This is a genomic window from Streptomyces sp. NTD107 (assembly GCF_059510435.1).
In genome coordinates this window covers 1-111,835 of record NZ_JCAJZV010000014.1, presented here as the reverse complement: position 1 = coordinate 111,835, position 111,835 = coordinate 1, and the positions used below count along the sequence as shown (strand labels likewise).

107 protein-coding genes, 1 tRNA gene, 5 pseudogenes and 1 riboswitch (1 of these 114 cut by a window edge) are annotated in these 111,835 nt (G+C 71.4%); of the genes and pseudogenes, 67 read left to right on the top strand and 46 right to left on the bottom strand.

What is annotated here, in order from left to right; genetic code table 11:
* The 5 genes in view from AC5WRL_RS23755 to AC5WRL_RS23735 are tightly spaced (at most 26 nt apart) and all read right to left on the bottom strand, a layout consistent with a single transcriptional unit that may run on beyond the window.
* A protein-coding gene (locus AC5WRL_RS23755) for an ABC transporter ATP-binding protein (protein ID WP_496090682.1) crosses the window boundary here: on the bottom strand, positions 1-1,017 show its 5' portion. It extends 264 nt beyond the left edge of the window; 1,017 of the gene's 1,281 nt are visible here — the first part of the coding sequence; its start codon is at positions 1,015-1,017; the stop codon falls past the left edge of the window.
* Between the two features lie 10 nt (positions 1,018-1,027).
* Positions 1,028-2,794: an ABC transporter permease gene (locus tag AC5WRL_RS23750; protein ID WP_496090681.1), complete on the bottom strand. Its 1,767-nt coding sequence runs from the start codon at positions 2,792-2,794 to the stop codon at positions 1,028-1,030.
* A gap of 26 nt (positions 2,795-2,820) precedes the next feature.
* Positions 2,821-3,558 carry a TrmH family RNA methyltransferase gene (locus tag AC5WRL_RS23745; protein ID WP_496090680.1) on the bottom strand — a complete coding sequence of 246 codons (738 nt, stop codon included), beginning with the start codon at positions 3,556-3,558 and terminating at the stop codon, positions 2,821-2,823.
* Positions 3,555-4,820, bottom strand: coding sequence for an HTTM domain-containing protein (locus AC5WRL_RS23740; RefSeq protein ID WP_496090679.1), 1,266 nt, complete (start codon positions 4,818-4,820; stop codon positions 3,555-3,557). Before AC5WRL_RS23740 ends, AC5WRL_RS23745 begins: the two co-directional genes overlap by 4 nt.
* Positions 4,817-5,503, bottom strand: coding sequence for a DUF5819 family protein (locus AC5WRL_RS23735; protein WP_496090678.1), 687 nt, complete (start codon positions 5,501-5,503; stop codon positions 4,817-4,819). The genes AC5WRL_RS23740 and AC5WRL_RS23735 overlap by 4 nt, the downstream gene beginning before the upstream one ends.
* Positions 5,504-5,646: 143 nt before the next feature.
* Here AC5WRL_RS23735 and paaA point away from each other — a divergent pair, with 143 nt between their 5' ends.
* The 7 genes from paaA (at position 5,647) to AC5WRL_RS23700 (ending at position 11,124) form a co-directional block, all read left to right on the top strand.
* Entirely contained in the window at positions 5,647-6,570 is a 924-nt protein-coding gene (gene paaA, locus AC5WRL_RS23730) for a 1,2-phenylacetyl-CoA epoxidase subunit PaaA (RefSeq protein ID WP_496090677.1), read from the top strand.
* Complete coding sequence (gene paaB / locus AC5WRL_RS23725; protein WP_496090676.1) at positions 6,567-6,860, top strand: 1,2-phenylacetyl-CoA epoxidase subunit PaaB; 294 nt, start codon at positions 6,567-6,569, stop codon at positions 6,858-6,860. The genes paaA and paaB overlap by 4 nt, the downstream gene beginning before the upstream one ends.
* Positions 6,857-7,546 (top strand): 1,2-phenylacetyl-CoA epoxidase subunit PaaC, encoded by a 690-nt coding sequence (gene paaC, locus AC5WRL_RS23720; protein ID WP_496090675.1) that lies wholly within the window; start codon positions 6,857-6,859, stop codon positions 7,544-7,546. Before paaB ends, paaC begins: the two co-directional genes overlap by 4 nt.
* Positions 7,540-8,067 carry a 1,2-phenylacetyl-CoA epoxidase subunit PaaD gene (paaD, locus tag AC5WRL_RS23715; RefSeq protein WP_496090674.1) on the top strand — a complete coding sequence of 176 codons (528 nt, stop codon included), beginning with the start codon at positions 7,540-7,542 and terminating at the stop codon, positions 8,065-8,067. The genes paaC and paaD overlap by 7 nt, the downstream gene beginning before the upstream one ends.
* Position 8,068: 1 nt before the next feature.
* Positions 8,069-9,154: a 2Fe-2S iron-sulfur cluster-binding protein gene (locus AC5WRL_RS23710; protein WP_496090673.1), complete on the top strand. Its 1,086-nt coding sequence runs from the start codon at positions 8,069-8,071 to the stop codon at positions 9,152-9,154.
* Between the two features lie 471 nt (positions 9,155-9,625).
* The gene (locus AC5WRL_RS23705; RefSeq protein WP_496090672.1) at positions 9,626-10,534 is read left to right on the top strand and encodes an alpha/beta fold hydrolase; all 909 of its coding nucleotides are present in this window, start codon (positions 9,626-9,628) and stop codon (positions 10,532-10,534) included.
* Positions 10,531-11,124, top strand: a complete 594-nt coding sequence (locus AC5WRL_RS23700; protein WP_496090671.1) for a GNAT family N-acetyltransferase — start codon at positions 10,531-10,533, stop codon at positions 11,122-11,124. Before AC5WRL_RS23705 ends, AC5WRL_RS23700 begins: the two co-directional genes overlap by 4 nt.
* Here AC5WRL_RS23700 and AC5WRL_RS23695 read toward each other — a convergent pair.
* Both AC5WRL_RS23695 and AC5WRL_RS23690 read right to left on the bottom strand, forming a co-directional pair.
* A complete protein-coding gene (locus AC5WRL_RS23695; RefSeq protein WP_496090670.1) occupies positions 11,066-11,545 on the bottom strand; it encodes a MarR family winged helix-turn-helix transcriptional regulator in 480 nt (159 codons plus the stop codon). The genes AC5WRL_RS23700 and AC5WRL_RS23695 overlap by 59 nt on opposite strands.
* A 47-nt stretch (positions 11,546-11,592) precedes the next feature.
* Positions 11,593-12,666: an alkene reductase gene (locus tag AC5WRL_RS23690; protein ID WP_496090669.1), complete on the bottom strand. Its 1,074-nt coding sequence runs from the start codon at positions 12,664-12,666 to the stop codon at positions 11,593-11,595.
* A gap of 287 nt (positions 12,667-12,953) precedes the next feature.
* Here AC5WRL_RS23690 and AC5WRL_RS23685 point away from each other — a divergent pair, with 287 nt between their 5' ends.
* On the top strand, positions 12,954-14,621 hold the full coding sequence (locus AC5WRL_RS23685) for a DUF885 domain-containing protein (RefSeq protein WP_496090668.1): 1,668 nt from the start codon (positions 12,954-12,956) through the stop codon (positions 14,619-14,621).
* A gap of 80 nt (positions 14,622-14,701) precedes the next feature.
* Positions 14,702-14,953, top strand: coding sequence for a hypothetical protein (locus AC5WRL_RS23680; RefSeq protein ID WP_496090667.1), 252 nt, complete (start codon positions 14,702-14,704; stop codon positions 14,951-14,953).
* Here AC5WRL_RS23680 and AC5WRL_RS23675 read toward each other — a convergent pair.
* On the bottom strand, positions 14,946-15,173 hold the full coding sequence (locus tag AC5WRL_RS23675) for a DUF2277 domain-containing protein (protein ID WP_496090666.1): 228 nt from the start codon (positions 15,171-15,173) through the stop codon (positions 14,946-14,948). The two genes, AC5WRL_RS23680 and AC5WRL_RS23675, sit on opposite strands and share 8 nt — an antisense overlap.
* 179 nt (positions 15,174-15,352) lie before the next feature.
* On the opposite strand from AC5WRL_RS23675, the gene AC5WRL_RS23670 reads away from it, so the two are divergent.
* The 3 genes from AC5WRL_RS23670 to AC5WRL_RS23660 all read left to right on the top strand — a co-directional run bounded on the left by AC5WRL_RS23670 (position 15,353) and on the right by AC5WRL_RS23660 (position 20,262).
* Positions 15,353-16,330 carry a pectate lyase family protein gene (locus tag AC5WRL_RS23670; protein WP_496090665.1) on the top strand — a complete coding sequence of 326 codons (978 nt, stop codon included), beginning with the start codon at positions 15,353-15,355 and terminating at the stop codon, positions 16,328-16,330.
* 178 nt (positions 16,331-16,508) lie between these two features.
* Entirely contained in the window at positions 16,509-19,730 is a 3,222-nt protein-coding gene (locus AC5WRL_RS23665) for a substrate-binding domain-containing protein (protein ID WP_496090664.1), read from the top strand.
* Positions 19,731-19,833: 103 nt separating this feature from the next.
* Entirely contained in the window at positions 19,834-20,262 is a 429-nt protein-coding gene (locus AC5WRL_RS23660) for a DNA-binding protein (protein ID WP_496090663.1), read from the top strand.
* Here the strand turns inward: AC5WRL_RS23660 and AC5WRL_RS23655 are convergent.
* Positions 20,259-21,239: a ketopantoate reductase family protein gene (locus AC5WRL_RS23655; protein WP_496090662.1), complete on the bottom strand. Its 981-nt coding sequence runs from the start codon at positions 21,237-21,239 to the stop codon at positions 20,259-20,261. The two genes, AC5WRL_RS23660 and AC5WRL_RS23655, sit on opposite strands and share 4 nt — an antisense overlap.
* A 79-nt stretch (positions 21,240-21,318) precedes the next feature.
* Between AC5WRL_RS23655 and gad the strand changes: the two genes are divergently transcribed.
* The gene (gene gad, locus AC5WRL_RS23650; protein ID WP_496090661.1) at positions 21,319-22,701 is read left to right on the top strand and encodes a glutamate decarboxylase; all 1,383 of its coding nucleotides are present in this window, start codon (positions 21,319-21,321) and stop codon (positions 22,699-22,701) included.
* Between the two features lie 17 nt (positions 22,702-22,718).
* Here gad and AC5WRL_RS23645 read toward each other — a convergent pair whose 3' ends face one another.
* Positions 22,719-23,786 carry a L,D-transpeptidase family protein gene (locus tag AC5WRL_RS23645; protein ID WP_496090660.1) on the bottom strand — a complete coding sequence of 356 codons (1,068 nt, stop codon included), beginning with the start codon at positions 23,784-23,786 and terminating at the stop codon, positions 22,719-22,721.
* Between the two features lie 310 nt (positions 23,787-24,096).
* On the opposite strand from AC5WRL_RS23645, the gene AC5WRL_RS23640 reads away from it, so the two are divergent.
* Together AC5WRL_RS23640 and AC5WRL_RS23635 are read left to right on the top strand one after the other, a co-directional pair.
* On the top strand, positions 24,097-24,807 hold the full coding sequence (locus AC5WRL_RS23640) for an HAD family hydrolase (protein ID WP_496090659.1): 711 nt from the start codon (positions 24,097-24,099) through the stop codon (positions 24,805-24,807).
* Positions 24,808-25,078: 271 nt separating this feature from the next.
* Positions 25,079-25,708 carry a helix-turn-helix transcriptional regulator gene (locus tag AC5WRL_RS23635; protein WP_496090658.1) on the top strand — a complete coding sequence of 210 codons (630 nt, stop codon included), beginning with the start codon at positions 25,079-25,081 and terminating at the stop codon, positions 25,706-25,708.
* Between the two features lie 57 nt (positions 25,709-25,765).
* Here AC5WRL_RS23635 and AC5WRL_RS23630 read toward each other — a convergent pair whose 3' ends face one another.
* The 3 genes from AC5WRL_RS23630 to AC5WRL_RS23620 all read right to left on the bottom strand — a co-directional run bounded on the left by AC5WRL_RS23630 (position 25,766) and on the right by AC5WRL_RS23620 (position 28,139).
* Positions 25,766-26,680: an NHL repeat-containing protein gene (locus AC5WRL_RS23630; protein WP_496090657.1), complete on the bottom strand. Its 915-nt coding sequence runs from the start codon at positions 26,678-26,680 to the stop codon at positions 25,766-25,768.
* A 158-nt stretch (positions 26,681-26,838) separates the two neighbouring features.
* The gene (locus tag AC5WRL_RS23625) at positions 26,839-27,123 is read right to left on the bottom strand and encodes an acyl carrier protein (protein WP_496090656.1); all 285 of its coding nucleotides are present in this window, start codon (positions 27,121-27,123) and stop codon (positions 26,839-26,841) included.
* A gap of 17 nt (positions 27,124-27,140) precedes the next feature.
* Positions 27,141-28,139, bottom strand: coding sequence for a beta-ketoacyl-ACP synthase III (locus tag AC5WRL_RS23620; RefSeq protein WP_496090655.1), 999 nt, complete (start codon positions 28,137-28,139; stop codon positions 27,141-27,143).
* A 228-nt stretch (positions 28,140-28,367) separates the two neighbouring features.
* On the opposite strand from AC5WRL_RS23620, the gene AC5WRL_RS23615 reads away from it, so the two are divergent.
* The 8 genes from AC5WRL_RS23615 (at position 28,368) to AC5WRL_RS23580 (ending at position 37,250) form a co-directional block, all read left to right on the top strand.
* Positions 28,368-29,117 (top strand): AfsA-related hotdog domain-containing protein, encoded by a 750-nt coding sequence (locus AC5WRL_RS23615; RefSeq protein ID WP_496090654.1) that lies wholly within the window; start codon positions 28,368-28,370, stop codon positions 29,115-29,117.
* A gap of 23 nt (positions 29,118-29,140) precedes the next feature.
* Positions 29,141-29,749: a hypothetical protein gene (locus tag AC5WRL_RS23610; RefSeq protein ID WP_496090653.1), complete on the top strand. Its 609-nt coding sequence runs from the start codon at positions 29,141-29,143 to the stop codon at positions 29,747-29,749.
* 32 nt (positions 29,750-29,781) lie between these two features.
* Positions 29,782-30,561: an SDR family oxidoreductase gene (locus AC5WRL_RS23605; RefSeq protein ID WP_496090652.1), complete on the top strand. Its 780-nt coding sequence runs from the start codon at positions 29,782-29,784 to the stop codon at positions 30,559-30,561.
* A complete protein-coding gene (locus tag AC5WRL_RS23600) occupies positions 30,561-31,778 on the top strand; it encodes an MFS transporter (RefSeq protein ID WP_496090651.1) in 1,218 nt (405 codons plus the stop codon). The genes AC5WRL_RS23605 and AC5WRL_RS23600 overlap by 1 nt, the downstream gene beginning before the upstream one ends.
* Positions 31,775-32,590, top strand: a complete 816-nt coding sequence (locus AC5WRL_RS23595) for a hypothetical protein (RefSeq protein ID WP_496090650.1) — start codon at positions 31,775-31,777, stop codon at positions 32,588-32,590. The genes AC5WRL_RS23600 and AC5WRL_RS23595 overlap by 4 nt, the downstream gene beginning before the upstream one ends.
* Positions 32,591-32,599: 9 nt before the next feature.
* Positions 32,600-32,815 carry a tautomerase family protein gene (locus AC5WRL_RS23590; RefSeq protein ID WP_496090649.1) on the top strand — a complete coding sequence of 72 codons (216 nt, stop codon included), beginning with the start codon at positions 32,600-32,602 and terminating at the stop codon, positions 32,813-32,815.
* A 29-nt stretch (positions 32,816-32,844) separates the two neighbouring features.
* Positions 32,845-33,654 (top strand): carboxymuconolactone decarboxylase family protein, encoded by an 810-nt coding sequence (locus AC5WRL_RS23585; protein ID WP_496090648.1) that lies wholly within the window; start codon positions 32,845-32,847, stop codon positions 33,652-33,654.
* A 143-nt stretch (positions 33,655-33,797) separates the two neighbouring features.
* Positions 33,798-37,250 (top strand): DEAD/DEAH box helicase, encoded by a 3,453-nt coding sequence (locus AC5WRL_RS23580; protein WP_496090647.1) that lies wholly within the window; start codon positions 33,798-33,800, stop codon positions 37,248-37,250.
* A 72-nt stretch (positions 37,251-37,322) separates the two neighbouring features.
* Here the strand turns inward: AC5WRL_RS23580 and AC5WRL_RS23575 are convergent, their stop codons facing one another.
* Together AC5WRL_RS23575 and AC5WRL_RS23570 are read right to left on the bottom strand one after the other, a co-directional pair.
* A complete protein-coding gene (locus tag AC5WRL_RS23575) occupies positions 37,323-38,225 on the bottom strand; it encodes a lytic polysaccharide monooxygenase auxiliary activity family 9 protein (protein ID WP_496090646.1) in 903 nt (300 codons plus the stop codon).
* Positions 38,226-38,472: 247 nt separating this feature from the next.
* Positions 38,473-39,963 carry an MFS transporter gene (locus AC5WRL_RS23570; RefSeq protein WP_496090645.1) on the bottom strand — a complete coding sequence of 497 codons (1,491 nt, stop codon included), beginning with the start codon at positions 39,961-39,963 and terminating at the stop codon, positions 38,473-38,475.
* Positions 39,964-40,187: 224 nt separating this feature from the next.
* Here AC5WRL_RS23570 and AC5WRL_RS23565 point away from each other — a divergent pair, with 224 nt between their 5' ends.
* A complete protein-coding gene (locus AC5WRL_RS23565; protein ID WP_496090644.1) occupies positions 40,188-40,937 on the top strand; it encodes a dienelactone hydrolase family protein in 750 nt (249 codons plus the stop codon).
* Here the strand turns inward: AC5WRL_RS23565 and AC5WRL_RS23560 are convergent.
* A complete protein-coding gene (locus tag AC5WRL_RS23560; protein ID WP_496090643.1) occupies positions 40,934-41,722 on the bottom strand; it encodes a LysR substrate-binding domain-containing protein in 789 nt (262 codons plus the stop codon). The genes AC5WRL_RS23565 and AC5WRL_RS23560 overlap by 4 nt on opposite strands.
* A 59-nt stretch (positions 41,723-41,781) precedes the next feature.
* Here AC5WRL_RS23560 and AC5WRL_RS23555 point away from each other — a divergent pair, with 59 nt between their 5' ends.
* The gene (locus AC5WRL_RS23555; RefSeq protein WP_496090642.1) at positions 41,782-42,186 is read left to right on the top strand and encodes a DUF5997 family protein; all 405 of its coding nucleotides are present in this window, start codon (positions 41,782-41,784) and stop codon (positions 42,184-42,186) included.
* A gap of 3 nt (positions 42,187-42,189) precedes the next feature.
* On the opposite strand, the gene AC5WRL_RS23550 is transcribed toward AC5WRL_RS23555, so the two are convergent.
* The 5 genes from AC5WRL_RS23550 to AC5WRL_RS23530 are packed head-to-tail and all read right to left on the bottom strand — an operon-like array spanning position 42,190 to position 48,213.
* Positions 42,190-44,091 (bottom strand): FAD/NAD(P)-binding protein, encoded by a 1,902-nt coding sequence (locus AC5WRL_RS23550; RefSeq protein WP_496090641.1) that lies wholly within the window; start codon positions 44,089-44,091, stop codon positions 42,190-42,192.
* Entirely contained in the window at positions 44,088-44,885 is a 798-nt protein-coding gene (locus AC5WRL_RS23545; RefSeq protein ID WP_496090640.1) for an ABC transporter ATP-binding protein, read from the bottom strand. Before AC5WRL_RS23545 ends, AC5WRL_RS23550 begins: the two co-directional genes overlap by 4 nt.
* The gene (locus tag AC5WRL_RS23540; protein ID WP_496090639.1) at positions 44,882-45,955 is read right to left on the bottom strand and encodes a FecCD family ABC transporter permease; all 1,074 of its coding nucleotides are present in this window, start codon (positions 45,953-45,955) and stop codon (positions 44,882-44,884) included. Before AC5WRL_RS23540 ends, AC5WRL_RS23545 begins: the two co-directional genes overlap by 4 nt.
* Positions 45,956-45,958: 3 nt before the next feature.
* Positions 45,959-47,038 (bottom strand): ABC transporter substrate-binding protein, encoded by a 1,080-nt coding sequence (locus AC5WRL_RS23535; RefSeq protein WP_496090638.1) that lies wholly within the window; start codon positions 47,036-47,038, stop codon positions 45,959-45,961.
* Positions 47,039-47,076: 38 nt separating this feature from the next.
* The gene (locus tag AC5WRL_RS23530) at positions 47,077-48,213 is read right to left on the bottom strand and encodes a peroxidase-related enzyme (RefSeq protein ID WP_496090637.1); all 1,137 of its coding nucleotides are present in this window, start codon (positions 48,211-48,213) and stop codon (positions 47,077-47,079) included.
* 91 nt (positions 48,214-48,304) lie between these two features.
* A riboswitch (SAM riboswitch) is annotated at positions 48,305-48,411 on the bottom strand.
* Positions 48,412-48,635: 224 nt separating this feature from the next.
* Here AC5WRL_RS23530 and AC5WRL_RS23525 point away from each other — a divergent pair.
* Together AC5WRL_RS23525 and AC5WRL_RS23520 are read left to right on the top strand one after the other, a co-directional pair.
* Positions 48,636-49,820 (top strand): Shedu anti-phage system protein SduA domain-containing protein, encoded by a 1,185-nt coding sequence (locus AC5WRL_RS23525; RefSeq protein ID WP_496090636.1) that lies wholly within the window; start codon positions 48,636-48,638, stop codon positions 49,818-49,820.
* The gene (locus tag AC5WRL_RS23520; protein ID WP_496090635.1) at positions 49,817-50,140 is read left to right on the top strand and encodes a hypothetical protein; all 324 of its coding nucleotides are present in this window, start codon (positions 49,817-49,819) and stop codon (positions 50,138-50,140) included. The genes AC5WRL_RS23525 and AC5WRL_RS23520 overlap by 4 nt, the downstream gene beginning before the upstream one ends.
* Before the next feature lie 209 nt (positions 50,141-50,349).
* Here the strand turns inward: AC5WRL_RS23520 and AC5WRL_RS23515 are convergent, their stop codons facing one another.
* The 5 genes and pseudogenes from AC5WRL_RS23515 to AC5WRL_RS23495 form a co-directional block, all read right to left on the bottom strand.
* Positions 50,350-51,603: an ATP-binding protein gene (locus tag AC5WRL_RS23515; RefSeq protein ID WP_496090634.1), complete on the bottom strand. Its 1,254-nt coding sequence runs from the start codon at positions 51,601-51,603 to the stop codon at positions 50,350-50,352.
* A 1-nt stretch (position 51,604) separates the two neighbouring features.
* Positions 51,605-52,327: a two-component system response regulator CseB gene (gene cseB / locus AC5WRL_RS23510; protein WP_496090633.1), complete on the bottom strand. Its 723-nt coding sequence runs from the start codon at positions 52,325-52,327 to the stop codon at positions 51,605-51,607.
* A gap of 79 nt (positions 52,328-52,406) precedes the next feature.
* Positions 52,407-53,672, bottom strand: coding sequence for a trypsin-like serine protease (locus tag AC5WRL_RS23505; RefSeq protein WP_496090632.1), 1,266 nt, complete (start codon positions 53,670-53,672; stop codon positions 52,407-52,409).
* A 16-nt stretch (positions 53,673-53,688) separates the two neighbouring features.
* A pseudogene (locus AC5WRL_RS23500) lies at positions 53,689-53,817 on the bottom strand (trypsin-like serine protease); the annotation flags it as partial.
* Positions 53,818-54,487: 670 nt separating this feature from the next.
* A complete protein-coding gene (locus AC5WRL_RS23495) occupies positions 54,488-55,543 on the bottom strand; it encodes an HNH endonuclease (protein ID WP_496090631.1) in 1,056 nt (351 codons plus the stop codon).
* A gap of 315 nt (positions 55,544-55,858) precedes the next feature.
* On the opposite strand from AC5WRL_RS23495, the gene AC5WRL_RS23490 reads away from it, so the two are divergent.
* Both AC5WRL_RS23490 and AC5WRL_RS23485 read left to right on the top strand, forming a co-directional pair.
* Positions 55,859-56,779, top strand: a complete 921-nt coding sequence (locus tag AC5WRL_RS23490; RefSeq protein ID WP_496090630.1) for a NaeI family type II restriction endonuclease — start codon at positions 55,859-55,861, stop codon at positions 56,777-56,779.
* 179 nt (positions 56,780-56,958) lie between these two features.
* The gene (locus tag AC5WRL_RS23485) at positions 56,959-57,525 is read left to right on the top strand and encodes an endonuclease domain-containing protein (protein WP_496090727.1); all 567 of its coding nucleotides are present in this window, start codon (positions 56,959-56,961) and stop codon (positions 57,523-57,525) included.
* Between the two features lie 327 nt (positions 57,526-57,852).
* On the opposite strand, the gene AC5WRL_RS23480 is transcribed toward AC5WRL_RS23485, so the two are convergent.
* Both AC5WRL_RS23480 and AC5WRL_RS23475 read right to left on the bottom strand, forming a co-directional pair.
* The gene (locus tag AC5WRL_RS23480) at positions 57,853-58,533 is read right to left on the bottom strand and encodes an HAD family hydrolase (RefSeq protein ID WP_496090629.1); all 681 of its coding nucleotides are present in this window, start codon (positions 58,531-58,533) and stop codon (positions 57,853-57,855) included.
* The gene (locus AC5WRL_RS23475; RefSeq protein WP_496090628.1) at positions 58,530-59,372 is read right to left on the bottom strand and encodes a GntR family transcriptional regulator; all 843 of its coding nucleotides are present in this window, start codon (positions 59,370-59,372) and stop codon (positions 58,530-58,532) included. The genes AC5WRL_RS23480 and AC5WRL_RS23475 overlap by 4 nt, the downstream gene beginning before the upstream one ends.
* A 451-nt stretch (positions 59,373-59,823) precedes the next feature.
* Between AC5WRL_RS23475 and AC5WRL_RS23470 the strand changes: the two genes are divergently transcribed.
* The 13 genes from AC5WRL_RS23470 to AC5WRL_RS23410 all read left to right on the top strand — a co-directional run bounded on the left by AC5WRL_RS23470 (position 59,824) and on the right by AC5WRL_RS23410 (position 70,835).
* Positions 59,824-60,087, top strand: a complete 264-nt coding sequence (locus AC5WRL_RS23470; RefSeq protein ID WP_496090627.1) for a hypothetical protein — start codon at positions 59,824-59,826, stop codon at positions 60,085-60,087.
* A complete protein-coding gene (locus AC5WRL_RS23465) occupies positions 60,084-60,560 on the top strand; it encodes a Pycsar system effector family protein (RefSeq protein ID WP_496090626.1) in 477 nt (158 codons plus the stop codon). Before AC5WRL_RS23470 ends, AC5WRL_RS23465 begins: the two co-directional genes overlap by 4 nt.
* On the top strand, positions 60,557-61,687 hold the full coding sequence (locus AC5WRL_RS23460; RefSeq protein WP_496090625.1) for a conjugal transfer protein: 1,131 nt from the start codon (positions 60,557-60,559) through the stop codon (positions 61,685-61,687). Before AC5WRL_RS23465 ends, AC5WRL_RS23460 begins: the two co-directional genes overlap by 4 nt.
* Positions 61,684-62,349, top strand: a complete 666-nt coding sequence (locus tag AC5WRL_RS23455; RefSeq protein ID WP_496090624.1) for a DNA cytosine methyltransferase — start codon at positions 61,684-61,686, stop codon at positions 62,347-62,349. The genes AC5WRL_RS23460 and AC5WRL_RS23455 overlap by 4 nt, the downstream gene beginning before the upstream one ends.
* Positions 62,346-62,681, top strand: a complete 336-nt coding sequence (locus AC5WRL_RS23450) for a hypothetical protein (RefSeq protein ID WP_496090623.1) — start codon at positions 62,346-62,348, stop codon at positions 62,679-62,681. The genes AC5WRL_RS23455 and AC5WRL_RS23450 overlap by 4 nt, the downstream gene beginning before the upstream one ends.
* Before the next feature lie 46 nt (positions 62,682-62,727).
* Positions 62,728-63,045, top strand: a complete 318-nt coding sequence (locus AC5WRL_RS23445) for a hypothetical protein (protein WP_496090622.1) — start codon at positions 62,728-62,730, stop codon at positions 63,043-63,045.
* A 90-nt stretch (positions 63,046-63,135) separates the two neighbouring features.
* A complete protein-coding gene (locus tag AC5WRL_RS23440; RefSeq protein ID WP_496090621.1) occupies positions 63,136-65,322 on the top strand; it encodes an FtsK/SpoIIIE domain-containing protein in 2,187 nt (728 codons plus the stop codon).
* Between the two features lie 189 nt (positions 65,323-65,511).
* A complete protein-coding gene (locus AC5WRL_RS23435; protein ID WP_496090620.1) occupies positions 65,512-65,979 on the top strand; it encodes a hypothetical protein in 468 nt (155 codons plus the stop codon).
* Positions 65,980-66,002: 23 nt separating this feature from the next.
* Positions 66,003-66,419 carry a hypothetical protein gene (locus AC5WRL_RS23430; RefSeq protein WP_496090619.1) on the top strand — a complete coding sequence of 139 codons (417 nt, stop codon included), beginning with the start codon at positions 66,003-66,005 and terminating at the stop codon, positions 66,417-66,419.
* Positions 66,420-66,568: 149 nt separating this feature from the next.
* Complete coding sequence (locus tag AC5WRL_RS23425; RefSeq protein ID WP_496090618.1) at positions 66,569-67,462, top strand: bifunctional DNA primase/polymerase; 894 nt, start codon at positions 66,569-66,571, stop codon at positions 67,460-67,462.
* On the top strand, positions 67,459-68,958 hold the full coding sequence (locus tag AC5WRL_RS23420) for an AICE element replication initiation protein (RefSeq protein ID WP_496090617.1): 1,500 nt from the start codon (positions 67,459-67,461) through the stop codon (positions 68,956-68,958). The genes AC5WRL_RS23425 and AC5WRL_RS23420 overlap by 4 nt, the downstream gene beginning before the upstream one ends.
* 463 nt (positions 68,959-69,421) lie before the next feature.
* A complete protein-coding gene (locus AC5WRL_RS23415) occupies positions 69,422-69,619 on the top strand; it encodes an excisionase family DNA-binding protein (RefSeq protein WP_496090726.1) in 198 nt (65 codons plus the stop codon).
* 1 nt (position 69,620) lies between these two features.
* On the top strand, positions 69,621-70,835 hold the full coding sequence (locus tag AC5WRL_RS23410; protein ID WP_496090616.1) for a tyrosine-type recombinase/integrase: 1,215 nt from the start codon (positions 69,621-69,623) through the stop codon (positions 70,833-70,835).
* 65 nt (positions 70,836-70,900) lie between these two features.
* Here AC5WRL_RS23410 and AC5WRL_RS23405 read toward each other — a convergent pair.
* Positions 70,901-70,971, bottom strand: a tRNA-Gly gene (locus AC5WRL_RS23405).
* 102 nt (positions 70,972-71,073) lie between these two features.
* Between AC5WRL_RS23405 and AC5WRL_RS23400 the strand changes: the two genes are divergently transcribed.
* Positions 71,074-71,253, top strand: coding sequence for a hypothetical protein (locus tag AC5WRL_RS23400; RefSeq protein ID WP_496090615.1), 180 nt, complete (start codon positions 71,074-71,076; stop codon positions 71,251-71,253).
* Here the strand turns inward: AC5WRL_RS23400 and dcd are convergent.
* The 3 genes and pseudogenes from dcd to AC5WRL_RS23385 all read right to left on the bottom strand — a co-directional run bounded on the left by dcd (position 71,221) and on the right by AC5WRL_RS23385 (position 74,734).
* A complete protein-coding gene (gene dcd / locus AC5WRL_RS23395; protein WP_496090614.1) occupies positions 71,221-71,796 on the bottom strand; it encodes a dCTP deaminase in 576 nt (191 codons plus the stop codon). The genes AC5WRL_RS23400 and dcd overlap by 33 nt on opposite strands.
* Positions 71,797-71,813: 17 nt before the next feature.
* Positions 71,814-72,476 (bottom strand): annotated as a pseudogene (locus tag AC5WRL_RS23390) (Yip1 family protein); the annotation flags it as partial.
* Positions 72,477-72,565: 89 nt separating this feature from the next.
* Positions 72,566-74,734 (bottom strand): (Fe-S)-binding protein, encoded by a 2,169-nt coding sequence (locus AC5WRL_RS23385; RefSeq protein WP_496090613.1) that lies wholly within the window; start codon positions 74,732-74,734, stop codon positions 72,566-72,568.
* A gap of 96 nt (positions 74,735-74,830) precedes the next feature.
* On the opposite strand from AC5WRL_RS23385, the gene AC5WRL_RS23380 reads away from it, so the two are divergent.
* From AC5WRL_RS23380 to AC5WRL_RS23335, 10 genes are all read left to right on the top strand, one after another.
* Positions 74,831-75,196, top strand: coding sequence for a DUF488 domain-containing protein (locus AC5WRL_RS23380; protein ID WP_496090612.1), 366 nt, complete (start codon positions 74,831-74,833; stop codon positions 75,194-75,196).
* Between the two features lie 51 nt (positions 75,197-75,247).
* Complete coding sequence (locus tag AC5WRL_RS23375; protein ID WP_496090611.1) at positions 75,248-75,892, top strand: NADPH-dependent F420 reductase; 645 nt, start codon at positions 75,248-75,250, stop codon at positions 75,890-75,892.
* Positions 75,893-75,905: 13 nt separating this feature from the next.
* On the top strand, positions 75,906-76,736 hold the full coding sequence (locus AC5WRL_RS23370; protein WP_496090610.1) for a peptidoglycan recognition protein family protein: 831 nt from the start codon (positions 75,906-75,908) through the stop codon (positions 76,734-76,736).
* Between the two features lie 111 nt (positions 76,737-76,847).
* Complete coding sequence (dnaK, locus tag AC5WRL_RS23365) at positions 76,848-78,719, top strand: molecular chaperone DnaK (protein ID WP_496090609.1); 1,872 nt, start codon at positions 76,848-76,850, stop codon at positions 78,717-78,719.
* Positions 78,716-79,507 carry a nucleotide exchange factor GrpE gene (gene grpE / locus AC5WRL_RS23360; protein ID WP_496090608.1) on the top strand — a complete coding sequence of 264 codons (792 nt, stop codon included), beginning with the start codon at positions 78,716-78,718 and terminating at the stop codon, positions 79,505-79,507. Before dnaK ends, grpE begins: the two co-directional genes overlap by 4 nt.
* A 51-nt stretch (positions 79,508-79,558) precedes the next feature.
* Positions 79,559-80,767 (top strand): molecular chaperone DnaJ, encoded by a 1,209-nt coding sequence (dnaJ, locus tag AC5WRL_RS23355; RefSeq protein ID WP_496090607.1) that lies wholly within the window; start codon positions 79,559-79,561, stop codon positions 80,765-80,767.
* Between the two features lie 4 nt (positions 80,768-80,771).
* Positions 80,772-81,263: a heat shock protein transcriptional repressor HspR gene (locus AC5WRL_RS23350; RefSeq protein WP_496090606.1), complete on the top strand. Its 492-nt coding sequence runs from the start codon at positions 80,772-80,774 to the stop codon at positions 81,261-81,263.
* A gap of 85 nt (positions 81,264-81,348) precedes the next feature.
* The gene (locus AC5WRL_RS23345; RefSeq protein WP_496090605.1) at positions 81,349-82,128 is read left to right on the top strand and encodes an alpha/beta fold hydrolase; all 780 of its coding nucleotides are present in this window, start codon (positions 81,349-81,351) and stop codon (positions 82,126-82,128) included.
* A complete protein-coding gene (locus AC5WRL_RS23340; protein ID WP_496090604.1) occupies positions 82,125-82,823 on the top strand; it encodes an ATP-binding cassette domain-containing protein in 699 nt (232 codons plus the stop codon). Before AC5WRL_RS23345 ends, AC5WRL_RS23340 begins: the two co-directional genes overlap by 4 nt.
* Positions 82,824-83,180: 357 nt before the next feature.
* Complete coding sequence (locus AC5WRL_RS23335) at positions 83,181-84,710, top strand: hypothetical protein (protein ID WP_496090603.1); 1,530 nt, start codon at positions 83,181-83,183, stop codon at positions 84,708-84,710.
* On the opposite strand, the gene AC5WRL_RS23330 is transcribed toward AC5WRL_RS23335, so the two are convergent.
* The 3 genes from AC5WRL_RS23330 to AC5WRL_RS23320 are packed head-to-tail and all read right to left on the bottom strand — an operon-like array spanning position 84,703 to position 87,914.
* A complete protein-coding gene (locus tag AC5WRL_RS23330) occupies positions 84,703-85,170 on the bottom strand; it encodes a hypothetical protein (RefSeq protein ID WP_496090602.1) in 468 nt (155 codons plus the stop codon). The two genes, AC5WRL_RS23335 and AC5WRL_RS23330, sit on opposite strands and share 8 nt — an antisense overlap.
* 44 nt (positions 85,171-85,214) lie before the next feature.
* The gene (locus tag AC5WRL_RS23325) at positions 85,215-85,859 is read right to left on the bottom strand and encodes a phosphatase PAP2 family protein (RefSeq protein WP_496090601.1); all 645 of its coding nucleotides are present in this window, start codon (positions 85,857-85,859) and stop codon (positions 85,215-85,217) included.
* A gap of 36 nt (positions 85,860-85,895) precedes the next feature.
* On the bottom strand, positions 85,896-87,914 hold the full coding sequence (locus AC5WRL_RS23320; RefSeq protein WP_496090600.1) for an N-acetylmuramoyl-L-alanine amidase: 2,019 nt from the start codon (positions 87,912-87,914) through the stop codon (positions 85,896-85,898).
* Between the two features lie 207 nt (positions 87,915-88,121).
* On the opposite strand from AC5WRL_RS23320, the pseudogene AC5WRL_RS23315 reads away from it, so the two are divergent.
* Positions 88,122-88,787, top strand: a pseudogene (locus tag AC5WRL_RS23315) (trypsin-like serine peptidase); the annotation flags it as partial.
* Positions 88,788-88,798: 11 nt separating this feature from the next.
* Here the strand turns inward: AC5WRL_RS23315 and AC5WRL_RS23310 are convergent.
* The 3 genes from AC5WRL_RS23310 to AC5WRL_RS23300 form a co-directional block, all read right to left on the bottom strand.
* Positions 88,799-89,725 (bottom strand): nucleotidyltransferase, encoded by a 927-nt coding sequence (locus AC5WRL_RS23310; protein ID WP_496090599.1) that lies wholly within the window; start codon positions 89,723-89,725, stop codon positions 88,799-88,801.
* 55 nt (positions 89,726-89,780) lie between these two features.
* Positions 89,781-90,353, bottom strand: a complete 573-nt coding sequence (locus AC5WRL_RS23305; protein WP_496090725.1) for a Uma2 family endonuclease — start codon at positions 90,351-90,353, stop codon at positions 89,781-89,783.
* A 117-nt stretch (positions 90,354-90,470) separates the two neighbouring features.
* Positions 90,471-90,935: a GNAT family N-acetyltransferase gene (locus AC5WRL_RS23300; protein ID WP_496090598.1), complete on the bottom strand. Its 465-nt coding sequence runs from the start codon at positions 90,933-90,935 to the stop codon at positions 90,471-90,473.
* A gap of 123 nt (positions 90,936-91,058) precedes the next feature.
* Here AC5WRL_RS23300 and clpB point away from each other — a divergent pair, with 123 nt between their 5' ends.
* From clpB to AC5WRL_RS23285, 3 genes are all read left to right on the top strand, one after another.
* The gene (clpB, locus tag AC5WRL_RS23295; RefSeq protein WP_496090597.1) at positions 91,059-93,644 is read left to right on the top strand and encodes an ATP-dependent chaperone ClpB; all 2,586 of its coding nucleotides are present in this window, start codon (positions 91,059-91,061) and stop codon (positions 93,642-93,644) included.
* A 95-nt stretch (positions 93,645-93,739) separates the two neighbouring features.
* Entirely contained in the window at positions 93,740-94,309 is a 570-nt protein-coding gene (locus AC5WRL_RS23290; protein WP_496090596.1) for a YbjN domain-containing protein, read from the top strand.
* Positions 94,306-94,602 carry an MTH1187 family thiamine-binding protein gene (locus AC5WRL_RS23285; protein ID WP_496090595.1) on the top strand — a complete coding sequence of 99 codons (297 nt, stop codon included), beginning with the start codon at positions 94,306-94,308 and terminating at the stop codon, positions 94,600-94,602. Before AC5WRL_RS23290 ends, AC5WRL_RS23285 begins: the two co-directional genes overlap by 4 nt.
* A 79-nt stretch (positions 94,603-94,681) precedes the next feature.
* On the opposite strand, the gene AC5WRL_RS23280 is transcribed toward AC5WRL_RS23285, so the two are convergent.
* The 5 genes from AC5WRL_RS23280 to AC5WRL_RS23260 all read right to left on the bottom strand — a co-directional run bounded on the left by AC5WRL_RS23280 (position 94,682) and on the right by AC5WRL_RS23260 (position 101,428).
* Complete coding sequence (locus AC5WRL_RS23280) at positions 94,682-95,731, bottom strand: ABC transporter ATP-binding protein (RefSeq protein WP_496090594.1); 1,050 nt, start codon at positions 95,729-95,731, stop codon at positions 94,682-94,684.
* A gap of 2 nt (positions 95,732-95,733) precedes the next feature.
* Positions 95,734-96,864 (bottom strand): ABC transporter ATP-binding protein, encoded by a 1,131-nt coding sequence (locus tag AC5WRL_RS23275; RefSeq protein WP_496090593.1) that lies wholly within the window; start codon positions 96,862-96,864, stop codon positions 95,734-95,736.
* On the bottom strand, positions 96,864-97,946 hold the full coding sequence (locus AC5WRL_RS23270; protein ID WP_496090592.1) for an ABC transporter permease: 1,083 nt from the start codon (positions 97,944-97,946) through the stop codon (positions 96,864-96,866). The genes AC5WRL_RS23275 and AC5WRL_RS23270 overlap by 1 nt, the downstream gene beginning before the upstream one ends.
* A gap of 11 nt (positions 97,947-97,957) precedes the next feature.
* Positions 97,958-99,469, bottom strand: a complete 1,512-nt coding sequence (locus AC5WRL_RS23265) for an ABC transporter permease (RefSeq protein WP_496090591.1) — start codon at positions 99,467-99,469, stop codon at positions 97,958-97,960.
* A gap of 201 nt (positions 99,470-99,670) precedes the next feature.
* Complete coding sequence (locus AC5WRL_RS23260; protein ID WP_496090590.1) at positions 99,671-101,428, bottom strand: ABC transporter family substrate-binding protein; 1,758 nt, start codon at positions 101,426-101,428, stop codon at positions 99,671-99,673.
* Positions 101,429-101,873: 445 nt separating this feature from the next.
* Here AC5WRL_RS23260 and AC5WRL_RS23255 point away from each other — a divergent pair, with 445 nt between their 5' ends.
* The 10 genes and pseudogenes from AC5WRL_RS23255 to AC5WRL_RS23210 all read left to right on the top strand — a co-directional run bounded on the left by AC5WRL_RS23255 (position 101,874) and on the right by AC5WRL_RS23210 (position 110,329).
* Positions 101,874-102,431 carry a DUF2617 family protein gene (locus AC5WRL_RS23255; protein WP_496090589.1) on the top strand — a complete coding sequence of 186 codons (558 nt, stop codon included), beginning with the start codon at positions 101,874-101,876 and terminating at the stop codon, positions 102,429-102,431.
* Positions 102,428-103,186, top strand: a pseudogene (locus AC5WRL_RS23250) (spermidine synthase); the annotation flags it as partial. The gene AC5WRL_RS23255 and the pseudogene AC5WRL_RS23250, both read left to right, overlap by 4 nt.
* Positions 103,187-103,367: 181 nt before the next feature.
* A complete protein-coding gene (locus tag AC5WRL_RS23245; RefSeq protein ID WP_496090588.1) occupies positions 103,368-104,351 on the top strand; it encodes an SRPBCC family protein in 984 nt (327 codons plus the stop codon).
* Positions 104,352-104,373: 22 nt separating this feature from the next.
* Entirely contained in the window at positions 104,374-105,219 is an 846-nt protein-coding gene (locus tag AC5WRL_RS23240; protein WP_496090587.1) for an aldose epimerase family protein, read from the top strand.
* 11 nt (positions 105,220-105,230) lie between these two features.
* On the top strand, positions 105,231-105,767 hold the full coding sequence (gene pyrE / locus AC5WRL_RS23235; RefSeq protein ID WP_496090586.1) for an orotate phosphoribosyltransferase: 537 nt from the start codon (positions 105,231-105,233) through the stop codon (positions 105,765-105,767).
* 160 nt (positions 105,768-105,927) lie between these two features.
* The gene (gene fbaA, locus AC5WRL_RS23230) at positions 105,928-106,950 is read left to right on the top strand and encodes a class II fructose-bisphosphate aldolase (RefSeq protein ID WP_496090585.1); all 1,023 of its coding nucleotides are present in this window, start codon (positions 105,928-105,930) and stop codon (positions 106,948-106,950) included.
* Positions 106,951-106,991: 41 nt separating this feature from the next.
* On the top strand, positions 106,992-107,405 hold the full coding sequence (locus tag AC5WRL_RS23225) for a DUF3151 domain-containing protein (protein ID WP_496090584.1): 414 nt from the start codon (positions 106,992-106,994) through the stop codon (positions 107,403-107,405).
* A 139-nt stretch (positions 107,406-107,544) separates the two neighbouring features.
* Complete coding sequence (locus tag AC5WRL_RS23220) at positions 107,545-108,366, top strand: tryptophan 2,3-dioxygenase family protein (RefSeq protein ID WP_496090583.1); 822 nt, start codon at positions 107,545-107,547, stop codon at positions 108,364-108,366.
* Positions 108,359-109,582 (top strand): annotated as a pseudogene (gene kynU / locus AC5WRL_RS23215) (kynureninase); the annotation flags it as partial. The gene AC5WRL_RS23220 and the pseudogene kynU, both read left to right, overlap by 8 nt.
* Positions 109,559-110,329: an alpha/beta hydrolase gene (locus AC5WRL_RS23210; RefSeq protein WP_496090724.1), complete on the top strand. Its 771-nt coding sequence runs from the start codon at positions 109,559-109,561 to the stop codon at positions 110,327-110,329. The pseudogene kynU and the gene AC5WRL_RS23210, both read left to right, overlap by 24 nt.
* A 21-nt stretch (positions 110,330-110,350) precedes the next feature.
* Here the strand turns inward: AC5WRL_RS23210 and AC5WRL_RS23205 are convergent, their stop codons facing one another.
* The 3 genes from AC5WRL_RS23205 to AC5WRL_RS23195 all read right to left on the bottom strand — a co-directional run bounded on the left by AC5WRL_RS23205 (position 110,351) and on the right by AC5WRL_RS23195 (position 111,813).
* Positions 110,351-111,064, bottom strand: coding sequence for a bleomycin resistance protein (locus tag AC5WRL_RS23205; protein WP_496090582.1), 714 nt, complete (start codon positions 111,062-111,064; stop codon positions 110,351-110,353).
* Between the two features lie 105 nt (positions 111,065-111,169).
* Positions 111,170-111,559, bottom strand: a complete 390-nt coding sequence (locus AC5WRL_RS23200) for a hypothetical protein (RefSeq protein WP_496090581.1) — start codon at positions 111,557-111,559, stop codon at positions 111,170-111,172.
* Positions 111,556-111,813, bottom strand: coding sequence for a hypothetical protein (locus tag AC5WRL_RS23195; RefSeq protein ID WP_496090580.1), 258 nt, complete (start codon positions 111,811-111,813; stop codon positions 111,556-111,558). Before AC5WRL_RS23195 ends, AC5WRL_RS23200 begins: the two co-directional genes overlap by 4 nt.
* Positions 111,814-111,835: the final 22 nt, after the last annotated feature.

The window sequence follows — 111,835 nt, the reverse complement described above, 5'->3', positions numbered from 1 at the left end:
GGCCGCGGTGAATTCGCGGCCCGCGTCGGTGAGTTCGATGCGGGCGCGGGCGGTACGGGCCAGGCCGAGGAGGACGGCGGCGTCCACCAGGGGCAGCAGGTCGTCGATCTCGAAGGTCAGGGCCTCGGCGATTTCGGCGAGGCCGTCCTCGCCGCCCCGCGCGCCGAGGATTTCCAGCAGGCCGGCCATGCCGCCGACCGAGGCGCGCGGCAGGGGGCTGCTGATGGGGGTGGGGGCGGGTGGCGGGGCGGCGGCGGGGCCGGGTTCTTCCTCGCGGCCGGTCAGTACGTCGTACACCGCGTCGACCAGTTCCTCGAAGCGTGCGCCGTGCCGGTCGCGCGGGCGCGGCAGGTCGACGGTGAACTCGGCCCGGATCCGCCCCGGGTTGTCGGACAGCACCAGGACCCGGTCGGCGAGCAGCACCGCTTCCTCGATGTTGTGGGTGACCAGCAGCACGGACCGTACGGGTGCCGTGTGGCCCTCCCACAGTGAGAGGAGTTCGCTGCGCAGGTTCTCGGCGGTGAGGACGTCCAGCGCCGAGAACGGTTCGTCCATCAGCAGTGCGTCCGGTTCCACCACCAGGGCGCGGGCGAAGCCGACCCGCTGCCGCATACCGCCGGAGAGTTCGCGTGGGTAGGCGCCCTCGAAGCCGTCCAGGCCGATCATGTCGATGGCGCGCAGGGCGCGTTCGCGCCGCTCGGCCGGCGGTACGCCCTGGGCCTGGAGGCCGAGTTCGACGTTCTGCTGCACGGTGAGCCACGGCAGCAGTGCGAAGGACTGGAACACCATGGCGACGGAGCCGCGCCGGCTGACCGTTCCCGAGGAGGGGGTGATCAGGCCGGCGGCGCAGCGCAGCAGGGTGGACTTGCCGGAGCCCGACTTGCCGAGGAGGGCGACGATTTCGCCGTCCGCGAGGTTGAAGCTCACTCCGTCGAGTACGGGCACGGCCCGGCCGCCGGGGGCGATGAAGGTCTGGGTGACGGAGTCCGCGGTCAGGATCGCGCCGGGTTCGCGCATGGCAGGGGCCTCACAGGCGGTAGCGGGTTTCGGCGAGCGCGTACAGCCTGCGCCACAGCAGGCGGTTGGCGGCGACGACGTACAGGGCCATCACGCTGATGCCGAGCAGGATCTTCGGGAAGTCGCCGGTGGCGGTGGCGTGGGTGATGTACGCGCCGAGGCCGGTCGCCGTCAGGGTGTGGCTGCCGTACTGCACGACCTCGCCGACGATGGAGGCGTTCCAGGCGCCGCCGGCCGCCGTGATGCCGCCGGTGACGTAGGAGGGGAAGACGGCGGGGAGGAGGAAGGCGCGCCAGCGGACGGTGCCGCGCACGCCCAGGCTGGTGGTGGCCTCGCGCAGGTCGGCGGGGATGGCGGCGGCGCCGGCGATGACGTTGAAGAGGATGTACCACTGGGCGCCGAGCGCCATGAGCGCGATCGCGCCGAGGTTGAGCGGGATGTGCCAGGCGAGGAAGAGGGCGGCGGCGAACGGGAAGAGGAGGTTGGCGGGGAACGCGGCGAGTACTTGGATGACGGGCTGGGCGAAGCGGGTGACGGACGGGTTCAGGCCGATCCAGATGCCGATCGGGACCCAGATGAGGGTGGCGAGGATCAGCAGGACGACGACCCGGGCGAAGGTCAGCGCGCCGAGGCCGAGCGCGTACCCGATCTCGCCGAGGCCGACGGTGTGGTGGAGGTAGGTCAGCGCGCGCCAGCCGCCGAGCGCCGCCAGCAGCGCCGCCGCGCCGGGCAGCAGGACGCGGCGGCGGCCGGGCCCGGTGGCGGTGGCCAGGGGGGTGCGGCCCAGGGGGTGGGTGGCGCGGTCGGCGGCGGTGGCGGCCGGGCGCAGCGGGCGGGCGAGGAGCGCGGGGAGGGTGGAGCGGCGCAGGATGTCCAGGACGAGGGAGCGGGAGCGGACGCGTTCGGCGGGCGGGATCTCATCGAGCCGGAAGCGTTCGGACCAGACGGTGAGCGGGCGCCAGAAGAGGGCGTTGACGCCGATCACGAGTACGGCCATCACGGCGATGGCGAGCCCGACCTGGTTGAGGTCGCCGGCGCCGATGGCGGTGGCGGCGTAGGAGCCGAGGCCGGGCAGCGCGTAGTGGTGGCCGAGGACGGAGATGGATTCGGAGGCGGCGAGGAAGAACCAGGCGCCGCCGAAGCTCATCATGCCGTTCCAGATCAGCGGGATCATGCCGCTGGGGACGTCCAGGCGCCAGAACCGCTGCCAGCGGGTGAGCCGCAGCAGCCGGGCCGCCGCGTCGAGGTCGGGGGGCTGGGAGACGAGGGAGGCGTAGAACGCGAAGGTCATGTTCCAGGCCATGGCGGTGAAGATCGCGAAGATGGCGGCGCATTCGAGGCCGAGGATCGAGCCGGGGAACAGGCGCAGGAAGGCGGTGACGGTGACGGAGAGGAAGCCGAGCACGGGGACGGACTGGAGGATGTCCAGGACCGGCAGCATGACGCGGTCGGCCCGGTGTACCCGGGCGGCGACCGTCGCGTAGGTGAGGGTGAAGAGCAGGGAGAGCAGCAGCGCGATGAACATCCGCAGCAGGGAGCGGGCCGCGTAGTAGGGGAGGTGGGCGGGGTCGGTGGAGACGGTGGAGGGCGCGGCGTCGGGGAGGAAGGGCGCGTTGAGGGCGGGTGCGAGGCGTAGCAGTCCGTAGAGCAGGCCGAGCAGGGCGGCGGCCACCAGGAGGTCGGTCCAGTGGAGGGCGGGGCGCCGCCACACGCCGTGGGTGGGGAAGCCGCGTACCCGCTGGCCGCTGCCGCCGCTGCCGCCGCCGTTCGCCGTCACGCGTCATAGCATCGCGGCGGGTGGGCTCAGTTCGGCGGATCGGGCGGGCCGGGGCGCGTCGCGGGCGTGGCGGTGGCGAGCCAGGAGTAGAGGGTCATGGCGACGCTGGTGGCCAGGTTGTAGCTGGAGACCTCGGGGCGCATGGGGAGCGCGATGAGGTGGGTGGCGCGGGCGCGGGTGGCGGGGGACAGGCCGTGGCGTTCGGAGCCGAAGGCGAGCAGGGCGTCCGGGGGGATGGGGGTGGTGAGGGTACGGATGTCGGTGCCGTCCGGGTCGAGCGCGTACAGCGGGCCCGGTGGCAGTTCGGCGGGGCCGGCGCGGCGGGTGACGGGGAGCGCGAAGTGCAGGCCGGCGGCGGCCCGGACCACCTGGGGGTGCCAGGGGTCGGTGGTGCCGGTGGTGATGACGCCGGTGGCGCCGGTGCCGGCGGCGAGGCGGATGACGGCGCCGATGTTGCCGAGGTGGCGGGGGTTGTCCAGGACGATGGTGGGGGCGGTGCGTCCGGTGTCGGGGAGGTGCTGGGTGGGGCGTACGGCGAGGGCGGCGACGCCGGTGGGGTGCGGGCGGGGGGTGAGGGTGGCCAGCCCGGCGGCGTCGGTTTCCGTCAGGAGGCCGGTCATGCGGGCGGTCAGGTCGGGGGCGAGTTGCCGGGTCAGCTCCAGGGCGGCGGCTTTGTCGGTGGTCAGGGCGCGGGTGATGTGGGCGTCGAACCGCAGGGCGTGTTTGAGGGCGTGGAAGCCGTCCAGCAGGACCGTGTCGGTCACGGCCGGTCCGCCCAGGCGGGGGTCTCGCGCGGGGTCTGCGGGGGGATCGGGGCCGGTACGTGCGTGGCGGGGGCCGGTTGCGGTGTCGGGGGGCGGCGCAGCACCTTGTCCCGTACGCGCCCGGTGCGCGAGCCCAGCCACAGCAGGAACGCGGTGGGCAGGAACACCGCGTCCATGGCGATCATGGCGAGTGAGAAGAAGGGCAGTCCCATCAGGACGGCGATCCCGATGTGTTCGCCGATCATCAGGAAGAGCAGGACGTTCTTGGCCCGCCGGTTCAGCAGGGCGAACAGGAACGCGATCTGTACGAAGACGGTGCCGTAGCTGAAGGCCATCACCATCAGCCCGCTGTTGCTGAGCAGGTCGGTGAGCGCCGGCCACGGGGTGAAGTAGTCGAGCTTCATCGGGTAGTAGACGGCGGTGCCGTCCTGCCAGCGGGAGCCCTGGATCTTGTACCAGCCGGCGGTGGCGTAGATCAGGCAGACCTGGAACATGATGACGAGGAGTGTCGCGTTGTGGATCAGGTTGCCGAGGATGTCGGCGACGGTGCGCGGCTCGCCGCCCGGCGCGTACCGCTCCAGCAGCCACCAGGCCCCGTACACCAGCCACAGCCCGGCCAGGAACAGTGACCAGATGGGGCTGGTGAGCTTGCCGGTGGCCAGGGCGGCCAGCAGGGCGGCGCCGGTGAGTGACCAGATGACGATGTCGGCGCGGTCGGCGCGGTGGGTGTGCTCCGGCAGTCGGCGGGCGCGGCGGCGGGCGTCCAGTGACCACACCTGGGCGCAGCGGGTCAGCACCAGATACATCGACATCAGATGGATGACGTTGTCGCCGCCGTCGCCCATGAAGATGCTGCGGTTCTGGAGGGAGAGCACCCCGAGCATGAAGAGCACGGTCGTCAGCCGGGTGCGCCAGCCCAGCAGCATGCCGACGCAGGCGGCGATCGCCGCGTGGTACACGAATTCGAACCAGAGGGTGGAGTCCGACCACATCAGTACGGTGAAGGCGCCGTTGTCGGCGAGCAGCCGCTGCGCCATGTCCCAGCCCCAGGGGCTGTCGGGGCCGTACAGCTCGGCGCGGTGCGGCCATTCGCGCAGCAGGAAGATCAGCCAGGTGGCGGCGAACCCGATCCGTACGACGGCGGTCTGGTACGGGCCGAGCGCGCGGCGGGTGATGTGGCCTATGCCGCGGCCGAGGGCGGCGTCGAACTTCTTGCCGAGGCCGGCGAAGGGGGAGGGGACGTCGTGGGTCGGTGTGCTCACTGGGTGTTCCTCCCGCCCGGCAGGTCCTCGGCGTTGACCGTGCGCCACTCCAGCTCCTGGTAGCCGGTGGTGGTGTCGATGTTCTCCTCGCTCCAGGCGGGTGCCTGGACGCGGGTGGTGGCCGAGCGCAGCTGGATGCGGTCCACGGTGGCGAGGTCGTAGCCGAGGTCCTGGCCGAGTCGCAGGAGCGCGATGCGGGTGACGTACTGCTCGGAGAGTTCGCCGCGCAGTCCGCGCGGGGCGCCGTCGTCGTCGTGGGTGGAGACGTAGAAGTCCCAGGCGCGGCGCAGTTCGTTCTGGGCGGTGTGGCTGGGGAGCGGCTGGTGCCGGATGTTGGCGATGTCGATGGCGGTGAGATCGATCCAGTCGGTGGTCTCGGTGCTGCCGGTCGCCGGGTCGGTCAGTTCGGCGCGTACCTCGACGGCGACATTGCGCTGGAGGGGGTTGGGCGCGAACAGTTTCCAGTTCTGTTCGAACTCCGGATAGATGTAGCCGCGGATGGCCGCCCCGTGGTCCTTGCTGACCGTATTGGCCGGGGCCACGAAGAGGAACGCCGCGAGGGCGTGCCAGGCGGCGAAGACCGCGAGGCCCCCGATGGCGAGCGCGATGACCAGCCGCGCGGGCAGCGACAGGCTGCTGAGCCGTACGGATTCGGTTGGATCTGCTTGATCGGTTGGCACCATGCCTCGCCGGCTCCCCCAGACTGCACATGCTTGACCCGTGCACGGTACCCGGCGGGAGGCCGCCTTGACACGTTCGTGCCCTCCGTCCACCATCAGACCGAACGATCGGTCGGCAGCGGGACTGACGGAGGGGAGACCGTTCCATGACGGACCCGGAAGCCTTTGAGCGGACGCTGGCCGCCGACGAACGCATCGAGCCGCGCGACTGGATGCCCGACCGGTACCGCGCCACCCTGGTGCGGCAGATCGCCCAGCACGCCCACTCCGAGATCATCGGCATGCAGCCCGAGGCCAACTGGATCACCCGCGCGCCCTCGCTGCGCCGCAAGGCGATCCTGATCGCCAAGGTGCAGGACGAGGCCGGGCACGGCCTGTATCTGTACGGCGCCGCCGAGACGCTGGGGGTGGCGCGCGCCGATCTGCTCGACGCGCTCCACGAGGGGCGGCAGCGCTACTCCTCGATCTTCAACTACCCCACCCTCACCTGGGCGGACGTCGGCGCGATCGGCTGGCTGGTGGACGGGGCGGCGATCACCAACCAGGTGCCGCTGTGCCGCTGCTCGTACGGTCCTTACGCGCGCGCGATGGTGCGGATCTGCAAGGAGGAGTCGTTCCATCAGCGGCAGGGGTACGAGCTGCTGCTGGCGCTGGCGAAGGGCACCGACGCGCAGCGGGAGATGGCGCAGGACGCCATCGACCGCTGGTGGTGGCCGTCCCTGATGATGTTCGGGCCGCCGGACGCCGAGTCGCCGCACACCCGGCAATCGATGGCCTGGAAGATCAAACGGCACTCCAATGATGAGCTTCGCCAACGATTTGTGGACATCTGCGTTCCGCAGGCGGCGAGTCTGGGCCTGACGCTGCCCGACCCCGCGCTGCGCTGGAACGAGGAGCGCGGGCACCACGACTACGGGCCGATCGACTGGGCCGAGTTCAAGGCGGTGCTGAGCGGGGCCGGTCCCTGCAACGAGCAGCGCATCGCGCAGCGGCGCCGGGCGCACGCCGAGGGCGCGTGGGTACGGGACGCCGCGGCGGCGTACGCGAGGAAGCGGGAGGTGGCAGCGTGAGCGGTACGGATACCGACTGGCCGTTGTGGGAGGTGTTCGTACGGGGCCGGCGCGGCCTGTCGCACACCCACGCCGGGAGCCTGCACGCCCCGGACGCCGCACTGGCGCTGCGCAACGCCCGCGACCTGTTCACCCGGCGCGGCGAGGGCATCTCCGTGTGGGTGGTGCCGGCGGCGGCGATCACCGCGTCGTCACCGGACGAGCAGGACCCGTTCTTCGCACCGGCCGCCGACAAGACGTACCGGCATCCGACCTTCTACACCATCCCGGACGGGGTGAAGCACCTGTGAGCGCGGGCGTGGACCGCGAGGAACTGCTCGGGCTCGGCGACGACGCGCTGATCCTCTCCCACCGGCTGGCCGAGTGGGCGGGCCACGCCCCGGTGCTGGAGGAGGAGGTGGCGCTGGCGAACATCGCGCTCGACCTGCTGGGGCAGGCCCGGGTGCTGCTGTCGCTGGCCGGCGACGAGGACGAACTGGCGTACCGGCGCGAGGAGCGCGGCTTCCGCAATGTGCAGCTGGTCGAGCAGCCCAACGGCGACTTCGCGCACACCATCGTGCGGCAGCTGTACTTCTCGGTGTGGCAGGAGCTGCGCTACGCGCAACTGGCGCCGGTGCTGCCGCTGGCCGCGAAAGCGGTGCGCGAGACGGCGTACCACCGGGACCACGCCGAGCACTGGACGCTGCGGCTCGGCGACGGCACGGCGGAAAGCCACGCGCGGACGCAGCGGGCGGTGGACGCGCTGTGGCCGTACGTCGCGGAGCTGGTCGCCTGCGGCGAGGGGCTGGCCGCGCCGTGGCTGGCGCGGGTCACCGCCACCCTGCGCGCCGCGACCCTGACCCCGCCCGCCGCCCTGCCGCCCCCGACCCCCTGGTCGGCGGGCGCCGGCCGGCAGGGCATCCACACCGAACCCTTCGGCCGCCTGCTGGCGGAAATGCAGCATCTGCACCGCAGTCACCCGGGGGCGAGATGGTGACCGAGATGGTGACCGAGGTGGTGACCGAGGGAGTGACCGAGGTGGTGACCGAGAGGGAGGCATACGCGGTGGCCGGGTCGGTGCCCGATCCGGAGCTGCCCGTGGTCACCCTCGCCGAGCTGGGCGTGTTGCGCGGCGTGCGGCTGACCGGCCCGGCCCGGGCCGAGGTGGAGTTGACGCCCACCTACACCGGGTGTCCCGCGGTGGAGACCATGGCCGAGGACATCCGCGCCGCACTGCGCGCGGTGGGCGTCACCGAGGTGACGGTGGTCACGGTGCTGACCCCACCGTGGTCCACCGACGACATCTCGGAGGACGGGCGGCACAAGCTGCGGGCGGCCGGCATCGCGCCGCCCCGGGCGGGCGGCGGCGGCGCCGTCCCGCTCTCCCTCGGGCTGCGCTGTCCACGCTGCGACGCGGTCGACACCGCCCTGATCAGCCGGTTCTCCGGCACCGCTTGCATGGAGCTGCGGCGCTGCGCGCACTGCCAGGAGCCGTTCGATCACATGAAGGAGATCTGAGGTGGCGGTCTTCCACGCGCTGCGGATCGCGCGCCGCGAGCAGCTGACCGACGACGCGGTGGCGCTCACCCTCGCCGTGCCCGAGCCGCTGGGCGAGCGGTTCCGGTACACCCCGGGCCAGCATCTGACGATCCGTCACCACGACCCGGCGGGCACCGAGCTGCGCCGCACGTACTCGGTCTCCTCCCCGGCCCCCGCCCCCGGCCGCCCGGTCCGCGAACTCACCATCGGCATCCGGCACATCCCCGGCGGCACCTTCTCCGGCCACGCGGTGCAGAACCTCGCCGAGGGGGACGCACTGCGGGTCCTCCCGCCGGCCGGCGGCTTCACCCTGCGCGCCGCCAGCGGCGGCGGAGCCGGGCACGCGGTCGCCATCACCGGCGGCTCCGGCATCACCCCGGTGCTGTCGATGGCCGCCACCGCCCTGGCCCGCGACCCGGCCGCCCGCTTCACGCTGCTGCGCAGCGAACGCACCGCCGCCGCCACGATGTTCCTGGACGCCACCGCCGAACTGAAGGACCGCTACCCCGGGCGGCTGCAACTCCTGTACGCCCTCACCCGCGAGGAGCGGCACACCGGCCCGGCCACCGGCCGCCTCGACCGGGACCGGCTGCGTACCCTGCTGCCCGCGCTGCTGCCGGTGGCGGAGGTGGCCGCCTGGTATCTGTGCGGCCCGCTCGGGCTGATCGAGGCGGCGCGTGAGGCGCTGCGCTCGCTCGGGGTGGCGCGCGCCCGAGTGCACGCTGAGCTGTTCCACGCCGGTACGGAGCCCACCGCGCCCTCGCCCGCCCCGGCGCCCGCGCCCACCCCCGGCGCACTGCTCACCGCCACCCTCGGCGGCCAGCGGGCCACCTGGCCACCCCACCCCGGCGAAACCGTGCTGGAGACGACGCTCCGCAACCGCGCCGACGCCCCGTACGCCTGCAAGGGCGGCGTCTGCGGCACCTGCCGCGCCCGGCTGCTGCGCGGCGAGGTGCGGATGGCCCGCAACTACGCCCTGGAGGAGGACGAACTGGCCGCCGGCTACATCCTCCCGTGCCAGTCGCACCCGGCCACGGCGACCGTCGAGGTCGACTACGACACCTAGGGCCTGTCTGAGGGATAGCGCCGGTTGGGCCCGCGGCGTCTGGTGCGGGGGGCACCTGCCGGCCATGGGGTATCCCCTGCTCGAAGAGCTTGGGGAGGGGCTACTTGGGCGTCTCGGCAGCTCTGCTTCCCAGGTGTCTCAAGAGAGCATGGACGGAGCGAAGCGGAGTGCGGCGAGGTTCCCCCAGGCCCTTGGGGGCCTGGGAGGTGCCCCCGGTGCCGGGCGGTGCGGGCCAGGCGGGACCATCGGACAGGCCCCAGGCTGCCTCCTCCGGACCTTCGTGGATCGGGCCTTGTCTCCCCCCAGCCCTCCCCAAGCTCTTCGAGCAGGGGATACCCCATGGCCGGGAGGTGCCGTCCGCAGCCGGCGGCGCGGCCCGCGGAGATCCGGCGGACAGGACCCGGCGACCGCGCGATCCGGGCCGCAGAAATCGGATGCTCCCGTTCCGGCCCGGCTGGCAGGATGCGGGGCATGCCGATCGCCGCCGTCTCCCCCGCACTCTCCCTCGCGTACGAGAGCTTCGGCGATCCCGGCGATCCACCGGTGCTGCTGGTGATGGGGTTCGGCGCCCAGATGATCGCCTGGCACGAGGACTTCTGCGGCGCGCTCGCCGCGCGTGGCCACCATGTGATCCGGTACGACAATCGCGACAGCGGCTTGTCCACCACGTTCGACGACCACCCCGTCGACATGGGGCGGTTCATGGCGACCGTCGGCGCGGGGGACATCGACGCCGCCCGCGCCATGGCCCCCTACCGGCTGCGCGACATGGCGGAGGACGGCCTGGGCCTGCTGACCGCGCTCGGCATCGGACGCGCCCATGTGGTGGGGGCGTCGATGGGCGGGATGATCGCCCAGACCATGGCCATCGACCACCCGGAGCGGGTGCTGACGCTGACCTCGATGATGTCCTCGACCGGCGAGAGCGGGTACGGGCAGTCCACCCCCGAGGCCCGGGCCGCGCTGTCCGCCCCGAAGCCGGCCGACCGCGCGGGGTACGTCGCGGCGGCGGACCGGGCGCTGGTGTGGTCCTCCCGGCGCTACGGCGACGCCGCCGAACTGCGGGACCTGGCCGCCCGGAGCTACGACCGCGCGTACCGCCCCGAGGAAGCGGGGCACCAGCTCGGCCGCCAGCTCGGCGCCATGATCCTGAGCGGACCCCGCGCGGACGCGCTCCGTACGCTCCGCGTGCCCACCCTGGTCATCCACGGCCTGGACGACACCCTGATCGACCCGAGTGGCGGCCGGCGCACCGCGGAGCTGGTCCCGGGCGCCGAACTGCTGCTGATCCCCGACATGGGGCACGACCGGCCGCGGGAGCTGTGGCCCGAAATCATCGGCGCGATCGCCACCCACACGCACGGCCACGAAGCCCGGTGACGCGCGACACGGAACGGATGACCCTGCGGCCCTTCACCGGGACCGCGTCCGACGCGGCACTGGTGCTCGCCCTCGACAACGACCCCGAGGTGATGCGGTACATCAACGGCGGCCGGCCGACGACCCCGGAGACGGTACGGTCCCGGACCCTGCCCCGGCTGGCCCGCCGCTATCCGTGCCTGGCCGGCCGCCCCGGTTTCTGGGCGGCGCACGACCGGGCGACGGGTACGTTCCTCGGCTGGTTCGAACTGCGGCCGGTGGACCCGGACCGGGCCGCCGTCGTCGAACTCGGCTACCGGCTGGCCCGTACCGCCTGGGGTCAGGGCTTTGCCACCGAGGGCGCCCGGGCGCTGGTCGCCGCCGCGTTCACCGGCTTCGGCGCCGAGCGGGTCACCGCCAACACCATGGCGGTCAACGCCGCCTCCCGCCGGGTCATGGAGAAGGCCGGACTGCGGCTGGTGCGCCGCTACTTCGGCGACTGGCCGGAGGCGATCCCGGGCTCCGAACACGGCGAGGTCGAGTACGAGCTGGTCAGCCGTCCCGCTCGGCGTCCGCGGTGTGCCGGGTCAGATTGGCCTCGACCCGCTTGAGCAGGGCGAGGAACTGGTCCTGTTCGGCGTCGCTGAGGCCACTGTTGGTGAACTGTTCCAGCTCGGCCCACAGGTCCTCGACCTGCCGGCACAGCGCGAGGCTGGCCGCGGTCGGCTCGACGAGGATGGAGCGCTTGTCGGTGGCGGAGGGCACCCGTCGTACGAAGCCGGCCTGCTCCAGGCGGCGCACCGTACGGGTCATGGTGGCGGCGTCGACGCCCAGGCGCTGGGCGAGGTCGACCTGGCGCATCCGGCCGTTCTCCCACACCTCCATCATGGCCAGCTCCTGGGCGGGGTGCAGGCCGACCCGGCGCAGCAGCTGGCCGGCCAGCATCCGGTGGGCGCGGGCGAGGCGGAAGACGGCGTGGCTGATCGGGCCGCGCCGGGCGGCGGAGGGTAGCTGTCCGTGATCGCTGCTCATGCTGGGTCCACTGTAGGCGGCCCCGTCCGCCCGCCGCCCGGCCGGGTTCAGCCCAGCGTCGGGTAGTCGGTGTAGCCGCGCTCGTCGCCGCCGAAGGCGGTGGCGGGGTCGGGGGTGTTGAACGGGCCGCCGGCGCGCAGCCGGGCCGGCAGGTCGGGGTTGGCCAGGAACAGGCCGCCGTATGCGATCAGGTCGGCGGTGTCGTCCTCGATCAGGGCCAGTTCGCCGGGGCCGGTCAGCTCCTGCCCGGTGAACGGGTTGAGGAGGTAGCTGCCGGGCCACTGCTTGCGCAGCCGCAGCGTCAGGTCGCGGATGCCGGGGGCCTCCATCTGGTGGAGGTAGGCGAGCCCGAGCGGTGCCAGGCCGGCCACCAGCGCGGTGTACGTGGTCTCGGTGTCGACCGGGTCGGTCTCCGCGAGGTCGTTGTAGGGGTTGGCGGGGGAGAGCCGGAAGCCGACCTTGTCCGGGCCGATGGCCTCGGCGACGGCCCGGGTGACCTCGATGGCGAACCGGGCGCGGCGTTCGGGGGTGCCGCCCCAGGTGTCGGTGCGCAGGTTGGAGTTGGGGGCGAGGAACTGGTGGATGAGGTAGCCGTTGGCGCCGTGGAGTTCCACGCCGTCGAAGCCGGCGGTGATGGCGTTGCGGGCGGCGGTGGCGAAGTCGGTGATGGTGTCGGCGATGCCGGCCCCGGTCAGCTCCACCGGGGTCACGAAGTCCTTGGGCCCCTCGGGTGTGTAGACCTGTCCGCGCGCGGCGACGGGGGAGGGGGCGACCGGGTTCAGGCCGTTGAGGGTGGGGTGGCCGATCCGGCCGGTGTGCATGAGCTGGAGGTGGATCATGCCGCCCGCGGCGTGTACGGAGTCGGTCACCTTGCGCCAGGCGGCGATCTGCTCGGCGGTGTGGATGCCGGGGGTGTCGGGGTAGCCCTGGCCGACGGCGGAGGGCTGGGTGCCCTCGGTGATGATCAGGCCGGCGGTCGCGCGCTGGGTGTAGTAGGTGGCCATGAGGTCCGTGGCGGTGTTGCCGGGGCCGTAGGCGCGGCTGCGGGTCATCGGGGCCATCACGATGCGGTTGGCCAGGCGGGTGCCGCCCAGGTGGTAGGGCTCGAATGCCTTGGGCATGGGGAGGTCTCCTCCGAGATCGTCGATCAGCGAGTTCTTGTCTGAACAAGTAAATACCGCCGGGCATTCCCCTGCCAAAACATCAGGCCCTCTCTCCCCTCGTCCCGCCGGTGACGTACGGGGGTGGCCGGGGTCGCAGGGCGCGGAAAGGTATTAGTTGTCCGGACAGGTTATGGTGAGGGTCGCGGCGGGCCACCACCCGGCACCGCAGCCGCACCGCCATGCCCCCGCCCCGGGGCGAACAAGGTTTCCTTCCCTTTGTCCCCCGGGTGGCACAGGATGGGACGATGCAGCATTCCGACTCGCCCACCCCCACCCCCCGCCGGATCGCCGACGGCTACGTCGACGCGCTCGTCGAGCTGAACCCGGTGATCGCCACCCAACTCGGCGTCACGCCCGGCGCGGACGACTTCCCCGACTACTCCCCGGACGGCCACGCCGCCCTCGCCGGGCTTGAGCGGACCACCCTCGCCGCGCTGGACACCGCCGAGGCGGACGACGCCGACGAGCGGCGCGCCGCCCGGCTGCTGCGCGAACGGCTCACCGCCTCGCTCGCCCTGGAGGACGCCGGCGAGAATCTGCGGCAGGTCAGCAACCTCTTCTCCCCGGTGCAGCAGCAGCGTTCCGTCTTCCTCCTGATGCCCACCGCCACCGACGAGGACTGGGCGGTCATCGGCCGCCGGCTCCGTAACGTACCGGCCGCGCTGCGCGGGTACGCCGCCTCCCTCCGGGCCGGCACCGCCCGTGGCCTGAACGCCGCGCCGCGCCAGGTGACCACCGTCATCGAACAGCTCGACACCTGGCTGGAGTCCGACTGGTACCGCACCTTCGCGGCCGGCGGCCCCGAGGCGCAGCGCGCCGAACTGGCCGCCGGCGCGGCGGCGGCCACCGCCGGGCTGGCAGATCTACGCGCATATCTCAGCGACGACTACCTGCCGGCCGTGGCCGGCACCCCGGACGCGGTGGGCCGCGAGCGCTACCTGCTCTCCGCCCGCCGCTGGACCGGCTCCGACCTCGACCTGGAGGACGCGTACGCCTACGGCTGGGAGGAGTTCCACCGCCTGGAGCGCGAGATGCGCGCGGTGGCGGCCGAGATCCTGCCGGGCGAGTCGACGTTCGCCGCGATGCACCACCTGGAGAAGAAGGGCCAGGCGATCGACGGCGAGGAGGAGATGCGGGTCTGGCTCCAGGAGCTGATGGAGCGGGCGATCCGCGACCTGGACGGTACGCACTTCGATCTGGCCGACCCGATCAAGCGGGTGGAGGCCCGGATCGCCCCGCCCGGCAGCGCCGCGGCCCCGTACTACACCCGCCCCTCCCTGGACTTCGCCCGCCCCGGTCGTACCTGGCTGCCGACGCTGGGCGAGACCCGGTTCCCGGTGTGGAACGTGGTCTCCACCTGGTACCACGAGGGCGTCCCCGGCCACCACCTCCAGCTGGCGCAGTGGGTGCTGGTGCAGGAGCGGCTCTCCCGCTACCAGGTGAGCGTCGGCTCGGTGAGCGCGGCGACCGAGGGCTGGGCGCTGTACGCGGAGCGGCTGATGGACGAGCTGGGCTATCTGACCGATCCGGCGCACCGGCTCGGCTACCTCTCGGGTCAGATGCTGCGCGCGGTGCGGGTGATCATCGACATCGGCATGCACCTGGGGCTGAAGGTCCCGGCGGGCGAGAGCTACCACCCGGGTGAGGTGTGGACGCCCGAGCTGGCCACCGAGTTCTTCATGACCCACACCGGTACGGAGCCGGAGTACACCCGCTCCGAGCTGACCCGCTACCTGGGCATGCCGGGCCAGGCGATCAGCTACAAGCTCGGCGAGCGCGCCTGGCTGGCCGGCCGTGAGGCGGCGCGTACGGCGGCGGGCGGCGCCTTCGATCTGAAGGCGTGGCACATGGCGGCCCTGTCGCTGGGCTCGCTGGGCCTGGACGATCTGGCGGACGAACTCGCCGCGCTGTGACGGGGCCCGGGTCCTGCCCGAGTTGGCCCGGTGCGGGGCCACTTGGGCAGGATGACGGGCTGGGTGGGCGAGGAGCGACCGTGGGAAGTGGAGTCGCCGTTGTCGGCGGGGGTCTCGCGGTGGGTGCACCGGCGCTCGGGGGGCCGCTGGGCGGGATGACGCCGGGTGCGGTGTCCGCGGCCGACGGTTACGCGCGTCTGATCAACGTGGCGACGCGGCGCCGCCTGGACTCCAACGGGGGCGGGAACGCGGACACGCCGGCCCGCAACGGCGGCAACGGCGGCAACGGCGGCAACGGCGGCGACTACCGGACGTTGCTCCCCGTCACCTGACCCGGGCCGGGTGCGAGCCCTTGACCCGCAGCTGTGCCAGCAACTGTTCGGTGGCGTGCGCGATGTCGTCCACCGCCGCCTCGAACACTTCCTTGTTGTGTGCCGCGGGTTCGTGGAAGCCGGACACCTTGCGTACGTACTGGCGTGCCGCCGCCCTGATGTCGTCCTCGGTGACCTCGGGCGTCATCGGGGCGCGGAGCGTTTTGATGCTTCTGCACATATGTCCAGTGTGCCTCGCCCGCGCCGCCGCATCACAACACAAGCGCGCAATAGTCCACAGGCGGCCCGTCATCGTCCACAGGGTTGCGCCCTAGCATCAAGGCATCGCACGTGTAGTGCCGAGCCGCGCGGCCCATCCCCCCACTCCATCCCACCCCCCACATCCGGACGGAGAATCGCATGCGCAGGACGAGCGCAAGGTTCAAGCTGGCCTCGATCGGGGCCATCGTGACCGCCGTGGCCACGCTGGGCGCGCTGACCGCCTCCAGCGGCAGCGCCGCCGAGGTGCCGCAGGACACCGTGTCGACCCTCGCCGTGGGCACCCCCACCGGCTTCGGGGCCGGCACCACCGGCGGCGCCGGCGGCACCACGGTCACCGTGACCAACGCCAGCCAGTTCATCGAGGCCGTGCAGCGCAGTGGCGCGGTCCAGGTGCAGGTCAACGGGAACATCCAGCTCAGCTCGATGACCAAGGTGGCCGCCAACAAGACGATCATCGGGGTCGGCACCAACGGCCGGATCACCGGCAGTGGCCTCAATGTCTCCCGGGTCTCCAACGTCATCATCCAGAACCTGACCTTCAGCGGTTCGAACGACGACGCGATCAACGTCGAGTATTCGACCCGGGTCTGGATCGACCACAACACGCTGTCGAACGCCTATGACGGCCTCATCGACATCAAGCGGGCCTCGGACAGCATCACCGTGTCGTGGAACCGGCTCTCCAACCACGACAAGACGCTGCTGCTCGGCCACGACGACGGCAACGCCGCCGAGGACCGGGGCAAGCTGCGGGTCAGCTACCACCACAACTGGTTCGACGGCACCAACCAGCGCAACCCCCGGGTGCGCTTCGGCAACCCCGTGCACGTCTACAACAACTACTACGGCGGGGTGACCAGTTACGGCGTCGCCTCCACCAAGGAAGCCGGCGTCCTGGTCGAGGGCAACTACTTCGAGAACACCAAGGACCCCTTCCACCTCGGTGAGGCCGCGTCCCCGGCCGGCACCCTCGTCGCCCGCAACAACCACTTCGTCAACTCGGGCTCCGGGCAGGCGGGCGGCTCGGTGAACAGCATTCCGTACGGCTACAGCCTCGACTCGGCGTCCAGCGTCAAGTCGATCGTCCAGTCGGGAGCGGGCGTCGGGAGGATCTGACCCCCGGCAGCCGACACCTGACACCTGACACCTGACACCTGACACCTGACACCTGACACCTGACGCCCGACACGTACGACGACCGTACCCGGACCGGCCGCGGCCTTGTCCGGGTACGGTCATGGGGTTATCTTCCTCTGCACGTTTCCCACGGCGGACGAGGAAGCCCTCCATGGCCATGGCACGACGTCAGCCCCGGCCCACGATCGGCCTCGTCACGGCCAACATCCACCTCGGCGTCGGCGCGACCCTGTGGGCGGGCGTCCTGGAGGCCGCCGAGCGCAATGACGTCAACCTTCTGTGCTTCCCCGGCGGCGCGATCCGCCCGGACGGCGCGGACGGCGCCGCCCGCAACGCCCTCTACCGGCTGATCTCCCCCGACCGCCTCGACGGCGCCATCTGCTGGACCTCCACCCTCGGCCTGCCCGCCGCCCCCGGCACCGCCCCGGCCGGCCGCCGGCTCACCGAACGCCTCGCCGCGCTCCCCGCCGTCGTCAGCCTCAACCGCGCCCTGGACGACCACGAGACGCTGCTGCTTGACAGCAACACCGGCATGCGCCGCGCGGTCGGCCATCTCACCGGGGAGCACGGCCGCCGCCGGCTCGCCTGCATCCGCGGACCGCTCGCCAACCCGGTGTCCGTGGACCGGTTCCGCGCCTATACGGACGCCCTCGCCCGGCACCGCGTCCCGTACGACCGTGCCCTGGTCGCCGCCTCCGTCGACTTCGCGCCGGGCGCCGGGGCCGCCGCCATGCGGGTGCTGCTCGATGTGCGCGGGCTGCGCCCGGGCCGCGACTTCGACGCCGTCATCGCGTGCAGCGACGCGCTCGCCGCCGACGCGCTGCGCTTCCTCACCCACCGGGGCATCCGGGTCCCCGAGGAGGTGGCGCTGATCAGCTTCAACGACTCCATCGAGGCGCAGATCAGCGATCCGCCGCTGACCTCCGTCGCGCTGCCGTTCGGCGAACTCGGCGCGCTCGCCGTGGACACCCTGCTGGCCCGGCTGCGCGGCACCGCGCCGCCCGCCCGGCGCGCCGTGCCCGGCACCCTGGTCACCCGCCGGTCCTGCGGCTGCCATTCGCCCCTGGTGGGTGAGGTGGAAACGGCCGGCGACCAGCGGCCGTACGAGCTGCCGGGTGCGCTCGCCGAGCTGTCCCCGGCGCTGGAGGAGGCCGGTGGTACGGCGTTCCTCGCCGGTCTGGAGCGGCTGATCTCCAGCCGCATCCACACCTATGAGCACGCCGCCGAGTGGGACCGCGCGCTGCTGGCGCTGCGCACGGCCGCCCCGTTCCCCGGCGGCGCGCGCCGCGAGCGGCTGCTGGGTCAGGCGCGGCTGATGGTGGCCGACAAGTCGCGGCGGCTGCTGGAGTACGAGCGCTGGACGAAGGAGCAGGAGGCCCGCCGGCTCCAGGAGCTGGCCACCGCTTTGACCACGGTGACCGGCATCGCCGCGCTGACCGCAGCCCTGGAGCGGCAACTGCCGCCGCTGGGCATCCCGGGCGGCCGGCTGCTGCTCGGCGAGGCGGCCCGTACGCTGCCGGTGCTGCCGCCGGTCCCGGGCGGCGGGCAGCAGCGCTGGACGGCGGTCCTCGAACCGCTGCACATCGGCGCCGAGCAGCTCGGTTACGCGCTCTTCGACGCCGGCCCGCGGCACGCCGCCGCCCGGCACGGGGCGCTGTTCCGGGCGCTGGGCGACCAGATCAGCGCCGCGCTCAAGGGGGTGCGGCTGTTCGAGGAGGTGCGCCGGGCCCGGGACGCCGCCGAGCGGGCGAGCCGTCGCAAGACCCGGCTGCTGGACAACGCCACCGACGAACTGCGGACCCCCGTCGAGGCGATCCTGCGGCATGTCCGGCCGGGCGACCCGGCGCACGCGGACGCCGCGCGGCTGCTGCTGCTGATCGACGATCTGCTGGATCTGTCCCGCTCCGAGATCGACGCGCTCGATCTCAATCGCCAGCTGATCGATCCACGACCGATCCTGATCGAGACGGGGGGTGCGGAGTGCACCGTACGGCTCCCCCGCCGGCTCCCCGCCATCGCCGCCGACCCGGCCAGACTGCGGCAGATCCTCGGCAATCTGCACCGCGCGGCGGCCGGTCCCGGCAGCCGGCTGACCGCCGACGTACGGCCCCCGTACCTCGTGCTGCGGCTCACCGCCCCCGCCCTGCCGCCGGTGCCGCCCGGCGAGGCGGACCAGCTCTTCCAGCCGTTCGCCGCGGGCCAGCCCGGATCCCGCCTCGGCCTGGCCATCGCCCGCCGGCTCGCCGTACTGCACGGCGGCGCGCTCGGCTTCGGCGCGGCCGACGGCGCGTTCGTCCTCGAACTCCCGCTGCCCGCCCCCGCCGCCGACCCCGCGCCCGGGCCGGGCCGCACCCTGCTGATCGCCGCCGCCACCCCCACCGCGCCGCCCGAACTCACCGCGCTCGCCCGCCGCCACGGCCTGCTGCCGCACCGCCTCCACCCCGACGACGACCTCGCCACCCTCACCGCCGCGCCGGGCCCCGCCGCCATCGCCTGGGACGCCGCCCACGCCCGCCCCCAGGAGTGGTCGATGATCAGCAGGCTGCACGACCACCCGGCGCTGCGGCACACCCCGTTCCTGCTGTACGGGGGCGACCCCGCCGCCCTCGGCGCGCCCGATCTGCACGCCACCCTCACCGCGCTGCGCCCGCCCGGGCTGACCCTGCCCGCGCTGATCGCCACCGCCGCCCCGGCCGGCCGCGAGTCGCTGCGCCGGCTGCTCACCGGCGTGCTGCCGGGCCGTACGGTACGGGCCGCGGCCGATGGCACCACCGCGCTCGCGCTGCTGGCCGAGGACGCCGGGCAGCCGCCCGCGCTGCTGATCACCGACCGGGTACTGCCCGACATGGACGGCTTCGACCTGGTCGATCAGGCCCGTGAACTGACCGGCGGGCCGGCCGCCACCCCGGTCCTGATGCTCAGCGACCACGGCTTCACGGCGGCCGATGTGCGGCGCGCCGAGCCGCATCCGGGGCTGGTGCTGCTGGGGCGCGAGGTGCTGACCGAGCCGGAGACCGCGGCCCTGCTGGCCGCCATGACCCAGCGCACCGAACCGGCGCCCGCGCCGGTGCGGGCGGCGCTCGCCTATCTGGAGTCGCACTACCGGCAGCGCGTCACCCGCTGGCAGGTGGCGCGGGCGGCGGGCATGAGCGAGGACCATCTGGGGCGGCTGTTCCACCGCGAGATCGGGCTGACCCTGTGGGACTACCTGACCCGGCTGCGGATTCGCCAGGCCAAGGCGCGGCTGCGGAACAGCGACGACAACATCCAGACCATCGCCCGCGCGGTCGGCTTCCGCGACCGCGCGTACTTCACCCGGGTCTTCCGCCGCCACACCGGCCACACCCCGCACGCCTACCGCGAGGCGGGGGACGGCTGAGCGGCCCGCCCCGCACCGCCGTGATCCGAGCGGCGCGTCGCTGTGAACGAATTGTTCAACGCTATTCGTTGACAACAGTTCATTGTCTTGCCAGGGTGGGAGCATGACGGACCACGACGACCCCTTCACGCCCCCCGACCCCGGCGCCGCCCGCGCGCAGCGCTCGCATGCCGCGCTGTTCCGGATCGCCGAGCGGCATGCCGCCGACGACGCGCAGCGGGCGCGGCAGACCCATCCGTACGTGCTCGCCCCGCACGAGGCCGTGCGGCTGGTGGCGTTCTTGCTCAGCGGCGCCGCGCTGGCCACCGAGGGGGAGCCGGAGGTGGATCACGCGGACATCACCGCCGCGCTCACCCTCGTGCCGCGCGCCCGGGCCGACCTGGAGGAGGTGGAGGCCGGGCTGATCGAGATGGCCAGGGGGCGCGGGCTCACCTGGCAGGAGATCGCCTTCGGCCTGGGGCTCGGTACGCCCCAGGCCGCCCGCCAGCGGCACGCCCGGCTCACCGAGCGGCTGCCCGAAGTGGCTGGTTAGCCCAGGTCGGCCGCCGGGAGTGAGCCGGGGGCCAGGCCGTCGCGGGCGAAGCGGTTCGCGGTGCGCTGGAGCAGTTCGTTCACCGGTGTCGCCACCCCGTGCAGCCGGCCCAGCTGCACGATCTCGCCGTTCAGATAGTCGGCCTCGATCGACCCCGCGCCGCGCCGCAGGCTCTGCCAGGACGAGCCGTGCGCGGGGTCGCCGCCCGGCACCGGCAGCAGCCGCATCCGGTCGCCGCGCAGCGCCGCCTGCTCCGCCTCGCTCGCGTACCCGATCCCCGCCGCCTCCAGCACGGCGACCCCCTCCGCCCGCGCCCGCGCCGCCAGTTCGGCCGAGTCCGGCTCGCTCGCCGAGCCGGTGATCGCCTCCACCGCGTTCGCCAGGTTCGACAGCAGCTTGGCGTACTTCCAGCGCATCACCTCCGGCGCCACCGGGGCCAGGAAATACGCCTGCTCCAGGTCCGCCGCGATCCGCTCCGCCATCTCGTCCGTACCGCCCGGGAACCGGCCGATGTGCAGCATCCCGGTGAGCGGCGCGCACGGCGCCGTGATGACGCCCGGCGCCAGGAACTGCGCCGGCAGCCACACGCACACCCCGTACACCTGCCGGAAGCGGCGCAGCGCCAGGCGCTCGTTCACCACCCCGTTCTGGGCGCACAGCAGCGGCAGCAGTTCGCCGGCCGTGCCGCCGCCCTCGACCGGGCGCCCGGCCCAGGCGTCCAGCGCGGCCACGCTGTCCTGCGTCTTGACGGCCAGGACCAGCACATCGCCCGGCCGCAGCGCGACCGCCTCCGGTCCGTCGGCGGCCGGTATGGGAAGGGTGAGGGAGGCGTCAGGGGTACGCAGCCGAAGTCCGCCGTCGCGCAGTTGCGCGTAGTGGGCACCGCGCGCCACGAGGACAACCTCGTGACCCGCCTCGTGCAACCGCCCGCCGATGGCTCCGCCGACCGCTCCCGCTCCGATGATGATGTAGCGCATACCCGTCATCATCACCCGTCCGGCGCCCTTGTGGCGCGGGCGGGTTGCGCGCGCCGCGCGCCGCCCGCAGCGTGGGAGGGTGCCCCTCCACCGCGTGACCCAGGAGCGTACGAACCAGGCCGACGATCTGTACGCGCTGCCCGGCAGCGGCCGGGCGCTGCCGCGCTACACGCTCCCCGAGGGGCCGATGCCCGCCCGCGAGGCGTACCAGCTGATCCGCGACGAGCTGGCCCTGGACGGCAACTCCCGGCAGAACCTGGCCACCTTCTGCACCACCTGGTCCGAGCCCGAGGTCCAGGCCCTCATGACGGACACCCTCGACAAGAACATGGTGGACAAGGACGAGTACCCGCAGACCGCCGAGCTGGAGTCGCGCTGCGTCCACATCCTGGCCGCGTTGTGGCACGCCCCGCACGGCGCCGCCGCCGTGGGCTGCTCCACCACCGGGTCGAGCGAGGCGGCGATGCTGGGCGGACTCGCCCTGCACCGCCGCTGGCGGGCCCGGCGCGCCGCCGCCGGGCTGCCCGCCGACCGGCCGAACCTGGTGTGCGGGCCGGTGCAGGTGTGCTGGGAGAAGTTCGCCCGCTACTTCGATGTCGAGCTGCGGCAGATCCCGCTGCTGCCGGGCCGTACCACCACCGACCCGGCGCAACTCGCCGCGTACTGCGACGAGAACACCATCGGGCTGGTCGCCACGCTCGGGGTCACCTTCACCGGCGCCTACGAGCCGGTGGCGGACCTCGCCGCCGCCCTGGACGCGCTCGCCGTACGGACCGGGGTGGACGTCCCGATCCATGTGGACGCGGCCAGCGGCGGCTTTGTCGCGCCGTTCCTCCAGCCCGGTCTGAAGTGGGACTTCCGGGTGCCGCGGGTGAAGTCCGTCAACTCCTCGGGCCACAAGTTCGGCCTCGCCCCGCTGGGGGTGGGCTGGGTGGTGTGGCGGGACGCCGAGGAACTGCCGGCCGAACTGGTCTTCCACGTGAACTATCTGGGCGGCGACATGCCGACCTTCGCGCTCAACTTCTCCCGGCCGGGCGGCGAGATCGTCGCGCAGTACTACAACCTGCTGCGGCTTGGCCGGGCCGGCTACCAGGCGGTGCAGCGCGCCTGCGCGGACACCGCCGTCGCGCTCGCGGACGGCATCGCCGCGCTGGGCCCGTTCCGGGTGCTGCACGACGGGCGGGCCGGGCTGCCGGTGGTGTGCTGGACGCTCGCGCCGGACCGTACGAGTTCGTGGACGCTGTACGACCTGGCCGAACGGCTGCGGCTGCGCGGCTGGCAGGTGCCCACCTATCCGCTGCCGGCCGGCCGCCAGGACACCGTGGTGCAACGGGTGGTGGTACGGCACGGGGTCAGCCGCGATCTGACCACGCTGCTGCTTCAGGACATGCGCGGGGCGCTGGCCGAGCTGGCCCGCCATCCGGCGGCCACAGCCGAGCAGCGCCCCGCTTTCCATCACTGAGCCGTGCTGGTGCTACGTCACCAGTGGACGATGACCTTGTCGCCCTCGCGCACCTCGTCGAAGAGGGTGGACAGCGCAGCCTCGTCCCGGACGTTCACGCAGCCGTAGGAGCCGCCGTTGTAGCCGTTGGCGGCGAAGTTCTCCGAGTAGTGCACGGCCTGGCCGCCGTCGAAGAACATCGCGTACGGCATCGGGGAGTCGTACAGCGTGGAGTGGTGGTTGCGGGACTTCCAGTAGACGTCGAACTGGCCCTCACGGGTGGGGTATTCCTCGGTGCCGAACCGTACGTCCATCGTCATCCGCACCGTGCCGTCGATGACCCAGGACAGCGTGCTGGTGGTCTTGGAGATGCACAGCGCGCGCCCGGTCATGCAGCGCTCGTCCAGGTTGGCGGGGGTCTCGACCTCCGGCACCTCGATCGGCGGGAACATGTCGTCCCGGGCCGGCTTGCTGGTCCGGTCCTTCAGCGCGGTCCAGGTGGCCTCGTCCACCTGGCCGGTCGCCTCGATGCCGGCCGCCGACTGGAAGGCGCGGACGGCGGCAGAGGTGACATCGCCGTAGTAGCCGGTGGGCTTCTCGTCGAAGTGGTCGAGCTGGATCAGCCGGGCCTGGAGCTCGCGCACCTGGTCGGTGTTGTCGCCGTAACCCATGACGATCTGCGGCGGGTACAGCTCCTGCTGGCTGGGGTCGGTGCTCAGCTCGGTGAGGGCGGCCCAGGTGCTCTCGAAGACGGTGCCCGAGACCTCCAGCTCCTGCGCCTCCTGGAAGCCGGCGACCGCGCCGACCGTCACATCGCCGTAGAAGCCGGTCGGATCGGCGGCGAAGTGCTCCAGCTGGGCGAGCCGCGCCTGCAACTCCCGTACCTGATCCGACTCGTCGCCGTAGTCGAGGACGACCTCCTCCTCGGGCTCGGTCTCCTCCTCGGGCTCGTCGTCGGCCGGCTTGTCGTCCACCTGGTCCGTCTCGGGAGCCGAGGTCGCGGGCGGATCGGCTGCCTTGTCGTCGGGCTTGCCCTGGCCACCGCATCCGGTCAGCAGCAGAGCCGCGGCGGCGAGGGCCGCGACGGCGACGGAAGATCTGTGCATGAGCGCGGAGCGCACCATGTCCCCCTGAAGGTTTCGTAGGTCTCAGTAGTAAAGATGCGCGGACCGGTCCCTTCGTTGCTGACCGGGCCATAACGATGGGGTCTCAGAGGTGTGTCGGGCCGGTTGGGCGCCCGGCGTGCGCTCCCGGCGTACAAGGCGTACGAGGTGTACGAGGGCGTATGGAGCGGAGCTACCCGCCGGTTTCACCGGCGGCGTAGCCGATAGGGCATGCCGAAGTTGGTCTGTCTTCGCGCGTTGCTGCTGGGCAGAATTGGCGGGTCTATTGTCATCCGCAGGGTGAGGCGATGGTATGCGAAGCGGAACGGCGGCATTTTTCGATGTCGATGAGACGGTCATCAGGACCAAGAGCATGTTCGCGTTTCTGCGTTTCTGGATGGCGCGGCACGGTGATTCCGGCGGTGCGTACGAGAAGACCATGGGTGAGCTGAGAGCGCTTGCCGAGACGGCCGACCGAAGTGAAGTGAACCGCGCTTACTACCGGTTGTTCCGGGGTATTGCGCAGGCCGATCTCGATGCGGCCGGGCGGGATTGGTACGCCGCGTACCGGGCCACCCCGGACGCTTTTGTGCCGGCCGTCACCGCGGAGCTGCGCCGGCACCGCGCCGCGGGGGCCGTGGTCGCGCTGGTCTCCGGTTCGTTCCGCCCCGTACTGGATCCACTGGCGGCGGAGTTGGGCGCGGAGCTGCTGCTGTGCACCGAGCCGGTGACCGACGCGGCCGGCCTGCTCACCGGCGAGGTGGTACGGCCGATGATCGGCCCGGCGAAGGGCGCGGCGGTGGCCGCCGCCATCGACCGGCTCGGGCTGGCCGCCGCCGACTGCTACGCGTACGGCGACCACTTGTCCGACCTGGGCATGCTGGCCCAGGTGGGCCACCCCCGGGTGGTGGCGGGCGCCGACCCGGCGTTGCTGGCGCACGCGGGACGGTTCGGCTGGACCGTCCTGCCCGAACTCCCCGCCGGGCCGCCGGCCGACCGCGCGACCCATTCCGTACCGCATTAATTGGCCGGGAGTTTCCTCGGTGCCCTTCGCGTAAACGCAACGTTATTTCCCGGGCGTTACGGATTGTTTGACTTCTCCGACAGAATTCCCGGTGACCCACGTCACATCCGAATATTTGGCCGGTACTTTTCCAACCCTTGGAGTAGCCTTGAAGGGTTGACCACAGACCGTGATGCGCCATCTCAAACGGACGGGGAGAACCGTGTTGGGTGTAAGGGGCAGTCAGAGCGAGAATCACCGAGAGCCCGAAAAAATCAACGCCCGTAGAGTCGTGATCGGCATCGGAAACGGCCTGCTCCGCTACGGCGTCGAACGCATGCTCCAACTGCCGCCCGCCGTCGAGCTGCGCACCGTACCGGGGCTCGGCGGCGCGCTGACCGCCGGGCTCGGCGCCGGCGATGTGCTGATCGCCCTGCTCGGCGAGGTCGAGGAGGCCACCGCCGCCGAGTTACGGCTGCGTGAGGAGCGCGGCGCGAAGATCATGCTGCTCATCGACGATGACGGCCTGGTGGAATTGCCCAAGGTGACAGGATTGCGAGCCGGCTTCATGAAGATCAGCAACGTGAATGAGACCACCCTCAACAAGGCCCTGGCCGCCGTCGCCCAGGGACAGGTCGCCATCCCCCCGGAGCTCGCCCACGATCTGCTGGTGCTGGCCACCCAGCGCACCGAGCCGGCCCGCGCCCAACTGCGGCTCACCCCGCGCGAGCAGCAGGCCCTGGTCCTCATGGTGGACGGCATGAGCAACAAGCAGATCGGGCGCCGGCTCCAGATCTCCGAGCACGGCGCCAAGCGGCTGGTCGCCAACATCCTGGCCAAGATGGACTGCAACAACCGCACCCTCGCCGTCTCCAGAGCGCTCAGAGAAGGGTTGTACGAGAGATACGCGCGCGCCATGTGAGGCGCGGCGGGGCGGGCGGGGCGGGCGGCGGCCGGGCGGCGGCCGGGGCAAGGGGACTCAGTCCAGCGGCACCGCGTACAGCGTGGCATCACCCCAGGTGGCGGTGGCCAGCCCGCCCGCCGCGTCCACCCCGAGCGCGACCGGGGAGTTCAGACCGGTCAGCACCGCCTCGGTGCTGCCGTCCGCGGCCACCCGCTTGATCGCGCCGGCCGCCCGGTCCACGGCATACAGCTCGTTGTCCCCGGCCACCACCAGACCGACCCCGAGGCCGTCGAAGTCCGTGGAGAAGGTCCGCACCGTGCCGTCCGGGTCGACCCGGGACATCTCGCCGCCCACATAGTTCGACACGAAGATCTCGCCGTCGGCGTTCTCTGCCACGCCCACCGGGGTGTGCAGCCCGCTCGCGATCACCTCGGCCGCGCCGTCCGGCGCCACCCGCACGATCTCATCGGTGGCCCGGTTGGTGACCAGCAGGTGGCCGCCCGCGTCGAAGCTGATCCCGGTGGGGGTGTGGAACCCGGCGGCGAACTCGCTCACCTCGCCCGGCGCGGTCACCCGGTGGATCACATCGCGGCTGTAGTCGGCGACGAACAGGTCGCCGGCCGCGTCCACGGCCAGCCCGGCGGGGGAGCCGAGACCATCGGCGTAGGTGGTACGGGTGCCGTCGGCGGCGATGCGTTCGACCGTGCCCGCCGACCAGTTGGAGACATACACCGAGCCGTCGGGGCCGAAGGCGATGCCGGTCGGCGAGGAGAAGCCGCTCTGCCCGTGCCAGACGTCCGACCCCGAGTCCGTACCGGCGTCGCCGTCTCCGTCGCCGTCACCGTCGCCGGGCGGCGCGGGCGGGGACGAGACGGCCGGCTCCGTACGGCTGTCGGCGTTCGTACCACCGCCGTCCGATCCGCCGCCGCACGCCGTCGCGCAGGTCACCAGCAGGCCGGCCACGACAAGGCGCGGAAGTAAGGGACGCATGACCACCTCGGGGCAGAAAGGAAGGGGACCGTAATCCCCGGTAGGTAAACAACATACAAAATGGAGTGCACTCCAGCGCAAGAGCGTACGGACCACGCTGTCCGTGAACGCCCCGCGCGCCGTTCCGGTTTCGTATACGGAACGCTCGCCGGCTCGGCTCAGCCGCGCGCCGCCGTCCCCGCCGACGCCTTTTCCAGCACCAGCCGCAGCAGCCCGGAAACGGTCAGCTCGGTGGAGAGTTCGTCCTCGTCGACGGGGGTGTCGAACGCCTTCTCCAGCGCCGTCGCCAGCTCCACGATGGTCAGCGAGTCGAAGGCCAGATCATCCAGCGTCGGATCGCGGTCGAGGGCCGCCGCATTCACCTCGAAATTATTCATGAGGATTCCCGTAACCTTCTCCCGCACAACCTGATCCATGCCGTTCACCTCTCGTATCTCCGTCATCTCTTGGACTTTCTCGCTCAGCCGGTGACCGGCGTGACATCCGGCCAGCGCAGCACCGTCGAACCCCAGGTCAGCCCGCCGCCGAACGCCGTCAGCAGCACCCGGTGCCCCGGCCGCAGCCCGCCGGCCCGCGCCGCGTCGGCCAGCGCGAGCGGGATCGAGGCGGCCGAGGTGTTGCCCACCCGCTCGATCTGGGAGACCACCCGCTCGCCCGGCACCCCGAGTTCGGCGGCGACCGCGTCCAGAATCCGCTGATTCGCCTGGTGCGCCACCACCCGGTCCACCTCCCCGACCGTCCACCCCGAGCGCTCAAGCACCTCCCGCGAGGACGCCGCCATCTGCGCCACCGCCCGCCGGAACACCTTCTGGCCCTGCATCCGGAAGTACCGGTCGCCGCCCTCCGGCTGCCGCGAGCCGCCGCCCGGCACGGTGATCAGATCGGCGAACGTGCCGTCACTGCCCAGGTCGAAGGGCCCCACGGCGCCCTCCTCGGCCGCCTCCCCGGCGCGCAGCACCACCGCGCCCGCCCCGTCCCCGAACACCGCCCGGGTGGTGCGGTCCGCCGGGTCGAGGATCGTGGAGTACGCGTCGGCGCCGATCAGCAGCACCCGCCGCGCCGAGCCGGCCGCGATCAGCCCGGCGGCCACCGCCAGCCCGTACACGAACCCGCTGCACACCGCCGACACATCGAAGGCCGGCACCGTGCCGAGCCCCAGCCGGGACGCCACCTCGGGCGCGGTCGCCGGGCACGGCCGGTCCGGGGTGGTGGTCGCCACCAGTACGGCGTCGGCCTCGGCCGCGCCCGCCGACTTCAGCGCCCGTACCCCGGCCTCCACCGCCAGATCCGAGGTGGCCATCCCGGCGTCGATCACATGCCGGGCGCCAATACCGGTGCGGGTACGGATCCACGCGTCGCTGGTATCGAGCTCGCCCGCCAATTCCTCATTCGTTATCACCCGGGGCGGCAGCCACGAGCCGATTCCGGCGAGCACCGCCGCCCGCTGCGTCAAGGCCATATCCGTCATCTCCTCCTGAGAATCCGGAAGCCATGGAAGCGCGGAATTCAAATCGGCGTCAACGTGCTCTCCAGCGACACCGGCTGCGGATATCGAGCGGTCTGCCCGAAGGGCTACCCCACTCTTCCCCGTTGTGGCCGGGGAAAGCGGAAAGGAGGATGATCGGCGGGCTTCCCGCGGGTTTCCCGCATTCAGGTTACAACGCTATTTCCAGGAGGGGAACGGGAAATGAGCACGCATGTCATGGTGGTCGCGGATCGCTTCAGCGGATTCGCCGGCCCCGGCGCGGTCCGTACCGTATCCGCGCTCGCCGCCGACATCGGCTCGGGCCGGTACGACACGGCGGAGAACGGCATCCGGCTGTACGAGGGGCAGGGCGTCGGCGATTTCGAACGCGCCTATCTCCAGGCCGCCATCGACCGCCGTGGCCTGGCCGGCCGCATCCGGTTCGCCGACGCCGGCCTGGAGCCGGTCGGCCGCGACATCGTCCACAAGCGCAGCGCCGACAACGTGCTGCTGGCCGGCCTGCGGCGCACCGGCGACCACACGTACACCGCCGGCATCCGGGTGCACGGCGACAACGAGCTGCTGCTGGACCACCAGACCGGCGAGCACGTCCAGGGCATGGTCATCGTGGAGGCCGCCCGCCAGCTGTTCCTCGGCGTCTTCGAGCACGGCTACCGCGACCGCTGGCCGCTGACCAGCTACTACATCGTGTGGAACTCGGTGCGGCTGGACTTCGCGAGCTTCCTCTTCCCGCTGCCCGCCGAGATCGGCGGCACCGTCCGCGAACTGAACCTGGAGCGCCCCGACCAGCAGCTGGAGTTCGCGCTGCGCGTCGAACTCGCCCAGGGCGGCAGGCCGGTGGCCGCCGGGGAGATCGGCTTCTCCGCGCTGCCCACCGACCGGATCGCCGCCATCGAACGCCGCAAGGCCGCCCGCGCGGTCAGCGGCGTCCTCGCCACCACCGCCCACTGACCGCACACCGAAGGAGACCCGCCATGTCCGCACCGCTGCTGCTCGTCACCGAAGTCCCGGTCGCCGCCGACGCGATCGACAAGGCCGTCGAGACCTGGACCGCCCACCCCACCACCCCCGACGCCGTCCTGTACCGCTCCCTGGACGACGACGGCCTGCTGGTCGAGCTGACCCCGCTCACCGGCACCGGGCAGATCGCCGAGCACGCCGCCGCCCACCGCGCCGCGGCCGACGCCCTCGCCCCGCTGCTGGCCGGCGACTTCCGCCGCCAGGTCGTCGAGTTCGTCGAGGCCCCGAAGGACACCGGGGACCCGCTGCCCGCCACCCCCTACCTCCAGCTGCGGCATGTCGAGGTCAAGCCCCCGGTGTACGACGGCTACCGCGCCTGGCGCGACCGCACCATCTTCGAGGTGGTACGGGAGAACGACGAGGTCGAGGTCTTCCTCGCCTACCACTCGCTGCTGTCCACCGAGCCCGGCGTGCTGTTCGTGTCCGGCTTCTCCGTCGCACCCGACGCCTACCAGGCGGTGTTCACCTCCCCCGCCTACCAGGAGATCGTCCGGCAGGCCGGCGACACCTACATCACCGACCGGGGCCTGTACACCCGGATCTACGCCCGCGTGACGGCGTGAGCGGGAGCGTGAGCGAGAAGGGAAGCAGCCCCATGACGGACAAGAACCCCGACATCGCGGTGATCTCCGGCGCCACCGGCGGCATCGGCGGCGCCATCGCCGAACGCCTCGCCCGGGACGGCGCCACCGTGGTCCTCCTGGGCCGCGACGCCGCCCGGCTGGACGCCGCCCGCAAGCAACTCGACGGGCCGGGCGAGGCGGTGCCCGTCGTCCTCGACATCAACGACCCCGCCTCGGTGACGGCCGGCGTCACCACCGTCCTGGACCGGTTCGGCCGCATCGACATCCTCGTCAACGCCGCCGGCGACGGCCCGGTCGCCCCGCTGCTGGAGACCACCGACGAACTGTGGGACACCACCATCGGCGGCAAGCTGCTCGGCGCGGTCCGGCTCACCCGTACGGTCGCCCGCGCCATGGTGGCGCGCGGCAGCGGCCGGATCGTCTTCATCAACGGCTCCTTCCGCCGCGAACCCGACCCGCTGTTCGTCATCAACGGCACCGTCAACGCCGGCCTCGGCGCCTTCGCCAAGGCCATCTCCCGCGACCTGGGCGGACACGGACTGCGCGTCAACACCGTGGACCCCGGCGCCACCGACACCCCGCTGTGGTCGCGCACCCTGGAGGACCTGGCGCGCCGTTTCGGCGGCACGGCCGAGGCGACCGGCGCGGACTTCGCCGCCAAGACCCCGTACGGGCGGCTGCCTTCGCCGGCCGATGTGGCGGCGGCGGTGGCGTTCCTCGTCTCGCCGGGCGCCGCCCAGATCAACGGCGCGTCGATCACCGTCGACGGCGGCGCCTCGGTGGCGGTGTGATGACGGCGCTCGCGGCGAGCACGACGGCGGCGCCCGCGCCGCCGGGCAGCGGGGTACGCGCCCCGCTGATCGCGGCGGCGGCCACCTGCTGCGCGGTGTCCACCGTGTATCTGACCCAGCCGGTCTTCCCCGAGATCGCCGCCTCGCTGGGCGGCGACGCGCAGCGCGTACGGCTGGCGTTCACCGTCACCAGCCTCGCCTACGCGCTGGCGTTCTTCGTGTTCGGGCCGCTGACCGACCGGGTGCGTACCACCGTGCTGGGCGGGACGGGCGCGCTGGCCGTCGCCGTCCTGCTCCCGGCGGCGGCCATGGCGCCGAACCTGCCGCTGTTCGCCGCGCTGCTCACGGTGGCGGGCATCGCGGCGGCGGCCGTACCGGCGGCGATGATCGCGCTGCTGCCCAGGATCGCGCCGCCGGGGCAGACCGGCCTGTACTTCGGACTGATCATCGGCGCGACGGTCGCGGGCATCACCCTGGGGCGGTCCTTCACCGGCGTGGTGGCCGGCTGGGCGGGCTGGCGGGAGGCGATGCTGCTGCTGGCGCTGCTGAACCTGGCAGCGGCGGCGGCGATCACCCGGCTGCCGGCCGCACCGGGCCAGGCGGGCAGCACCCAACCCCTGACCGGGGCCTACGCCGCGGCGGCCCGGATGCTGACCCACCCCCAGGTGCTGCGCCCGCTGGCGGTCGGCGCGCTGCTGTTCTTCGGCTACCTCGGCGTCATCACCTTCCTCACCTACCGGCTGCGCGGCGAACCCTTCGGGTACGGGGCGGGCGCGATCGGCGCCGTCAGCCTCGCCGGGCTGATCGGCGTGGCCGGCGCCCCGCTGGCCGGCCGGCTGAGCAACCGGATCGGCGCCCGGCGGATGGTGCTGCTCGGCCTGGGCCTGGTGGCGGCCGGTATCGCCGTACTGGGCGTGGCGACCGGCGCCGTACCGCTGACGGCCGGGGTACTCCTGGTCTTCCTCGGGGTGTTCTCCTGCCAGCCGGCCGTGCTGGTGCTGCTGGCCCGGGCCGCCCCGCCGGAGCGCAAGGGCGCCGCCTCCTCGCTCTACATGCTGGTGTGCCTGCTGGCCGGCTCGCTGTCCACCGCCGCGCTCGGCCCGGTGTGGTCGGCGGGTGGCTGGGCGGCGGTGACCGCCACCGGCGCCGCCGCCATCGCCGGGGCGCTGGCCCTCGCCCTCTTCGGCTTCCCACGAACGGAGCGGACCGCCCGATGACCACGTATCAACTGGACCTCACCACGCAGGGCCCGCCCTACCCGCCGAGCGAGATCATGAACGAGGACGGCGACTTCGTGGTCCTCGGCATGCTCAACCGCGAGGGCGGGGAACGCTCGTGGGGCGCGGCGATCGTGAGCGCCAAGAGCGAACTGCCGCCGTTCGGCGAGCAGGTGCCGTACACCATCGTCCGCGAGCTGGCGCCGGACGGCGCGGGCGATGAGGACATGGTGCTGTACACCCTTCCCCTCCCGCTGCCGTGCACCAACTACCCGATGGTCTTCGCCCCGGAGCAGCGGCCGGACGCGGCGCGGGAGGTGCGGCCCAGCTATCCGCTGCACCGCGCGCCGATTCCGGATCTGCGGGCGGCGGACGGCCCGAAAGTCACGGAACCGATCACTTATGGCCAATGGTTGCGGGCCCGGGGCGAGTTGGAGGTGACCCTGGCGGCGGACCGGCGCAGCGCCGACTTCCGTATGCGATGCACCGGCATGATCCCCAACAGCCTCTATACGGTGATGTCGCTGCGCGAACACGACCTCGACCCGGCCGGCCCCACCCGGCCAGGACCCCTGGGCATCCCCAACGTGTTCGTGACGGACCCCACCGGCGCCGCCACGTACGCCGCGACCCTGCCGGACCCGTTCCCGGTGACCCCCGGCGGCAACCGGATCATCAACGTCATCGTGCTGTGGATGAGCTACCAGACCAGCTACGGCGGCGCGATCGGCCGGTACGGGCTGGGCGGCGACATTCACGCGCAGTTGAAACTGCGGACCCCCGGATTTCACGAGTTCGCAACACAAGCATAGGAGCGATACATGCCCTTTATCACCGTGACGACCTGGCCGAATCAGACCGATGAGAAGTGTCAGGAGCTGATCGAGGAGATCACCAAAGCCACCCATAAGGTGACGGGCGCACCGCTGGACAAAATCGCGGTGGTGATTCAGGAGATCCCGCAGAATCGCTGGGGCGAGGGTGGGATCATGGCCACCCACCCGGAATTCCCCGAACTCAGCCGGCGGCGGAACTGACCGCACGCCGTACAAGGAGCGATTCGACCATGGCAGCGAACGACGGCGACCGCGACCGCTTCGGCGACGGCCTGAGCATCCTGCGCGAACTGGCCGGCGAGGAGCACCCGTCGGTGCTCGACAGCTTCTCCGACGTGGCCCCGGACCTGGGCAGGTTCACGGTCGAGTTCCCGTACGGCGACATCTACGCCCGCCCCACCCTGACGCTGCGGCAGCGCCAACTGGCCACCATCGGCGCCCTGACGGCGCTCGGCCACGCGCTGCCGCAGCTCAGATTCCACATCAACGGCGCCCTGAACGTGGGCTGCTCGCGCCGCGAGATCACCGAGGCGATCATGCACGTGGTGATCTACGCGGGCTTCCCGGCGACGATCAACGCCCTGACCGTGGCAAAGGAGATCTTCGAGGCGGCCGGCCCGGAAGAGCCCGCGGAGAACGCCGCGCAGCCCGAACCGCAAAGCACGGAATCCCGGTACGACAGGGGCTGGCAGGCCCTGGCGGAAATCGACGGCGAGGCGGGCGAAGCGGTCATCAAGAGTCTGGCGGACATCGCCCCCGATCTCGCCCGCTACATCATCGAATTCTCCTTCGGCGACATCTACCTCCGCCCCGGCCTCGACCTGCACGCCCGCGAAATCGTCACCATCGCGGCCTGCACCGCCCTGGGCACCGCCCGCCCCCAGCTGAAAGTCCATGTGAACGGCCTGCTGAATGTCGGCGGCACCGAGGAAGAAGTCGTGGAAACCATCCTCCAGATGGCCGTCTACGCCGGCTTCCCCGCCGCCATCAACGGCATCACCGCGGCCCGCGAGGTCTTCACCGAACGCACCACCCCCTGACCCGGCAGCCGCCCCGGCGGTGATCATTTTCCGTGAACCACCCCATCAACGTGCCCGAACCGGCATGATGGACGGTTCCGCCGGTACGGGAATCCCGCCCGCGCCGGCCGGCCGGGGCGATGGGTGTCGATGGAGGGGGTCCGGTGGCGGCGAGGCCGGGGGAGCACAGGCGCGCGGCGGACGTCGTACGGTTCTGGCGAGCGGTCGAGTTGTTCAGCCCCCAGAACGTGCCCGCCGTCAACCACGGCGAAAGAGTGGCCGCCGTCAGGCCGGGGCGGCCACTGCCCTGGGAGGAGCCCGGCTCGCTGCCGCCCCCTCGCGCCGGGCATGTCTGGCAGCACACCGTCTACTGCGGGGTCTTCGGCATCGAGCGGGTACGCGACGTGCTCGCGGACGTGTTTCCCGACACCGCCGCCGAAGACCGCGACGGCCGGCTGTCCGGCGACAGCGCTCTGCTGTCCTTCAGCGTCAGCCAGCACGGCCTGCTGCTGCGGGACTCCGTCGGTTTCTCGACCTGCGCCTGGGCGACCGGCCGCACCAGATCACCCGGTCCGGCCGACGCCCGATGGCTCGACGGCTTCCCCGACGAGGCCGAGTTCTGCGAGCGGCGCATGCTCGACCTCGGCGACGGAAAGCTCACGGTGGAAGGTGGCGGCTCCGGCTCCGGAGGCTTTCTGGCGACGGCGGGACGACTGGTCGGCGACGCGCTGAGCGGTGGACTGGTCTCGGGGGTGGGCGAACTCGCGCGCGGTGCGGTCGGCCAGGCCATAGGGGGTGTCGTCGGCCGGGCCGCGCAATCCGCCGCCGGAGAGGCCGCCGAGACGTTCACCCGCGGGGCCGTCGATCTCGTCCGTGGCGACGACTCCGGTAAAACGGACACCGGGGACGACGCCCCCTCCGGTGGGCAGGCGGCGCAGAACCTGGGCACCCACCCCGTAACGGTCCGGGCCATCGCGGCCTTCACCGCCTGGCTCGCCGAGCGGTTCGGAGTAACAGCGGATCTTGTTCCCGACGCCGCCCGGGTGAAGAGCGTACAAATCCGCGAGGACCGGGCGGACGAGTCCACCGGCACGGATTTCCTCAACAGCTTCATCGCCGATGACCTGGAGAAGGTCGGCGCCGAACTGCGGCAGGGAAGAGCCGGCCGAGCGCTGGCGACGTATCTGACCGAAGCCGACCGCATCGATGTCACGCGGCGCCTCGACGTACGCGAACACCCGGAAGAGATCCTGGCCGGGGTGGCCCCCGCGCGTATCCCCATGGGGCGGTGGCCGTCGGCGTCCGACCGGCCGCTGGTGCTCAGCCAGCAGTTCGCGGTCAACCGGATGCTCGGCGAACTCCTCCCCGCCGATGGTCTGTTCTCGGTGAACGGCCCACCGGGAACGGGCAAGACCACCATGCTGCGCGATGCCATCGCCGCCCTGGTCACCGAGCGCGCCCACGCCCTCGCCGGCCTGCGCGACCCCCGGGACGCCTTCGGGAAGACCCACAAGTGGCGGGGCCAGCAGTACTCCCGCTCCGTACGGGAGCTGAAATCACCCCTCACCGGCTTCGCCATGGTGGTGGCCTCGGCGAACAACGGCGCGGTGGAGAACATCACCGAGGAGATCCCCGCCCGGGACGCCATCGCCGAGGAATGGCACGAGGAGGCCGGCTACCTGGCCGAGCAGGCAAGCCTGATGCTGGACGGCGCCCCGGCATGGGGAGCCATCGCGGCCCGGCTCGGCAACCGCAAGAACCGCAACGACTTCGTGCAGAGCTTCTGGTGGGGCAACCTGCGGCAGAAGCGCCCCGGCCCCGGCGGCGGCACCCGAGCCACGCGTACGAAGCGGGGTCTGGTGCACGCCCTGACGGGACAGGACGAGAACCCGGCCGGCCCCATCGACTGGGCCGCCGCCGCCGGACGGTTCGCGGCGCAGTGGCGCACGGTCGAACGCCTGCGGGACGAACGGCAGCGGGTCGCCCAGGCACTCACCGAACTCGCCGCGGCCGAACGGGAGCTCGCGGACACCACCCGCCGGACCGAGCCGCTCAGGGCCGCGCTTCCCGGTCTGCGCCGCCGCGCCACGACGGCAAGGCACCAGGTCCAGCACCTGGAGGAGCGGGAGAGAGAACGCCGCTCGGAGCGTCATGACCACCAGGCGGGGCGGCCGGGCCTGCTGCACGGCCTGTTCACCGGCGGCCGTACCAACCGCGTCTGGCAGCAGGAGTACGAACGCCTCACCGCCGAAGTCCATACCGCCACCGAAGCGGCGTCCCTGGCCCGCGCCCACCACGACGCCCTGCACCGGGAGGCGGAAGCCGCCCAGCACGCGGTGGACACGTGGCAGGCTCAGCAGCACCGGGTCGCCACCATGGCGCGGCTCGTCCGCGACGCGAGGGAGCGCTGGGGCGCGCACGTCCCCGACCGCGCCGACTACCTGCCGGGCGCCGACCGGAGCACCATCGAACGCCGGGAGAAGAGCGCCCCCTGGGCCGACGAGGAGTTCACGGCGGCCCGCACCCGGCTGTTCCTGGAGGCGCTGCGGCTGCACCGGGCGTTTCTGGGCGCGGCGGGCGACATCATGGTCAAGAACCTGCGGGCGACCATGGACCTGGTCGGCGGGGACGCGCCGAAGGATCTGGACCCGGCGGCGGTGCGCGCCTGCTGGCAGAACCTGTTCTTGACGGTCCCCGTCGTCTCCACCACCTTCGCCTCGTGCGACCGGCTCTTCGCCGGCCTGGGCCGGGAGGACCTCGGGTGGCTGTTCATCGACGAGGCGGGACAGGCTTCCCCGCAAGCGCCGGTGGGGGCGCTGTGGCGCAGCAGCCGGGCCGTGCTGGTCGGCGACCCGCTGCAACTGGAGCCCGTCGTCGTCCTGCCCTGGACCGCGCAGCAGCGGCTGCGCGAACACCATCGGGTCGCTCAGGAGTGGGTGCCGTCCTGGACCTCGGCCCAGCAGGTCGCCGACCGCCTCGGGCGCTGGGGCACCACGCTGCCGGCGGCGCTCCCGGACGGTTCGACGCAGGTATGGGTGGGTTCCCCGCTGCGGGTCCACCGGCGCTGCGACGACCCGATGTTCACCATCAGCAATGAGATCGCCTACGACGGACTGATGGTCCACGGGGTCGGGGACCGCGGCGAGTTCCGTCCGCCCAAGGACAGCTTCTGGTGGGATGTGCGCTCCCAGGAAGCCGCCGGCAAGTGGATACCTGCCGAGGGCGCGGCACTGGTCGAAGCGGTCGCGGAGCTGCGGGAACGAGGGCTCAGCGCCGATCAGTTGTACGTCATCAGCCCGTTCCGCGAGGTGGCCCGGCAGGCGGCGGACCTCCTTCGGGACTCCGTGCCGCGCCGGCGCGTCGGCACCGTCCACACCGCGCAGGGCAAGGAGGCGGATGTGGTGATCGTGATCCTCGGTACCCACCCCGACGCGGCGGGATCGCGGCGCTGGGCCGCGTCCAAGCCCAACCTCCTCAACGTCGCCGTCAGTCGCGCGAAGCGCCGGCTGATCGTGATCGGCAACCACGCGTCCTGGTACGGCCAGCGGCACTTCTCCGTGCTGGCCCGCGAACTCCCGCTCGTCCGGCGCAGGCCGGGGAACGAACCGCCCCCCTGACCCGGCAGCCGCCCTGGCCCGGCGGAGGGGTGGCTCCGCCGGGCCGGGCGCGTGGGATGGTGCCGGGTCGGATCAGAACAGCGCGGCCACCAGCGTCCGCAGGCCCGCGCCGGCGCTCGCGCCGGTCGTCGTGGCTCCGGTCGCCGCGTGGTCCGCGTGCGCGCCGTGGTCCGTGTGGTCGGCGTGCCCCGGCGCGGAGACCGCGGCTGCCGCCTCGGCGGTGTCGGCCAGTTCGTTGATCTCCTCGGCGCTCAGCGTCTCGCCGGAGCCCATGGTGACCTGACCGTTGCCGCCGTCGAAGACGATGTCCGAGCAGGAGTAGAAGTTCTCCTGGCTGTCGGAACGGATCCAGTGCACGTACAGCATGTGCGTGCCGGTCCGCTGCGGCAGCTGGACGTTCCAGTAGTAGTGACCGCTCTCCGAGCCGACGTTGCCGCGCTGCGGCGGGTTGGTCACCGAGTTGATCTGCTCCAGGTCGCTCCAGCGCAGGGCGCCGCCGCCCCAGCCCTGCTTGGTGATGTACACGTTGAACGTCCCGGGGTGGTGCGCCCAGTTGCTGTGCCGCAGTTCGATGTTGGAGCCGGAGGTGAGGTGGGTGATCGGCCAGTCGGTGCGGACCGCGTCATAGGAGGAGAAGTTGAACGGCCCCCGGTTGCCGCCGCTGCACAGCTGCCCGTCCGGGATGTAGCCGGTGGTACGGCCGCCGCCGTTGGAGTCGAGGACGGCGAACCAGTTGTACAGCGGGGTGGTGCCGGTCGCCCGTACCGCCGCCGCACAGGCGGGGTTGGTGGGCATCTGGGTGCTCATGTTGCGCTGGAGGTCGAGGTAGCACAGGTACGTTCGCGCGCCCGGCATCATCGTCGAGCCGTGCGCCGACGCGGGGGAGGGGATCAGCGCGGCGACGAGGCCGAGGACCGCGGCGCCGAGGACCGCCAGGAGCCTGGCCCTGCGCGTGGTGGGGGGTTGAGTGGTCACGGTTCTCCTTGAAGGGGATGGACCGTGACGGGCAGGCGGCAGCACCGGCCCCGTAGGTCGTACGGGCCGGTGGTACCGACGGCCCGTCGCCGGTACTTCAGTCCGTGCACGTGCGTGGGAGCGCTCCCGCACAACAAAATAGCGCCCTCCACGGCTTTCCAGAACCCCCGGCGCACACACCGGCCCGGGACGTACGGCCACGTTGCCGTACGTCCCGGGCCGGTCCCGGCCGCGGCGCCCCGGGCGGTTACGCCCGCGCCGTGGCGGCCTCCGGCGTGGACGCCGGCGCGTTCACCGCGCCCGGGTCCGCGCCGGCCGCCGCCTTGCGGCCCGGGATGAAGGCGGCGATCGCCAGCGCCAGCAGCGCCGCCCCCGCCCCGATGGCCATGACCGTCTTGAACCCGTTCTCCGACGGGATCGCGTGACCGCCGAAGTCCATGGTCAGCTGCGCCAGCACGACGCCCGCGATGGCGCTGGCGGCCGAGGTCCCGATGGACCGCATCAGGGTGTTGAGGCTGTTGGCCGCGCCGGTCTGGGAGGCGGGCACCCCGCCCATGATCAGCGCGGGCATCGCCCCGTACGCGAAGCCGACGCCGGCGCCGATGACGCAGGACACCAGCACCAGGTGCCAGACCTGCGACATCAGGACGATGTTCAGGCTGTAGCCGGCGGCGACGATGGCGGCGCCGGTCATCAGGGTGATCTTCGGGCCCTTCGTCTTGGTGATGGCGGCCGAGACCGGTGCCATGGCCATCATGACCAGCCCCTGCGGGGCCATGACCAGGCCGACCGTCATCATCGACTTCCCCAGGCCGTACCCGGTGGCCTCCGGCAGCTGGAGCAGCTGCGGCAGCACCAGGGACATCGCGAACATCGAGAACCCGAAGGCCACCGAGGCGAGGTTGGTGAACAGCACCTGCGGGCGGGCGGTGGCGCGCAGATCCACCAGCGGCTGGGTCGCGCGCAGCTCGTACAGGCCCCACGCCAGCAGGACGAGGACGGCCGCAGCGCCGAGCCCCAGCGTCGTACCGCTGGTCCAGCCCCAGTCGCCGCCCTTGGAGATCGCGAGCAGCCCGGCGACCAGCGCGGCCGAGAGCCCGAGCGAGCCGAGGGCGTCGAACCGGCCCCCGGTGCGTACCTTCGACTCGGGCACGAAGGCCAGCACCAGGGCGAGGCCGATGACGCCGGCCACGGCCGAGGTCCAGAAGAGGACGTGCCAGTCGAAGTTGTCGGCCATGAACGCGGCGGCCGGCAGTCCGAGCGCGCCGCCGACCCCCAGTGAGGCGCTCATCAGCGCGGTGGAGCCGGCCAGCCGCTCCGCCGGGAGTTCGTCGCGCATGATGCTGATGCCGAGCGGGACGACGGCGGCGGCCAGGCCCTGGAGGGCGCGGCCGGCGATCATCGGGACGAGCGAGTCGCTCATGGCGCAGACCACCGAGCCGGCGATCAGGAGCACCAGGCTGACCAGCAGGACGCGCCGCTTGCCGAACATGTCGCCGAGCCGGCCGGCCACCGGGGTGGCGACGGCGGCGGCGAGCAGGGTGGCGGTGACCGCCCAGGCGGCGTCGGAGGCGGAGGCGTTCAGGAACCTGGGCAGCTCCGGGACGATCGGGATGACGAGGGTCTGCATGAGGGAGACGACGATGCCGGCGAGGGCCAGTACGGCGACGACGGCGTTGGGGTTCGGGGTGCGCCCGGCCGCGCCTCTCGCGGGCGGTTCGGTGAGGGTGGCGGACATGGCTGGACCTTCCGGGGGTGGCTGCCCATAGGGCTGGCTTGCTTGACTTACTCAAACATACTGCCTCGATTGATTGACTTAGGCAACTTAAGCCGAAGTCTCGCCCCGCCCCGCCCCGGTGATCCGGCCCATGCTCACGTCAGGTGCCGGCCGCTCCGCCCGAGTACGGTGATCACGGCCCGGCAAAACCTGGCAAAACCGGCAGCGGAGGGAGCGAGACCCCCATGACCACCGTCGACATCCCCACCCCGGACGGCACCGCCGACGCGTACCTCACCCACCCCGCCGACGGCCGCCCGCACCCCGCCGTCCTGATGTACATGGACGCCTTCGGCGTACGCCCCCGGCTGACGGCCATGGCCGACCGCCTCGCCGCCGGCGGCTACACCGTGCTGCTGCCCAATGTCACCTACCGCAGCGGCCGGGCGCCCGTCGTCGAACTGCCCGACTTCATCAGCCCGGCCGAACGCCCCGAGATCTTCGAACGGCTTGGCCCCGCCCGGCGCGCGCTCACCCCGCAGGCCGTGCTGCGCGACGCCGGCGCCTACCTCGACTGGCTGGCCGCCTCCCCGCTCACCACGGACGGGCCGGCCGGCGTCACCGGCTACTGCATGGGCGCCGGCCTCGCCCTGCGCACCGCCGCCGGCCACCCGGACCGGGTCGCCGCCATGGCCGGCTTCCACGGCGCGCACCTCGCCACCGAGGCACCCGACAGCCCGCACCGGGGCGCCGGCCGGATCACCGCCGAGCTGTACTTCGCCCACGCCGACCAGGACACCGGCAATCCGCCGGAGCAGATCGAACGCCTGGAGGCCGCCCTCAGTACGGCGGGGGTACGGCACCGGGCCGAGGTGTACGCCGGCGCCCGGCACGGCTTCACCCAGGCCGACACCGCCATGTACGACGAGGCGGCGGCCGAACGCCACTGGCGGGCCCTGCTGGACCTGCTGGGGCGCACGCTTAACCCGGCCTAGGAACGCCGCCGGCGCGCGCCCTTCGACGCTTTCGACGCCTTCGCCCCCTTCGCCGGCGCGGCCCCCTGCCCGCCCCCCTGCCCGCCCCCCTGCGCCGCCGCCCGCCGCTGGGCCTTCGCCTTCGCCTTCGCGCTTGCCTTCACCTTCGGCGCCGGCTCGCTCTGCCGCCCCCGCGAGCTGTTGGCCGTCCGCCCCCGGACGATCCCGATGAACTCCTCCACCAGCTCGGTCGTCCCGTCCTCCCGCCACGCCAGCCCCACCCGCGAGGCGGGCGCGTCCGTGACCGGACGGTAGGTGAGGTCCTTGCGGTGGTACAGCCGGGCCAGCGACTGCGGCACGACGAGCACCCCCACCCCCGCCGCCACCAGCTCGATCGCGTCCTCCGTGGCGCCCGGCCGCTCGACCGCCGGCCGGCCGGGCAGCCGCTCCCACTCCAGGGTGTCGTCCAGCGGGTGGAACACCACGTCATCGGCGAGATCCGCGACCGTCACCTCGTCGGCCGCCGCCACCACGTGGTCCTTCGGGACCACCACCACCGTGGTCTCGGTGTAGAGGGGAATCACGCTCAGCCCGGTGCGGTCGGCCACCGGCAGCCGCACAAACCCGGCGTCGGCCGCGCCGTCCCGCAGCAGACCGGGCGCCCGCGCGGCCGTCGCCGCGCCGAGCACCAGCGGCACACCGGGCAGCCGCTCGTTCCAGACCCGCACCCATTTGCCGGGCGTCACCCCCGGCACATAGGCGAGCCGAAAGGTGGTGGGGGCGGTGTCCGTGTCCGAGTCCGTCACATCATGAGGCTATCCGGTCATGGTCGGCGGTATCGCACGCGCTCGCTACCCTTGACCGCATGAGCTCGAACCGGACCGACCAGACGATGAAGCCCGCCACGGCGGCGAAGAAGCTGGGTGTGTACCTCCCGGCCACCCCCGCCGAGTTCCAGGAGGGCGTCGTCACCCGCAGCGAACTGAACGCGCTCCAGGTCGATCCGCCCCAGTGGCTGCGCACCCTGCGCGAGACCGGGCCGCACCCGCGCCCGGTGGTGGCGGCGAAGCTGGGCGTCTCCATCGCGGGCCTGGCCCGTGGCGGGGTCACGCAGGCGCTCACCACGGCGGAGATCGACGCCCTGAAGAGCGACGTGCCCGAGTGGCTGCGGCAGGAGCGCGCCACCCAGGCCGAGGTCCGCAAGGAAGCGGCCCGCATCAAGGAGAAGCAGGAGCAGGACGCGAAGGACGCCTCCGGCCCGCGCTCCTGACCCCTACCGGGTACGTACGCCGACCGCCGCCAGGATCTGGGCGGCGGCCCGGTCGGCCCCGGCCAGCAGCGGCGACGGGGACCCCGGGGTGGCCCCGATGGCCGACCCCGGCTGCACGCCCTCCGCCGGTATCCCCAGCACGATCACCCGCTCGTCCGCGCTCCCGTCCGCGGCCAGCAGCTGAAAGCCGTCCGGCGTCACATCCAGCGTGCCGCTGGACACCGGCGGACCCTGCTCGGACGGCCAGCGGTGCAGCCGCGCCCGCCCCCGCCGCAGCAGCGCGTCGAGCAGCGGGTCGTCCGTATCGGTCACGATCCCCTTCGACATCCGGGTCTCCACGAACGCCCGGGCCCGTACCGGCGCCGCCCGCCGCACCGCCGACCGGCCGCTGAAGGCGCCGTCCTCGTACATCACCGAGGAGTCCTCGCCCAGCAGTTCCAGCACCCCGGCGTCGATCAGGGCCAGCACCTGCGCCGTACGGTACGGGGGCGGCCCCGACGCCAGCGCGAGCCCGAGCGGGGTGAACCAGCCGTCGACGTCCCGCGCCACGCCGGCGCCGTCCAGCGCGCCGCCGGTCACCAGCTTCCGCACCGGGCCGCGCAGCGCCGCCATGGCGCGGTTGACGGTGTTGCGCGGGTGGGTGAGGGGGTCGTGCATCGCGTCGAGTTCGTCCTCGACATGCTCGCGCACCCAGCGCCGCCAGGTCTCCGGCTCCACCGGCCCCGGCGCGGGCGGCCGGTCGAGCCGCCCCACGGACAGCGCCCACCGGTCGGCCGCCACCGCGCCCGCGACCACCGCGTCCACCGCCGCGTCACTCCCGGCGGCGCGCAGCCGCGCCAGCACGTCCGCCTCGTCCCAGCCGGGCGCCAGGGCGCCGGGCCGGTGGGCGCGCAGCGTGGACAGGTGTGCCCAGGCGAACTCCCGGGCGAGCTGCGGCCACACATCGCGCCGGAAGTCCTGCCCGCGCCCGCCCGCCACCGCCGCGAACCACGCGCCGGTGGCCAGCCGGGGCACGTACCTCGGCGGGAACCCGTCCGGATACACCGCCTTGGACCGGTACGGCAGGCCGCGCCGCGAACCCGCCACCAGGTGCGGCTCGCGCCCGCCGGGCAGGTAGCGCAGCCGCGCCGGGCGGGCCGGGTCACCGGCCGGCTCGAAGCGTCCGCCGCGCCCCTCGGTGAGCAGCGCGACCACGTCGAAGAAGTTCGCGCCCAGGCCGGTGACCAGGACGGTCTCGCCGGCCGGCACCCGCTCCCAGTCGCGTTCGGCGGGCATGCCGGGCTCGATGTAGACCAGCCCGTCCCGCCGGGCCGCCGCCACCAGGGACCGCACCCGCGCGGAGCGCTTCGCCTGCACCATGCCCTGGGCGAGCACCACGAACCGCCCGGTCAGCGCCCCGCCGTCGGCCAGCCGTACGGTACGGGCCGCCCCGCCGCCGGCCGGCTCCAGATCCACCGCCGTCCCGAGCACCCGGGTGACGGCGACCCGCCCGGTGCGCTCCGCCCGGGCCAGCTGCTCCCGGTAGTACACGCCCTGGATGCGGCGGCTCGGATAGGACCACGGGCGCAGCGCCGCCGCCTCGCCGGCCACCCACCCGGGGCGGTCCGGGGGCGGTGGGTCGCCCGCCCGCGCCCAGCCGATCAGATCGGGGCCGGGGACGACCGGGCCGGTCATCGGCGTCGAGTCGTCGGTGTAGATGGTGGTGTGGGCGCTGTAGGTGTTGTTCAGCAGCAGCGGCGACTGGTCGGTGCGCCAGGTGGCGCCGGCGCCGGCCTCGACCCGGTCCAGCAGGGCCACCCGTACCGGCGGCTCGGTGTCCGGGTGCCGGGCGGTCAGCCGCTCCACGACGGAGACGGCGCGCGGCCCGCCGCCGACCACGACCACGTCGAAGTCGGCGGTGGTCACTTCGCCTCCGTGATCGTCGCGGCGGCCGGCTCCAGCGCGGCCGGCCGTACCTCCACGCCGTGCGTGCCGCGCGTGACCAGCACGTCGAGCCCGTACACCTCGCTCAGCACGGCGGCGTCGAACGCCCGCTCCGGCGGCCCGTCCGCCACCACCCGGCCGCCGTTCAGCAGCACCGCCTGGTCGCAGAAGTGCGCGGCGTGGTTGAGGTCGTGGATGGCGATCAGCGCGGTGACGCCCTCCTCGCGGGTGATCGAGCGGACGATCTGGAGCGTCTCGATCTGGTAGCGCAGGTCCAGGGCCGAGGTGGGCTCGTCCAGCAGCAGCACCCGCGGCTGCTGGGCGAGCGCGCGGGCGATGAGCACCCGCTGCGCCTGGCCGCCGGAGAGCTGCGACATCGGGCGGTCGCGCAGCGCGGTGAGGCCGAGGCGGTCCACGGAGGTGTCCACGATCTCCCAGTCCCGCCGGGTGGGCCGCAGCCCGATGTGCGGGGTGCGGCCCAGGAGCACGGCCTCCCGTACGGTCTGCTCGAACGGGGCCGGCGCCGACTGCGGTACGTACGCGACGACCCGGGCGTGCTCGCGGCGCGGGGCGGCCAGCAGGTCCTGGCCGGCGAAGGAGACGGCGCCGGCCGCCGGGGTCAGCACCCGGGCGATGATCTTGGTAAGGGTGGACTTGCCGGACCCGTTCGGGCCCAGGAGGGCGCAGAAGCCGCCTTCCTCGACCCGCAGGTCGACGCCTTCCAGCACCGGGTTGCGCTTGTAGCCGAACCGGACCGCCGCGATATCGAGACTCACCGCGCCGCCTTCCTGGTCAGGATGAGGTTGATGAAGACGGGGGCACCGATGAAGGCGACGACGATGCCGACCGGGATGACGGACGGCGCCAGGATCGTACGTCCCACGGTGTCCGCGATCACCAGCAGCAGCCCGCCGGTGAGGAAGGAGAACGGCAGCAGATAGCGGTGGTCGGCGCCGATGGCGAGCCGCGCGATGTGCGGGCCGACCAGGCCGACGAAGCCGATGACGCCGCAGAACGACACCACGACGGCGGCCAGCACCACCGAGACGACGATGAGCCCGACCCGTACGGCGCCGACGTTGACGCCGAGGCTCTTGGCGGCGTCGTCCCCGGCGAAGGCGATGGCGTTGAGGTCGCGGCTGAACCACAGCAGCAGCGGCAGGGCGGCCAGCACGCAGGCCCCGACGATGACGACCTCGTGCCAGCCGGCGTCGTTCACCGAGCCGAAGGTCCAGCGCACGATGGCCTGGAGGGTGTTCTCGTCCGCCACGAACTGGAGGGCGGCGGTCATCGCCTCGAAGAGCTGGGTGAGCGCGATGCCCAGCAGCAGCAGGGTGGCGGTGGACATCGCCTTGGCGGAGGCCAGCCCCAGCACGAGGGCGGAGACCGCGAGCGCGGCGGCCAGCGCGCAGCCGATGACCAGCCACGAGCCGGAGCCGGCCGATCCGCCGGTGAGGAGGATCGCCAGCGCCGCGCCGAACGCGGCGGCCGGCGAGACCCCGAGGGTGAACGGGGAGACCAGCGGGTTGCGCAGCAGGCCCTGCATCACGACGCCGGCCATCGAGAGCGCGGCGCCGGCCACGAAGGCGAGCAGCACCCGGGGCAGCCGGAGGTTGATGATGATGGAGTACGTCCTGGCGAAGTCGTGCTCCAGCACCCCGCCGAAGACGGCGAGACGGATGGCGCGCCAGACGTCGGACAGCCCGGCGTCGGCCGTCCCGGCGGTGACGCACCAGGTGGTGACCAGCAGGGCCACCGCCACCCCGCTCCACAGCACGGCGGTGCGGCGCCGGTCGCCGGACGACGGGGGAGCGGTGGTGGCCTCGGTACTGGTGGAGACGGACAAGCGTCAGCCCGCCTTCTGGATGTACGCGTCGCCGCCCGGGAAGTCCGCGCCCTGGAACTCCTCGGCCCAGCGCGCCAGATAGTCGGCGGGGTCGACGTCGGCGAACGCGTCGGGGTGCAGCCAGGTGGCCAGGTAGAGCGCCCCGATGGCCTTGGAGAGCCCGCTGGTGGCCCAGCCGTTGGTCACGTACACCCGGCCGTCCCGTACCGCCGGGAGGTCCTGCCAGCCGGCCCGGCCGGTCAGTTCGGCGCCGATCGTGTCGAACCGCTCCTGGCCGGTCGGCTCGGCGGACGGCCCGAACTCGTGGACGACGACGGCCGGTTCGCGCTCCAGGATGGCGGCCGGGTCCACGGTGGTCTCGGACTGCTGATCCCCGCCGGTGTCGAGATCACCAAAAATGTTCTTACCCCCGGCGGCCACGATGATCTGGTCGAAGCCGGAGCCGGGCAGGCCGGTGAGGTAGGGCTCCTCGGTCTCCCAGTAGACGGGCACCGGCTCGGTGCCGGCCACCCGGTCGCTGACCAGACCGAAGATCTCGTCGTAGAACCCGGCGACCCGCTCGGCGCCTTCCGTTTCCCCGAACACCTCCCCGAGGAGTTCGACGGTCTCGTGGAAGACGTCGAAGTCCCAGGCGGTGGCGACGACCACGGGGATGCCGAAGGACTCCAGCTGCCGGCTGGCCTCCTGCCAGGCCCCGTTGCGGGGCAGGATGAACACGTCGGGGTCGAGTTCCGCGACCGCCTCGTAGTTGATCTCCTGAAGGTTCTCGCTGACGATCTCGTCGTCGGCGATGCCCAGGTACGGCAGCCGGCTCGCGGAGACCCGGTCGTAGCCCACGACCCGGTCCCCGGCGCCGATGGCCTGGGCGAACTCGTTGCCGTAGCTGTTGAGCACCACGGCCCGCTCGGCGGGACCGTTGAGCTCGACGGTGCGCCCGACATCGTCGACGACCGTGAGCGAACCCTTCTTGCCGTCGTCGTCCTTCTCCCCGGCCCCCTCGGTGGTGACGGTGCCGCACCCGGAGACGGCCAGCACGGCGGCGGTGGCGGCGAAGAGGGAAACCCGGCCCAGGCGTGATCTCATGAAACGTACCTTTCGACGTGTGGTGTGACGGGTGGTGTTCACTGGGCCTCGGGCCAGTAGGGATCCCCGAGGGAGAGCATCAGCCGGTTCGCCCAGCCGAAGAAGGCGGTGGCCGTCACCAGGTCCACCAGTTCGACATCGCTGAGCCCCTCGGCACGCAGCCGCTCCACATGGGCGGTGGTGGCACTGATGGGCGTGGTGGCGAGCGCACCGGCGAACTCGACGATGGCCGCCCACCGCGAGTCCTGCCCAACACCCAGCGGATCGGTGGCCGGCGGAACCCAGCGCTCGTCACGTTCGAGCGAAACCTGGAGCAACAGATCCACGTACCCCACCCGCTTGGACATCTGGGCGGCCTTGCGGGCATGGACGGACGCGCAGTACACGCAGTCCGTCACCTTGCTGGTCGCGGCGGCGGCCAGCTCCCGCTCGGCGCGCGGCAGCCCCTCGCGGGTCGCGAAGATCGCGGCATCCAGCGCCGTACGCGCGGCGAGCACGGCCGGCAGCCGGCACAGCAGCCGGAAGTACTCCCCATTGGTCTTCCCCCGGAAGGAGTCCTCCTGCTCGGGGGTCAGCTCCGGCACCGGTACGGGCGGCACCCAGGCCGTCCAGGACAGCAGCTCCCGGGTGTACTCGACCGGCCGCTCGCGCCCGTTGGACGCCGTCCGCGCATCGCTCTTGACCCGGCCGTGCCCGGGCGAGACCCGAGGCGGAACGACGGTGTGCGCGGGTTCGTCCCCCTGGATCAACCGGAACCCGTGAATGGCCCGCACCTGAAAAGCGGTGAACGCGGCGCTCTGCGCAATGCCGACGATCTCGTCGGGAGACCACCCCGCCTCGCTCAGCCGCGCCAGATCGGCCCGGGTGGCCAGCGCCGGAGAAACGGTGATGAGATCGACGTGCGCGGCGGCGGCCCGCAGCGCGGGGTCATCGGGCAGCTCATCCCCCCACAGCACCGGGTCGGCACCGCGCTCCGCGTGATGCCGGACCAGCTCGTCGACGCCGTGCCACCGCGCGGCCAGCGCGGCCAGCCCGCGCCGTACCGGCTGATCCCCGCCGAACAGCGCCTCCCCGGCCTCCTGCGCCCGCTGCGCCACCAACGGCTTCACCGCCCGGGCCGCCTCGACCCGCTCGTCGAGACCGGCCAGCCGTCCTATGTCGTCAGTGGTGCTCATGCAGTCCGCCTCATGCTGCTTGGTCAGGTGGTGACCGAGGCACCGGGCAAACGCGTCGAAAACGCCGTGGGGCGCAGACGAGGACTCAGGAGGAGCACGCTTGCCGCATCACCGCGGCCGGGTCCTTCCCGGGGGCACCCCACCGTGCAGGAGGGTTGCCGGCCAGCAAGCCGGGACTTGGCGCTGGCTCTCTTGACCTGAGCGAGAAGCTAACCGACGACAGCGGCAAAGCAAACCTATTGCCCGAAATATGAGACACAACCATCCACTATCCGAACAATCCCCCCGCCCACCCAACCCCCACCACCCCCGGGTGAAACGCGTCACACCACCCCATCCGGAAACCACGGCCCCGGCTGTCAGTGCCCGTCCCTGGGGTGACCCTCATGGCGAATTTCCGATCTGGCTTCACCTTGCGCCGCATGGTCGAGGAGGCGCGTGAGCTGACCGAGCAGCCAGAGTTACACCGTCGCATCGACGCGGTGCTGCGCATCATGGGAAGCGGCGTCGGTGGCGGGACAACATACGGCAAGGGCCGGCCGCTGGTGGACGCGCTGGAGGACGTCGCCCAGTACGCGATCCTTGTGGAGAACTTCGAGTTCGCCCAGCGATTTCAGCGCTTCGCCGCCTACGCCGGCGGGGAACTGTTTCTCGATGTCCTGGACATGTACTACGACCGCGAGGCGCAGCGGCGCGCCGAGGAGTTCATGCGCCGCCTGGTCGCCCAGGGGGCCGACCGGGCGGTCGCCGCCCTGGACGTCCTGCACCGCGACAACCCGGAGGCGACCCTCACCGACGCCCGTGACCTCTTCCGTGGGATTGCCCGGTCCGCCCCCCACCTGGGCCTCGGCAGCGGCGAGGGCGGTATCCGGCTGGCCGCCAAGGACGTGCGGCGCCTCCAGCGGTTCGGGCACATGGAAATCCTCGTCCGGAATCTGCCCCGGGCGGCTTCGGCCGAGACCGCGCAACTGGTGGCCGACGCACTGGCGGACGCCGACGCGGGACTGCTGGCACAACTGCTGGAGCTGAAGGCGCGGAAGGCCGGCCTTACCGCCCTGCGCGCCGCAGTGGACGACCCGGACAGCTCGGAGGGCGCGCTGCATTCCTGCCTGAAGAACCAGGAATGGATCTTCGGCGGGGCCTATGTCATGGAGTTGGCCCGACGCCAGTACACCCCGGACACGATTCTGGACATTCCACTCCTGCGTGGCGACGGATCCCTGCACGTGGTGGAACTCAAGCGTGCCAACATCCGCGACCTGGTGATCCGGCGAAGCCGTCACCTCATGCCGGGCGCCTCGGTGCATCACGCGGTGTCCCAGGCGCAGAACTACCTCCGGGTCATGGATGAGAACCGCCGCACGATCCTTGAGGAGCACGGCGTGGATACCCGCAGGGCCTCGGCAACCGTAGTCATCGGGCACCCGCGCTATGTGACCGGGAACGTCACGCCTCAGGAGATCGCTGAGACGCTGCGCACGTACAACACCCACGCGACCCGCATAGAGGTGATCACATACGAGACGCTGCTGGAGTCGGCGACCCGGATGCTCGCGCTCTCCTCGACACAGCAGGACCCCGACCCGACCGAGGAGCCCACCCCGTGAACGACACCCCGCCCCGGATCGAGCCCCTCCTGGCCCGCCTGTGCGGTGGCACGATCACCGACAAGGACTACGTCGGTTACTACAGGAACGAACACGGAGAAGAACTCGTCTTCGCCCAGCGCCGAGGCCAGAAGACCGCCCGCCTCTGGCACAGCGACGCGGATTGGCAGATGTACCAGGTCGACGACCACTCGATCCGTGTGGGCGGAGCGATGGACGGTGTGATCACCGTCGCTGACCTCATCATCGATCGGGCCGAGGCAACATGGCTGTCCTCCTGCCTGGCAGCATCCCGCCATCTGCGCTCGGGGCGTGCCTGACAACCCTTTTGCCTGCCGGACAACGACGACCACTCGGCGCATACCGTTCCGCCGACAGGTGCTGATCCAGGCGAGCCGGAGGGCCAGGAGGCCCTGATCGAGACCGACGACGAGAGGCCCGCCGGCCTCGACGACGGAGCAGACCTCACGACGCGGTGGCCGAGCCCTGGATGAGGCTGGGCACCCGATGCCGACCTTCTGGGAACGGGTCAGTCGGCCGGCGGGAGGTGGAGGGTGGCGAGGGCTCCGCCGTCGGGGGGGGTGGTGAAGGACAGTGACGCGCCGATGACCCGGGCCTGGCCGAGTGCGATCGTCAGACCCAGGCCGTGGCCCCGGCCCCGTTCGGACGTGCCGGTGCGGAACCGCCCGGGGCCCTCGGCGAGCAGTTCTCGGGGGAAGCCCGGTCCGTGGTCCCGTACGGTCACGCGGGTGCCCGCCACCTCGACCTGTATGGGTGCGCGGCCGTGCCGGTGGGCGTTGCCGACCAGGTTGGCGATGATCCTGTCGAGCCGCCGCGGGTCGGTGTCGGCGGACCGGGCGCCGGCCGTGGTGAGCCGGGTCGGCAGCCCGGTGCGGTGCACCGACTCGCCGACCACCGCGGCGAGCGGAACGGGTCTGAGGTCGGCCCGTTCCACGCCCGCGTCGAGCCGGGAGATCTCCAGCAGGGTTTCCACCAGGCTCCGCAGTACGCCCACCCGGTCCCTGACCAGCTCCGTGGCCTCCCCCTCGGGGAGCAACTCGCTCGCGGTGACCAGACCCGTCAGCGGGGTGCGCAACTCGTGCGCGACGTCGGCGGTGAAGCGCTGTTCGGCGTGGAGCCGTTCGAGCAGGCTGTCGGCCATCGCGTCGACAGTGGCCGCGATCTGCGCGATCTCGTCGCTGCCCCGGCCGGCCCCGGTCCGGGCCGCCAGGTCGCCGTCCGCGATACGGCGTGCGGTCCGCGCCACCCGTCGCAGCCTGCGGTGGGGCCATTCCGCGGCGAGCACCGACAGCGGTACGACGACGGCCAGCGCGACCAGGGAGTACTTCCACATGGACCGGTCCAGGGCGCGCCGGGTGAGCAGGTCGGGCGTCATGTCGACCTCCACGGCGACGGGGCCGCCTCCGTACCTCCGCGCCGCCCACATCGAGGGGTGGTCCCCGGGGCCGGCCTCCTCGTACCAGGTGGCATATCCGTCCCGCAGGGCCTGCGGCTCCCGGAGCCGGCGCAGCAGCTCGTCGGGTACGGTCCCGGGCGCCGTCCGCAGCGAGTGGGGCGGGGTGCCGTCCCGCTCGTAGTCCCGCAGGTCCAGGGACAGCTGGGTGACGGCCTTGGCCCGGCCGTCGTTCAGCGACCGCTCCAGGGTGCTGCGGTGGACCAGCAGCCCGACGGTCAGCGCGATGGCGCAGCAGGCGACGGCGACCAGCGCGGCGATCCGCCAGCGCAGCGAACGCCAGTTCAGCAGGTCACGCACGGTGTCCACGTCAGCGCCGCAGCTTGTAGCCGAACCCGCGGACCGTCTGGATCCGCCCGGCGCCGATCTTCCTGCGCAGCCGCTGGACGCACAGGTCGACGATGCGGCTGTCGCCGTCCCAGCCGTAGTCCCACACGTTGCGCAGCAGCAACTGCCGGTCCAGAACGACGCCGGGGTTCGCGGCGAACTCCAGCAGGAGCCGCAGCTCGGTGGGGGCCAGCGCGACCGGTTCGCCCGCCAGGAACACGTCGAGGCCGGCGGTGTCGATGGTCAGGTCGCCGAAGACCAGCGGGGCGCCTTCGCCGCCTTGGCGGCCGGAGTCCGCCGGGGGGTGGTGCGGCCCGGCCGGAGCGGCGCGGGTGAAGGTGGCCCGCCGCAGCAGCGAGCGGATCCGGGCCACCAGCACCGCGGTGTCGACGGGCTTGACCACGTAGTCGTCGGCGCCCGCCTCCAGCCCGGAGACCACGTCGAGCGCGTCGCCGCGCGCGGACATCATCAGGATCGGGTCCATGCTGGTCTCCCTGATCCGGCGGCACAGCCCGAGGCCGTCGAGGCCGGGCAGCATCACGTCCAGCAGCAGCAGGTCGTGGCGGCCTTCCCGGAACAGTTCGAGTCCGGTGAGGCCGTCGCCGGCGGAGGTGACACGGTAGCCGTACCGCTCCAGCGCCATGGTGATCGATCTGCGGATCACCTCGTCGTCCTCGACGAGCAGGATCGTCACGGGAACGGGCATCTTTCCTCATCGGACGCAGGCGCTGGAGGCCCATCATGCGCCAGGGGATGCCGCCCGGCCGAATTCGCCGGGTCAGGTGTCAGGTGGTGAGGGCACAGCCCCGGCGGGGCAGGTCCAGCCCGGATCCCTTGGTCAGACAGCCCGCGATCATGTGCACCTGCTGGCCGTAGCCACGGCCCTCCACGGTGGTCACGTCCCCGTCCCGGCCCACTTCGCAGGGGTTGTTGTCGGTGCACGGCTCGCCGCCGTTGTTGTGGGTGTTGTGGATTCCCACGACCGTGGTGCCGTCAGGGGCCAGCAGCGCCGAACCGGAATCGCCGTGCCAGGGGGCGCAGTCTTCGCCGGCGGCGTACCGGATCGAGTTGGTCATCAGGTAATCGCCCTCCCGCAGCCGCGGGGTGATGGCTTCGGCGGTGCAGGAGTGGCGGCTGCCGGCGGACGCCACGGTCAGCGGGTCACTCGCGCGCACGGGGTCGGAGGTGAGCCGGAAGATTTTCGCGCCTTCGGCCGTCAGCTGCGCGTAGCTCTTGTCCAGGCGGTAGAGCGCGATGTCGGTTCCGGTCATGGTCGCGTAGACCAGCCGGTTGGCACGGGCGGTGGTCTGGACGTACCCCTCGCGGTCGGCGATGGACACCTCGCGGTCGGCCGGCCGGTCGACGTCCGCGGTTCCGGGCGCGGGCCACTGTCCTTGTACGCAGTGGCCGTTGGTCAGCAACAGCGCCGGGTCCTGCGGCCGGGAGGCGGTGGTGCGGACCACCGAGCCCACGCAGCCGCCCAGGTCGGCCGTGCCCGCCAGGTCCGGGATCAGATCATCCGGGGGTACGTCGGCACCCGTGATGATGCCGTTGATCCAGTCGGCGTGCCGGGTGACATCGGTGTACAGCGTCTTGCCGGTCTCGTCGGGGCCACTGACCACACCGGCCACGGCCCACCGGTCGCCCTCGCGGATCAGCGCGGGCCCACCGGAGTCCATGTTCGACGCGGCGACGCTGCCGTCGGGGCTGCCGACGCACAACTCTCCGCGCGGCTCGGCCGAGGGACACGACGCGAGCGGCTGCACCACGGTGTCGGCCTCCCGCAGCCGGGTGGTGAAGCACGCCGCGTCGTCGGTGTCGTCGCAGGTCATGCCCCAGCCCATGATGCGTACGGGCGAGTTGTCCGGCGGCGTGCCGGCGGCGATGCCCACCGGCTCCGCCGCCACCGGGGTGCTCAGGTGCAGCAGCGCGAGGTCGCGGCCCCAGAACCCCTTCGTCGCGGTGGGTCGCCAGCCGGTAGTAGTGGTCGACCTCGGTGACCTCTCCGCCGGAGCCGGTGTCCAGCGATCCGACGCGGACCTGCCAGCCACGCGGAACACCGTTCTTCGCCCCGGCCGGGTTCCGGCCGGCGCAGTGACTGGCGGTCAGAACCCAGTGCGGGGCGAGGACCGTTACTCCACAGCCGTGTCCGTCCGGGTGCGGCGAGGCCGGGTGGGACGGCTGGAACGAGCCCATGAACGCGTACGCCTCGGTGGACTCGCTGCCACCCACGACGGCCTGCGCCGGCAGCGGGGCCACGAGGACGGCGGTGAGCGCGACCCCCGTCGTCAGGACGGCGGCCGCCTTGCGGCCCAGCGACATGTGCATGAAGGAGTCCCCTTTCGTCTGCGGCCGGCGGGGGGACAGCGGTCGGCTGACCCGTCCGGCCTCGAACGAGCCTGGACCCAGCGGTTCGCCGGGAGATCACCCCCGCGTATCGGGCGCGGCCCGGCAACCGCTCAGCTGTGTATCAACCCACCCGGACCGGCCGGGCGAAGGCGGTGCGGAAGCCTCGACAACCTCGAACACGACGAAGGCCCAGGTCCTGGACGGTGTCCGTGACCTGGGCCTTCGTTGCAAGAGCGGGCGACGAGAATCGAACTCGCGCTCTGAGCTTGGGAATCAACACGCTTACCAGAGTCACAACGCGGCCTGACCTGCTGAAATCGACACTCCTCGACGTTCAGCAGGCCCGTCGTCTGACCGGTGTTGACCGCTCATCCCCTCATGATCTGGCACGCATCTGGCATGCGTTGCCCCCGGGCCGAACGACGGGCGCGAAGCCGGTGCGTCTTGCTGAGGATGCTCTGTTGTCTACATGGGGTGGCCTCATAGGCTGTTATGGCTGTACTGCGCTGACCCGTCTTCAAGTCGTGGTCTGCTCAGATCCAGCTACCTGTCGGATGATCTGCAGTGGACCGCCACCCTGCACGCGCCGTTCCTCAATGAAGTTACGCAATTCACCGGGCGTGGGCCAGGGAGCTTTCCGGTGGATCATGCGATGGCAGTTCGCGCAGATGAGGGCGAGATCGCCTAGCTTCGTCGTTCCCTCGCCGGCTTCATGCAGGGGAACGACATGGTGACACTCGACATACCCGGCCCCTCTGTCTCCGTAGAACATTTCGAAATCGAAACCGCATGCCTCGCAGGCCAGCGTGCCGCCGCGCTGCAGGACAGACTGAATCTTTTTCTTCCTCAAGCCGCGGTTGCGCTCTCGCGCCCTGTGCTGGCGCATCAGCAGGCGGCCCTCTGGCGCCTCGTAGTCTTCCTCAATCTCCTCTTCCTCCGAAGCTGGCAGGGCTTGAAGTTGGCCTGATTCGAGTCCGAGACGGATCAGACGGGCAGCCTCGATCATCTGGTCCGGCCGGTCCAGAAATTCATGTAGGACCTCTACGTCCTTGGCGCCGCCGTTCGTTGCCTTGCCCTCATAGTCCGGGTGGCGTGTGGCGATGTCGAATGTCTTGCGAGCCACACCATTAGGGTTGCGGAACTTCTCATTGCGATCTGCTTCAGCGTGCAGTGGAAGCAGTTGGAGCAGACTAGACAATTCCACAACCCGGGGATCGCTGGAATCCAGTCCGCGCCACGCGTTCTTCATGACGAGATCACAGGCCAGAATGATCTCGTCCCTTGCCCAGTCGGGATTCTTGACCGCCTTGACCTGAAATCCTAGACGCTTGAGCCAGGCGGCAGCGTGTTCCTTTCCGCCGCTGAAATTACCTGCGTGGAGGACCTCTCCTTGGTCCCACTTGTGAGCAACGCCTGCGATGGCTTTCGAGTCATATTCACCATCCTCGTGCACGAGAATGTAGGACCTTGCCTTCTCGAATCCGTATGTGGAGAGGAAGGTTTCCCGTCCCATCGCATCGTGCTCTGCGATGGCCTTCAGCACAGACTCTCGTGAGATTGCTCCTCGCTTCATACCAGCAGGCTACGCGCTGCCACTGACAAGTACTGGCTGCAAGCACGTGCACCAACTTGGGGCCGTGCAGGGGCCTATCAGTGAGCCGGGACGATGCGGCAGATCAACGCAGGCCGGAGGAAGGCACCAGTGGTCCGGGTGTGGCTCTGCTGCCCCAGGCCGCCAGTCCGGTCAGCCGACCGGCTGTGATCGATCCGGGTCGTGGGTCTTGACATCCAACACCCCCATCCATCCTGCTCTGTTGACGGTATCTATCATTTCCTATGACGAGAGTGCCGACCGAGCGTTAAGCGACTTCTGAAGGATGGTTCAGTCATGGGGAGACTGAAGCTGCAGCCGTTGGGTGAGATGTGCCTGAACAAGGATTGCCGTTCCGAAAATAGGGTTCTAAGGGGCCCGGGGGAAGACTCTGAGCTTCAAAGCGTTCTTGGTGAGCTCAGGAAGCATGATCTAGCGAATGGTTTTACTGCAGCCATTCGGTCTTCCATAGACTACGTTCTTGATGGTTCGCGTACCGGGCGCTACAGCCTTCTCTCGAAGGATGTTCATCCGGGAGAGCGGGCCTCTGTCGGGGCAAAGCTGGAATACGAAGCGCAGCGGGTCTTCAAATGGAAGAAGGCCAAGCCACTTGACATCAACCTGGCTGGTATTCCGGTAGACCTGAAGAGCACAGTTGGAGATAATTGGGCAATCCCGAAGGAGGCTAATTGCCATCTTTGTATCTGCACGAAGATGCGCGTCAAGGGTAACGAGCACCGCAGTTGGCTGATTCGAGCGCACACTTCATGGCTATATCGAGGAAAGGGAAACAATGACGGAAAACGTGGGATTGCTGTTGATGCACTAAATCAGTGGGGCGTTCCCCTTTACGACTGGACTCGGCTTCCTCTAAATCCTCTAACTTTGCTCACTGAAGATCAGGCGCATCAGGTATTTGAAGATGGCAGGGGGCAAGAAGTGCGGCTGCTGAAGCTGTTCTCTTACCTGCCAAGGGTGCTTATCAATAGAAGTGTCATGCTCACGGTCTGCGCAGGTGCCCAAGATCCTATGCGTCGGGCTCGCGCTATGAAGAAGAAGGCTGCAGGGCGGGGAATTCAATTGCTGTGCGGAACGTGGGTCGATGACCGCGCTGCCGCTAAAGTGCACGGATTTGTGCTGGGGCCAGGAGATTGGGTAGCCATCCCGAGGGATTCTCCAGTTCAGACACAAGAGTCCACCGCAGGATTTTTATTCTGAGGCTCTGAAATAAATTGAAGATTTTGCCCTGATTGCGCCTTGAGGACTCCCGGATCCGGCGGTGCTCCAGTCCTTCGGCTGGAGCGCACCGAGCATCTGCCGCATGGCGTGAACTCTGCGCTCTGACGGGTGTCAGTGGCTGCGTCTAGCCTGCTCCTGTGGAGTGGACTGACGAAGAGATGGAGGAATGGCTCAGCACCCTGGGCGAGCCGTGCGAGCTGTGCTTAGACAACATGTGGCGGATCGATGCCGGACCCAAGGGCCGAAGGTGCCCACAGTGCCGTAACGCTGTGCGTCAGGCGCAGCGCCATGGCCTGACACGTGCCCAGGTCAATGCGATCCTCAGAGTCCAGGACGACACCTGTCCGCTGTGCGGATGCCTTGGTGGCGACGGCTCGATGGAAGGGCCGTCCTGGTGGCACATCGATCACGACCACGCCTGCTGTCCGGGATCAACTTCGTGCGGCAAATGTGTGAGAGGGCTGCTCTGCAGGGACTGCAACGTCCGCGGCTTGGTGTGGTACGAAAACCTCAGCGCTGACTTGCGCACACTGAGCCACGTCAACGCTTACCTGGCCGATCCACCGGCACGCCGACCGGAGGCAGCGGTCCTCTTCCATGGCGACCTTCAGGGCGTACGCTCCCGTGATGGCAGCTTTGCCGGTTGGCGTTCCAGCCGGCCCATCGTGAGTGTCCCCGCCCCCTCTGCTCATCAGCAAGCCTCGCTGAAGGTGCCCCGAGGTTGAGCAGCAGAGGGCGGTTGCCGTCGGCGCCGACTTCCGTTCGGGCGGCGCGGGGTTGTGCTCTTGGCGCGAATCTGGTGCCCAAGCTTTAGCGGATTCGAACACGACGAAGGCCCAGGTCCTGGACTATGTCCGTGACCTGGTCCTTTGCTTGAAGGGCTGGCGACGTGAATCGAGCTCGACCTCTGGGCTTGGGAATCCTGAGGCAGCGCCGCCCACCCGATCCCTGAGCTGCACCGGTGCATTGGATCAGGGCCTAGGTAGACGTGGCTTCTGACAGCGATTCACCGTGACTGACCGCGCTAGGTGGTGCGCACGTGGTGCGGCCGGTCACTCCAGAGCGGCGGTGATGTCTGCGATCGACGGGACTACCACGAGGGCCCCGGCATCGCTAAGCCTTCTGTCTTTTCCCGGCTTGTTGGCGTAGCCGATGGTCGGTACGCCCGCTGCATGCCCTGCCTCCACGTCCCGGACCGAGTCACCGAGGAACACGCAGGACGCCGGCGCCGCGGAGCCCATCGCATCCAGCAGCAGCTGCGGGCTCGGCTTCATGGAGGACGGATCACCTGGGGCCCGGCCGATCACGCCGTCAATGCGATTGGTCAGCCCGTGCTTGTCCAGGTAGGCATTAATGGCGGACCCGGCGTTATTGCTGACCACGATCACCGATCGCCCCGTGCGAGTGCAGGCATCAAGCATCGGTGCCATATCCGCGTTGGGGCGGGCAAGCTGAGCTGCCTCGATCTCCAGCTCCACCAGGATCGCGTCGGCGTCTGCCACCAGTTCCGGTGCCTCCTGGTCGAGGCGGTGCAGCAGGGCGAAGGGGTCGCTCTCATCGCGCCAACCTTCCCGCACCTTGTGCCCTGAAGCCGAAAGCCGCTCAACCAGCCGGGCCGCCACCTCATCAGCGTGCAGCCCAGCGAAGACCGCGCAGAACGGCCCGTCGAAGTCGGCCAGCACGTATCTCACTCCATGGAGGGCGGCAGTCAGCTGCCGCGCCTTGTCGCTCATGCCGACCGCTCAAAGGCGATGCTGCCCCACACACTGTCAAACCAGCGCTGGGACTGCTGAACGTACTGAGATCCGAGCGACATCTCATCGGCCCCGGCTGAGTGGTGGAAGAGCGTCGTGTCCTTACCCGTGATGTCGAAGAACGTCTTCGGCTCATCGGCGACTTCCATGGTCCGCTGGCGCAGGGGGTAGAAGCCGAAGAATGCTTCGGAGCCGTTCACGATGTACAGCTTGAACAATGCCGACGCCCGGTAGAACCGCGTCTCCACGTTGGCTGACTGCACCAGCCCCAGGTCGGCAAGCACTTCCACGGAGTGCTTGATGCCGCCGGCATGCGTCACCGCGAGGTGCCCGGCCCGCTGCCGCAGAGCGCTGTCGTCACGCAATCCGTCCACCAGCACCGGAACCGCCATGGGCGCTGTGCTGTCCGGCAGCAGCAACCGCACGGTGATGGACTGCGGGGTGAGGCGGCCGGACCGTACCTTGTCGAGCGGTTCCTGGATGGCGCTGTGAAGCGTCTCGCTGGAGAACCCGGCGAAGTCGATGGTCACCTGCTGCTCTTCGAACGCCGCTTCCAGGTGCGGGCGAAGCCCGATCGGCCGCTCTGTCCGCTGCCGGACGAACGACCCCTTGCCCTTGCGCGTCACGATCAGTCCTTCGTCGCGGAGCTGATCCAACGCCTTGGCAACGGTCGCCTTGGCGACCCCATAGCGACGAACCATGTCCGGCCCCGAGGGGAGCTGGTCACCGGGCCCGTACTTGCCGGTGCGGATTTCGGCCCGCAATGCGCTGCTGACCTGCTGAAAGGCGGGACGCGTGTCATCTGGGTCAAGGCTCATGGTTCCCATGGTAGCCAACCTCCCCATGATTCCCATGAAGGTCATCCCGGTCATCCTTCCTTACCTGGTTGACCTGCCTAGCCAGGCTGCGTATGTTGTTTCCATCGCACTGAGCGCAAGCGAAGTGGGACATCGGAGGGGCCTTCTTTGGGCTGCTTCCGACCAAGCGCCCTTCGGGGTGAGGGCACCGGAACCCTTGGCAGCCGGATGGCGAGACCGAAAGGTCGACGCGTTCCACGCCTACGAACGGGAGCACGCTCCCGAAGGGGACGCACCCTGCACAACCAAGTCTCATCAGCCGCTGGCGGTTGCCTCCCCCGCCCGGACTCGCGCCGGGCGGGGTCGAGGGGAGCCGGACAGCCCGTTCCCGCTTTCATGCCGCCGGTGCGGCGGGTTCCACACCACTGAACCCCCGCCGCCCGGCTCTACCCGCCCTTTGGAGGGCTTTGACATGCGTTCTTTCATCGGCACCCATGAGGTGCTGGACAACAGTGACTTCCTGGAGCTGGCGCTTGGTACGCCGGCCGAGCTGTGGCTCGGCAGCGCTGAGGAGTCCGCCGAGGCGCGGGCCGCGCGTATGGACGCGGCCGACGACATCTTGGCCGATGCCCCCGAGCTGGCCACGCCGGTCGCCATCCTGACGGCGCTGGCCATCGAGGAGCACATCCGCCAGATCGCCACCGCCCGCCGGGGCCGGACGGCGGTGGCGTCGTGACCACGAACCCGGACCTGACCCCCGCCGCCGACACCGCGCTGAACGGTGCCCTGTCTGAGGTTCAGTCGCAGATCGCCCGCACGGACACCAAGGCCGGTCTGCTGATGGCGGTGGTGACCGGCTCGCTCGCCGCGATCGGGGCCGCCGGTTCTGCGGTGACGCTGCCGCTGGTCGGCGCGATCGCCGCCGGCACCGGCGCCGCCGCGCTGGTGGTGGCCGCCGTGATGCTGCTGTCGGTCATCCGCCCGCGACTGGGAGGCAACGACCGCGCGTCCTTCCCGTACTGGGCCGGTCTGACCGGTGACCAGGTGCGGGAGTCGCTGACCGAGGACCGCCGCCACCACGCGATCGCGGTGCTGTCCCGGATCGCGGTGGCCAAGCACCGCGCGCTTCAGCGGGCCGTTGACGCCATCCGCACCGGCGGCGCGCTGCTGGTCATCGCCGCACTGACCCTGATCGGCGGTGCCCTGTGAACGACACACAGACGCAGGACACCCCGACCGCCGGCCGGTCGCTCAGCAAGGCACAGAAGGCCGTTCTGACGCTGGCGTTCGTGCCGATGCTCGGCACCGGTATCGCTGGCGGGATCGGCACCTACACGAACATCGCTGCCGAGTACGGGCAGGGAACGGCGGTCGGCGCTGTCGCGGCCGGTGAAGGCGCCACGGCGGTGCTCGCGCTGGTGCTGCTGGGGCTGACCATGCTGGGACAGTCCTCACCCGCCGTCGTCCGGATCGGGCTGTGGCTTCTTCCTGCCGCCGCGTCCGCGATGGCCGTCACCGCCGCCGACGACATCGGCCAGGGCGTCATCTACGCCGTCACCCCGATGGGCATGACCGTGGCCGCTGAAGGCATGGCCTTCCTCGCACGGCGGATCGTGGTGCACCAGAACGGCGGGCGGGATGTCGAAGCCGACGCCCGCGCCGCCGAACTGGTCCGGGAGCTGGCCTACCACCGCGCCCGCGCCACCTCCCACCCCGATGAGGGGAAGCGGAAGTCTTCCGAGCGCCGGTCGTGGCGGTTGGCCCGGAAGGTCGGGCACGGTGACCCGACTCTCGCCGGTGGACTGCTCACCATTCAGCGGACCCGACTCCAGTCCGGTGCCGACGCCGCGTTGGCCGACATGTTCGGTGGCGCCCCGACTGCACCGACCGGGCCGGTCGTGGTGGAAGATCCCACCCCCGCTCTGGTGAATGCGGAGGAATCCACACGGGACACCGTAAAGCGGTCGCCCTCTGACCTGCCCGAACAGCGGTCCGAGACCGCTGCCGAGTCGGCCCCGGCCGCCCCGGAAGTCGTGCCCGACTCCGACCCCGAACCCGCGCCGGTCGCCCCCGACCGGGCGCCCCGACCGGCGGTCGCGGCGGCCGACTCCCCCCGCCCGGCCCGGGTGAGCGCGCCGGTCCCCCCGGCCGCCCGCACAACCAACCGCAAGCGGACGTGGGACGAACTCCTCACCGAAGCCCGGACCGCTACGGCCGACTGGGACGACAGCCGACTGACCGCCAACAGCATCCGGCTCGCGGTCCGCACGTCCGCCGAGAACGCCCGCCGCCTGCGGGACGCCCTCAAGGCCGACCGGGCGGGGGTCGTGTCGTGAGGCGAGGGACGGTGCTGGATCTGTTCTGCTGCCAGGGCGGCGCCACCCGGGGGTATCAGCTCGCCGGCTACCGCGTGGTGGGGGTGGATATCTCCCCGCAGCCGCGTTACGTCGGCGACGCCTTCCACCAGGCGGATGCGCTGGTGTTCCTGCGGGAGAACGCGGACTGGATCCGCTCCGAGGTGGCGTTCGTCCACGCCTCGCCGCCATGCCAGGGATACAGCGTCACCCAGCAGCTTCAGGGCAACATGCACCCGGAGCTGATCGGCCCGGTGCGGGATGCGCTGGAGGCGATCGGGGTGCCGCGGGTCATCGAGAACGTGGAGGGCGCCCGCGGCCACATGCACGATCCGGTGGTGCTGTGCGGGGCCGCGTTCGGCCTCAAGACCTACCGCCACCGCCTGTTCGAGGCATCGTTCCCGCTCGGACAGCCACTGCATCCCCGGCACACGGCGCCGCTGGCCAAGATGGGCCGCCCCGCACGGCCGGGGGAGTTCCGGCAGTACGTCGGGAACTTCCCCGGCGTCGCCGACGCCCGCACCGACATGGGCATGCCCTGGGCCAACCGCGACGGACTGCGCGAAGCGATCCCCCCGGCCTACGCCCTGTGGATCGCCCGCCAGTACCTCACCGCCACGGCGGGCCGGGAGGTAGCCGCGTGAACGAGCCGATCGTCTGCGCATCGCTGTGGAGTGCGGTGATGCGGGCCGCCGGCTGGCGCTGCCAGTGCCGGGGCGCGTGCGGCCAGCCCCACAAGAAGGGCGACGGGCGCTGCACGCACGAGCACGGCAAGTACGCCAGTAAGCACCGCGCACCGGTCCGGCTGACCGCCGCCCCCGCCGACCCGGCCACCACCGGCATCACTGCCGCCCGCCTGCCGCGCGGGGAACTGGCCGCCTGGTGCTCCGGCTGTCTCGACCAAGCCCGACGCGCCGCCCGCAAGGCCGCCGCGTCGGCGCCGGACCCGGCCCAGTCCGGGCTGTTCGACCTCTAACCGTTCCCCCTGTGACCCGGCCGCACGGCCGACGAAAGGACACATCGTGTCTACCCCCCGCCTGTTCACCGCTGGTGAGAAGACCGCCCGGATCACCGCGCTCGCCAAGGACCTGATGGCCGGCAACAGCGGCAGTGACAAGCACCTGAACCGCATCGACGCCATCAACGCGCGCGGTGAGGAGCGCTACGCCCGCCAGTACGCCGCCTGGCTGGTGGAGCTGGAGGAAGCGAAGAACGCGGCGGCCGTGACGCGGACGGCTGAGCGGTGCGCGTCCCGCGCCGAGAAGTCCGACGCGAAGAAGGCCCGCAAGGACGCCGAGAACCGGCTGAAGCGGGTGGAGCGGGCCGAGCCGCGCGGATGATTTCGCCCCCGGGGACGGCTGCCCGCCTGGCAGCATCGCGGCTGTCCCCGGGGCCCCTGACCCATCTGGTGAGACAGGAGAGCCCCCAGCATGACCGACGTATCTGTGAACGGCACCGTCCGCCCGCCCAAACTCGCCACCCGGCCCGCCCCGGTGTCCCTGGCCAAGACCCGCAAGACCGAGACGCTGGCGCCGGTCGTTCCCCTCCACCCCAACGCGCCCGCCGCCGTACCGGCCGCTGTGGGGCCGCGTAAGAAGCGGCGGGTACTTAAGGCCGGGCGCGCGCTGCGGAAGGCTGTCACGGGTGAACACGCCCGCACCGCAGGGCGTTTGGCCGTGCGGCACAGCCTCTACATCGCCGGTGGCACCCGCGTGGTGGCCCGGCGGGCGTGGTCGGCCCGCACCGCCGCCCGGTACGAGCGGATGATGCAGGCCGCTGAAGCCGCTGGTCTGCACGATGTCGCGCGGGAGTGGGAGGAGCGCGGCCGTGCATGGCGGGCCGCCCGGCATCAGCGGCGCATGGATCTGCTGACCGCCCCGCAGAAGATCGCCCGGGGCGCCGTCGCCGGTGCCGCGACCGGCGCCGGTGTGCTGCTGGCGCTGGGGGGTGCGCTGGCGTGGTCCACCGGGTCGTGGGCGGATGTCCTCACCCCCACGATCGGCCTGATCGAGGGCATCCGCTGGGCTGCGGACTTCATCGCCATGGTGTGGGGCCCGGCCACGACCGCCGCACCGTGGCTCGCCGTCGCCGGGCTGTGGGCGGTCGGGCGGCACGCGCAGACCGCCCCGACGTGGGCCATGCCCGCCGCACAGCGCGCGGTCGGGACCGATGCGGGGGCGCCGATCACCCCGAGCATCGTGGTCACCGCGCTGCGGGATCTGGGGATCGCGCCGCTTCGGACGGCCATCAAGCGGATGGGCGACGCTGGCGCGCAGATGCTCGGCCCGATCGTGATCGCCGGGTGCGGCGTCGAAGTCGATGTGACGTTGCCGTCCGGTGTGTCCACGGATGAGGTGCAGAAGCGCCGGAAGAAGCTCGCCGAGAACCTCAGCAGGCATGAGCACGAGGTGTTCATCACCATTCCCCCGGCCGCCCGCACGGTGCGGCTGTGGATTGCCGACTCGGGCGCGCTGGATGAGCCGATCGGCCCGTCCCCGCTGGTCACCGACCCCGACACCGGCGCCGACTACAAGAGTGGCCGGGCCCCGTGGGGACAGGACCTTCGCGGTGATGCCGCCGCGATCAGCCTGTTCCAGCGGCACCTTCTCATCACGGGTCTGTCGAACCAGGGCAAGACCGCTTCACTGCGGGCGCTGGCGCTGTGGCTCGCGCTCGACCCCACCGTTGAATTCCGGCTCGCTGACCTGAAGGGCATCGGCGACTGGGGCATGTTCGACGGCTTGGCCACGGTGCTGATCGAGGGCCCGACCGATGAGCACGTGATCGAGGCCACCGAGATGGTGGAAGGTCTCGTTGCCGAGATGGAACGGCGCCTTCTCGCCCCGCGCGGCACGGTCTTCCCCCCGCTGGTCGGCATCGTGGACGAAGCGCAGGTCGCGTTCATGTGCCCGGCCATCGGGAAGGACAAGCGGCCCTACGGCGGGACCAAGGCGAACAGCCGGTACTTCAACGCCGTGCGGAAGATCCACAACCAGGGCCGGGCGGTGTCCGTGACGCTGTGGCAGGGGACGCAGGACCCCACCAACGACAACCTCCCCAAGCTCGTGCGGGAGGGCGCGCACATCCGCGCCTCGCTGGTTCTGGGCACGGAGTCTCAGGGCCGGATGGCGCTGGGGGACAAGGCGATCGACGGCGGGGCCGCCCCGCATCTGCTGCGGCAGGGACTCGACAAGGGCACCGTCGTGGTCGCCGGGGACGGCATCAAGGTCCCGGCCGGACAGAGCAGCATCACCGTGCGGACGCACTACGTCGATGACGCCGCCGCGAACGAGATCGCCGAGCGGGCCAAGGCAAGCCGCGGGGACGTCACCACCGCCACCAGCGCGGCGGACGACACCCCCGTCGATCACCTTGCCGACATCGCCGCCGTGCTCGGTGACGCCGACCGGATGCGCACGGACGAGGTGCGGCAGCGGCTCGCCGAACGCAACCCGCGCGAGTACCGCGAGTGGACCGCGTCCGACCTGACCCACCTCCTGAGCGAGGCCGGGGCCGCCCCCTACAAGAGCGGCGGCGTCATGGTCGTGGCCCGCGCTCGCGTCCGCGACGCCATCGCCAACCGGCGCGACGACACCGCCGAAAGTGACAGTGAGTGAAGGGAGGCGGCGAGGGAGGCGGGGAGAACTCCCCAACTGCCTCCCTCGCCCTACCTCCCCAGCCTGATCAGCGGCGATGACCTGCAAGCGAGGCAGGGAGGCGCCCCCAGGGACCGCCCCCAAGCCCCTGGAAACCGCGTCCCCGGGCACCCCTTGCCTCCCTCCCCGACACGCACAGTGAGGAACGTCATGGATCGCCTGCCCGACACCACTACCGCGCTCACCCCCACCACCATCACCCCCGGACCCCTCGAACCGGCCCCGGCGAGTGAGCCGATGGTGTGGGTGCCCGGCCCCGGAAACGGTTTCGTCGCCGTGCCCCGCTCGATCCTGCCCGCCGACTACTTCGACCCGCCCGCACCCGCACCGCAGCCCCCGGCCCGGGGTGGGTTCGGGGCGGGCATCGACCCCCGCGCTCAGGTCCTCGCCGCCGGCGGCATCGGGATCGGGGCGGCCGGATGGGGACTCGGACAGGTCCTCTCCGCGTTCGCCGGACTCGGCACCGCCGGTCTCGCCGCACTCGCGCTGGCCGCCGTTGTCGCCCGCATGCCCCGCCCCGGCATGACCGCCGCTGACAGCTCCACCCCGGGACCGACCACGGAAATCCACGTGCACCGGGGCGCCCGCGTCAAGGCACGCAACCTCAACATCCGCTGACATCCCCCGGGAGGAAGCTCGCGATGATCGACACCACCTACCGTGGCCGCATCTACCGTGACCCGGCTGGCCGCCACTGGGCACACAGCGGCGAGACCCGCCACGAGAAGACCCCCGGCCGCTGGCTGCACCGTCTGTACCCGGCAGTCCAGGACCCCGGCACCGGCCGGTGGGAACGCGGCACTGGCGACCCGATCGAAAGCACCCTGTGGGCGGAGCACCCTCCGTTTGTTGAGGTGTCGGCCGACCCGCTGGCCGACCCCCGCATCGCCCGACTCCACACCCTGCTCATGACACTGCTGGCCGACTACACCCAGCACACCGGCCACCCCCACCCCCAGGACGCTGAACTGCGAACGGCGATGGAAGACGTCGCGTTCCTGCCCGTCCAGGCCCGCCGCGCCCGCGTGCACGCCGCGCGCGTCGCCCGCCGCCGCTGACGGCTGCCCGATCCGCCGGACCCTCCCGGCGGTGAGGAGAGCCGGACAGATTCCGACTCCGAGAACGCCAAGGGCGGCGAGTTCCACACCAATGAACCCCCGCCGCCCCGGCTTCTACCCGCCCCGCTCAGAGAACGGAGCACTACAGCATGACACCTGACACTCTGCCCGCGCTGCACCGCGTGGCACTCGACCGCGCCGCGCACGGACTGCCGGTCCTGCCCCTGCGAGCCGGGAAGCTCCCGCTCGGCAACTGCGACGACTGCCGCAACGACAGCCGCCGCATCCCGCGCTGCGGCGGCCGGCCGAACATGCTGACCGCCGGGCCCTGCGTCTGCCCGCACCCCTGCCACGGCTGGGCCGCCGCCGCCACCGACCCCGCCGTCCTCAGCTCCCGTCCATGGGTCCGTGCCTGGCAGCAGGCCGCCGCGCTCGCCTACCACCCCGGCGGCGCGGGCGTCACCGTGGTGGACCTGGACAACCCGGCGGCGGTCGCCTGGGCCCAGTCCACCCTGCCGCCCACGGTCACGGTGCCCACGACCCGGGGCGAGCACTGGATCTACCGGGGTGTGATGCGGTCCCACAACGCGGTGCGGCCCGGCGTGGACATCAAGTCCTGGGGTGCGTATGCCCGGTGGCTGGGGCCCGGCACCGGCACCCTCGCCGTTCTTCCGGCCGCCGTTCGCGCGCTGCCGGTGAAGGAGGGCACCGCCGCGATCGGGCCGGTGGTGGTGGGTTCGGCCCGGTGGGATCGGACGGTGGCCACGGGTTGCCGTCACACCGCCCGGTACGTGCGTCACGGCCTGGACAAGGGCCTGTCCCTGGTCCGCTCGCGCACCGAGTCCGGTGCCGGGTCTCAGGCGTACGGCGTGGCGCGGTTCCTCGGTGCCCAGCACCGTGGTTGCCCGGGGCCGTGCGACCTGGAGGGCATCGGCGCGGACATCATCGGCGCCGCCGTCTCCGTCGGTGTCCCGCAGGACTACGCGGCCCGCGCGGTCGCCCGTGGGTTCGCCACGGCTGGGGTGGAGGTGGCGGCGGCGTGAGCGAGCCGGATGACAAGCAGTCGGCGCGCGAGCTGATCGCGAAGTACGCGCTGGAGCACTTCGAGTACTTCCGCACCCCGGACGGCACCCCCTATGCCCAGCGGGCCGGGCACCCGGTCGCCCGGCCGATGAAGAGTCAGGGCGTCGCCGGAAGCCACCGCCAGGAGCTGATGCTCGACATGTTCCACGAAGGGCTGGGGGTGTTCTCCGGCACGGCGATGAAGGAAGCGCTCGACCTGATCGAGGCCCTGACCCTGCGCGGTGAGCTGCGGGAAGTCAGTCTTCGCGTCGCCCGGTGTTCGGCGACCCCGGGTGTGACGTGGCTCGATCTGGGGCGGGATGACGGTCGGTCAGTCCGGATCGCCCCGGGCGGCTGGGAAGTCCGCACACCGAAGGTCGATGAGGTGGTGTGGCGGCGGACCCAGCTCACCGGAGAGCTGCCGATCCCCGAGTCCGGTCACGGCCTTGCCGGTATCGATCGGCTGTGGGGGCTGTGCAACTTCTCCGACGCCGAATCCTCCGCACTGGCGGTGGCGTGGCTGCTGGGGTGCCTTGACCCCACGGTGCCGGTGCCCGCCCCGTTCCTCACCGGCCCGCAAGGGGCGGGGAAGAGCACGTCGGCCCGGATGCTCACCCGCGTGATCGAGGGCATGAGCGCGGACCTGCGGCGTGCCCCGAAGGACGAGGACGGCCTGATCACGGCCGTGGCGGCGGGGTGGATCACCCCGCTCGACAACCTGAGCCATCTGTCGGCGGACATGTCCGACCTGATGTGCTGCATCGTGACCGGCGCCGAAACCCTCAAGCGCGCGCTGTACACCGACGGGGATGTGCACCGCTCCCGCTACCGCCGGCCGCTACTGCTGACCGGTATCGACGTCGGCGTCATCCGCCCGGACCTTGGTGAACGCCTCCTGCATCTCAAGCTTGAGCGGCCCGAGCGGCGGCGGCCGGAAGCTGATTTGTGGGCTGACTTCGCCGATGCGCTGCCCGCGATCCTCGGTGGCGTTCTCGACCTGGCGGCTGAGGCCCGGACGCAGCAGGTGGAGACGCCGACCGATCTGCGGATGGCGGACTTCGCCCACCTGTGCAGCCAGTTCGACCAGGTCCACCACCTGGGGGCGGTGAACGCCTACCGGGCCAGCCTGGATGACCTCACCGATGACGTGATCGAAGGCGACGTGTTGGCACAGACTGTTCTCCAGTACGCCGCCACCATGGGCACCGCCCCGGCTCAGCAGTCGTCGACGGCCTGGCTCGACGTCTTCACCCGGCTCTACTCCGGCAGCAGCGAGGACAGCGCCTACCGCCCCGTGCCGAAGGGCTGGCCGACCACCGGCAAGGTGCTCTCCGACCGGCTCAAGCGCCTGCAACCGACGCTGGCAGCGCGGGGCGTCATCGTCGAATGGGGCCGTCGCTCCCGACAGGAAGACCCCGGACGCTCCCGGTTCATCGAGATCACCAGCAAGCTAACGGCCGCCTGTAGTTCTCTTTGAAGCTCTCTCTGTCCTAAGAAGGGGAACCCTGCGTCCCCCTGCGGGACACGGCCTCTGAAAGGGCCCCTGAGCTGGGCTTTCGAGGGGGGGACGCAGACTCGCGCTCTGCGTCCCCCCGTGCGTCCCCCTGTGGACCACAGCGGGCGTTCTGCGTCCCCCTTCCTGTGGTCCTGCGTCCCCCCTGCGTCCCCCCGGTTTCCGCAGCTCAGAGCGCGTCCCGGGCCGCAGGACCGCAGGGGGACGCAGATTCCGGAACCTAAGACATTCACCGGCCGCCCTGTCTGCCGACCGTGCCCGGAAGAGGCCACCCGCGTCGCGGCGAGGTGGCCTCTTTCTGTCCTTAAGGCATGGTCCACCGGCGACTGTGGCCGCCCTCTGACATCTGAACCGCCCCCGCCTTCGCCTGCTGGGAGAGACCGTGAGCACCACACCCAAAGCACCGGCCGCCGCGCCTGACCGCTATCTGTCCGTAAGCGAGGTAGCAGCGCGTCTCGGAACGACGGAGCGCTTTCCTCGCCGCCTCATTGCTGAGCGCCGTATTACGTTCGTGAAGCTTGGGAGGCATGTGCGTATCCCCGAGAGCGCCTTGGGCGCCTACCTGGAAGCCAACACCGTGCGTCCCGTCCAGCGGCGGCGGACGCGGTTCGGGCGGGTGGCCTGAGATGGCGAACAAGAAGGGGAAGCGACGTACTTTCGGCGCCATCCGGAAGCTCCCATCGGGCCGCTTTCAAGCGCGTTATCCAGGGCCGGATGGAGTGATGCGCCCCGCTGACCGTACGTTCGAGAGCAAGACGGAAGCGGACGATTGGCTTGCTGAGAAGCAGACCGAAGTACGGGGCGGTGATTGGCGCGACCCGGACGCCGGGGCCGTGAGCTTCGGTACGTACGCCGCTGAGTGGGTGGAGGAGAGGGAAATCTCCCCCACGACGGAAGAACTGTACCGGCGGCTGCTGCGGTTGCACCTCTTGCCGACTTTCGGCGAAACGGATCTGGACCAGATCACCGCACCGAAGGTCCGTGCCTGGCGTACGGAGCGCAAGAAGGCCACCGGGGCAACGACCGTTGCCAAGTCGTATCGGCTACTGAAGGCCATCCTGGAGACAGCCACCGATGACGAGTTGATCCGCAGGAACCCGTGCCGGATCAAGGGTGCCGGGGCGGAGAAGCCGGCGGAGCGGCCGACCGCCACCGTCGCTCAGATCGACGCCATGGCGGATGCCATGGGGCCGCGCTGGCGGCTGTTCGTCCTCCTGGGCACGTACGGGCCGATGCGTCCTGAGGAACTGGCGGAACTGCGGCGCTCGGACGTGGCCATGACCGCCGAGGAAGCAGAGGAGCTGTTCGGGCCGGAAGAGGAGCCGGGGGATGAGCCGCTGCTCGGTGTGTGGGTGCGGCGGGCCGCCCCGGAGCTGACCACCGGCCGGCGGGTGCTTGGTGACCCGAAGTCGAAGGCGGGGAAGCGGTTCATCGTGTTGCCTGCGTTCCTGGAGAAGGACCTTCGGCGGCATCTCGACTGGTACGCGCAGAAGGGGCCGGACGGGCTGTTGTTCGTGGGGGAGCGTGGTGCGCCTTTCCGGCGGTCCACCTTCGGGCGGAAGTGGCGCCGGGCCCTGGCCGTCGCCGGGCTCCCGAAGGGCTTCCGGTACTACGACACCCGGCACACCGGCCACAACGTCTCGACCCGCAGCGGGGCGACCCTCAAGGACACGATGGTTCGCGCCGGGCAGTCCTCGGAGAAGGCCGCCATGGTCTACCAGCACTCCGACGTTGAGCGGCAGCGCGAAGTGGCGGCGAAGATCGACGCAGCCGTACGGAAGAGGCGGAACACGGCTGCCGGGAAGCAAGCATCTGGCACGAATCTGGCACGCGGCTCCTGACAGATTCGAACACGACGAAGGCCCAGTTCGGGGAGTGTGTCCCTGACCTGGGCCTTCGTTGCAAGAGCGGGCGACGAGAATCGAACTCGCGCTCTGAGCTTGGGAAGCTCATGTTCTACCATTAAACTACGCCCGCCGGGAGCTGGAACCAGTTTAGCGTATCCCGGGAGTGGCTGGGGACGGGTGTCGGGGGCATCGCCTAGGGTGGCGGCGTTGTCGGCGTCTGGAGGGGTCTGTTTTGCAGGTCACCGTTGTCCGTTGTGCCGAGGGGCATGTGTTTGCCACCCCGCGTTTTCCCTTGCAGCAGTTGCGCAGTGACCGGATCGGTCCCGCGCGGTTGCTGAGGTGTCCGCGGTGCGCCCGGTTGCGCAGTGCCGTGCGGGTATCAGACCTGGGTGCGGTGGAAGTTCAGGTATGACCGGGACGGGGTCGGCCCGCGCTGGTTCTGGTAGCGGGAGCCGACCCCGCTCGATCCGTAGGGGTGTTCGGCCGGCGAGGTCAGCCGGAACATGCACAGCTGGCCGATCTTCATGCCGGGCCAGAGTTTGATCGGGAGCGTGGCCACGTTCGACAGCTCCAGCGTCACATGGCCCGAGAACCCCGGGTCGATGAAGCCGGCCGTCGAGTGGGTCAGCAGGCCGAGGCGGCCCAGTGAGCTCTTGCCCTCCAGCCGGGAGGCCACATCCTCGGGGAGCGTGATCACCTCGTACGTGGAGGCGAGGACGAACTCCCCGGGGTGCAGGATGAACGGCTCGTCGCCCGCCGGTTCGATCACCCGGGTCAGATCCGGCTGTTCGACCGAGGGGTCGATGTGCGGGTAGCGGTGGTTCTCGAACACCCGGAAGAATCGGTCGAGGCGTACGTCGATGCTGGAGGGCTGCACCATCGACGGATCGAAGGGGTCGATCCGTACCCGCCCGGCGTCGATTTCGGCCCGGATGTCCTTGTCTGAGAGAAGCACCCGAGAAGGCTACAGCGTCACAGCGTGCCGAGCTTCACCAGCATCAGCAGCGACAGCAGCTGGATCGCCGACGCCGCCAGGGCGCGCGGCCACGGGAGTTCGTGCGAGCGGGCCACCATCATCGTGAACAGCGCGCCTGCGAAGAGCCAGGTCGCCCAGCCCAGTATCTGCACCACCGGGGTGGCCCCGCCGAGGAAGATCGCCACCACCAGGCGCGGTACGTCGGTGAGTGCCATGATCAGCATCGCCAGGCCGGTGGTCGGCGCCCACAGTCCGTTGCCGCCGAACTGCCGGGCCAGGTTGTGGGTGACGGTGGACAGCAGCAGCGAGCCGAGCACCATCGCCACCCCGGTGATCAGCAGGTAGATCACCGCGTTGGAGACCGTGGTGTTGAGTATGTCCTCGCGCGCCTTGTCCAGGCCGAAGACCGCCACCGAGCCGTACAGGAAGGTGACGATCAGCGCCGGGCCCCACACCGGGTAGTCCCGCATCCGCCAGAAGGTCGGGCCGGGCCGGAAGAGGATGGCCGGCAGCAGTTCCTTCCAGTGGAGCGGGGGCTCGGGGGGCTGCTGCGGCGGTTCCGTCAGGTCCGCCGCCGGGTATCCGTAGCCGCCGTCCGCAGCCGCCGCCCCGTAGCCGTCGTCGTAGTACGGCTCGGCGGGGTACGGCTGCGGGTAGGGCTGCTGCGGATCTTGCTCGCGCTTCCTTCGTTGTCCGGGCACAAGTACGAACGTACCCTCTTCCGGCGGTCTTCCGATCCCGGTCCGTGTCAGCTGACGGGGTCTTCCACGGTGCTGTGCGGCTCGGCCGCCGCCTCAGGTGTTTTCACCGAGCTCAGCAGCAGCTGCGCCACGTCCACCACCTGGAGGTTCTCCTTCGCCGCCCCGCTCTCCTTCTTCCCGTTGACCGAGTCGGTCAGCATCACGAGGCAGAAGGGGCAGGCGGTGGAGACGATGTCCGGGTTGAGGGAGAGGGCCTCGTCGACGCGCTCGTCGTTGACGCGCTTGCCGATCCGCTCCTCCATCCACATCCGCGCCCCGCCCGCGCCGCAGCAGAAGCCGCGCTCCTTGTGCCGGTGCATCTCCTCGTTGCGCAGCCCGGGCACCCGGCCGATGATCTCGCGCGGCGGGGTGTACACCTTGTTGTGCCGGCCCAGGTAGCAGGGGTCGTGGTACGTGATCAGGCCCTCGACCGGGGTGACCGGCACCAGTCGGCCGGTGTCGATGAGGTGCTGGAGCAGCTGGGTGTGGTGGATGACCTCGTACCGGCCGCCGAGCTGCGGGTACTCGTTGGCGAGGGTGTTGAAGCAGTGCGGGCAGGTGGCCACGATCCGCTTGACCGGGATGGAGCCGAACGCCTCGTTCAGCGTTTCCACGTTCTGCTGCCCGAGCTGCTGGTACAGGAACTCGTTGCCGAGCCGCCGCGCCGAGTCGCCGGTGCAGGTCTCCTCGCCGCCCATGATCGCGAACTTCACCCCGGCCGTGTGGAGGAGTTCCGCGAAGGCTTTGGTGGTCTTCTTGGCGCGGTCCTCCAGAGCGCCGGCACAGCCCACCCAGTACAGGTAGTCGACCTCGGTGAGGTCCGCCACGTCCTGGCCGACGACCGGCACCTCGAAGTCGACCTCCTTCGTCCACTCCAGGCGCTTCTTCTTGGCGAGGCCCCACGGGTTGCCCTTGCGCTCCAGGTTCTTCAGCATCGTGCCGGCCTCGCTGGGGAACGCCGATTCGATCATCACCTGATAGCGGCGCATGTCGACGATGTGGTCGACGTGCTCGATGTCCACCGGGCACTGTTCGACGCACGCGCCGCAGGTGGTGCACGACCACAGCACGTCCGGGTCGATGACCCCGCCCTCCGCCTCGGTGCCGATCAGCGGGCGCTCCGGGGCCTGCGGCGCGCCCTCGCCGGCCGCCAGCAGGTACGGGGCCTTGGCGTGCGCGTGGTCGCGCAGCGACATCACCAGGAGCTTCGGGGACAGCGGCTTGCCGGTGTTCCAGGCCGGGCACTGCGACTGGCAGCGTCCGCACTCGGTGCAGGTGGAGAAGTCCAGCAGGCCCTTCCACGAGAAGTGTTCGATCTGCGAGACGCCGAACTGGGCGTCCTCCGCGGGGTCCTCGAAGTCGATCGGCTTGCCGCCGGAGGTCATCGGCTGGAGCGCGCCCAGCGCCGTACCGCCGTCCGCCTCCCGCTTGAACCAGATGTTGGGGAAGGCCAGGAAGCGGTGCCAGGCGACGCCCATGGAGGTGTTCAGCGCCACCGTGATGGCCCACACCATCGAGACGCCGATCTTGATGAGGACGACCAGGTAGACGAGGTTCTGGAGGGTGCCGATGCTGAGCCCGTCGAAGAGGGTGACCAGCGGGTACGAGACGAAGTAGGCCGCCTGGTAGCCGCTCACGTGGTGCAGGGCGCCCTCCAGGCCGCGCAGCAGCAGGATGGCCACGCCGATGGTGAGGATGACGTACTCCACGAAGTACGCCTGCCAGGCCGTCGAGCCGGTGAAGCGGGATTTGCGGCCGGCCCTGGACGGCAGGTTCAGCAGCCGGATGGCGATCAGGACGAGGATGCCGACGGTGGTGCCGGCGGCGAAGAACTCCGTCCACATCTCGAAGGGGGTGAAGCCGCCGATCACCGGGAGCAGCCAGTCGGCCGAGAAGAGCTGCCCGTACGCCTGGAGGAGGGTGGGGACCAGGGTGAGGAAGCCGAGTGCGACCAGCCAGTGGGCGACGCCGACGATGCCCCAGCGGTTCATCCGGGTGTGGCCGAGGAATTCCTTGACCAGGGTGAGGGTGCGCGCCCCGGGGTCGCCGGTGCGGGCGCCCTCGGGCACGGGTTGGCCCAGGCGCAGGAAGCGGACGATCTCCACGATCGCCCGGCTGAACAGTGCTACGGCGACAGCGGTGAGCACCAGCGAGACAACGATGGCGGCCAGTTGCATGTCAGCTCCTGTCGGTCTTACTGGGCGGTAACTTAACGGCTTCGTCTGAGGGTACCCACTTCATCGGCCATCCCGGAAACATCTTGGAGGACAGCCATGACAACCCGGCCCGACATCCAGGTGCGCAGGGTGTACGACCCACCGGACAAAGCGGACGGCACCCGGGTGCTCATCGACCGGATCTGGCCGCGCGGCATCACCAGGGCGGCGGCCCGCGTCGACGCGTGGCCCAAGGACATCACCCCCTCCACCGCGCTGCGCCGCTGGTTCCACGGGCCGCAGGGCTCGTACGCGGAGTTCCGCCGCCGCTATCTGGCCGAGCTGAAGGCCCCCGAACGGGCCGACGAGATCGAACGGCTGCGCGCCGAGGCCCGTACCCGTACCGTCACCCTGCTGACCTCGGTCAGGGAGCCGGAGCACAGCCACGCCGCGGTGCTCGCCGAACGGCTGCGGGCCCGCTGAGGCGGGGTCGGCCGACGTGCGCGCCCCCGGGGGCCGTGGTCCGATATGCCCATGATCGTGACCATCGTCGGCGCCGGCAGCATGGCCCGGGGCATCGGCACCCGCGCCCTGGCCGGCGGGCACAGCGTCCGGCTCATCGACCACTCCGCCGACAAGGCGCGCGCCCTGGCCGACGAACTGCGCCAGGCGGCCCCGGCCGGCCACGTACAGTCCTCCGACGCCATCGGGGTCGAGGACGCCGACATCGTGGTGCTCGCCGTGCCCCACCCCGCCGGCCGCGACCTGGTCGCCGACTACGGCACCGCGCTCACCGGCTCGGTGGTCGTGGACATCTGCAACCCCGTCGACTTCGCCACCTTCGACTCCCTCGTGGTCCCGCCCGGCAGCTCCGCCGCCGAGCAGATCGCCGCCGAGGCCGCGCCCGGCGTCCCCGTCGTCAAAGCCTTCAACACCACCTTCGCCAGCACCCTCATGGCCGGCGAGGTGGCAGGCCAGCGGCTGGACGTGTTCCTCGCCGGCGACGACGAGGGCGCCAAGGCCACCGTCGCCGAACTCGTCTCCTCCGGCGGACTGCGCCCGCTGGACGTCGGGCCGCTGCGCCGGGCGCGCGAGCTGGAGGGGTTCCAGTTCCTGCTGATGACGGTCCAGGACCGGCTCGGCTTCGACTGGGCCGGCGCGCTCAAGATCATCTCTTAGGGGCGGGGTGAGCGTGAGGCAGCCGACCGACATCACCACCGCAGCCGCCGGACCGCGGCGCCGCTGGGCGCTGGCCGCCGCCGTGCTGCCGCTCGCCCTCCTGGTCACCTGGGACGGCGCCCCCGGTGCCGGCGGGGCCGGCGCCCGCGGCACCCGCCCCGACGGCGCCCCGGCCGTCACCCAGCACGCCATCGCCCGGCCGGACCGGATCATCACCCGCCGGCAGTGGGGCGCGGACGAGTCGCTGCGCTCCGGGCCGACCACGTACACCGGCTCCGTCAAGGCCGTCTTCCTGCACCACACCGCGCACCCCGACGACTACGACTGCGCCGAGGCGCCCGAGCTGCTGCGCGAGATGTACGCCTACCACGTCAGCCGCCGGGGCTGGGACGACCTCGGCTACAACTTCATGGTCGACAAGTGCGGCACCATCTACGAGGGACGGGCCGGCGGCCTGGACCGCAACGCCTACGGCGCGCACACCGAGGGCTTCAACAGCGACACGGTGGGGATCGCCGTCCTGGGCACCTACGATCAGCTGCCGCCGCCCCAGGAGGTGCTCGACGCGATCGCCAGGATCGCCGCCTGGAAGCTGCGCACCGGCGTGGATCCGCGCGAGCGCACCCGCCTGGTCTCCACCAACAACGACAGCCGTTTCGGCGAGGGCGAGGCCGTGGATGTCGAGGTGATCTCCGGGCATCGCGACACCTCGTACACCGACTGCCCGGGCGAGGCCCTGTACGCGGCCCTGCCCGCCATTCGTACCGAGGCGGCCCGACTGCGGGCCGATGGGGCACAGACCGTGACCTCGGGCCGGGGTGGTGGTCACGTTCCGCGTCCTTGAGCGTAAGGATGAGATAAGAGTTGAGCCTGGCCCACTCAGGTCATTTGACGCCGGTCGCGGCCTGCGGCACTCTTGAGTCAGATTCACTCAACAGTGCTGGAGGAAACCGAAATGGCACGAGCGGTCGGCATCGACCTGGGCACGACGAACTCCGTCGTCAGTGTTCTCGAAGGCGGTGAGCCCACCGTCATCACCAACGCCGAGGGCGCCCGGACCACGCCGTCCGTCGTCGCCTTCGCGAAGAACGGTGAGGTGCTCGTCGGCGAGGTCGCCAAGCGCCAGGCCGTCACCAACGTGGACCGGACCATCCGCTCGGTCAAGCGTCACATGGGCACCGACTGGAAGGTGCACCTGGACGGCAAGGACTTCAACCCGCAGCAGATGTCCGCGTTCATTCTCCAGAAGCTGAAGCGCGACGCCGAGGCATACCTGGGCGAGAAGGTCGTCGACGCGGTGATCACCGTCCCGGCGTACTTCAACGACCACGAGCGGCAGGCCACCAAGGAGGCCGGCGAGATCGCCGGCCTGAACGTGCTGCGGATCGTCAACGAGCCGACCGCCGCCGCCCTCGCCTACGGCCTGGAGAAGGACGACCAGACCATCCTGGTCTTCGACCTCGGTGGCGGTACGTTCGACGTCTCGCTGCTGGAGATCGGCGACGGTGTCGTCGAGGTCAAGGCCACCAACGGTGACAACAACCTCGGTGGTGACGACTGGGACCAGCGGGTCGTGGACCACCTGGTGCGGCAGTTCGCCTCCGCGCACGGCGTGGACCTCAGCAAGGACAAGATGGCCCTCCAGCGGCTGCGCGAGTCCGCCGAGAAGGCGAAGATCGAGCTGTCCTCGTCCACCGAGACCACGATCAACCTGCCCTACATCACGGCGTCCGCCGAGGGCCCGCTGCACATGGACGAGAAGCTCACCCGGGCGCAGTTCCAGCAGCTGACCGCGGATCTGCTGGAGCGCTGCAAGACCCCGTTCCACAACGTCATCAAGGACGCCGGCATCCAGCTGTCCGAGATCGACCACGTGGTGCTGGTCGGCGGCTCCACCCGGATGCCCGCCGTCGCCGAGCTGGTGCGCGAGCTGACCGGTGGCAAGGACGCCAACAAGGGCGTCAACCCGGACGAGGTCGTCGCCATCGGCGCCAGCCTCCAGGCCGGTGTGCTCAAGGGTGAGGTCAAGGACGTCCTGCTGCTGGACGTCACCCCGCTGTCCCTCGGTATCGAGACCAAGGGCGGCATCATGACCAAGCTGATCGAGCGCAACACCACGATCCCGACCAAGCGTTCCGAGATCTTCACCACGGCCGAGGACAACCAGCCGTCCGTGCAGATCCAGGTCTACCAGGGCGAGCGCGAGATCGCGGCGTACAACAAGAAGCTCGGGATGTTCGAGCTGACCGGTCTGCCGCCGGCGCCGCGCGGCGTGCCGCAGATCGAGGTCACCTTCGACATCGACGCCAACGGCATCATGCATGTCTCCGCCAAGGACCTCGGTACCGGCAAGGAGCAGCGGATGACCGTCACCGGTGGCTCCGCGCTGCCGAAGGACGACATCGAGCGCATGATGCGCGACGCCGAGCAGTACGCGGACGAGGACCACCGCCGCCGGGAGGCCGCAGAGACCCGTAACCAGGCCGAGCAGCTGGTCTACACCACGGAGAACTTCCTCAAGGAGAACGCCGAGAAGGTTCCCGGCGAGGTGAAGACCGAGGTCGAGGCCGCGGTCGCCGACCTCAAGGAGAAGCTGAAGGGCGAGGACACCGCGGCGATCCGCGAGGCGTCCGAGACGGTCGCCTCCACCAGCCAGAAGCTGGGCCAGGCGATGTACGCGGACGCGCAGGGCGCCCAGGCGGCCGGTGCGGGCGCGGGCGGCGCGGGTGCGGCCGGCGGTGCGCAGGGCGCCGGCGGCGGCGCCGAGGACGACGTCGTCGACGCCGAGATCGTGGACGACGACAAGCCGAAGGGTGGTGCGGCGTGACCCAGGACCCGCAGGGCTTCGACAAGGAGCCCGAGGTCCCCGACGCCGAGGCCGCGCAGTCCGACGCCACCCCCGCCGATCCGGAGCACCCGGACGGCGGGGGGGCGCCGGCCCCCGGTGACGGGGGCGGGCCGGGCGCGGGCGGTGCGGGCGGTGCGGGCGGCGACGCCGGGCAGCCCTCCGTCGAGGTGGCGCTGACCGCGCAGCTCGACCAGACCCGCTCGGCGCTCACCGAGCGCACCCAGGACCTTCAGCGGCTCCAGGCGGAGTTCCAGAACTACCGCCGCCGGGTGGAGCGCGACCGGATCGCCGTCAAGGAGATCGCGATCGCCAATCTGCTCACCGAACTGCTGCCGGTGCTGGACGACATCGGCCGGGCCCGGGACCACGGCGAGCTGGTCGGCGGCTTCAAGCAGGTGGCCGAGTCGCTGGAGACGGTGGCGGCCAAGATGGGCCTGGCGCAGTTCGGCAAGGAGGGCGAGCCCTTCGACCCGATGGTCCACGAGGCGCTCATGCACAGCTACTCGCCGGATGTCACCGAGACGACGTGCGTGCAGATCCTTCAGCCCGGGTATCGGATCGGCGACCGGACGATCCGCCCCGCGCGGGTCGGGGTCGCCGAGCCGCAGCCGGGCGCCCAGCCCGCGGCGGCCCCGGCGGCATCGGACGGGGACCGGCCGGCCGAGCAGAAGCAGCAGGAGGACGGTGCGGCAGGGTCGGCGCCGTCCGAGCAGGAGAACGGAACCGGCGGTGGCAGCGGCGATGCCGCCGCCCCCGACGAGGGCTGAGGCTGAGGGAATGCGGCTGACCGGTCAGGCCGGAAAGGAGGGACGTCGGGGATGAGCACCAAGGACTTCATCGAGAAGGACTACTACAAGGTCCTCGGCGTCCCGCGCGACGCCACCGAGGCGGAGATCAAGAAGGCGTACCGGAAGCTCGCCCGCGAGAATCACCCGGACGCCAACAAGGGCGACTCCCGCGCCGAGGAGCGGTTCAAGAACGTCTCCGAGGCGTACGACGTGCTCGGCGACGTGAAGCGCCGCAAGGAGTACGACGAGGCGCGCGCCCTCTTCGGCGGCGGTGGCTTCCGGCCCGGTCCCGGTGCGGGCGGCCAGCAGTTCAACTTCGACCTGGGTGACCTCTTCGGGGGCACCCAGGGCGGTCCCGGGGCCCCGGGCGGGCCCGGCGGCCCGGCCGGCGGCTTCGGCGGCGGCAGCGGAGGCATCGGCGATGTCTTCGGCGGACTGTTCAACCGGGGCGGCGCGGGCACCCGTACCACCGCCCCGCGCCGCGGGCAGGACGTGGAGTCCGAGGTGACGCTGAGCTTCACCGAGGCGGTCTCGGGCGCCACGGTGCCGCTGCGGATGTCCTCCAGCGCGGCGTGCAAGGCGTGTTCGGGCACCGGTGACAAGAACGGCACCCCCCGGGTGTGCCCGACCTGCGTCGGCACCGGGCAGGTCAGCCGGGGCGGCGGGGGCGGGTTCTCGCTCACCGACCCGTGCGTGGACTGCAAGGGCCGGGGCCTGATCGCCCAGGACCCGTGCTCCGTGTGCCGGGGCAGTGGCCGGGCGACCAGCTCGCGCACCATGCAGGTTCGCATTCCGGCGGGTGTCGGCGACGGGCAGCGGATCCGGCTGCGCGGCAAGGGCGCCCCGGGCGAACGGGGCGGCCCGGCCGGTGATCTGTATGTGGTGGTCCATGTGGACGACCACCCGGTCTTCGGCCGCCGTGGTGACAATCTGACCATCACGGTGCCGGTGAGCTTCCCCGAGGCGGCCCTCGGCGGCGAGATCTCCGTACCCACCCTGGGCGGCCCGCCCGTCACCCTCAAGCTGCCGCCCGGCACCCCCGGCGGGCGCACCATGCGCGCCCGGGGCAAGGGCGCGGTGCGCAAGGACGGTTCGCTGGGCGATCTGCTGGTCACGATAGAGGTAGTGGTCCCGCGCGATCTGACCGATCCGGCGCGCAAGGCCCTGGAGGAGTACCGCCTGGCCGCCGGGGACGACGACCCGCGGGCAGCGCTGTTCGAGGCCGCGAAGGGAGAGTGACGAGATGGACAGCTGGAACCCACCCGGATCCGGGCCCCGCTCACCAGGTGGAGGCCACGGTCCGGGCCCCGGGCCCGGCCCGCTGACCGTCGACACCCCCGTGTACGTCATCTCGGTCGCGGCCCAGCTGTCCGGACTCCACCCGCAGACCCTGCGCCAGTACGACCGTCTCGGCCTGGTCTGCCCGGACCGTACGGCCGGACGCGGGCGCCGTTACTCCGCCCGCGACATCCAGCTGCTGCGCGAGGTGCAGCGGCTGAGCCAGGACGAGGGCATCAACCTGGCCGGGATCAAGCGCATCATCGAGCTGGAACACCAGGTGGCCGTGTTGCGCGCCCAGGTCGCCGAGATGCAGCAGGCGCTGGAGGGCGCGGAGCTGGCCATGCGGCAGCGCGAGGCCCAGGTGCACGCCTCCTACCGGCGGGACCTGGTGCCGTACCAGGACGTCACCCACCAGGGCGCCGTCGTGGTGTGGCGCCCCGACCGGCGCGCCTGAGCGGTGCGGCTGGGCGGGCTCCCGGGCGGGCTCCCGGGCGGCGCGGGCATCCGGCGGCTTCCGACCGGGAACTAGGCTGCCGTACATGCGATGGACGGGACCCGGACTGGACTCCGGCGGCGACGGTATACCCCTGCTCGCCCTGCACGGCAGCTTCGGCCGGGGCGCGATCTTCGAGCGGCTTGCCGCCGACCTCGGCCCCGCGTTCCGGGTCATCGCCCCCGACCAGCGCGGTCACGGCCACTGCGAGCCGCGCCCCGGCGGCTTCGGGATCGAACGGTTCGCCGATGACGCCGAAAAGCTGCTGACCGACCTCGCCCCGGACGGCCGGCCCGTCGCGGTGTTCGGCCACTCACTGGGCGGGATGATCGCCTACCATCTCGCGGCCCGCCGCCCCGACCTGGTGTCCGCGCTGATCGTCGAGGATGTCGGCCCCCTGATGCGGCAGCCGGAGATCGCCCACCCCGTACTGGACGTACGCGGCTGGCCGGCCACCGCTCCCACCCGCGAGGCGCTCGCCCACGCCATCGAGACCACCGCCGGGATACCCGACGCCTCGTACTTCATGAAGAGCGCCGTCCCCGACGAGGAGCGCGACGGCTGGCGGCTGCTGTTCGACTGGGACACCATGACGGAGATCCAGGCCGGCGGGGTCGGCGACTGGTGGCCGCAGTGGCTCGGCTCCGACTGCCCCGCGCTGGTGCTGCGCGGCGAACACAGCACGCTGCTGCCCGCCGCGCTGGCCACCGAGATGATCGAACGCCGCCCCGGCAGCCGGCTGCTGGAGTTCCCCGGCGCCGGGCACTGGATCCACGACGATGACCCGGTGGGCGTGGCGGACGCCGTCCGGGCGTTCCTCACGTGAGCGGCGGCACACCGGGGTCGCTGTCGCTGCCGCTGCTCGCCCTGCGGGACGTCAGTCACTTCTACGGGGACACCCCGGTGCTGCGCTCGGTCTCGCTGGAGGTGGCGGCGGGGGAGTGCGTGGTGCTGCTCGGGCCGAACGGTTCTGGCAAGTCGACGCTGCTGCACCTCGCTACCGGGCGGCTGCGGCCGACCGAGGGCGAGGTGCGCTTCGACGGTCGCCCGCTGGACGAGAACGACCCCGGCACCCGGGCCCGTATCGCCACGGCGCTCGACCCCGGCGCGTACTACCCGGACCTCACGGTCCGCGAACACCTCACCCTGGTGGCCCTCGCCCACGGCCTCGGCCCGGCGGCGGACGCGGCGGTGACGGAGCAGCTCGCCGAACACCGGCTGACGGACCGGGCCGACGCCCTCCCCAGCGCGCTGTCCTCCGGCCAGACCCAGGCGATGCTGCTGGCCGCCGCGCTGGTCCGGCCGCACGAGCTGCTGGTCCTGGACGAACCGGAACAACGCCTGGACGCCCGCGCCCGCGCCTCGCTCGGCTCCCGCCTGGCCACCCGCAAACGGACCACGGGCACCACGATCCTGCTGGCCACCCACGACGCGACCCTGGCCGGCGAACCGGGCCTGGCGGACCGGGTCCTGCGCTTCGACGACGGTGTGGTGCGGGTGACCCCCCATGTCGGCCACTGACCCGGCGACGCGCCCGGTCCGAACGCTCGGGAGCGGCAGCGGACGGCGGCTGTCCGGCCGGACGGCCGAGCGGCCCAGCACATACGGCCCTGGGAGACCGGCCGGTGCGTGCCTCCCGGCGGGAGTAAAGCGGCGGGGAACCGGGCCATGGCGCGGTGTGGCCGGGGGGTCGGACGGGGTGGTGCGCGCCCGCGTGCGGAGCCTCGGCAGCGCGATCGCCCCATGGCCGCCCGGGTGCGGTGGATCGGGTGGTGGTGCGCGTCCGCGTGCGCTCGCCGGGTCGCCGTTCCGGCGGGGCCGTTCGGTGCGGGTCGGGGACGGATTGGGCCTTCGTGGGGGAGCGGGAGGTGAGCGGGGATGACGGACGCTGAGCGCGCCGCGCGGCCGGTCGCGGCGGCCGATGAGGCGCTGCGGTATCTGCGCGCGCTCACCGGCGCTCAGCGGCGGGCGAAGCGGCGTGACGACGTCTTGCTGCTGTACGGGGTCGGGCTGGTCGGCGCGTTCTGGCTGGGGCCGTATCTGGTGGACGCCTGGCGGGCCGCCGAGCGCTGGCAGAACGCCACCACGGCGCTGCTGCTGGAGGCGCTGCCGGGGGCGTTGCCCGCGCTGCTGGCGCTGGTGCTGTACGGGGCGGCCCGTACGGCGATGTGGCGCGGTCCGGTGCGGGTGCCGCCGCATGTGGTGAGCTGGCTGCTGCCCACGTCGGTGGATCGCGGTCGGCTGCTGTTGCCGTACTGGTGGGCCTCGGTGGCCCGGGTGACGGTGGGCGGGGCGCTGGCCGGGGCGGTGGCCGGATTTCTGCTGGGGGCGATGGCACCGGGCGCGCGCTGGGGGCCGGCGCTGGCGGCCGGGGTGTGGGGCGGGCTGGTGACGGGGCTGGCGGCCGTGTCGGTGGGCACGCTGGTCGTCCGGCACGACGCCGTCGTCGTCCGGCACGGCCGCCGGCTGTTCGGCGCGGCGGCGCTGCTGGCCGCCGCGCTGGTGGCGGCGGCGCTCGCGGGTGCCGGGCTGCTGTGGAGCGGGCCGTGGGGCTGGGCGGCGGCGCCCCTGGTGGCGGCGCTGGGTCTGGGCGGGGCCGGGTGGTGGCCGTCGGCGGTGCTGGTCATGTCGGTGGGCACCGGCGCGCTGCTGGTGCCGGCCCGGCGGGCGGTGGGTGACATTCCGGCTGCGGCACTGCGCGCCCGGACGGCCGCCGGTTCCCTGCTGATCGCCTCCGCCCTCACCGGCAATCTGCGGCAGGCCCGTGCGGTGGTACGGGAGACCGGCCGGCCGCGCGGGCGTCCCGTGCGGCTGCGGCTGCCCGTGCCCAGGCGTCGGCTGTTGCTGATTCCCTGGCGGGACGCCACCGCGCTGCTGCGCGCCCCGGGCCGGCCGGCGACGGCGGCGGCGTGGGCGGCGCTCGCGGTGGCGCTGGCCCACGGCGGCTGGCCGCTGCCCGCGCTGGTGGCCGGCTATCTGGCGGCCGGCGCGCTGACCGAACCGGCCCGGCTGGACAGCGACGACACCCGGCGCGCCGCACAACTGCCCTACGACCCAGGGACCCTGGCGCTGTGGCACGGCGTACTGCCCGTGCTGCTGCTGACCGTCGCGCTCGCGGCCGGTGGGGTGTTTCTGCCGGCCGCCGCTCCGGCGCTGGTGGGCGCGGCGCTGGTCAGCTCCTACCGGGGCCAGCTGCCCCCGCACGTGATGATCGGCGTGGAGACCCCGGCCGGCAGCACCGGACCCTTCCAGTCCGCGCTGTGGTACGGGCGCGGGCCGCTGGTGACGTTGACGTTGCTGGCCCCGGCCGTGGGGCTTTCGCTGCCGGTGGCGGTGCCGTGGCTGCTGGCGGTCGCGGTCGGTACGGCCTGGTGGGTGCGCCGTACCGTGCGGTTGGCGATCAATTGAACATCGCCTCGCACCACTCCCGTTGTGCCTCGTCCAGCCAGTCGCGGGCGCTACCGCAGTACCCGCCGCCCTCGCCCCAGCGGTGCTCGCCGCGGCCCCGTCCGGGGGCGCGGTCCTCCGCGTCCGCGTCCGGGTCGGTGTCCGGGTCGGTGTCCGGTTCTGTCTCCTCGTCGGCCGGGGTCTCCGGTTCGGGCTCCGGTTCGGCCTCCGGCTCCGGCTCCGGTTCGGGGGTCGGTGCCGGGGTCGGTGAGGCGGGGGTCAGCGCCTCCTCGGGCGGTTCGGCCGCGACCGCCTCCGGCGTCCAGGGCGCCACCTCGATCGGGGCATCCGGGCCGGGGGTGGCCTGCTCGACCTCCGGGGAGGGCCCCGGCTCCGGCCCCGCCCCGTCGGCGGTGCCGCACCCGGAGACCGCCACCACCACGACCACCGCCACGGCGGCCAACAGTGAACGCGAACGCATCCGCCGAGTATGGCCCCCTCAACACCCCTTGTGCCAGCGCCAGTTCACGTCGGCAGGCTCATCCTCTTGGGCGCCAGGGTCGGCACGAACGGCAGCACCGCGAACACCAGGAAGCCCGCGAACAGCCAGCCGCCCAGCACATCCGTCGCCCAGTGCACCCCCAGATAGACCCGGCTGACCCCGACCGCCACCGTCCAGCACGCCACCAGCACCACGGCCGCCGTCCGCAACCCGCTCCGCCGCCCGGTGAGCAGCAGCACCGCGCACAGGGTGAACCCGGCCAGCGCCGCGGTGGTGGTGTGCCCCGAGGGAAACGACGGGCCGGCGGCATGCACCGCCCAGTCCACCGACGGCGGCCGGGGCCGGTCGATGGCCCGCACCAGCGCGTACCGCAGCAACTGCCCCACCACCAGCGCCCCGACCCCGGCCAGCGCCCCGATCACCATCCAGCCGGACCGCCGCGCCGCCAGTGCCCCGGCCAGCGCCATCAGCAGGATCGGCACCACCCCGGTGCCCGTGTCGGTGATCCCCTTCATCAGCCGGGTGAGCCCCGAGGAGCGGTGGTCCAGAAACCAGTTGGTGAGCGTGGTGTCGATCCCGAACGGCTCGCGGCCGTGCACCAGGACAGCCACCGTCAGCAGCGTGAACAGTGCGCCGGCGACGGCGGCGGTCAGCAAAGAGCGGGCCATTGGGGCAGGTTAGGCCCGGCCGCCCCCGGCCGCGTGTCACCGCGCGGACCAGCGCACCGTCACATCGCTCGCCTTGACGAAGCCGATCCGGTGCCCCACCTGTATCTGGTAGTACGTCTCACCGCGCACCACCTGGTGCTCCGCCGGATCGAAGGTCACCGCCCGGTAGTACTCACTGGCCGTACGCAGCCCCATCGCGTAGACCTGGTCGGCCGGCACCTGGTAACTCAGCGGGCTCACCGGCTGGTACGGGATGCCCTGTGGGTAGGCCGACTCCTCCGGGTAGGCCCGCCCGTACACCGGGATGGTGGCCGCGCCCGGCTTGCCGGTGACGACCCAGCCCTGTGCGTTGTACGCGGTGGGCGCGCCCGCCGGATTGTGGAACCACGCCTTCTGGCCGAGATACCAGATGGCGGTCCACTCCCCACGCCGCTCGGCGACCGCGAACTGCTGCCCTGCCGTGGCTCGCGCCCCGATGTCGTTGACCCCGGTGGAGGAGGCGCCGCCGCTGCCCGGGTGGGTGCCGATGTCGCGCACCAGGGGGGCGTTGGCGTCCGGCGCGGTGTGCAGCCGCACGGCCGAGGAGCCGTGCGGTGCGCAGGTGGCGCCGCCGCAGCTGGTGAACACGGGGGAGTGGGAGTCGTAGTCCGGGGCGATGGTCACCAGACCGCCGCGCGGCCCGGCGGTCGGGTGCAGCGGGGCGCCCAGCAGCTCGAAGTAGTGCGACCAGTCCCAGTACGGGCCGGGGTCGGTGTGCATGCCGGGCACATTGGCGGTGACGGTGCCCTGGACATTGTCGTGGCCGATGATGTGCTGCCGGTCCAGCGGGATGTCGTAGGTGCGCGCCAGATGGCGCACCAGTTGGGCCGAGGTGCGGTACATCGCCTCCGTGTACCAGGCGTCCGGGTCGGTGAGGAAGCCCTCGTGCTCCAGGCCGATGGACTTGGCGTTGACGTACCAGTTGCCCGCGTGCCAGCCGACGTCCTTGGTCGGCACATGCTGGGCGATGTGGCCGTCGGCGGAGCGCAGGCTGTAGTGCCAGGACACATAGGTGGGGTCGGTGACCAGGCGGAGGGTGGTGTCCCAGGTGGCCTCGGTGTCGTGGATGACGATGTAGTCGATCGACTGGGAGCGCGGCCGGTCGGCCTTGTCGTGGTTGCCGTAGTCGCCCGCGTCGTCCAACTCCTCGTAGGGCGCGGGCAGCCACTCGCAGGAGACGGTGCGCGGGCACTCCACCCGGCGGTCGCGCGGCGGATCGGGCAGCCCCAGCGCGGCGGCCTGCGCCGTGTCGGGGGCGACGGGGGTGGCGGGCAGCACGACCCGCTGTCCCTCGGGGGTGGTGCGGGCGGCACCCTCGCGGATGACGGAGTAGACCTCGTCGGCGAAGAACGCGGCGGCCTCGTGGGTGTCGGCGCCCGACCAGGCGGCGACCGCGCCGTACCAGTCGGCCGGGTCGGTGCTCGGCGGCAGCCCGAGCGCGCGCTGATGCTCCGCCAGCAGCGCGGCGCCACCAGCGATGTTGGCTGCGTCCCGCTCCCGCAGCTCGCCCGGATCGAGCCCGGTGAGCGTGGCGGCCCGGGCGAGAGTCTCCTCGCCCGCCGCCGCCTCCTCGCCCGCCGCCTCCTCCTCCTCCGCCGCCGTGGAGGGTACGGCGGCGGGTATGGCCGTCTGCCCGGTGGGCTCCGGCAGCGGCCGGGAGCCGTCACCACGCGGATCCTCGCCGCCGTGGCTGTGGTGGTGCCCGCTCTCCGAGGCGGCGAGCGCGGTGGCGGTGTCGGTCAGATGCATCGGACCGTACCCGCCGGTGACGCTGGGCGCCCCGCCGTGCCCCTCCCAGCGGGACTGGAGATAGGAGACCGCCAGCAGCACGGGCTCGGGCACCCCCCACTCCCCGGCGGCCGTGCTGAACGCTCTCTGGAGGGCGGTGTCGTCGTCGGCGGCCACCGCGCCCGGGGAGCCGGGCCCGGCGAGCAGCAGCGGCAGGGCGAGGGCCGCTGCCGCACCCATGGTGCGCAGGCGGATGAACCCGGAGGAACCGAAGGGGCGTCGTCGCATCACAGTCTCCTCTGTTGCGCGTCGGATACAGGGGTAATGGCTGTCCATGTCCGCGTCAATGCGCCCGCACTACACGGACGTTGCCGTCATGGGTCCACACCCTTGAAGACCGACCGGCGCCCCCGTCCCGTTGTCCGGTCGTGATCCCTTCACCCGATCGAATGACGCGGCTGGACATGTTCCCGCGCCGGACGGACCGTGTCGGGCATGGACCTCCCCCGCCGTCTGCTGTCCGCCGCCACGGCCGGTGCCCTCGCGCTCACCCTCGCGGGCGCCACCGCCCCCACCGCACGGGCCGCCGCCCCCTGGCCGGACGGCGCCCTCGGCACGGTCGGCAAGATCATCTGGGAGCTGGACGGCGACGGCCGGCTCGGGGTCTGCTCGGGCGCGATCGTGGACGCGCCGGGCGGCAGCGTCATCGCCACCGCCGCGCACTGCGTGAGTTCCCCGGACCGCCCGCGGCCGCCCGCCGAGGCATGGTTCGTCCCCGCGTACGACCACGGCCTGCGGACGTACCGGCAGGACGGCTGGCGGGTGCTGTCCTTCCACACCCCGCAGCGCTGGGAGCCGGCCCCCGGCGGGGACATCGCCGCGCTGCTGCCCTACGACTACGCGTTTTTGACGGTGGAACGGAAAGCGGGACGCACCATCCAGCAGACGCACGGCGCCAACGCGCTCGCCTTCGCGCCGGTGCCGGACGGCAAGGAGGTCACCGCGCTCGGCTATCCGGCGGCGGCCCCGTACGACGGTGAGTCGCTGCGGGCCTGCTCGGGCCCCACCCACGTGCTGGACGGCCCCGACGCGCCCGCCGTCAACGCGGGCGGGCTGCTGCTGGAGGACTGCGACCTCACCGAGGGCACCAGCGGCGGCCCCTGGCTCCAGGACTACGACGCGGCGACCCGTACCGGCACGCTGGTGGCCGTGATGTCGGCCGGCACCGGCACCGGCACGGTGCTGGGCCGCCCCTTCCCACCGGAAGCCGAACACCTCCTGACCGAAGCGGCCACGGCCGGCTGACGCGGGACGCCGTGCACGGCGGCGTATGCGCCGGCGAGCCAGGGCGCCAGATCGTCGATGAGCATGCGCAGATCCGCCGGCTCGGACGACGGGGCCCGCCCGATGGCCGCCGCACGGCGCAGCTGCCCGGCCCGTCGCGGGTAGTAGCGGCCGAAGATCTCCACGGACTCCGCCAGCTCACTGGTCCAGCCTCCCCAGCGGGGCATGACCAGGGTGAACCCGGTCCGCACCAGCCGCCGCGCGACGCGGCGGCTCAGCGCGCGGCGGTCGCCATCCGTGGCGGCCCCGGCCGCTTCGGTGCGCCAGCCGGGGATCTTTCGGGCCAGGTCGCCGTTCGTGTCACGGGCCAGCAGGGAGGTGGGGCGGTAGCCGGGCAGCTCGGCGGCGGGATCCGGACCGAGCAGCGGGGTGCACAGGCAGGCGATGAAGAACCCGGCGTCGTAACGGACCTGCTCACTCATCAGCCCGCGCCGGCTGGTCAGCAGCGTGCCGACCCCGTTGATCTGCGGAAAGGCCGCGTCGAGCGCGGCCTCCACGGCTCTGGCGTCCGCCAGATCGGCGGCGGTGGGCTCGCGGCGCAGCGCGAGCTGGAGATCGAGATCGGACACCCCGGGTACGGCGGTGCCGCGCGGGACGCTGCCGTAGAGGTAGGCGCTGTGCAGGCGCGAGCCGTCGAACACCCCGCCGATCCGGTCGCGCGCCGCATCGACGACCGGCGCGAACTCCTCTGTCACCCGCTCCAGCGCACCTTCACGCGCGATGGTCCCGTCCGGATTCAGCCCTCGCCGCCTCATGGAGCCACTGTCCCGGCACGGGGCGGGTCCGGCCAGCGGATTCCCGGCGGCGGGCTCAGAGCAGGTCGGCGGTCTCCAGCTCGAATCCGAAGGGCTCGGGCAGCAGCAGGGACTTGCCGTAGGTGACCGAGAGGACCGTCCGGTAGTCATTCATGCCCGGCTCGCCGTGGAGGGTGATGGTCTCCAGGTCACGGTCGAACAGCAGATACAGCGGAATCTGTCCCCTCGCGTAGCTGCGGCGCTTGAGGGTCCGGTCCCGCTCGGCCCTGCTGCTGGTCACCTCCGCGACCATCGCCACCCCGTCGCATGGCATCCAGGAGGGGGCGTCGCGGAAGAGACGTTCGCGGCGCGGTGCGAAGGTGACGTCCGGGATCACATGGTCCCGGGGCAGCGGTCCCAGCCCGGGAAGCGAAAGCCCCTTGTGGCCCGAGACATCCATGTCCAGCTTGGAGTGGCGCAGGATCTGCCTGATCAGTGTGCTGATGTGGTCCTCGTGATTGCCTTCCGGGGCCGGCGACACGACGATCTCTCCCTCGATCAGTTCCGCCCTGATCCCGTCCGGGATCTCCAGGGCCAGAAATGTCTCCAGGAGGACGTCCGCCTGCGTGGTCATGGGCTCGTGTGCCATAACCGTCATGGTGCACCTCCTTGCGTTCGGAGGCCAGCGTCACCGGCTGCCCCCCCCGGCACGCCAGAGCAAACGATCTTCTTCATCCAAAAGAGGACAACCGCAAAAGATGTTGACCTAGCTGTAGGCATCGCCAACGGTGAAGCGCAACTCCGGGCGTTCCCAGGGGGCTTTCGGGGGGTGGGGTGGGATCGTGCCCACCCGTTCGGCGCCCAGCCGGAGGTAGAAGGCTTCGGACGGGGGATGGGAGACCACCCGGATCTCCCGGGCGCCCAGGCGGCGGGCCTCGGTCAGCATGTGGTGGATCAGGAGGCGGCCGATGCCGCGCCGCTGGGCGGTGTCGGCCACGAAGAGCAGGTCGAGTTCCGGCACCGGGTCGAGCAGCAGGGAGTAGAAGCCCAGCAGTTCGCCGTCCGGCGCCGTGCGGGCGGTGAAGACGGGTTGTCGTTCGACGTACGCGGGGGTGACGGTGTAGTCGGCGATGAGTGAGTGGTAGTGGCCCCGGTAGGCGGCGGAGGTGCGCACCATGGTGGTGAGGGCCGGGGCGTCGTCGGGGACGGCCCGGGCTATCGCGGGTTTCATGCCCCGGAGCATACGGCCGGGGGGTATCGCATATCTTCGGCTTCGCGCTGTGCAGGCTGCCTTGAGTGGCGTAGACTCAACTTATCGCACGTTCCATGAGGCAAGCCGGAGGAGTAACGCGACGTGACTGCCGAGCTGACCAACAGGAGCCGGGAAGCGATCAGTGGCGCCAACGACCGGGCGCTCACCGATGGCCACAGTGACATCACCCCGGCGCATCTGCTGCTCGCCCTCCTCGAAGGGCAGGACAACGAGAACATCCGCGATCTGCTCGCCTCCGCCGGCACCGACGCCGCCGCCCTGCGGGCCACCGCCGAGCGGCTGCTCGGGGCGCTGCCCACCGTGCAGGGCTCCACCGTCAGCCGTCCCCAGCCCAACCGCGAGCTGATGGCCGTCCTCGCCGACGCCGGGCGCCGGGCCGCCGACCTCGGGGACTCGTTCGTCTCCACCGAGCACCTCCTCATCGGCATCGCCGCCAAGGGCGGCACCGTCGGCGATCCGCTCGACGCCAAGGCGCTCGCGGACGCCTTCCAGGACTCCCGGGGCTCGCGCCGCGTCACCACCGCCGACCCCGAGAACACCTACAAGGCGCTGGAGAAGTACGGCACCGACTTCACCGCCGCCGCCCGCGAGGGCAAGCTCGACCCCGTCATCGGCCGCGACCACGAGATCCGCCGCGTCGTCCAGGTGCTCTCCCGCCGCACCAAGAACAACCCCGTCCTCATCGGCGAGCCCGGCGTCGGCAAGACCGCCGTCGTCGAAGGGCTCGCCCAGCGCATCGTCAAGGGCGACGTCCCCGAGTCCCTCAAGAACAAGCGCCTGGTCTCCCTCGACCTCGGCGCCATGGTGGCCGGCGCCAAGTACCGGGGCGAGTTCGAGGAGCGGCTGAAGGCCGTCCTCGCCGAGATCAAGTCCTCCGACGGCCAGATCGTCACCTTCATCGACGAACTCCACACCGTGGTCGGGGCCGGCGCCGGCGGCGACTCCGCCATGGACGCCGGCAACATGCTCAAGCCCATGCTGGCCCGCGGCGAGCTGCGCATGGTGGGCGCCACCACCCTCGACGAGTACCGCGAGCGCATCGAGAAGGACGCCGCCCTCGAACGCCGCTTCCAGCAGGTGCTGGTCGCCGAGCCCACCGTCGAGGACTCCATCGCCATCCTCCGCGGTCTCAAGGGCCGCTACGAGGCGCACCACAAGGTGGCCATCGCCGACGCCGCCCTCGTCGCCGCCGCCACCCTCTCCGACCGCTACATCACCTCCCGCTTCCTCCCCGACAAGGCCATCGACCTCGTCGACGAGGCCGCCTCCCGGCTCCGCATGGAGATCGACTCCTCCCCGGTCGAGATCGACGAGCTCCAGCGCTCCGTCGACCGCCTGCGCATGGAGGAGCTGGCCCTGGCCAACGAGTCCGACCCCACCTCCAAGGAGCGCCTGGCCCGGCTGCGCCGCGAGCTCGCCGACCGCGAGGAGGAGCTGCGCGGCCTCACCGCCCGCTGGGAGAAGGAGAAGCAGGGCCTCAACCGGGTGGGTGAGCTGAAGGAACGCCTCGACGAGACCCGTGGCCAGGCCGAGCGCGCCCAGCGCGACGGCGACTTCGAGACCGCCTCCAAGCTGCTGTACGCCGAGATCCCCGCCCTGGAGCGCGAGCTGGCGGACGCCGCCGAGGCCGAGCAGGAGACCGCCGCCCGCGCCACCATGGTCAAGGAGGAGGTCGGCCCGGACGACATCGCCGACGTCGTCTCCTCCTGGACCGGCATCCCGGCCGGCCGCCTCCTGGAGGGCGAGACCGAGAAGCTGCTGCGCATGGAGGAGGAGCTGGGCCACCGCCTGATCGGCCAGACCGCCGCGGTACGGGCCGTCTCCGACGCCGTACGCCGCTCCCGCGCCGGGGTCGCCGACCCCGACCGGCCCACCGGCTCGTTCCTCTTCCTGGGCCCCACCGGCGTCGGCAAGACCGAGCTGGCCAAGGCCCTGGCGGACTTCCTCTTCGACGACGAACGCGCCATGGTCCGCATCGACATGAGCGAGTACAGCGAGAAGCACTCCGTCGCCCGCCTGGTCGGCGCGCCCCCCGGCTACGTGGGGTACGAGGAGGGCGGCCAGCTCACCGAGGCGGTGCGCCGCCGCCCGTACACCGTCGTGCTGCTCGACGAGGTGGAGAAGGCGCACCACGAGGTGTTCGACGTGCTGCTCCAGGTGCTGGACGACGGCCGGCTGACCGACGGCCAGGGCCGTACCGTCGATTTCCGCAACACCATCCTCATCCTCACCTCCAACCTCGGCAGCCAGCACCTCATCGACCCGATCGCCAAGCCGCACGAGCGGCACGAGCAGGTGCTGGCGGCGGTCCGGGCGGCCTTCCGCCCCGAGTTCCTGAACCGGCTCGATGACCTCGTCGTCTTCAGCGCCCTGGACGTCGACGAGCTGGGCCGGATCGCCCGGCTCCAGATCGACTCGCTCCAGCGCCGCCTCGCCGACCGCCGCCTCACCCTGGAGGTCACCGGGCCCGCGCTGCGCTGGCTGGCCGAGGAGGGTCTGGACCCGGCGTACGGCGCCCGCCCGCTGCGCCGGCTGGTCCAGACCGCGATCGGCGATCAGCTGGCGCGCCGCATCCTGGCCGGTGAGGTACGGGACGGGGACACCGTACGGGTCGAGCCGGGCACGGAGGGTGGCGGGCTGCTGGTGTCGGCGGTTCCGGCCGGCTGAGGTGATCTTTTCCCGCCCCGTACTGCTTGCCAGAACGGGGCGGGCATGAGCGAGGATGGCAGTGTCTCCTTATACCGAGGAAAGGGACCCATCCCGTGTCTGTCGATCCCTCCGCGATTCCGAACTTCGGCGGCCAACCGGAGAAGCCGGAGAACAAGACCCCTGGTCAGGGCGGAGCGAAGAAGCCGGCCGGGCCGATCGTCCCCAACCAGGATCTGATCAAGCAGCTGCTTGAGCGGATGAAGCTGAAGTATGTGACGGACAAGGAGGGTGACCTGGTCGCCCCCTGGGAGAAGTTCCGCACCTATTTCATGTTCCGGGGCGAGAAGCAGCAGCGGGTGCTGTCGGTGCGGACGTTCTACGACCGGCCGCACGACATCGAGGAGAAGGGCCGGCTGCTGGAGACCATCGACGACTGGAACCGCCGCACGCTGTGGCCCAAGGTCTACACGCACACCAATGACGACGGTACGGTCCGTCTCATCGGCGAGTCGCAGATGCTGATCGGTCTCGGGGTGGCCCCGGATCACTTCGTCAACACCACCGTCAGCTGGATCCGGGCGGCCATCGAGTTCGACAAGTGGCTGGTGGAGACCCTGGGGCTGGAGAAGGACGCCGAGTCCGACGAGGACGGGAACGGCGACACGAACGGCGAGGAAGCGTGATCGTCGCCTTCTCCGTCACCCCGATCGGCGCCGGTGAGGATGTCGGCGAGGCGGTGGCCGCCGCCGTGCGCGTGGTGCGCGCGAGCGGGCTGCCGAACCGCACCGACGCCATGTTCACCAGCGTCGAGGGCGAGTGGGACGAGGTGATGGCCGTCGTCAAGGCCGCCACCGAGGCGGTCCAGGCGCACGCCGCCCGGGTCAGCCTGATCCTCAAGGCCGATCTGCGCGAGGGCGTCACGGACGGGCTGACCGGCAAGGTCGCCACCGTCGAGCGCATCCTCGGCGAGAGCTGACACTCGTACGCACGTACGGCGGGCCCCGGAGCGCATTCCGGGGCCCGCCGCATTTCGTACGCCGTATGCCGTACGACGATCACACCACCGCCGTGTCCTCCTCGGCGAAGTGGCAGGCCACCGGATGCCCGGTGCCCCGGTCCTTCAGCACCGGCTCCTCCGTCGCGCAGATGTCCTGCGCCTTCCAGCAGCGGGTCCGGAACCGGCAGCCGCTCGGCGGGTCCAGCGGGCTGGGTACGTCACCGGTGAGGACGGTACGGCGCCGCCGCCGCTCCTTCTTCGGGTCCGCCAGCGGGGCCGCCGACAGCAGCGCCTGCGTGTACGGGTGCGAGGGCCGCTCGTACACCTCGGACCGCTCGCCCGTCTCCACCACCTTGCCCAGGTACATCACCGCGACCCGGTCGGAGATGTGCCGCACCACCGACAGGTCGTGCGCGATGAAGACGTACGCGACGCCCAGCTGGTCCTGGATGTCCTCCAGCAGGTTGACGACACCGGCCTGCACCGACACGTCCAGCGCGGACACCGGCTCGTCCAGCACCAGCAGCTTGGGGGACAGCGCCAGCGCCCGCGCGATGCCGATGCGCTGCCGCTGCCCGCCGGAGAACTCGTGCGGATAGCGGTTGCCGTGCTCCGGGCTCAGCCCGACCAGACGCAGCAGCTCCGCGACCCGGTCCTTGCCGCCGCCCCGCCACAGCCCCTGCACCTTCAGCGGCTCGGCGATGATGTCGTTCACCGGCAGCTTGGGGTTGAGCGAGGCGTACGGGTCCTGGAAGACCATGCCGGTCTCGCGCTGCACCGGGCGCAGCTGGGCCGGCTTGAGGCCGGTGATCTCCTTGCCGTTGAACTTCACCGAACCGGAGGTCGGCTTGATCAGCTGGAGTACGGCGCGCCCGGTGGTGGACTTGCCGCAGCCCGACTCGCCGACCACGCCCAGGGTCTCGCCGGCCCCGACGCTGAACGACACGCCGCTGACGGCCTGCACCTGGCCGGTGACCCGGCGGACCAGTCCGCCGCCGCGCACCGGGAAGTTGACAACCAGATCCTCGACCCGCAGCAGTTCCTCGCCGGGCTCGGTGGCCGCCTTCTCGGGGGTCTTCGACAGATCCGTGGTTTCCGTGGTGGTCATCGTCACCCCTCCTCGCTCTCGGTGCTCTCAGTGGTGTCCGTGTCGTCGCGGAAGAACGCCGTCGGATCCGCCGCCTCGGCGAGCAGATCGCTGTGGTGGCAGGCCGCCCGGTGCCCCTCGTCGACCTCCGCCAGGGCCGGCTCGCTGTCCGCGCACTCCTGCGTCGCCAGCGGGCAGCGCGGCGCGAACGGGCAGCCGGCCGGCAGCTGGATCAGCGACGGGGGCGTGCCGACGATCGGCCGCAGCCGGTCCTCGCGGTCCCCGTCGAGGGACGGGATGGAGCCCAGCAGACCGGCGGTGTACGGCATCCGCGGCTCGTAGAACACCTGGTCGGTGCCGCCGAGTTCGACCGGCTTGCCGGCGTACATCACCAGCGTGCGGTGCGCCATGCCGGCGATCACCCCGAGGTCGTGGGTGATCATCAGGATCGCCGCGTTGACCTCGTCCTTGACTTCGAGGAGCTTCTCCAGGATCTGCGCCTGGACGGTGACGTCCAGGGCCGTGGTGGGCTCGTCCGCGATGATCACATCGGGGTCGTTGATGATCGCCATCGCGATCATCACCCGCTGCCGCATGCCGCCGGAGAACTCGTGCGGGTACGCGCCGAGACGCTTCTCGGCCTGCGGGATGCCGACCAGGTCGAGCATGTTCTTCGCCCGGGTCAGCGCCTCCTTGCGCGGTACGAGGTGATGGGCCAGTACGGCCTCGGCGAGCTGGTCGCCGATGGAGCGCACCGGGTTGAGCGAGGTCATCGGGTCCTGGAAGATCATGGCGATCTTCCGGCCGCGCAGCGCCCGCTGCTCCTTGGGGCGCATGGTGAGCATCTCCTGGCCCCGGTAGCGGATGGAGCCCTTGATGCGGGCGGACTTGGGCAGCAGGCCCATGACCGCCATCGAGGACACCGACTTGCCGGAGCCGGATTCGCCGACGATGCCCAGCACTTCGCGGGCGTGCAGGGTGTAGTCGACGCCGCGTACGGCCCGTACCACTCCGTCGTCGGTCGGGAACTCGACGGTCAGATTGCTGACTTCGAGGATCGCCTCGTCGGTGGGGGGCTTCGCCTCGGACAGCGTGAGCGCCTCGTGGACGTCTTCGGCCGCCTCGGTCACGGCGGGGGGTTTGGTCACAGACATCAGTCACGCACCCGGTTCTGTCGGGGATCGAAGGCGTCACGCAGACCGTCGCCGATGAAGTTCACCGACAGGGCGATCAGAATGATGAACACACCTGGCCAGTAGAACAGCCACGGGCGGGTGCCCAGCGCCGTCTGATAGTCGGTGATCAGCCGGCCCAGCGAGGTGTCCGGCGGCTGGACGCCCAGGCCGACGAAGGACAGGCCGGTCTCCAGCAGCACCGCCGAGGCGATCGCCAGCGTCACCGAGACGATGATGATGCCGATCGTGTTGGGCAGGATGTGCTTGAAGATGATCCGCTTGGAGGAGGTGCCCACCGAGCGGGCGGCCTCCACGAACTCCTTCTCGCGCAGCGACAGCACCTCGCCGCGCACCAGCCGGGCGGTCTGCATCCAGGTCACCAGGCCCAGGAAGATCCCGAACAGCACGATGCCCTTGCCCGCGATCATGGTGCCGATCAGGCCCGCGATCAGCAGGGTGGGGATGGCGATCAGCACATCGCTGGACCGCATCAGCGCGGACTCGGTCCAGCCGCGGAAGTAGCCGGCGGCGGCGCCGATGACCGTACCGACGAAGGTGGCGATCAGGCCGACCAGCAGGGCGATCACCAGGGAGACCTGGGCGCCGCGCATGGTGAGGGCGAAGTAGTCACGGCCGATGTTGTCCTGGCCGAAGGGGTGTTCGCCGAGATGGAACCCGCCGCCGCCGAGGAACTCGGGGACCACGGAGAGGGTGGGCCGGCCGCCGTTGAGCGCGGTGCCGGTGGTGGTGGGGTCCTTGCCCCACCAGCCGGGTATCGGGCCGGCGCCGATCGAGGTGACGGCGAGGGCCACCACCAGGATGAACAGCACCAGGCCGACCATGGCGCCCTTGTGCCGGAAGAACCGGCGGCGGACCAGCTGGCCCTGGCTGCGGGCGACGATGTTCATGCCCTGGGCGGCGTCGGCCGTGCTCTGGCCCTGGCCCTGGCCCTGGCCCTGGTCCTGGTCCTGGTCCTGGTCCTGGTCCTGGGCCGTGTCCTGATCCAGGGCGGGTCCCGGCTCCGGTTCCGGTGTCTGCGCGCTGCGCTTCGTGTCCGTCATGTCAATCTCCTTCAGGACAGCCGGATACGGGGGTCGAGGAAGGCATAGGCGATGTCCGCGATCATGTTGAAGAGGACGATCGCGCCGCCGGAGACCAGGAAGAACGCCATGATGGGCATCGGGTCGCCCTGCTGGATGCCTTCCAGGAGCAGCGTTCCCATGGCCCGCCAGCCGAAGACCTTCTCGGTGATGACCGCGCCGCCCAGCACCGTACCGATGTCGAGGCTCACCAGGGTGGTGATCGGGATCAGGCCGTTGCGCAGCACGTGCCGGGTGACCACGGCCCGCTCGCTCAAGCCCTTGGCCCGGGCGGTGCGCACATAGTCCTGGTTCATGACCTCCAGCATGCTGGCCCGGGTGTAACGGGAGTACGTGGCCAGCGAGATCAGCACCAGCGCCAGGGTGGGCAGGGCCAGATGCCCGAACGAGTCCAGGCCGCCCTCCCAGAACGTGCCCTCGTAGTTGGGGGTGTTGGCGCCGATGGTGGAGATCGGCCGGCCGTTGACGGAGTCGCTGTAGGAGGCGAAGGACTGGAGCATCCGGTCCAGGAAGATCACCGCGCCGGTGAACAGACCGGTGAAGATCGCCGCTGGGATGGCGTTGCGCCGGTACAGCGCGCCGCCGAGGTACCAGCCGACGCCGTAGCAGATCGCGGTGGTCAGCAGGGCGAGCAGCAGCAGCGTCACCGCGCTGGGGTCCTCCAGCACCGGGCCGAGGGTGAAGTACGCGACGATGCCGAGCCCGGCCGCGATCAGCGCGGACTTGAGCGGGGGCGCCCAGTCCAGGCCGCTGACCAGGGTGGTGAGGCCGATGGCGCCGCCCAGGGCGGTCAGCGCGACGACGATCGGGCCGAGCCCCGGGTCGGAGAACCAGTTGGTGGCGGAGAGCACCGACAGCAGCACGGCCATGCCGGCCGCGGTGGTGCCGAAGACGGTGAGCCGGGTACGGCGGTCGCCGACCACCAGGCCGCCGGCCGTCAGGGCGGTGAGCAGCGAGAGGGTGGCGATGAACGGCACCGAGATGACCGGGTCGGCCAGCCAGTCGTTGAAGTCGATCGCCAGGAACTCCTTGAAGAGTGTGGCGAGCCAGAAGATCGGCAGCGAGAAGCAGATGAACGCCACGAAGGTGACGGTCTGGTCCAGGGCGCTGTACTGGCGCAGCGCGGAGATGACGCCGATGGTGATGCCGACGACGATGGCGATCACGGTGGCGCCGATCACCAGCTGGAGGGTGGCGCTCACGGCCGCGTCCAGCATCGTGTTGACGCTCAGGCCCTGCCGGTTGACGCCGAGATCACCTCTGATGGCGTCCCCGAGCCAGAGGAAGTATCTGACGATGAAGGGTTCGTCCAGATGCATGCGTTCGGTGATCACGGCGATGGCGTTTTCGCGCGTGTTGTCCGGCAGTTGGCGCGCGTCGGCGAGCGGGTCCTTGACCTTGGTGGCCAGGAAGAAAATCACGATCGTGGCGGTGACGAACACCCAGATCGAGACAAACAGCCGCCGCACGATGAAGACGAGCATGGCGCTGACTCCTGAAGGTGCGAGTGGTGTGGGAGGTGAAGGGCTTGAGGGGGGTGGAGCTGCGATAAGACGCAAATGGCAGACGGGGCCGGGGGTTTGAGGCCCCCGGCCCCGTGAGGCGTGTGCCTTGGTGCGGTGCGGCGGATCGGATCAGCTGGTCACCCGGGAGCCGGGTGACCGCTCACCGTCACCGCCGCGGCCTCAGCCCTTGGACCACTCTTGGACGTTCCAGGTGATGGAGCCCTGGGACGGGTTGGGGACGATGTTCTGCACGCTGTCGCCCCAGGCGGTGATGCCGGGGTGCTGGAAGATCGGGATGGTGGCCAGGTCTTCCCACAGCTTCAGCTCGATCTGGGCGGACAGCTCCTGCGCCTCGGTCTCGTCGGAGGCGACCAGGATGTCGCTCAGCAGCTGGTCCACCTCGGGGTTGGAGTAGCAGCCGTTGTTGTTGCCCTTGCCCTCGACGGTGCACTCGGCGGTGCGGAAGGTCGAGTTCCAGCCGGACCGCTGGTTGGAGCCGATCCACGCGAACTGGGCGACATCGAAGGTGCCCTGCGAGAGGCCACCGTTGGTGTCGAAGAAGTCGGCGGAGGAGACGAACTCGACGTCGAAGCCGGCCTGGTCGCAGGACGCCTTCACCAGGGCGCCGGAGTCGTTGCGGCGCTGGTTGTCGAGGGTCTCCACGCGGATCTTGGTGCCGACGGCGTCCTCGGCCTCCAGGATCGCGCGGGCGCGGTCGATGTCGGTGACACCGAACTCGCCGACCACGGGGGCGACGGCCGCGTCGGCCACGTCGTAACCCGGGTCCCAGGGGGCGATGTTACGGATGTTCTTGACCTGGGCGTCCGGCACGATCGGCTGGATCAGGTTCTCGACGATCTGCTGGCGCGGGGCGCACAGCGCGAACGCCTGGCGCAGCGGCAGCGAGTCCGAGAACGGGCCGCGGTCGAAGTTGAAGTCCCAGTGCTCGTAGGTGTACTGGTTCCCCAGGTAGGACTGGATACCGCTCGCCTGCGCGAGCTGGTTGGCGACATCCACCGTCGGCTGCGGCTGGATGACGTCGACCTCACCGTTCTGGAGCGCCTGGACCTGCTGCTCCTCGGCGACCTGGCGCACCACGATGGTCTTGGTGGCCGGCTGCTCGCCCCAGTAGTTCTCGTTGGCGGTCAGGGTGACCGACTGACCCTCTTCGTAGCCGGTCAGCTTGTACGGGCCGGAGGAGGGGATGATCGCCTCGTCGGGCAGCGAACCGCTGATCAGCCAGCCCTCGTTGAAGAAGGCGGCGGCGTCGGCCAGGGCGTCGGCGTCCTCGGCCAGCAGCGCGGCGAGGAGTTCCTCGTCGCTCAGGCCACCCTGCGCGGCGACGACGTGCGCCGGCATGATCTTGTTGTTGCCGACACCCGGGCCGGAGGTCTCCCAGTCGGCGTACGGGGTGTCGTAGACGAGGGTGAAGGACTTGCCGCCGGCCTCGCACTCGGGGCGGGTGGTGTCCTCGATGCCCTGGGTGCCCACGGCGGAGAACAGGCCGTCGATGGCGCCGCTCTGCTGGGTCCACCACAGCTGGACGTCGAGGCAGTCGATCGGAACCCCGTCCGACCACACGGCGTTCTCGTTGATGGTGTAGTTGACCGTCAGCGGGTCGTCCGACACCTTCTCGTAGGTGCCGAACTCCTCGTGCGGGGTCACCAGGCCGGCTTCGCCGTCGAAGCCCCAGAAGCCGCCCACGGTGCCGTTGAGTATGGTGCCGTTGGCGTTGGAGTTCGCGCCCGCGGTGGTGGGGTTGTAGCTGTCCAGCGGCTGGGCCCAGGCCAGCGTCACCGTGTCCTTGGAGCCCCCGCCGCCGTTGTCCTTCTTGCCTGCGTCATTGTTGTCGCCGCTGTCACTGCCACATGCTGAGAGGACGAGTACGCCTCCCAGCAGGGCAGCGCCGAGCTTCGACGCCCTGCCGAATCGGGTCATCTTGGGCCTTCCACGGTGTGATGACTTGTAGTGTGAAGTTGCGGAGAGCTTCCTCACAGAACCGCGCGCGAACAAGTGCGCAAGAGTGACCGTTGTGCAGCCGAGATGTGAAACAGACTGAGTTGTTACCAGCATCTACGCGCATATATGGAACAAACGGGCGTTTCAGTGGCGCTAAGGCGCCATTGACATGAACGGATGTTCGCATTGCGGGCACGGGGAGGAGAACACCTGACCCACCCTGTCCCCGGGGGGATGGAAACCTGGTGAAGTTGGGTAAAAACGCTGTGGGGGCGGCGTGTTCCATGATTCGGTGATTCCCGTATCCGGGTTCAGCGCCTGGGCGACCCGCCCAGTGCCTGCCAGGCCCGGCGGACGAGCCGGCCGAGGGTATCCCATGGCCGGCCCGCCCCACCATCGACTGCGTGCATGCGGGAGCCGACCCATGCTCACCACCATTCACACCGCCTATACCGACACCAGGGCCGACGACCTGGCCTGGGCGCTGGGCCGCGAGCCCTTGCCGTCCCTGGCCACCCTCGATCTCGAACTCGCCGGCGCGCGCGTACAGCTGCGCGTGCTGGGCGCCTCCCACCAAGTGCTGCTCAGCGCGCTGGGCGACTCCTGTTCCGAAACCGTCGCCTGCATGCCCGGCAGCAACACCCCGCTGCCGCTGGGCGTCTCCAAGCGGCTCGGCAGCTTCGACTACGAATTCGCCGCCCGCGTCGAGACCCTGAGCGCCGGCTCCTTCACCGGCCGCGCGCAGGAGTTGCTGGCGCTGGTGGCCGAGCATCCGTACGGGATCGCCGCCACCTTCCCCGGCGACCCGAACGCCTTCACCGCCTTGCTCGCCCAGCGGCGCGGCGGCCAGGTGCACTGGCGCACCTGGCACGCCTATCCGCAGGAACGCCGGCTGGTCGTCACCAGGACCAGGATCGGCGTCCACGTCGCCCCGGTGAGTGACGTGGTGGGTGCGGGGAGTGACGTAATGTTCGGCTCGTGATCGCACCCTCCGCAGCCGCTCCGGAGCAGGGCTCGGAGCCGGCGGCCGTCGACACCCGGCTGCCGGTGCCGCCCGGCACCGGCCGCGCGCTGGTGCTGGTGGGCGTCTTCATCTGCGCGGCCTGCGGACTGGTCTACGAGCTGGAGCTCATCGCGCTGGCCGACCATCTGGTGGGGGACACCGTCACCCAGACCTCGGTGGTGCTGTCCCTGATGGTCTTCGCGATGGGCCTCGGCTCGCTCGCCGCCAAACGGCTGCGCGGGCGCGCCTCCGCCAACTTCGCGCTGGTCGAGGCCCTGCTGGGGCTGGTGGGCGGCAGCAGCGCCATGGTGCTGTGCCTCGCCCAGGTGTGGAGCGGCGAGGCGCGCTGGGTGCTGTTCGGGTACGCGCTCGCCATCGGGGTGCTGATCGGCGCCGAGATGCCGCTGCTGATGGCGCTGATCCAGCGGATCAGGGAGCAGGAGGCGGACCGGGCGGTGGCGGACCTGTCGGCGGCCGACTATGTGGGCGGGCTGCTCGGCGGGCTCGCCTTCCCCTTTCTTCTGCTGCCGCTGCTGGGGCGGCTGACGGCGGCACTGGTCACCGGTGCCGTCAATGTGGTGGCGGGCGGGCTGCTGGTGCTGTGGTTGTTCCGGCACGATCTGACCCGGGCCGACCGGCGGCGGCTGGTCGCCCTCAACGCGGGGGTGATCGCGGTACTGCTGTCGCTGGTCACCCTGGTGGGCCCGGTGGAGCGGGCCACCGACGAGGCGCTGGCGGAGAGCGGCGCGGAGAGCGGCGCGGAGCACGAGCCGGAGTACGGGGTGCGGCGGCCGGGCGGCTGAGCGGCTGAGTCGGCCGGGCGGCCGAGTGGGGTGGCCGACTGGTGGGGTGGCCGATTTCCGTGTCTTGTGTCGGACTAGTCGTTTAAGCGGCCTCAGTGGGTAGGGTCGCCGCATGGAACACGAGGTCTACGTCCCGTTCTCCGCCGCCGTTCTGCGGAGCGCGTTCGCCGATCCGGAGCGGGTCGCCCGCTGTGTTCCCGGCCTTGAGCTGGACCAGGAGCAGCCGGCCGGGTCGCCCACCACCCCCGGCGCGCCGGCCGGCGCGAGTGCCACCGGCCGGCTGCGGCTGCGCGTCGGCGGCACCTCCATCACCTACCGGGGCACCCTCGCCATCACCGGCCCGGCCGGCACCGGCGACGGCACCTTCACCTTCACCGCCGAGGGCCGCGAGGCGCGCGGCTCCGGCAGCGCCGCGCTGACCCTCACCGTGGTGCCCCGGGAACTGCCGGACGGCTCCGGCAGCACCCTCGCCTTCAGCGGCGCGGTGCGGAGCAAGGGCCGGCTGTCGGCCGTCGAGGCCCGGCAGCGGCAGTCGGCGGGCCGCCGGCTGCTGGAGCGGTTCCTGGAGGCGCTGGTCGCCGAGCTGAGCCAGGAGGAGGTGGAGCGGGGCGAGGTGCCGCCGGTGCCCACCGGTGGCGGCGGGATCGGTGAGCCGGACGACAACGAGCGCGTCATCCCCGGCATCCCGGCCCCCGAAAGTCAGCCGGCGGTGGAGTCCGGGCACGCCGGGCAGGAGTTCGAGGATCTGGCGGAGCTGGATGGCCTCGGCGACCTGGAGGAGCTGGACGGCCTCGGCGATCTGGAGGACCTGGAGGACCTCGACGCGCTGGAGGACATGGAGGACCTCGACGAGGACCGGGAGCGCCCGGCACGCCGTCATACCCCGGCCCCCGAGGCGGACTTCGCCCGCCGGACCATGATCGGCCGCAGCGCGGAGGAGGTCGACCACGCCCCGCCGCGCGGCCGTTACGCCCCCGAGCCGCCGCCGGGCGGCGGCAGCGCGGTGCCGATCTCGCTGCGCTGGGTGGCCCCGGCGGCGGCGCTGGCGCTCGCCTCGGCCGTCGTGGTGGGCCGGGTGCTGAGACGGCGGCGCTGACCGGGCTCGTTATGGTCTTCGGGTGACCACGGATGACTCAGACCGCCCCGACCACGCCGCCGTGCTGCTGCGGGCGGCCGGTACGCAGCTGACGGTGCGCCCCGACGAGGGCGCCCGGCTCTCCTCCCTGCTGATCGACGGCACCGAACTGCTGCGGCAGGGCGAGCGCTTCGGCTCCTTCGTGATGGCCCCCTGGTGCGGGCGGACCCGCGAGGGCCGGTTCCACAACGGCGCGGTGCGCCATCAGCTGCCGGTGGACGAGGGCCAGCAGCACGCCATGCACGGGACGGTACGGGGCAGGCCGTGGCGTACGGTGCGCGCCGAGGGCCGTACGGCGGTCTTCAGCCGGGCGATCGGCGCCGGCGAGCAGGGCGACCCGTGGCCGTACGCCGGCACCGTCACCCAGACCGTCGAACTGGCCGAGGACGGCAGCGGTCTGACACTGACGCTTGGGGTGGAGACCGCCGAGGTGTCCTTCCCGGCGCAGGCCGGCTGGCACCCCTGGTTCCTGCGCCGTCTCGCCCCGGGCGCCCCGGGGGTGGAACTGGACTTCACGGCCGGCTGGCAGGAGGAGCGCGGGGATGACCATCTGCCCACCGGGCGGCGGATCGCGCCGTTGCCGGGGCCGTGGGACGACTGCTTCGGGATGCCGGAGGGGACGGATGTCACGCTGACCTGGCCCGGGCAGCTGGAGCTGAAGGTGACCAGCCGTGGTGAGTGGGTGGTGATCTACGACGAGGTGGCCGAAGCGGTGTGCGTGGAGCCGCAGTCGGGGCCGCCGAACGGGCTGAACACCGCCCCGGAGCTGGTCACCCTCATCGAGCCGCTGGAGATCTCCACGGTCTGGAGCTGGCGGCGGCTGCCGTAATGTCGGCTTTCATGAACGCGCGTGAGACCCTGCTGCGGCAGATTCAGGACAAGGCCGTGGTGCACGGCAAGGTGATGCTCTCCTCCGGGGTGGAGTCGGACTACTACGTCGATCTGCGGCGGATCACGCTGGACGGCGAGGCCGCCCCGCTGGTGGGCGAGGTGCTGCTGGAGGCCACCGCGCATCTGGAGTACGACGCGGTGGGCGGGCTGACGCTGGGCGCCGACCCGGTGGCGGCGGCGATGCTGCACGCCTCGGCCGCGCGGGGCCGGCGACTTGACGCGTTCGTGGTGCGCAAGGCGCAGAAAGTGCACGGGCTTCAGCGGCGGGTGGAGGGCCCGGATGTGGCCGGCCGCCGGGTGCTGGTGGTCGAGGACACCTCGACCACCGGTTCGTCGGCGCTGGAGGCGGTGGCCGCGGTCCGGGAGGCCGGCGCCGAGGTGGTGGCGGTCGCGGTGATCATCGAGCGCGGTGCCGCCCCGGCGGTCGAGGCGGCCGGACTGCCGTATGTGCAGGTCTACGGCCTGCCGGAGCTGGGTCTGGGCTGATCGGCCGGCGCGGCCATCTCACCCCGATACTACAGAGGGTCACTGTTTCACGTGAAACAGTGACCCTCTGTGCATATGGCGGCCACCACACTGGTGCATCTGTTCCGGTCTGGGAGGATGGGCGGGACGTGGACCCGCACGGATACCAAGGAGCGGACAGATGCCCATCGCGACCCCCGAGGTCTACAACGAGATGCTCGACCGGGCGAAGGCAGGCCAGTTCGCCTACCCCGCCATCAACGTCACCTCGACGCAGACCCTGCACGCCGCGCTGCGCGGCTTCGCCGAGGCGGAGAGCGACGGCATCGTGCAGATCTCCACGGGCGGCGCCGAGTTCCTGGGCGGCCAGTACCACAAGGACATGGTGAGCGGCTCCACCGCGCTGGCCGAGTTCGCCCACATCGTCGCCGCGAAGTACCCGGTGAACATCGCCCTGCACACCGACCACTGTCCCAAGGACAAGCTGGACGGCTACGTACGCCCGCTGCTCCAGCTCTCCAAGGAGCGCGTCGCCCGCGGCGAGAACCCCCTCTTCCAGTCCCACATGTGGGACGGCTCCGCCGAAACCCTGGGCGACAACCTGGCGATCGCCGAGGAGCTGCTGGCGATCGCCGCCGCCGCCAAGATCGTGCTGGAGGTGGAGATCACCCCCACCGGCGGCGAGGAGGACGGCGTCACCCACGAGATCAACGACAAGCTCTACACCACCGTCGAGGACGCGCTGCGCACCGCCGAGGCCCTGGGCCTGGGCGAGAAGGGCCGCTACCTGCTGGCCGCCTCCTTCGGCAATGTGCACGGCGTCTACAAGCCCGGCAACGTGGTGCTGCGCCCCGAACTGCTCAAGGACCTCCAGGAGGGCGTCGCCGAGCGCTACGGCAAGCAGAGCCCCTTCGACTTCGTCTTCCACGGCGGCTCCGGCTCCACCCGCGAGGAGATCGCCACCGCGCTGTCCAACGGCGTGGTGAAGATGAACCTCGACACCGACACCCAGTACGCCTTCACCCGGCCCGTCGCCGACCACATGCTCCGCAACTACGACGGCGTGCTGAAGATCGACGGCGAGGTCGGCGACAAGAAGACCTACGACCCGCGCAGCTGGGGCAAGCTCGCCGAGGCCGGCATGGCCGCCCGCGTCACCCGGGCCTGCGGCGACCTGCGCTCCACCGGCACCCGCCTGAAGTGACGGAGCGGGAGGCACCGCCCCGAGCAGGCAGACTGGAGGGCATGTCCCTTCACGAGAACCTGCTCGGGGGCCCGCCCCCGACCCACCTGCCCGACGACCCCGAGCCGCGCGAGCTGCTCGCGGCCGGCACCGCCCCCGCCGAGGTGGCCGCCAAGTACCCGGCCTCCTCGCTGGCCTGGGCGCAGCTCGCCGACGACGCGTTCGCCGAGGGCGCCCCGGTCGCCTCGTACGCCTACGCCCGCACCGGCTACCACCGCGGTCTCGACGCGCTGCGCCGCAACGGCTGGAAGGGCCACGGCCCCATCCCGTTCGAGCACGAGCCCAACCGGGGCTTCCTGCGCGCCCTGCACGCGCTGGCGCGCGCCGCCCAGGCCATCGGGGAGCAGGAGGAGTACGAGCGCTGCACCACCTTCCTGCGCGACAGCTCCCCGACGGCGGCCGAGACGCTGTCCTGAGCCGTCAGGTATCCGCCGCGTGAACAGGGCGCTCCACCGCACCACGGTGGGGCGCCCTTCGCGCGCGGGGCACGTACGCTGCGGCTGTACCCCGGCGATCCCGGGCGCGTACCACCAGCGAGGCGAAGGAGCGAGCGAGATGTCGGACACCCCCGGCGAGCCGACCCTGCACTACGACGGCAGCACGCCGTACGAGGACTACGTACGGGCCGAGGTGCTGACCCACCTCCAGCGCCCGCTCTCGGACGATCCGGGCGAGATGGCGTTCCTCGTCACCACCCAGGTCATGGAGCTGTGGTTCACCGTGATCGTGCACGAATGGCGGACCGCCGCCGACGCGCTGCGCGGTGATGACCTCCCGCGCGCGCTGGCGGCGCTGCGCCGCTCCGGTTACGAGCTGACCGCGCTCAACGCCTCCTGGGAGCCGCTGGCACATCTCACCCCCGGCCAGTTCAACGCCTACCGGGCGGCGCTGGGGGAGGGGTCGGGCTTCCAGTCGGCGATGTACCGGCGGATGGAGTTCCTGCTCGGCGAGAAGTCCGCCGCCATGCTGGTCCCGCACCGGGGCACCCCCAAGATCCACGACGAGCTGGCCAAGGCGCTGCACGAGCCCGGACTGTACGACGAGGCGCTGGGCTATCTGTCCCGGCACGGCGAACAGCCGCTGCCGGCCGAGGTGCTGGCCCGGGACTTCCAGGCCAGGTACGAGCCGCACTCGGCCGTCGAGGCGGCGTGGCAGCGGGTGTACGCGGGGGGCGAGGGGCCGCTCCAGACGCTGGGCGAGGCCCTGACGGAGGTGGCGGAGCTGGTGTGGCGCTGGCGCAACGACCATCTGGTGGCGACGCGGCGGGCGATGGGCGGCAAGACCGGGACGGCCGGCTCGGCCGGGGTGGCCTGGCTGGAGAAGCGCGCGGCCAAGAACGTCTTCCCCGAGCTGTGGACGGCGCGCAGCCATGTCTGAGGCGACGGCGGTGTCCCAGGTGTCCCAGGTGTCCCAGGTGTCCGAGGGGCCCGAGGTGTCGGCGCGGGCGCGGGAGCTGGACGCGGCCGACCCGCTGCGGGAGCGGCGGGCCGCGTTCGTCCTGGACGACACGGTCTACCTGGACGGCAACTCGCTGGGCGCCCTGCCCGCCGGGGTGCCGGACCGGCTGGCCGAGGTGGTGGCCCACGAGTGGGGCCTGCTGCGGATCCGCTCCTGGACCGAGTCCGGCTGGTGGACCGCGCCGGAACGGATCGGCGACCGGATCGCCCCGCTGCTGGGGGCGGCGCCCGGCCAGGTGGTGGTGGGCGACTCGACGAGCGTGAACATCTTCAAGGCGCTGGTGGCCGCCGTCCGGCTGGCGCCCGCCGACCGCGACGAGATCCTGGTGGACGCCACCACCTTCCCCACCGACGGCTACATCGCGGAGTCGGCGGCCCGGCTGACCGGCCGGGCGCTGCGCCCCGTCCCGGCGGACCGGATCGCGGCCCAGGCCGGCCCGCGTACGGCGGCGGTGCTGGTCAACCACGTGGACTACCGCACCGGAGAGCTGCGCGATCTGCCCGGCATCACGGCGGCGGTCCGGGCGGCCGGGGCGCTGAGCGTGTGGGACCTGTGCCACAGCGCGGGCGCGCTGCCGATCGGGCTGGACGCGGCCGGCGTGGACCTGGCGGTGGGCTGCACGTACAAATACCTGAACGGCGGCCCGGGTTCCCCCGCGTACCTGTACGTCCGAACCGACCACCAGGACGGGTTCGACTCACCGCTGCCCGGCTGGAACTCGCACGCGGCACCGTTCGCGATGACGCCCGAGTACACCCCGGCGACGGGCGCGGCGCGCGGCCGGGTCGGGACCCCGGAGATTCTGTCGCTGCTCGCCCTGGAGGCGGCGCTGGAGGTGTGGGACGGGGTGGACATGGCGGCGGTGCGGGCCAAGAGCCTGGCGCTGACCGCGTTCTTCGAGGAGCGGCTGGCGGGCCTGCTGCCCAGCCTCACCCCGGCGGAGCCGGCCCGGCGCGGCAGCCAGGTCGCGCTGCGCTGCCCGGACGCGCGGCGGGTGTCGGCGGAGCTGACCGCGCGCGGGGTGGTGGCCGACTTCCGGGAGCCGGACGTGCTGCGGTTCGGCTTCACCCCGCTGTACACCTCGTTCGCGGACGCGGAGCGCGCGGCGCGGGTGCTGACGCGGGTGCTGGCGGGGGAGCCGGCGGCGCCGGTCGCCGGGTCCCAGGACACCGGCCGGGACGCGGACGAGCTGGCCGCCCTGCTGTCCCACCCACCGGCCCGCCCCGACCGCACGGTCCGCTACGGCCCGCACCCCGACCAGGTCGCCGACCTGTACGGGGACGAGGACCCGTGGGTGGCGATCGTGCACGGTGGCTGGTGGCGCGAGTCCTACGACCGCACCCATCTGGCCCCGCTGGCGGCGGCGCTGGCCGCCCGCGGCATCCCGGCGGCCCTGGTCGAATACCGCCGCGGTCCCGGCAACTGGCCGCAGGCGGCCGAGGACCTGCTCGCCGCGCTGGCCGCGCTGCCCGGCGCCGGCCCGCTGACCCTGGTCGGTCACTCCGCCGGCGGCCACCTGGCCCTGTGGGCGGCGGCCCGCGACCCGCACCGGGTGGCCCGTACGGTCGCGGTCTCCCCGGTCGCCGACCTGACCGCCGCCGCCCGGCTGGGGCTGGGCGGGCACGCGGTCCGCGACTTCCTCGGCGAACCCCTGGACACCCCTCTCGGCGAAGCCGACCCGCTGCGCCTGCCGGCCCCGCCGGCTCCGGTCACCCTGCTGCACGGCACGGAGGACGGCCAGGTCCCCCTCGCCCAGTCGCTCGCCTACGCCACCCACCACGGCACCCCCCTGACCCCCCTCCCCCGAACCGGCCACTACGCCCCGATGGACCCGGGTACGGAGGCGGGGGCCCGGCTGCTGAGCATCCTGGAACGCGGCTGACGAAGCACCGGGTCGATACAGCTAGGCCGTTTCGTCGCGGAGTTCGGCGAGGCGGGTGAGGTCGTCCGGGATGCCGGACCGCTCCGGGGCGGAGAGCGGGACGGCGGCGGCCTGGTCGAGGAGGTGGGTGACGGTGGGCCGGGGGTCGCCCTGGCGGTGGGCGATGTCGGCGCGCAGGGTGAGGAGGCGGACCCGCTGTACGGGGGTGGGCTTCTCGTTCCGCAGCGCCAGCACCCGGTCCAGGACCTTGGCGGCGGCGGGCAGATCCTCCTTGGAGTCGGCGAAGATCACCGCGAAGTGCAGCGCCCGCTCGAAGGTCTCCTTCGGCGCGGCCTCGTAGTGCCCGTCGCCGCCGGTCGGTTGGCCGATCCGGATGGAGTTCCCGCCGGGGTCGGTCATGAGGAACTGCCGCACCCCGTACGCCATGTTCTTCACCGGCCCGATCCGCGGAATCCCTCGGGTGGGCACCTTCCCGTACGTGTCCTTGAGGCCGGCCCGGAAGATCTCGTAGAGGGCGTCGACCTCGCCGGTGAGGATGTAGCAGCCACCGAGGGAGGTCGCCGGGTCGAACTCCTTCATGCCGAAGAACTGAAGCTCGATGGAGCCACGCTCCACGACGAGGTAGGGGTACGGGCTCTTCTGCTCGAAGGTCACCTCGAACCCCAGCGCGGTGTAGAACTCGGCGACCGGCGCGATGGCCCGACAGGTGAGGAGCGGAATGGTCTTCTCGGTCATCCCCCGACCCTAATCAAATTTGACTAGCGCCGCCTATGGGAATCCCGGCCCGCCGCGTCCCCGCCCCCACCGGGACGGGGGCGACGCACGGCGGTCCGGGCCGGATCAGGCGGTGTCGGGGGTGATGTTGAGAACGCGCACGGTATGGCCCTCCCACTTCTCCGGCGCAGTCGTCGCGATGACAGCGCCGTCCGGGCGGTCCGCCGAGGGCTCCGCCGCATACCGCGTGTGGGCATCCGCACAGGTCGTCTCGCGGGCAAGCGCGAGCGCGGCGGGAAGATCGAGGTCCAGAATGACGATGCCGGGCAGCGCGGCGAAGCGTTCGGCGATGCCGGGGCGGTGCCGGTCCGCCTCCACCCATGCGCAGATCGGAGCGTAGACGTACCAGCCCGGCACCTCTTGGGCGCGGTGGATCAGGCCCGAGGCCATCGCGTCGCCGTAACCGGCGGCCAGCATGGCCGAGTCATCCGGAACGAAGTGCACGGCATCGCTCATGGGGCCGGCGCCTTGGCCGGCCTGCGCTCCAGCTCGGCATCGATGGCGCTCTTCTCGGCCGGTGTCGGGTCGTATCCGTTCCACTCGCGGAGGGCGATCCGGGTCTGCTCGGCACGCGCGGCCCGTTCCTCGGGGGTGAGGAGGCCGCCCGCCCGTTGGGCGAGATAAGCCCGCGGCGACAGCCCTTCACTCGCCGCTATCCGGGCCAGCCGGTCCCGGGCCTCTGCGGGGATGCGGATATTGGCATCAGGCATGATCGAACTCCTCGACTGGCCG

What these genes read in the sequence shown, in the direction of transcription:
- AC5WRL_RS23735 (WP_496090678.1), bottom strand. Translation starts at nt 5,503, where the DNA reads ATGGTGCCAACCGATCAAGCAGATCCAACCGAATCCGTACGGCTCAGC.
- paaA (WP_496090677.1), top strand. Translation starts at nt 5,647, where the DNA reads ATGACGGACCCGGAAGCCTTTGAGCGGACGCTGGCCGCCGACGAACGC.
- paaD (WP_496090674.1), top strand. Translation starts at nt 7,540, where the DNA reads ATGGTGACCGAGATGGTGACCGAGGTGGTGACCGAGGGAGTGACCGAG.
- AC5WRL_RS23705 (WP_496090672.1), top strand. Translation starts at nt 9,626, where the DNA reads ATGCCGATCGCCGCCGTCTCCCCCGCACTCTCCCTCGCGTACGAGAGC.
- AC5WRL_RS23695 (WP_496090670.1), bottom strand. Translation starts at nt 11,545, where the DNA reads ATGAGCAGCGATCACGGACAGCTACCCTCCGCCGCCCGGCGCGGCCCG.
- AC5WRL_RS23690 (WP_496090669.1), bottom strand. Translation starts at nt 12,666, where the DNA reads ATGCCCAAGGCATTCGAGCCCTACCACCTGGGCGGCACCCGCCTGGCC.
- AC5WRL_RS23685 (WP_496090668.1), top strand. Translation starts at nt 12,954, where the DNA reads ATGCAGCATTCCGACTCGCCCACCCCCACCCCCCGCCGGATCGCCGAC.
- AC5WRL_RS23675 (WP_496090666.1), bottom strand. Translation starts at nt 15,173, where the DNA reads ATGTGCAGAAGCATCAAAACGCTCCGCGCCCCGATGACGCCCGAGGTC.
- AC5WRL_RS23670 (WP_496090665.1), top strand. Translation starts at nt 15,353, where the DNA reads ATGCGCAGGACGAGCGCAAGGTTCAAGCTGGCCTCGATCGGGGCCATC.
- AC5WRL_RS23665 (WP_496090664.1), top strand. Translation starts at nt 16,509, where the DNA reads ATGGCACGACGTCAGCCCCGGCCCACGATCGGCCTCGTCACGGCCAAC.
- AC5WRL_RS23660 (WP_496090663.1), top strand. Translation starts at nt 19,834, where the DNA reads ATGACGGACCACGACGACCCCTTCACGCCCCCCGACCCCGGCGCCGCC.
- AC5WRL_RS23655 (WP_496090662.1), bottom strand. Translation starts at nt 21,239, where the DNA reads ATGCGCTACATCATCATCGGAGCGGGAGCGGTCGGCGGAGCCATCGGC.
- AC5WRL_RS23645 (WP_496090660.1), bottom strand. Translation starts at nt 23,786, where the DNA reads ATGCACAGATCTTCCGTCGCCGTCGCGGCCCTCGCCGCCGCGGCTCTG.
- AC5WRL_RS23640 (WP_496090659.1), top strand. Translation starts at nt 24,097, where the DNA reads ATGCGAAGCGGAACGGCGGCATTTTTCGATGTCGATGAGACGGTCATC.
- AC5WRL_RS23630 (WP_496090657.1), bottom strand. Translation starts at nt 26,680, where the DNA reads ATGCGTCCCTTACTTCCGCGCCTTGTCGTGGCCGGCCTGCTGGTGACC.
- AC5WRL_RS23625 (WP_496090656.1), bottom strand. Translation starts at nt 27,123, where the DNA reads ATGACGGAGATACGAGAGGTGAACGGCATGGATCAGGTTGTGCGGGAG.
- AC5WRL_RS23620 (WP_496090655.1), bottom strand. Translation starts at nt 28,139, where the DNA reads ATGGCCTTGACGCAGCGGGCGGCGGTGCTCGCCGGAATCGGCTCGTGG.
- AC5WRL_RS23615 (WP_496090654.1), top strand. Translation starts at nt 28,368, where the DNA reads ATGAGCACGCATGTCATGGTGGTCGCGGATCGCTTCAGCGGATTCGCC.
- AC5WRL_RS23610 (WP_496090653.1), top strand. Translation starts at nt 29,141, where the DNA reads ATGTCCGCACCGCTGCTGCTCGTCACCGAAGTCCCGGTCGCCGCCGAC.
- AC5WRL_RS23605 (WP_496090652.1), top strand. Translation starts at nt 29,782, where the DNA reads ATGACGGACAAGAACCCCGACATCGCGGTGATCTCCGGCGCCACCGGC.
- AC5WRL_RS23600 (WP_496090651.1), top strand. Translation starts at nt 30,561, where the DNA reads ATGACGGCGCTCGCGGCGAGCACGACGGCGGCGCCCGCGCCGCCGGGC.
- AC5WRL_RS23595 (WP_496090650.1), top strand. Translation starts at nt 31,775, where the DNA reads ATGACCACGTATCAACTGGACCTCACCACGCAGGGCCCGCCCTACCCG.
- AC5WRL_RS23590 (WP_496090649.1), top strand. Translation starts at nt 32,600, where the DNA reads ATGCCCTTTATCACCGTGACGACCTGGCCGAATCAGACCGATGAGAAG.
- AC5WRL_RS23585 (WP_496090648.1), top strand. Translation starts at nt 32,845, where the DNA reads ATGGCAGCGAACGACGGCGACCGCGACCGCTTCGGCGACGGCCTGAGC.
- AC5WRL_RS23570 (WP_496090645.1), bottom strand. Translation starts at nt 39,963, where the DNA reads ATGTCCGCCACCCTCACCGAACCGCCCGCGAGAGGCGCGGCCGGGCGC.
- AC5WRL_RS23565 (WP_496090644.1), top strand. Translation starts at nt 40,188, where the DNA reads ATGACCACCGTCGACATCCCCACCCCGGACGGCACCGCCGACGCGTAC.
- AC5WRL_RS23555 (WP_496090642.1), top strand. Translation starts at nt 41,782, where the DNA reads ATGAGCTCGAACCGGACCGACCAGACGATGAAGCCCGCCACGGCGGCG.
- AC5WRL_RS23535 (WP_496090638.1), bottom strand. Translation starts at nt 47,038, where the DNA reads ATGAGATCACGCCTGGGCCGGGTTTCCCTCTTCGCCGCCACCGCCGCC.
- AC5WRL_RS23530 (WP_496090637.1), bottom strand. Translation starts at nt 48,213, where the DNA reads ATGAGCACCACTGACGACATAGGACGGCTGGCCGGTCTCGACGAGCGG.
- AC5WRL_RS23525 (WP_496090636.1), top strand. Translation starts at nt 48,636, where the DNA reads ATGGTCGAGGAGGCGCGTGAGCTGACCGAGCAGCCAGAGTTACACCGT.
- cseB (WP_496090633.1), bottom strand. Translation starts at nt 52,327, where the DNA reads ATGCCCGTTCCCGTGACGATCCTGCTCGTCGAGGACGACGAGGTGATC.
- AC5WRL_RS23495 (WP_496090631.1), bottom strand. Translation starts at nt 55,543, where the DNA reads ATGAAGCGAGGAGCAATCTCACGAGAGTCTGTGCTGAAGGCCATCGCA.
- AC5WRL_RS23490 (WP_496090630.1), top strand. Translation starts at nt 55,859, where the DNA reads ATGGGGAGACTGAAGCTGCAGCCGTTGGGTGAGATGTGCCTGAACAAG.
- AC5WRL_RS23485 (WP_496090727.1), top strand. Translation starts at nt 56,959, where the DNA reads ATGGAGGAATGGCTCAGCACCCTGGGCGAGCCGTGCGAGCTGTGCTTA.
- AC5WRL_RS23480 (WP_496090629.1), bottom strand. Translation starts at nt 58,533, where the DNA reads ATGAGCGACAAGGCGCGGCAGCTGACTGCCGCCCTCCATGGAGTGAGA.
- AC5WRL_RS23475 (WP_496090628.1), bottom strand. Translation starts at nt 59,372, where the DNA reads ATGAGCCTTGACCCAGATGACACGCGTCCCGCCTTTCAGCAGGTCAGC.
- AC5WRL_RS23470 (WP_496090627.1), top strand. Translation starts at nt 59,824, where the DNA reads ATGCGTTCTTTCATCGGCACCCATGAGGTGCTGGACAACAGTGACTTC.
- AC5WRL_RS23440 (WP_496090621.1), top strand. Translation starts at nt 63,136, where the DNA reads ATGACCGACGTATCTGTGAACGGCACCGTCCGCCCGCCCAAACTCGCC.
- AC5WRL_RS23435 (WP_496090620.1), top strand. Translation starts at nt 65,512, where the DNA reads ATGGATCGCCTGCCCGACACCACTACCGCGCTCACCCCCACCACCATC.
- AC5WRL_RS23430 (WP_496090619.1), top strand. Translation starts at nt 66,003, where the DNA reads ATGATCGACACCACCTACCGTGGCCGCATCTACCGTGACCCGGCTGGC.
- AC5WRL_RS23425 (WP_496090618.1), top strand. Translation starts at nt 66,569, where the DNA reads ATGACACCTGACACTCTGCCCGCGCTGCACCGCGTGGCACTCGACCGC.
- AC5WRL_RS23410 (WP_496090616.1), top strand. Translation starts at nt 69,621, where the DNA reads ATGGCGAACAAGAAGGGGAAGCGACGTACTTTCGGCGCCATCCGGAAG.
- AC5WRL_RS23385 (WP_496090613.1), bottom strand. Translation starts at nt 74,734, where the DNA reads ATGCAACTGGCCGCCATCGTTGTCTCGCTGGTGCTCACCGCTGTCGCC.
- AC5WRL_RS23380 (WP_496090612.1), top strand. Translation starts at nt 74,831, where the DNA reads ATGACAACCCGGCCCGACATCCAGGTGCGCAGGGTGTACGACCCACCG.
- AC5WRL_RS23375 (WP_496090611.1), top strand. Translation starts at nt 75,248, where the DNA reads ATGATCGTGACCATCGTCGGCGCCGGCAGCATGGCCCGGGGCATCGGC.
- dnaK (WP_496090609.1), top strand. Translation starts at nt 76,848, where the DNA reads ATGGCACGAGCGGTCGGCATCGACCTGGGCACGACGAACTCCGTCGTC.
- dnaJ (WP_496090607.1), top strand. Translation starts at nt 79,559, where the DNA reads ATGAGCACCAAGGACTTCATCGAGAAGGACTACTACAAGGTCCTCGGC.
- AC5WRL_RS23350 (WP_496090606.1), top strand. Translation starts at nt 80,772, where the DNA reads ATGGACAGCTGGAACCCACCCGGATCCGGGCCCCGCTCACCAGGTGGA.
- AC5WRL_RS23345 (WP_496090605.1), top strand. Translation starts at nt 81,349, where the DNA reads ATGCGATGGACGGGACCCGGACTGGACTCCGGCGGCGACGGTATACCC.
- AC5WRL_RS23335 (WP_496090603.1), top strand. Translation starts at nt 83,181, where the DNA reads ATGACGGACGCTGAGCGCGCCGCGCGGCCGGTCGCGGCGGCCGATGAG.
- AC5WRL_RS23330 (WP_496090602.1), bottom strand. Translation starts at nt 85,170, where the DNA reads ATGCGTTCGCGTTCACTGTTGGCCGCCGTGGCGGTGGTCGTGGTGGTG.
- AC5WRL_RS23325 (WP_496090601.1), bottom strand. Translation starts at nt 85,859, where the DNA reads ATGGCCCGCTCTTTGCTGACCGCCGCCGTCGCCGGCGCACTGTTCACG.
- AC5WRL_RS23320 (WP_496090600.1), bottom strand. Translation starts at nt 87,914, where the DNA reads ATGCGACGACGCCCCTTCGGTTCCTCCGGGTTCATCCGCCTGCGCACC.
- AC5WRL_RS23310 (WP_496090599.1), bottom strand. Translation starts at nt 89,725, where the DNA reads ATGAGGCGGCGAGGGCTGAATCCGGACGGGACCATCGCGCGTGAAGGT.
- AC5WRL_RS23305 (WP_496090725.1), bottom strand. Translation starts at nt 90,353, where the DNA reads ATGGCACACGAGCCCATGACCACGCAGGCGGACGTCCTCCTGGAGACA.
- AC5WRL_RS23300 (WP_496090598.1), bottom strand. Translation starts at nt 90,935, where the DNA reads ATGAAACCCGCGATAGCCCGGGCCGTCCCCGACGACGCCCCGGCCCTC.
- AC5WRL_RS23280 (WP_496090594.1), bottom strand. Translation starts at nt 95,731, where the DNA reads ATGACCACCACGGAAACCACGGATCTGTCGAAGACCCCCGAGAAGGCG.
- AC5WRL_RS23275 (WP_496090593.1), bottom strand. Translation starts at nt 96,864, where the DNA reads ATGTCTGTGACCAAACCCCCCGCCGTGACCGAGGCGGCCGAAGACGTC.
- AC5WRL_RS23270 (WP_496090592.1), bottom strand. Translation starts at nt 97,946, where the DNA reads ATGACGGACACGAAGCGCAGCGCGCAGACACCGGAACCGGAGCCGGGA.
- AC5WRL_RS23265 (WP_496090591.1), bottom strand. Translation starts at nt 99,469, where the DNA reads ATGCTCGTCTTCATCGTGCGGCGGCTGTTTGTCTCGATCTGGGTGTTC.
- AC5WRL_RS23260 (WP_496090590.1), bottom strand. Translation starts at nt 101,428, where the DNA reads ATGACCCGATTCGGCAGGGCGTCGAAGCTCGGCGCTGCCCTGCTGGGA.
- AC5WRL_RS23255 (WP_496090589.1), top strand. Translation starts at nt 101,874, where the DNA reads ATGCTCACCACCATTCACACCGCCTATACCGACACCAGGGCCGACGAC.
- AC5WRL_RS23245 (WP_496090588.1), top strand. Translation starts at nt 103,368, where the DNA reads ATGGAACACGAGGTCTACGTCCCGTTCTCCGCCGCCGTTCTGCGGAGC.
- pyrE (WP_496090586.1), top strand. Translation starts at nt 105,231, where the DNA reads ATGAACGCGCGTGAGACCCTGCTGCGGCAGATTCAGGACAAGGCCGTG.
- fbaA (WP_496090585.1), top strand. Translation starts at nt 105,928, where the DNA reads ATGCCCATCGCGACCCCCGAGGTCTACAACGAGATGCTCGACCGGGCG.
- AC5WRL_RS23225 (WP_496090584.1), top strand. Translation starts at nt 106,992, where the DNA reads ATGTCCCTTCACGAGAACCTGCTCGGGGGCCCGCCCCCGACCCACCTG.
- AC5WRL_RS23220 (WP_496090583.1), top strand. Translation starts at nt 107,545, where the DNA reads ATGTCGGACACCCCCGGCGAGCCGACCCTGCACTACGACGGCAGCACG.
- AC5WRL_RS23205 (WP_496090582.1), bottom strand. Translation starts at nt 111,064, where the DNA reads ATGACCGAGAAGACCATTCCGCTCCTCACCTGTCGGGCCATCGCGCCG.
- AC5WRL_RS23200 (WP_496090581.1), bottom strand. Translation starts at nt 111,559, where the DNA reads ATGAGCGATGCCGTGCACTTCGTTCCGGATGACTCGGCCATGCTGGCC.
- AC5WRL_RS23195 (WP_496090580.1), bottom strand. Translation starts at nt 111,813, where the DNA reads ATGCCTGATGCCAATATCCGCATCCCCGCAGAGGCCCGGGACCGGCTG.